Annotated in this window: 107 protein-coding genes and 1 pseudogene (1 of these 108 only partly in view); 49 read left to right on the top strand and 59 right to left on the bottom strand. The window is 64.9% G+C overall.

The features are described 5' to 3' along the window. The 7 genes from BFD71_RS11625 to BFD71_RS11595 form a co-directional block, all read right to left on the bottom strand. Positions 1-219 carry the 5' end (the start) of a phosphocholine-specific phospholipase C gene (locus BFD71_RS11625; protein ID WP_069263766.1) on the bottom strand. The gene continues 1,896 nt to the left of window position 1, outside the view, so only the first 219 of its 2,115 coding nucleotides appear in the window; its start codon is at positions 217-219; its stop codon lies beyond the left edge, outside the window. A gap of 89 nt (positions 220-308) precedes the next feature. After that, the gene (locus BFD71_RS11620) at positions 309-752 is read right to left on the bottom strand and encodes a hypothetical protein (protein ID WP_069263764.1); all 444 of its coding nucleotides are present in this window, start codon (positions 750-752) and stop codon (positions 309-311) included. Between the two features lie 163 nt (positions 753-915). Then, positions 916-1,317, bottom strand: coding sequence for a PPC domain-containing DNA-binding protein (locus BFD71_RS11615; RefSeq protein WP_069263762.1), 402 nt, complete (start codon positions 1,315-1,317; stop codon positions 916-918). 124 nt (positions 1,318-1,441) lie between these two features. Then, a complete protein-coding gene (locus BFD71_RS11610) occupies positions 1,442-1,762 on the bottom strand; it encodes a DUF4148 domain-containing protein (RefSeq protein WP_069263760.1) in 321 nt (106 codons plus the stop codon). Positions 1,763-2,165: 403 nt separating this feature from the next. Continuing rightward, positions 2,166-3,284: a WD40/YVTN/BNR-like repeat-containing protein gene (locus BFD71_RS11605; protein ID WP_069263758.1), complete on the bottom strand. Its 1,119-nt coding sequence runs from the start codon at positions 3,282-3,284 to the stop codon at positions 2,166-2,168. 58 nt (positions 3,285-3,342) lie between these two features. Next, positions 3,343-3,612: a MoaD/ThiS family protein gene (locus BFD71_RS11600; RefSeq protein ID WP_069263757.1), complete on the bottom strand. Its 270-nt coding sequence runs from the start codon at positions 3,610-3,612 to the stop codon at positions 3,343-3,345. A 162-nt stretch (positions 3,613-3,774) separates the two neighbouring features. Next, positions 3,775-4,578, bottom strand: a complete 804-nt coding sequence (locus tag BFD71_RS11595) for a hypothetical protein (RefSeq protein ID WP_069263755.1) — start codon at positions 4,576-4,578, stop codon at positions 3,775-3,777. Between the two features lie 164 nt (positions 4,579-4,742). On the opposite strand from BFD71_RS11595, the gene gcvA reads away from it, so the two are divergent. Beyond that, positions 4,743-5,651, top strand: a complete 909-nt coding sequence (gcvA, locus tag BFD71_RS11590; RefSeq protein ID WP_069263753.1) for a transcriptional regulator GcvA — start codon at positions 4,743-4,745, stop codon at positions 5,649-5,651. A gap of 21 nt (positions 5,652-5,672) precedes the next feature. On the opposite strand, the gene BFD71_RS11585 is transcribed toward gcvA, so the two are convergent. The 3 genes and pseudogenes from BFD71_RS11585 to BFD71_RS11575 form a co-directional block, all read right to left on the bottom strand. Next, positions 5,673-6,479 carry a sulfite exporter TauE/SafE family protein gene (locus tag BFD71_RS11585; protein WP_069263751.1) on the bottom strand — a complete coding sequence of 269 codons (807 nt, stop codon included), beginning with the start codon at positions 6,477-6,479 and terminating at the stop codon, positions 5,673-5,675. A 49-nt stretch (positions 6,480-6,528) separates the two neighbouring features. Beyond that, positions 6,529-7,683: pseudogene (locus BFD71_RS11580) on the bottom strand (cysteine desulfurase family protein); the annotation flags it as partial. Between the two features lie 114 nt (positions 7,684-7,797). Further along, a complete protein-coding gene (locus BFD71_RS11575; protein ID WP_069263749.1) occupies positions 7,798-8,001 on the bottom strand; it encodes a hypothetical protein in 204 nt (67 codons plus the stop codon). Here BFD71_RS11575 and BFD71_RS11570 point away from each other — a divergent pair. Further along, on the top strand, positions 8,000-9,115 hold the full coding sequence (locus BFD71_RS11570) for a Kelch repeat-containing protein (RefSeq protein ID WP_141710640.1): 1,116 nt from the start codon (positions 8,000-8,002) through the stop codon (positions 9,113-9,115). The genes BFD71_RS11575 and BFD71_RS11570 overlap by 2 nt on opposite strands. A gap of 36 nt (positions 9,116-9,151) precedes the next feature. On the opposite strand, the gene BFD71_RS11565 is transcribed toward BFD71_RS11570, so the two are convergent. Continuing rightward, positions 9,152-9,415 (bottom strand): DUF6723 family protein, encoded by a 264-nt coding sequence (locus BFD71_RS11565; protein ID WP_069263747.1) that lies wholly within the window; start codon positions 9,413-9,415, stop codon positions 9,152-9,154. Positions 9,416-9,630: 215 nt separating this feature from the next. Here BFD71_RS11565 and BFD71_RS11560 point away from each other — a divergent pair, with 215 nt between their 5' ends. Further along, complete coding sequence (locus BFD71_RS11560) at positions 9,631-10,899, top strand: multidrug effflux MFS transporter (protein ID WP_069263745.1); 1,269 nt, start codon at positions 9,631-9,633, stop codon at positions 10,897-10,899. 23 nt (positions 10,900-10,922) lie between these two features. Here BFD71_RS11560 and BFD71_RS11555 read toward each other — a convergent pair whose 3' ends face one another. The 6 genes from BFD71_RS11555 to BFD71_RS11530 form a co-directional block, all read right to left on the bottom strand. After that, entirely contained in the window at positions 10,923-12,551 is a 1,629-nt protein-coding gene (locus BFD71_RS11555) for an FGGY-family carbohydrate kinase (RefSeq protein WP_069263743.1), read from the bottom strand. Positions 12,552-12,596: 45 nt separating this feature from the next. Further along, positions 12,597-13,325 carry an SDR family oxidoreductase gene (locus BFD71_RS11550; RefSeq protein ID WP_069263742.1) on the bottom strand — a complete coding sequence of 243 codons (729 nt, stop codon included), beginning with the start codon at positions 13,323-13,325 and terminating at the stop codon, positions 12,597-12,599. A gap of 34 nt (positions 13,326-13,359) precedes the next feature. Further along, complete coding sequence (locus BFD71_RS11545) at positions 13,360-14,655, bottom strand: sugar ABC transporter permease (protein WP_083245222.1); 1,296 nt, start codon at positions 14,653-14,655, stop codon at positions 13,360-13,362. An 11-nt stretch (positions 14,656-14,666) separates the two neighbouring features. Next, the gene (locus BFD71_RS11540) at positions 14,667-15,431 is read right to left on the bottom strand and encodes an ATP-binding cassette domain-containing protein (protein ID WP_069264156.1); all 765 of its coding nucleotides are present in this window, start codon (positions 15,429-15,431) and stop codon (positions 14,667-14,669) included. 189 nt (positions 15,432-15,620) lie between these two features. Beyond that, positions 15,621-16,679, bottom strand: coding sequence for an ABC transporter substrate-binding protein (locus BFD71_RS11535; RefSeq protein WP_069263740.1), 1,059 nt, complete (start codon positions 16,677-16,679; stop codon positions 15,621-15,623). 135 nt (positions 16,680-16,814) lie between these two features. Further along, complete coding sequence (locus tag BFD71_RS11530; protein ID WP_069263738.1) at positions 16,815-17,783, bottom strand: AraC family transcriptional regulator; 969 nt, start codon at positions 17,781-17,783, stop codon at positions 16,815-16,817. Positions 17,784-18,252: 469 nt separating this feature from the next. Between BFD71_RS11530 and BFD71_RS11525 the strand changes: the two genes are divergently transcribed. Beyond that, entirely contained in the window at positions 18,253-19,659 is a 1,407-nt protein-coding gene (locus BFD71_RS11525) for an MFS transporter (RefSeq protein WP_069263736.1), read from the top strand. Positions 19,660-19,737: 78 nt separating this feature from the next. Here the strand turns inward: BFD71_RS11525 and BFD71_RS11520 are convergent, their stop codons facing one another. The 3 genes from BFD71_RS11520 to BFD71_RS11510 form a co-directional block, all read right to left on the bottom strand. Next, the gene (locus BFD71_RS11520; RefSeq protein ID WP_069263734.1) at positions 19,738-20,166 is read right to left on the bottom strand and encodes a YybH family protein; all 429 of its coding nucleotides are present in this window, start codon (positions 20,164-20,166) and stop codon (positions 19,738-19,740) included. Positions 20,167-20,264: 98 nt separating this feature from the next. Further along, positions 20,265-20,786: a hypothetical protein gene (locus BFD71_RS11515; RefSeq protein WP_069263732.1), complete on the bottom strand. Its 522-nt coding sequence runs from the start codon at positions 20,784-20,786 to the stop codon at positions 20,265-20,267. A 49-nt stretch (positions 20,787-20,835) separates the two neighbouring features. Further along, entirely contained in the window at positions 20,836-21,672 is an 837-nt protein-coding gene (locus tag BFD71_RS11510; protein ID WP_069263730.1) for an MFS transporter, read from the bottom strand. Between the two features lie 138 nt (positions 21,673-21,810). On the opposite strand from BFD71_RS11510, the gene BFD71_RS11505 reads away from it, so the two are divergent. Continuing rightward, positions 21,811-22,746, top strand: coding sequence for a LysR family transcriptional regulator (locus BFD71_RS11505; RefSeq protein ID WP_069263728.1), 936 nt, complete (start codon positions 21,811-21,813; stop codon positions 22,744-22,746). Between the two features lie 22 nt (positions 22,747-22,768). On the opposite strand, the gene BFD71_RS11500 is transcribed toward BFD71_RS11505, so the two are convergent. Then, positions 22,769-23,764 (bottom strand): Gfo/Idh/MocA family protein, encoded by a 996-nt coding sequence (locus tag BFD71_RS11500; RefSeq protein WP_069263723.1) that lies wholly within the window; start codon positions 23,762-23,764, stop codon positions 22,769-22,771. A 275-nt stretch (positions 23,765-24,039) separates the two neighbouring features. Here BFD71_RS11500 and BFD71_RS11495 point away from each other — a divergent pair, with 275 nt between their 5' ends. Further along, on the top strand, positions 24,040-25,689 hold the full coding sequence (locus BFD71_RS11495; protein ID WP_069263722.1) for an alkaline phosphatase family protein: 1,650 nt from the start codon (positions 24,040-24,042) through the stop codon (positions 25,687-25,689). 58 nt (positions 25,690-25,747) lie between these two features. Here BFD71_RS11495 and BFD71_RS11490 read toward each other — a convergent pair whose 3' ends face one another. From BFD71_RS11490 to ku, 11 genes are all read right to left on the bottom strand, one after another. Next, on the bottom strand, positions 25,748-26,503 hold the full coding sequence (locus tag BFD71_RS11490; protein WP_083245196.1) for a helix-turn-helix domain-containing protein: 756 nt from the start codon (positions 26,501-26,503) through the stop codon (positions 25,748-25,750). A gap of 262 nt (positions 26,504-26,765) precedes the next feature. Next, the gene (locus BFD71_RS11485; RefSeq protein ID WP_069263721.1) at positions 26,766-28,160 is read right to left on the bottom strand and encodes an aspartate aminotransferase family protein; all 1,395 of its coding nucleotides are present in this window, start codon (positions 28,158-28,160) and stop codon (positions 26,766-26,768) included. Between the two features lie 20 nt (positions 28,161-28,180). Beyond that, on the bottom strand, positions 28,181-29,659 hold the full coding sequence (locus BFD71_RS11480; RefSeq protein ID WP_069263719.1) for an NAD-dependent succinate-semialdehyde dehydrogenase: 1,479 nt from the start codon (positions 29,657-29,659) through the stop codon (positions 28,181-28,183). Positions 29,660-29,788: 129 nt separating this feature from the next. Beyond that, the gene (locus tag BFD71_RS11475; protein WP_069263717.1) at positions 29,789-30,271 is read right to left on the bottom strand and encodes an Lrp/AsnC family transcriptional regulator; all 483 of its coding nucleotides are present in this window, start codon (positions 30,269-30,271) and stop codon (positions 29,789-29,791) included. Between the two features lie 7 nt (positions 30,272-30,278). Then, positions 30,279-31,307 carry a N(2)-acetyl-L-2,4-diaminobutanoate deacetylase DoeB gene (gene doeB / locus BFD71_RS11470; protein WP_069263716.1) on the bottom strand — a complete coding sequence of 343 codons (1,029 nt, stop codon included), beginning with the start codon at positions 31,305-31,307 and terminating at the stop codon, positions 30,279-30,281. Between the two features lie 5 nt (positions 31,308-31,312). Continuing rightward, on the bottom strand, positions 31,313-32,521 hold the full coding sequence (gene doeA, locus BFD71_RS11465; protein ID WP_069263715.1) for an ectoine hydrolase DoeA: 1,209 nt from the start codon (positions 32,519-32,521) through the stop codon (positions 31,313-31,315). A gap of 9 nt (positions 32,522-32,530) precedes the next feature. Next, the gene (locus BFD71_RS11460) at positions 32,531-33,556 is read right to left on the bottom strand and encodes a cyclodeaminase (RefSeq protein ID WP_069263713.1); all 1,026 of its coding nucleotides are present in this window, start codon (positions 33,554-33,556) and stop codon (positions 32,531-32,533) included. A gap of 1 nt (position 33,557) precedes the next feature. After that, complete coding sequence (eutB, locus tag BFD71_RS11455) at positions 33,558-34,538, bottom strand: hydroxyectoine utilization dehydratase EutB (protein WP_069263711.1); 981 nt, start codon at positions 34,536-34,538, stop codon at positions 33,558-33,560. Between the two features lie 108 nt (positions 34,539-34,646). Then, the gene (gene ehuR / locus BFD71_RS11450; protein ID WP_069263710.1) at positions 34,647-36,059 is read right to left on the bottom strand and encodes a MocR-like ectoine utilization transcription factor EhuR; all 1,413 of its coding nucleotides are present in this window, start codon (positions 36,057-36,059) and stop codon (positions 34,647-34,649) included. Between the two features lie 177 nt (positions 36,060-36,236). Further along, the gene (gene ligD / locus BFD71_RS11445) at positions 36,237-38,840 is read right to left on the bottom strand and encodes a DNA ligase D (protein WP_069263708.1); all 2,604 of its coding nucleotides are present in this window, start codon (positions 38,838-38,840) and stop codon (positions 36,237-36,239) included. A 41-nt stretch (positions 38,841-38,881) separates the two neighbouring features. Continuing rightward, entirely contained in the window at positions 38,882-39,742 is an 861-nt protein-coding gene (gene ku, locus BFD71_RS11440) for a non-homologous end joining protein Ku (RefSeq protein WP_069263706.1), read from the bottom strand. A 245-nt stretch (positions 39,743-39,987) separates the two neighbouring features. Between ku and BFD71_RS11435 the strand changes: the two genes are divergently transcribed. After that, complete coding sequence (locus tag BFD71_RS11435) at positions 39,988-42,924, top strand: PAS domain-containing hybrid sensor histidine kinase/response regulator (RefSeq protein WP_069263704.1); 2,937 nt, start codon at positions 39,988-39,990, stop codon at positions 42,922-42,924. 17 nt (positions 42,925-42,941) lie between these two features. On the opposite strand, the gene BFD71_RS11430 is transcribed toward BFD71_RS11435, so the two are convergent. The 3 genes from BFD71_RS11430 to BFD71_RS11420 all read right to left on the bottom strand — a co-directional run bounded on the left by BFD71_RS11430 (position 42,942) and on the right by BFD71_RS11420 (position 46,730). Continuing rightward, positions 42,942-44,090, bottom strand: coding sequence for a branched-chain amino acid ABC transporter substrate-binding protein (locus BFD71_RS11430; RefSeq protein ID WP_069264154.1), 1,149 nt, complete (start codon positions 44,088-44,090; stop codon positions 42,942-42,944). Positions 44,091-44,166: 76 nt separating this feature from the next. Further along, positions 44,167-45,399, bottom strand: a complete 1,233-nt coding sequence (locus BFD71_RS11425) for an NAD(P)/FAD-dependent oxidoreductase (protein WP_069263702.1) — start codon at positions 45,397-45,399, stop codon at positions 44,167-44,169. After that, entirely contained in the window at positions 45,399-46,730 is a 1,332-nt protein-coding gene (locus tag BFD71_RS11420) for an amino acid permease (RefSeq protein ID WP_083245195.1), read from the bottom strand. Before BFD71_RS11420 ends, BFD71_RS11425 begins: the two co-directional genes overlap by 1 nt. Before the next feature lie 366 nt (positions 46,731-47,096). On the opposite strand from BFD71_RS11420, the gene BFD71_RS11415 reads away from it, so the two are divergent. Then, complete coding sequence (locus BFD71_RS11415; protein ID WP_069263698.1) at positions 47,097-48,524, top strand: aminotransferase-like domain-containing protein; 1,428 nt, start codon at positions 47,097-47,099, stop codon at positions 48,522-48,524. Between the two features lie 347 nt (positions 48,525-48,871). Further along, positions 48,872-49,408 (top strand): hypothetical protein, encoded by a 537-nt coding sequence (locus tag BFD71_RS11410; protein WP_069264152.1) that lies wholly within the window; start codon positions 48,872-48,874, stop codon positions 49,406-49,408. A 168-nt stretch (positions 49,409-49,576) separates the two neighbouring features. Here BFD71_RS11410 and BFD71_RS11405 read toward each other — a convergent pair whose 3' ends face one another. Beyond that, complete coding sequence (locus BFD71_RS11405; RefSeq protein WP_069263696.1) at positions 49,577-51,181, bottom strand: EAL domain-containing protein; 1,605 nt, start codon at positions 51,179-51,181, stop codon at positions 49,577-49,579. Between the two features lie 206 nt (positions 51,182-51,387). Between BFD71_RS11405 and BFD71_RS11400 the strand changes: the two genes are divergently transcribed. The 5 genes from BFD71_RS11400 to BFD71_RS11380 all read left to right on the top strand — a co-directional run bounded on the left by BFD71_RS11400 (position 51,388) and on the right by BFD71_RS11380 (position 56,620). Next, positions 51,388-52,854 (top strand): MFS transporter, encoded by a 1,467-nt coding sequence (locus BFD71_RS11400; protein WP_069263694.1) that lies wholly within the window; start codon positions 51,388-51,390, stop codon positions 52,852-52,854. 80 nt (positions 52,855-52,934) lie between these two features. After that, a complete protein-coding gene (locus BFD71_RS11395; protein WP_256094625.1) occupies positions 52,935-53,549 on the top strand; it encodes a 3-oxoacyl-[acyl-carrier-protein] synthase III C-terminal domain-containing protein in 615 nt (204 codons plus the stop codon). Next, positions 53,546-54,472, top strand: a complete 927-nt coding sequence (locus BFD71_RS11390) for a 3-oxoacyl-[acyl-carrier-protein] synthase III C-terminal domain-containing protein (RefSeq protein WP_069263690.1) — start codon at positions 53,546-53,548, stop codon at positions 54,470-54,472. The genes BFD71_RS11395 and BFD71_RS11390 overlap by 4 nt, the downstream gene beginning before the upstream one ends. Before the next feature lie 354 nt (positions 54,473-54,826). Continuing rightward, on the top strand, positions 54,827-55,615 hold the full coding sequence (locus BFD71_RS11385) for an autoinducer binding domain-containing protein (RefSeq protein ID WP_083245220.1): 789 nt from the start codon (positions 54,827-54,829) through the stop codon (positions 55,613-55,615). 204 nt (positions 55,616-55,819) lie between these two features. Next, on the top strand, positions 55,820-56,620 hold the full coding sequence (locus BFD71_RS11380; protein ID WP_083245194.1) for an acyl-homoserine-lactone synthase: 801 nt from the start codon (positions 55,820-55,822) through the stop codon (positions 56,618-56,620). On the opposite strand, the gene BFD71_RS11375 is transcribed toward BFD71_RS11380, so the two are convergent. Continuing rightward, positions 56,593-57,159 carry a hypothetical protein gene (locus BFD71_RS11375; protein WP_069264151.1) on the bottom strand — a complete coding sequence of 189 codons (567 nt, stop codon included), beginning with the start codon at positions 57,157-57,159 and terminating at the stop codon, positions 56,593-56,595. The genes BFD71_RS11380 and BFD71_RS11375 overlap by 28 nt on opposite strands. A gap of 331 nt (positions 57,160-57,490) precedes the next feature. Between BFD71_RS11375 and BFD71_RS42120 the strand changes: the two genes are divergently transcribed. The 3 genes from BFD71_RS42120 to BFD71_RS42110 are packed head-to-tail and all read left to right on the top strand — an operon-like array spanning position 57,491 to position 58,554. Continuing rightward, entirely contained in the window at positions 57,491-58,090 is a 600-nt protein-coding gene (locus BFD71_RS42120) for a porin (RefSeq protein ID WP_256094622.1), read from the top strand. Continuing rightward, a complete protein-coding gene (locus tag BFD71_RS42115; protein ID WP_256094621.1) occupies positions 57,972-58,316 on the top strand; it encodes a porin in 345 nt (114 codons plus the stop codon). Before BFD71_RS42120 ends, BFD71_RS42115 begins: the two co-directional genes overlap by 119 nt. Positions 58,317-58,326: 10 nt before the next feature. Then, on the top strand, positions 58,327-58,554 hold the full coding sequence (locus BFD71_RS42110) for a porin (RefSeq protein WP_256094620.1): 228 nt from the start codon (positions 58,327-58,329) through the stop codon (positions 58,552-58,554). A gap of 112 nt (positions 58,555-58,666) precedes the next feature. On the opposite strand, the gene BFD71_RS11365 is transcribed toward BFD71_RS42110, so the two are convergent. Continuing rightward, positions 58,667-59,116, bottom strand: coding sequence for a hypothetical protein (locus tag BFD71_RS11365; protein WP_069263688.1), 450 nt, complete (start codon positions 59,114-59,116; stop codon positions 58,667-58,669). Between the two features lie 910 nt (positions 59,117-60,026). Between BFD71_RS11365 and BFD71_RS11360 the strand changes: the two genes are divergently transcribed. Both BFD71_RS11360 and BFD71_RS41410 read left to right on the top strand, forming a co-directional pair. Beyond that, entirely contained in the window at positions 60,027-60,860 is an 834-nt protein-coding gene (locus tag BFD71_RS11360; RefSeq protein ID WP_069263686.1) for a DUF932 domain-containing protein, read from the top strand. A 194-nt stretch (positions 60,861-61,054) separates the two neighbouring features. Next, a complete protein-coding gene (locus tag BFD71_RS41410) occupies positions 61,055-61,231 on the top strand; it encodes a hypothetical protein (RefSeq protein ID WP_176732868.1) in 177 nt (58 codons plus the stop codon). A gap of 647 nt (positions 61,232-61,878) precedes the next feature. Here the strand turns inward: BFD71_RS41410 and BFD71_RS11355 are convergent. The 3 genes from BFD71_RS11355 to BFD71_RS11345 are packed head-to-tail and all read right to left on the bottom strand — an operon-like array spanning position 61,879 to position 63,784. After that, positions 61,879-62,604 carry a hypothetical protein gene (locus BFD71_RS11355; protein ID WP_069263684.1) on the bottom strand — a complete coding sequence of 242 codons (726 nt, stop codon included), beginning with the start codon at positions 62,602-62,604 and terminating at the stop codon, positions 61,879-61,881. After that, on the bottom strand, positions 62,597-63,289 hold the full coding sequence (locus BFD71_RS11350; RefSeq protein ID WP_069263679.1) for a nucleotide-binding protein: 693 nt from the start codon (positions 63,287-63,289) through the stop codon (positions 62,597-62,599). Before BFD71_RS11350 ends, BFD71_RS11355 begins: the two co-directional genes overlap by 8 nt. A gap of 9 nt (positions 63,290-63,298) precedes the next feature. Then, positions 63,299-63,784, bottom strand: a complete 486-nt coding sequence (locus BFD71_RS11345; protein WP_256094619.1) for a hypothetical protein — start codon at positions 63,782-63,784, stop codon at positions 63,299-63,301. Positions 63,785-64,978: 1,194 nt separating this feature from the next. Here BFD71_RS11345 and BFD71_RS11340 point away from each other — a divergent pair. Both BFD71_RS11340 and BFD71_RS11335 read left to right on the top strand, forming a co-directional pair. After that, a complete protein-coding gene (locus tag BFD71_RS11340; RefSeq protein ID WP_069263675.1) occupies positions 64,979-65,560 on the top strand; it encodes a methyl-accepting chemotaxis protein in 582 nt (193 codons plus the stop codon). Positions 65,561-66,271: 711 nt separating this feature from the next. Further along, on the top strand, positions 66,272-66,691 hold the full coding sequence (locus BFD71_RS11335) for a DUF2322 family protein (protein WP_083245219.1): 420 nt from the start codon (positions 66,272-66,274) through the stop codon (positions 66,689-66,691). Positions 66,692-66,740: 49 nt separating this feature from the next. Here BFD71_RS11335 and BFD71_RS11330 read toward each other — a convergent pair whose 3' ends face one another. The 3 genes from BFD71_RS11330 to BFD71_RS11320 all read right to left on the bottom strand — a co-directional run bounded on the left by BFD71_RS11330 (position 66,741) and on the right by BFD71_RS11320 (position 70,461). After that, entirely contained in the window at positions 66,741-68,180 is a 1,440-nt protein-coding gene (locus BFD71_RS11330) for an MFS transporter (RefSeq protein WP_069263673.1), read from the bottom strand. Between the two features lie 162 nt (positions 68,181-68,342). Next, entirely contained in the window at positions 68,343-69,494 is a 1,152-nt protein-coding gene (locus BFD71_RS11325; protein WP_069263672.1) for a CaiB/BaiF CoA transferase family protein, read from the bottom strand. A 16-nt stretch (positions 69,495-69,510) separates the two neighbouring features. Continuing rightward, complete coding sequence (locus BFD71_RS11320; RefSeq protein ID WP_069263671.1) at positions 69,511-70,461, bottom strand: hydroxymethylglutaryl-CoA lyase; 951 nt, start codon at positions 70,459-70,461, stop codon at positions 69,511-69,513. Between the two features lie 127 nt (positions 70,462-70,588). On the opposite strand from BFD71_RS11320, the gene BFD71_RS11315 reads away from it, so the two are divergent. Beyond that, positions 70,589-71,518 carry a LysR family transcriptional regulator gene (locus BFD71_RS11315; protein ID WP_069263669.1) on the top strand — a complete coding sequence of 310 codons (930 nt, stop codon included), beginning with the start codon at positions 70,589-70,591 and terminating at the stop codon, positions 71,516-71,518. Positions 71,519-71,538: 20 nt separating this feature from the next. On the opposite strand, the gene BFD71_RS11310 is transcribed toward BFD71_RS11315, so the two are convergent. After that, complete coding sequence (locus tag BFD71_RS11310; RefSeq protein ID WP_069263667.1) at positions 71,539-72,486, bottom strand: LysR substrate-binding domain-containing protein; 948 nt, start codon at positions 72,484-72,486, stop codon at positions 71,539-71,541. A 180-nt stretch (positions 72,487-72,666) separates the two neighbouring features. Between BFD71_RS11310 and BFD71_RS11305 the strand changes: the two genes are divergently transcribed. From BFD71_RS11305 to BFD71_RS11260, 10 genes are all read left to right on the top strand, one after another. Next, positions 72,667-73,734 (top strand): ABC transporter substrate-binding protein, encoded by a 1,068-nt coding sequence (locus BFD71_RS11305; RefSeq protein WP_069264147.1) that lies wholly within the window; start codon positions 72,667-72,669, stop codon positions 73,732-73,734. A 49-nt stretch (positions 73,735-73,783) separates the two neighbouring features. Further along, positions 73,784-74,854: an ABC transporter ATP-binding protein gene (locus tag BFD71_RS11300; RefSeq protein WP_069263663.1), complete on the top strand. Its 1,071-nt coding sequence runs from the start codon at positions 73,784-73,786 to the stop codon at positions 74,852-74,854. Next, entirely contained in the window at positions 74,841-75,713 is an 873-nt protein-coding gene (locus BFD71_RS11295; protein ID WP_069263661.1) for an ABC transporter permease, read from the top strand. Before BFD71_RS11300 ends, BFD71_RS11295 begins: the two co-directional genes overlap by 14 nt. Positions 75,714-75,725: 12 nt before the next feature. Continuing rightward, entirely contained in the window at positions 75,726-76,523 is a 798-nt protein-coding gene (locus BFD71_RS11290; RefSeq protein ID WP_069263659.1) for an ABC transporter permease, read from the top strand. Further along, positions 76,520-77,662, top strand: a complete 1,143-nt coding sequence (locus BFD71_RS11285; RefSeq protein ID WP_069263657.1) for an NAD(P)/FAD-dependent oxidoreductase — start codon at positions 76,520-76,522, stop codon at positions 77,660-77,662. The genes BFD71_RS11290 and BFD71_RS11285 overlap by 4 nt, the downstream gene beginning before the upstream one ends. A 7-nt stretch (positions 77,663-77,669) precedes the next feature. After that, positions 77,670-78,044: a (2Fe-2S)-binding protein gene (locus tag BFD71_RS11280; protein WP_069263654.1), complete on the top strand. Its 375-nt coding sequence runs from the start codon at positions 77,670-77,672 to the stop codon at positions 78,042-78,044. Beyond that, a complete protein-coding gene (locus BFD71_RS11275; RefSeq protein ID WP_069263651.1) occupies positions 78,034-79,464 on the top strand; it encodes an NAD(P)/FAD-dependent oxidoreductase in 1,431 nt (476 codons plus the stop codon). The genes BFD71_RS11280 and BFD71_RS11275 overlap by 11 nt, the downstream gene beginning before the upstream one ends. Further along, positions 79,457-80,638, top strand: coding sequence for an NAD(P)/FAD-dependent oxidoreductase (locus BFD71_RS11270; RefSeq protein ID WP_069263649.1), 1,182 nt, complete (start codon positions 79,457-79,459; stop codon positions 80,636-80,638). Before BFD71_RS11275 ends, BFD71_RS11270 begins: the two co-directional genes overlap by 8 nt. A gap of 55 nt (positions 80,639-80,693) precedes the next feature. Continuing rightward, positions 80,694-81,047, top strand: coding sequence for a RidA family protein (locus tag BFD71_RS11265; RefSeq protein ID WP_069263647.1), 354 nt, complete (start codon positions 80,694-80,696; stop codon positions 81,045-81,047). A gap of 160 nt (positions 81,048-81,207) precedes the next feature. Continuing rightward, positions 81,208-81,873, top strand: coding sequence for a DUF2278 family protein (locus BFD71_RS11260; protein WP_069263645.1), 666 nt, complete (start codon positions 81,208-81,210; stop codon positions 81,871-81,873). A gap of 63 nt (positions 81,874-81,936) precedes the next feature. On the opposite strand, the gene BFD71_RS11255 is transcribed toward BFD71_RS11260, so the two are convergent. Next, positions 81,937-84,147 carry a TonB-dependent siderophore receptor gene (locus BFD71_RS11255; protein ID WP_176732867.1) on the bottom strand — a complete coding sequence of 737 codons (2,211 nt, stop codon included), beginning with the start codon at positions 84,145-84,147 and terminating at the stop codon, positions 81,937-81,939. Between the two features lie 346 nt (positions 84,148-84,493). On the opposite strand from BFD71_RS11255, the gene BFD71_RS11250 reads away from it, so the two are divergent. Beyond that, positions 84,494-84,805, top strand: a complete 312-nt coding sequence (locus BFD71_RS11250) for a hypothetical protein (protein WP_141710638.1) — start codon at positions 84,494-84,496, stop codon at positions 84,803-84,805. Between the two features lie 129 nt (positions 84,806-84,934). On the opposite strand, the gene BFD71_RS11245 is transcribed toward BFD71_RS11250, so the two are convergent. Next, positions 84,935-85,417, bottom strand: coding sequence for a hypothetical protein (locus BFD71_RS11245; protein WP_069263642.1), 483 nt, complete (start codon positions 85,415-85,417; stop codon positions 84,935-84,937). A gap of 128 nt (positions 85,418-85,545) precedes the next feature. On the opposite strand from BFD71_RS11245, the gene BFD71_RS42815 reads away from it, so the two are divergent. Then, positions 85,546-85,779 (top strand): hypothetical protein, encoded by a 234-nt coding sequence (locus tag BFD71_RS42815; protein WP_069263640.1) that lies wholly within the window; start codon positions 85,546-85,548, stop codon positions 85,777-85,779. 21 nt (positions 85,780-85,800) lie between these two features. On the opposite strand, the gene BFD71_RS11235 is transcribed toward BFD71_RS42815, so the two are convergent. Next, positions 85,801-86,226 (bottom strand): VOC family protein, encoded by a 426-nt coding sequence (locus BFD71_RS11235; RefSeq protein WP_069263638.1) that lies wholly within the window; start codon positions 86,224-86,226, stop codon positions 85,801-85,803. A gap of 102 nt (positions 86,227-86,328) precedes the next feature. Between BFD71_RS11235 and BFD71_RS11230 the strand changes: the two genes are divergently transcribed. The 13 genes from BFD71_RS11230 to BFD71_RS11170 all read left to right on the top strand — a co-directional run bounded on the left by BFD71_RS11230 (position 86,329) and on the right by BFD71_RS11170 (position 98,735). Then, positions 86,329-87,222: a LysR family transcriptional regulator gene (locus BFD71_RS11230; RefSeq protein WP_069263636.1), complete on the top strand. Its 894-nt coding sequence runs from the start codon at positions 86,329-86,331 to the stop codon at positions 87,220-87,222. Positions 87,223-87,259: 37 nt separating this feature from the next. After that, entirely contained in the window at positions 87,260-87,829 is a 570-nt protein-coding gene (locus BFD71_RS11225; protein ID WP_141710637.1) for an alpha/beta fold hydrolase, read from the top strand. Between the two features lie 133 nt (positions 87,830-87,962). Then, positions 87,963-89,084: an alanine racemase gene (gene alr / locus BFD71_RS11220; protein ID WP_069263632.1), complete on the top strand. Its 1,122-nt coding sequence runs from the start codon at positions 87,963-87,965 to the stop codon at positions 89,082-89,084. 140 nt (positions 89,085-89,224) lie between these two features. Next, positions 89,225-90,295 (top strand): fatty acid desaturase family protein, encoded by a 1,071-nt coding sequence (locus BFD71_RS11215; protein ID WP_069264143.1) that lies wholly within the window; start codon positions 89,225-89,227, stop codon positions 90,293-90,295. Positions 90,296-90,338: 43 nt separating this feature from the next. Further along, positions 90,339-90,647 carry a non-heme iron oxygenase ferredoxin subunit gene (locus tag BFD71_RS11210; RefSeq protein ID WP_069263630.1) on the top strand — a complete coding sequence of 103 codons (309 nt, stop codon included), beginning with the start codon at positions 90,339-90,341 and terminating at the stop codon, positions 90,645-90,647. Between the two features lie 295 nt (positions 90,648-90,942). Further along, positions 90,943-92,058 (top strand): SpoIIE family protein phosphatase, encoded by a 1,116-nt coding sequence (locus BFD71_RS11205; RefSeq protein ID WP_069264141.1) that lies wholly within the window; start codon positions 90,943-90,945, stop codon positions 92,056-92,058. A gap of 14 nt (positions 92,059-92,072) precedes the next feature. Then, positions 92,073-92,636 (top strand): SiaB family protein kinase, encoded by a 564-nt coding sequence (locus tag BFD71_RS11200; RefSeq protein ID WP_069263628.1) that lies wholly within the window; start codon positions 92,073-92,075, stop codon positions 92,634-92,636. Positions 92,637-92,654: 18 nt separating this feature from the next. Then, on the top strand, positions 92,655-93,038 hold the full coding sequence (locus BFD71_RS11195) for a DUF1987 domain-containing protein (protein WP_069263626.1): 384 nt from the start codon (positions 92,655-92,657) through the stop codon (positions 93,036-93,038). 49 nt (positions 93,039-93,087) lie between these two features. Then, positions 93,088-93,801 carry a GGDEF domain-containing protein gene (locus BFD71_RS11190; protein WP_069263624.1) on the top strand — a complete coding sequence of 238 codons (714 nt, stop codon included), beginning with the start codon at positions 93,088-93,090 and terminating at the stop codon, positions 93,799-93,801. A 143-nt stretch (positions 93,802-93,944) separates the two neighbouring features. Beyond that, positions 93,945-95,075 carry a patatin-like phospholipase family protein gene (locus BFD71_RS11185; protein ID WP_069263622.1) on the top strand — a complete coding sequence of 377 codons (1,131 nt, stop codon included), beginning with the start codon at positions 93,945-93,947 and terminating at the stop codon, positions 95,073-95,075. 227 nt (positions 95,076-95,302) lie between these two features. Continuing rightward, positions 95,303-96,094 carry a DeoR/GlpR family DNA-binding transcription regulator gene (locus BFD71_RS11180; RefSeq protein WP_069263620.1) on the top strand — a complete coding sequence of 264 codons (792 nt, stop codon included), beginning with the start codon at positions 95,303-95,305 and terminating at the stop codon, positions 96,092-96,094. Further along, complete coding sequence (locus BFD71_RS11175; RefSeq protein ID WP_069263618.1) at positions 96,091-97,305, top strand: MFS transporter; 1,215 nt, start codon at positions 96,091-96,093, stop codon at positions 97,303-97,305. Before BFD71_RS11180 ends, BFD71_RS11175 begins: the two co-directional genes overlap by 4 nt. Before the next feature lie 134 nt (positions 97,306-97,439). Continuing rightward, positions 97,440-98,735, top strand: coding sequence for an MFS transporter (locus BFD71_RS11170; RefSeq protein WP_069263616.1), 1,296 nt, complete (start codon positions 97,440-97,442; stop codon positions 98,733-98,735). A gap of 25 nt (positions 98,736-98,760) precedes the next feature. Here the strand turns inward: BFD71_RS11170 and BFD71_RS11165 are convergent, their stop codons facing one another. Together BFD71_RS11165 and BFD71_RS11160 are read right to left on the bottom strand one after the other, a co-directional pair. Further along, positions 98,761-99,858 carry a lactonase family protein gene (locus BFD71_RS11165; protein WP_069263613.1) on the bottom strand — a complete coding sequence of 366 codons (1,098 nt, stop codon included), beginning with the start codon at positions 99,856-99,858 and terminating at the stop codon, positions 98,761-98,763. Positions 99,859-99,911: 53 nt separating this feature from the next. Then, a complete protein-coding gene (locus BFD71_RS11160; RefSeq protein ID WP_069263609.1) occupies positions 99,912-101,471 on the bottom strand; it encodes a methyl-accepting chemotaxis protein in 1,560 nt (519 codons plus the stop codon). A 418-nt stretch (positions 101,472-101,889) separates the two neighbouring features. Here BFD71_RS11160 and BFD71_RS11155 point away from each other — a divergent pair, with 418 nt between their 5' ends. Then, on the top strand, positions 101,890-103,245 hold the full coding sequence (locus tag BFD71_RS11155; RefSeq protein ID WP_069263608.1) for an MFS transporter: 1,356 nt from the start codon (positions 101,890-101,892) through the stop codon (positions 103,243-103,245). A 42-nt stretch (positions 103,246-103,287) separates the two neighbouring features. Here BFD71_RS11155 and BFD71_RS11150 read toward each other — a convergent pair whose 3' ends face one another. The 3 genes from BFD71_RS11150 to BFD71_RS11135 form a co-directional block, all read right to left on the bottom strand. Continuing rightward, entirely contained in the window at positions 103,288-104,511 is a 1,224-nt protein-coding gene (locus tag BFD71_RS11150; RefSeq protein WP_069263607.1) for an MFS transporter, read from the bottom strand. Between the two features lie 14 nt (positions 104,512-104,525). Then, positions 104,526-104,978 (bottom strand): MarR family winged helix-turn-helix transcriptional regulator, encoded by a 453-nt coding sequence (locus tag BFD71_RS11145; RefSeq protein WP_069263606.1) that lies wholly within the window; start codon positions 104,976-104,978, stop codon positions 104,526-104,528. Between the two features lie 1,158 nt (positions 104,979-106,136). Beyond that, positions 106,137-106,814, bottom strand: a complete 678-nt coding sequence (locus BFD71_RS11135) for an MOSC domain-containing protein (RefSeq protein WP_218108655.1) — start codon at positions 106,812-106,814, stop codon at positions 106,137-106,139. Positions 106,815-106,916: 102 nt separating this feature from the next. Here BFD71_RS11135 and BFD71_RS11130 point away from each other — a divergent pair, with 102 nt between their 5' ends. Beyond that, on the top strand, positions 106,917-107,867 hold the full coding sequence (locus BFD71_RS11130) for a LysR family transcriptional regulator (protein WP_069263602.1): 951 nt from the start codon (positions 106,917-106,919) through the stop codon (positions 107,865-107,867). A 24-nt stretch (positions 107,868-107,891) separates the two neighbouring features. Here the strand turns inward: BFD71_RS11130 and BFD71_RS11125 are convergent, their stop codons facing one another. The 6 genes from BFD71_RS11125 to BFD71_RS11105 form a co-directional block, all read right to left on the bottom strand. Further along, complete coding sequence (locus BFD71_RS11125; protein WP_069263600.1) at positions 107,892-108,935, bottom strand: NAD(P)H-dependent flavin oxidoreductase; 1,044 nt, start codon at positions 108,933-108,935, stop codon at positions 107,892-107,894. Between the two features lie 3 nt (positions 108,936-108,938). Further along, positions 108,939-109,493 (bottom strand): cytochrome b, encoded by a 555-nt coding sequence (locus tag BFD71_RS11120; protein WP_069263597.1) that lies wholly within the window; start codon positions 109,491-109,493, stop codon positions 108,939-108,941. Between the two features lie 23 nt (positions 109,494-109,516). Continuing rightward, positions 109,517-111,187 (bottom strand): cation/acetate symporter ActP, encoded by a 1,671-nt coding sequence (gene actP, locus BFD71_RS11115; RefSeq protein ID WP_069263595.1) that lies wholly within the window; start codon positions 111,185-111,187, stop codon positions 109,517-109,519. Further along, a complete protein-coding gene (locus BFD71_RS11110) occupies positions 111,184-111,495 on the bottom strand; it encodes a DUF485 domain-containing protein (RefSeq protein ID WP_069263593.1) in 312 nt (103 codons plus the stop codon). The genes actP and BFD71_RS11110 overlap by 4 nt, the downstream gene beginning before the upstream one ends. Before the next feature lie 184 nt (positions 111,496-111,679). Next, complete coding sequence (locus tag BFD71_RS41400) at positions 111,680-111,844, bottom strand: hypothetical protein (protein ID WP_176732865.1); 165 nt, start codon at positions 111,842-111,844, stop codon at positions 111,680-111,682. Between the two features lie 188 nt (positions 111,845-112,032). After that, positions 112,033-112,236, bottom strand: coding sequence for a DUF2970 domain-containing protein (locus BFD71_RS11105; protein WP_069263591.1), 204 nt, complete (start codon positions 112,234-112,236; stop codon positions 112,033-112,035). Positions 112,237-112,659 lie beyond the last annotated feature (423 nt).

Below are 112,659 nucleotides of genomic sequence, written 5' to 3'. Positions count from 1 at the left end.
GCCGCGCACGCCGCGCAGCGTGCCGAAGTAATGATCGAACGAGCGGTTCTCCTGCATGAGGATCACGATGTGTTCGACATCGCGGATGCTCCCCGTGCGATTGTTCGCGGGAATCGCGAGCGCATTGCGGATGCCCTGCGGCAGCATCGTCAGGGCGGTGGCCGAACCGGCGCTCATCGCGGCGGTGCGGAGAAAGTCACGGCGGCTTCTCGAGGTCATCTTGTGGTTTCCATCTTCAGGTTGAGAAAGGCACGCACGGCACGCCGCCTTGACGGGCGGCAGGCGGCCAGGCCGCGCGGCCGGGTACGTCAGTCAGCGGTGTGGATAACGGGTGTGACAAGCGGTTCGATCTGCGCGGCTTGTGTGTCTTGCGCGCTCCCGCCGGCGGGTGGCTTCGCCGGCGAGCGCACGGCGTTCGCGGGCAAGGCGACGCCGGCGTTCACCATGCTGTTCGCACTATCTGGGAGATTCGATGCGCCCGCATCCGACGCCAGCGTGAATGCGTTGGCGAGCGCCGGGCGCTGTGGATTGGTACCTGGCTGCGCTTGCGCGAGTTCGCGTGCCGCGTTCGTGGTGAGCGCGACGCGCGCGTCGCTATCACTTGCGCTGCACGCGCCCAGCGTACACAGCGCGGCTGCGCATGCAAACAGCATGGCGGGCGCACGCATCGTTTTGAATGCAGCGGGCAGGCACAAACGTCTGCGCGACGCGCGTTGCCATGGCAAGCGCGCCGGCGCGGATTCGACCGTCATCGAAGTCTCCGTCCAGATAGAGGCACAACAACGGCTCGAGGAGCGGCCCGAGCGGGGCCTCGCGCGCAGCACGGACAGCGGCGAGGCAACGCCGAAGCATAGCGATGCCGCTTTTAAATTTTGTGACGGTGCGTGGGGTCGCGCGAATGGCGGCGCAGGCGGATCAGCCTGGCGCGTTGCGGATCTGCAGTTCCGCGTATCCGGTCGCGGAATCGAGCTCGCGTGAGAAACGATGGCCAGGCAGCAGCACCAGCAGCAGCTCCGCCGTGGTGCGCACGGTGCAGCCGCGCGCGACGTGGCCGCCCATCACGCGGCCTTGCGCGTCGGACACGGACATGTGCAAATGGGCGCCATCGGGCGACACCGAGCCCGCGAGCGTGAGGATTTCGAGGTCGCCGCGCAATGCGGTCGGCGTTTCGGCGCCGGCGAAGCGCAACTGCGCGACGCTCAGGCTGCCGATGCCCTGAATGACGAACGCCGCATGCGAGGCTTGCTGGCCCAGCAAGCTTTCGACGGCGGCGCGCAGATCGTCGCCGGGAGACAGCCGTACGGGATGGATTTGCATGCTGGCCTCGGGGGTCGTCGTATCCGGCACAGGTTAGGCCGGGACGAAGCACGAGGCAAGTCGCGACATGAACAACGGCCCGCTCGAAGCGGGCCGCTCTTGCACTCGCACCTTCACGCACCGATCATTGGTGCGCGTAGATCGAACCCAGGCCGGGAATGTCGTGCGACGCCGAAGCCGTAACCGCGCCCGCTGCCGACGACCCATTCGCCACGCCGCCGAACGCCGACGCCACCGCGCCGTTCTGCGCACTCACCTTCGCTTCGGCGGCCTCGATGTGCTGCGGATAGTCGTTGTAGTCGGCCGCCGGGTTGTAGCCGGCCTGTTGGAGCTGCACCAGTTCGGCGCGGACCTGGGCACGCGTGAGCGGCTCGGCCGACTGGGCGAAAGAGACGACGGGAACGGCGACAACAGCGGCAACGATCAGCGACTTGATGAGTTTCATGGTATCCACCTGTAAGCAATGAGTTGGTTCGGACCACGATGGCGTGGCTCGCGCGTCCAGTCTTTTTCGATGTCTCTTGTGCGACGTCGCTGACTGGCATGGGTGTATTTGAACTCCCGCACGTATCCCGCTTGTTTCCACAACCCCCTGCTTTTGCAAGCCTCTTTGTCCATTGCCACGGCGGATACACAACGATACAAAACCCCTCGCTACTCCCGCATTTCGCTCGATACCCGGCGCGCGAGACAGATTGCGGTCGAAGATCTGCATCTTGACCGAGCTGAGCGCGATCCGCACGCCGCCTCCCGCTGCGCGAGATGCGCGTACGTGCTGCGCGCCGGCTCCGCGAGCGTGCGCATGCCGCGACCATGGCCGCGCAGCAGGGCGGGCTGGAAGGCCGCGATCACCCGAAGCGCACGCAATACACCGGCGGCAAGTGCGCCGAAACGAGCCGCCAGTTTTCGCCGCCATCGTCCGAGGTCCAGAGCGCGCCCGTGGTCGAGCCCATGGCGAGGCGCGTGCCGGTACCGTCGATGTCGAGACCGTGGCGGTACACGAGGTCGTATGCCGGTGCGGCCGGCAAGCCGTTCGAGAAGCGCTCGAATGTACGCCCGCCGTCGCGCGTGCGCGTGACGACGAACCGGCCGTCCACAGGAACGCGGTACTGGTCTTTTTGGGCCGGCACGAACCACGCGGTGTCCGGCTCGCGCGGATGCACCACGACCGCGAAACCGAAGCTCGACGGCTGCGCTTCGATGCGGCGCCAGTGGGCCGCGCCATCGGTCGAGCGGAAGATCGCGCAGTGATGCTGGGTCCACAGCACATCCGGATTCGCCGCGCATTGCACCACGCGGTGCGGGTCTTGCGCATTGGGTTCGCCGCGCCGCTCGGGCGGCATGTAGTCGGCCTCCATACCCTCGGCGGTGAGGCGCCAGCTCGCGCCGCCGTCGCCGGTCTGCCACACGCCGCCGCACGACACGCCCACTGTCACGTGCCGGCTGTCGCGCGGATCGACCATCACCGAGTGAATGCCCGGCGCGTCGTAGCCGCCGCCCGCCCATTCGCGGCGCTCCGGGCGGTCCCACAGCGGGCGGTTGAGTTCCCAGCTGTCGCCGCCGTCGCCGGAGCGAAACAGGCCGCCAGGTATCGTGCCCGCCCACAGCACGCCCGGCTCGTCCGCGCCGCCCGGTTCGAGCGACCAGATCTGCTGGAGCGACCACGGCGCAGGCAGGCGGCCCAATGCATCCGGTTCGCTGGCCTGAATCTCCTCGGCAGGCTGTGGCGGATAGACGGGCACCGCGCATTCTTCCCAGTGCGCCATGCCCGCGCGCCGGCGATGCAGCTTCACGCCGAAGTGGCCCAGGTTGAGTGCGGCATAGAGCGAGCCGTCGCGCGTATCGGGCATCACCATGCTCACCGGCTCGCCGACGAATTCAGGTTCGCCGATTGTCCAGCCGCCCTCTCCATCGCCTTGCAGAACGAACAGCCCCTTGCGGGTTGCGACCAGCAGTCGATCGCTCATCTCGCGTACCCTCCTGTCGATCCAGAGTCAGCGCTCCGGTCCCACGCAAAGTGGTGACTCATCCGCCGGACAGCGCCTGCACGACGTACACCCGGCTCTCATCGCCGAGCGCGTCGCTCAAATGTTCCCGATCGCGCAGGCGAACGCCGTCCACGAATACCGCCAGATGCTTACGCAATGCGCCCTGATCATCGAGGATATAGCCGCGCAAACGCGGCTGCTCGGCAAACACGGCATCGAACGCTTCGCGAAGCGTGCGCGCGTCGATCTCGCGCTCGGGCGTCGCGACGTGCCGCTGAATCGAAGCTGCGAAGAAGAGGTGCGCCATGGCGGGCCGGCGATGCGGAAACGGCCGCGTCCGCCGGATCTGTAGTTTAGGCCATTCGCCGTGGGCGTCGAGGCGTCGGCGCGCCCCGAAGCCGAAGTCCTGCGATGCACCGCAGCAAGCGCGGCGCCGTCAGCCCAGACCCGCCAGACGCAAAGCCAGCGGTTAAGGCGTGCTGCCTTCGGCCTTGGCCTTGCCGTGCAGGCAAGGTGTCGGCAGACGCATGCGGTACAGGGAAATCGCCTGAATCGTGAGCACGCAGATTATCGCTGTTCCGTAAGCAGCCAGTAAATTCCAGTGCGTGAGCGTGAGGCTCAGCACGAAGAAGAACGACGCAAATCCCAGCAGTCCCGTGCTCATGCCGCGCATCAGTTGCTGCGCCGCTTCGTGGCCGATCAGGCGGTGCGCGAACACGGCGAGGATGATCGCCATGAACGGGAACGATGCGAGCACGCCGCTCGCCTCGGGTCCGACGTAAGGCGCGATCAGCGTCACGCTCACCACAAGGCCGGCGATGAGCGCCATGCGCGACGGCAAATCCCACCACGGCGGCGAGAGGCGCACCGTTCTTGCCGGCTGGTTGGGAATCAGGTTGAGGGCAAGAGCAATGGCCAGAATGGCGAAGAGATAAAGACCATGCGTAGGCAGCGCGCCCCATTGCAGCACGAGGGCCACCAGGGCGAACGTGGCGCCTGCGCCTGCCAGCGCCACCTTCCACCCACGCGCCGCGAGCCGGCAATAGACGACGCAAAACGCCGCCTGCGCAGCCGTTGCGACAAGCGAACCCGCAGTCGCTTGCGCGGCGAACGCCGGTCCGTGCTCCAGCGCGAGAAAAACCGAAACCGGCCCCGAAGTAAGCGGCAGTCCCACGAGCAGCCCGCCGACCGCTTCGCCCCAGCGGCGAGCGGCAAGACTGGCGGCCAACAGCAACAACGGCGTAAAGACGAGCTTGAAAAGCAGAAGATCCATGATGAGCGACGCAATGCGGAGAATGCCAACTGTCAGGAATGCGCGGCGGGCGTCGCACTGGTTACGTTACGTCCCGCGGCTTTATGCCCATATTGAAGCCGGTCGATGTGGCTGACAAACCATTTGTCGTCATATAATGCGTGAGCAAAACTCACACGTCACGTATGTTCGACCGCCTTCCCCCGCTGCAAACCCTGCGCGCCTTCGAAGCCACCGGGCGGCTCCTCAGCATGACGCTGGCGGCGCAGGAACTGCACGTCACGCATGGCGCCGTGAGCCGGCACATCAAGACGCTCGAAAGCCATTTGGGCGTGGCGCTGTTCCAGCGCCTCACGCGTCGCATCGTCCTGACCGAAGCGGGCGCCGAGTTCCTGCTGGCCGTGAACCGCGCGCTCGCTGAATTGACCAAGGAGTCCGAGCGCCTGCGCACGCACGACAGCGTCACGCGCCTGAAGATCAACGCCAGCGTGTCCTTTGCGAACCGCTGGCTCGCGCCGCGCCTGCATCGCCTCAAGGCTCGCCATCCGGAACTCGACGTCCACCTCGACGTGACCGACAAATACGTCGATCTCAACGACTCGGATGTCGATGTGGCGATTCGCTACGGCAGCGGACGCTATCCGCGCGTGCTGGCCGAGCGCATTCTCGACGAAACCGTGACGCCGGTTTGCAGTGCTGACTATCGGGCGAAGATGGGCGGCATGGCATCGGTCGAGAGTCTCGCGCGCTGCACCTTGCTGCATGAGGGCGGCATGCTTGCGAACTGGGAGCAATGGCTGGCGCTGGCGGGATTGAGCGGCGTGCGCAGCGATCGCGGCACGGCATACAGCCATGGGAGCCTCGCGATCGAGGCGGCGATTCGAGGGGAAGGCGTCGCGCTCGGGCGCAGCGTGATCGTGGCGGACGACATCGCGGCCGGCCGGCTCGTCGCGCCGTTCCCGGAACTGCGTCTCGAGTCCGAGCGCGGCCATGATCTCGTCTATCGGATTGGCAGCCGCGACGACCCCAAGGTGCGTGCCGTGCGCGACTGGCTCGCCGACGAAATCCGAGTCTTTCTCGCCCCGGCCGGTTGAGCGCGAACCAAGCGCAAGGTCTCAGTAACCGAGCACCACCTTGGCGAGCATGCCGCACGCCACGCACACCAGAATGGCGGCAAAGCCCATCTGCGTATGCCGCGAGGAAACGCGGTGCGAAACGTGACGCCCCAGCATCATGCCGACGACGGTCGCGACGCTGAACCACAGCGTGAGGTCGAGCCGCAGCGGCACGCCGTGCAGCACCGTCGCCACCACGCCGCCGGAGCCCACGAGCGCAATGACCATCAACGACGTCGCGACGATACCGTGCATGGAAATATTCGTGAGTTTGCGCAGCATGGGCACGATGATGAAGCCGCCACCCACGCCGAGCAGCCCCGTCATCAGTCCCGTCAACGCGCCGGTCGAGGCCAGCGCGAGCGCCGTCGCTTTCGACCACACGAGGCGGCCGGTGTCGGGATTGACGCGGCCCACGCAAAGCGGCGACGCTTCGGGCAGCGCGCGCTTTTTCCCGATGGTCTGACGTAGCAGCCGCACCGCCACGAACAGCATCACGCCGGCAAAGAGTGCGAGGAGCAGGCGTTGCGGCATGGCTTGAGCGAGGCGCACGCCGAGCCACGTGGTCGGCACGCCCGCGAGCGCCATGCAGAACGCCGCGCGATAGCGCACGAGACGCTTGCGGAAGGCTTCGAGCGCGCCGATCCCCGCGCTGCTCGCCACGGCGATCAAGGCGACCGGTGTGGCCTGCTGCATGGGCCAGCCCATTCCCACCACGATGGCCGGCACGGCGAGAATGCCGCCGCCCGCGCCCGTGAGTCCCAGCATCGCGCCGATCATGGCGCCCAGTACGAGTGAAACGATCATCGGGTTTCGATGTTCATCGTGACCTTGACCGACGAAATCAGGCGGGCACAGCCGCCGGCAGACACGGCGCCACCGCGCGACGAATGCAGTCCACCGCGAAATCGACGTCTTCCGGCTTCGTAAAGCGCCCGAGGCTCAGGCGCACCGTGCGGTTTGCCGCCGCTTCGCCAACCCCGATGGCAGTGAGCACGTGCGAGGGCGTGCCAGCAGCCGAGTTGCAGGCCGAGGTCGAGGAGATCGCGAGGTCGCCGGTCAGCAGGAACGGGAAGAAGCCCGGCAGATCGATCGTGAGGCTCAGCGTGTGGGGAATGCGCTGCGCGCGCGCGGCGTTGAGCGTGACGCCCGGCAACGCGAGCACCTCGGCCAGCAGGCGCTCGCCCAGCCGCGCAATGCGCTCGCTGTCCGCTTGCAGCGCCTCGCGCGCAATCACGCACGCCACGCCCATGCCGACGATCTGATGCGTGGCCAGCGTGCCCGAACGCAGCCCACGCTCGTGACCGCCGCCGTGCATTTGCGGCGCGATGCGCTCGAACGCCTCGCGGCTCACATAGATCGCACCGATGCCCTTCGGCCCGTACACCTTGTGCGCCGACATCGAAAGGAGGTCGATGCCCATCGCTTTCACTTCGATGGGCGTCTTGCCGAGCGCCTGCGCCGCGTCGACGTGCAGCAGCGCGCCGGCGGCATGCACCACGCTCGCAATCGACGCGACATCGGTGAGCGTGCCCAGTTCGTTGTTGACCAGCATGAGCGAGACGAGACCGGTGTCGGGCGTGAGCGCGGCGGCCACGGCCGCTGCCGTGATTTCGCCCTGCGCGTCCGGTGCGAGCCGCGTGACGGTCATGCCGCGCGCTTCGAGGCTCGTCATCGTATCGAGAATGGCCTTGTGCTCGAGCTGGCTCGTGATGAGATGGCGCTTGTGCGTCGCGCGGTCCGCATAGCCCTTGAGCGCGAGATTGTTCGACTCGGTCGCGCCGGAAGTCCAGACGATCTCCTCGGCATCGGCGCCGATGAGCGCCGCCACGTCCTTGCGCGCCTGCTCGACGAGCCGGCGCGCCCGCTGGCCCGCGCCATGCGAGCTGGAGGCCGGGTTGCCGAAATCGCCTTCCATGCCCAGACAGCCGAACATCGCCTCGATCACCCGCGGGTCCGCCGGGGTGGTCGCGGCATAGTCAAAGTAACGCAAATCGCCCTTCTCGCTCATCTTCGTTTCTCGCACAACGGAATGTCGAAAATGCTACGCCCCGGGCACTAAAAAATGGTTCCAAAATTAAGTGGATTCTCCAAAGGGCGGAGTATTCGATTCTCTTCCATCGACCTAACGTGAAATGAAATTCTCAAGACGGTCGACCAGGCAGCCTGGTGGCGCGAAACCGATCGCGCCCTGGATCGGCGCGTAGTAACACAAAGTGGGCGACAGCGTTCCCGTGTACCGTATCCACTGCGCGCTCTGCGAGCGAGAAAAACGCCCCGGGAAAAGCGCGCCCAATGCCGTCCCCTCCACCTCCGCGAGGTTCGCCATGCCGCTTTCCCGTCGCCGCTTCCTCGAACTGAGCCTCGCCGCGAGCAGCACCGCCTGGCGCACGCAGCGTGAAGCGATGGCTGCGGACATGCAGCCCATGCCCGAAGAAGACCCGCAAGCGATGCAAAAGGCCCAGCGTGGCGGCCTCTACGCGAGCCTGCACGACCCCAACGCCACGCAGCTGCCGCCCGAAGCGTTCACGCAGCGCTTCTTCTATTCGAGCGCGCCGCGCGCCACGCCGCAAGGCGCGTGGACCACGGCCGCGCCCTTGCCGCTGCCGCGCAGCGAAATGGCGTGGGCGACGAGCGAGGGCGAGCGCATGCATGTGATCGGCGGCTACGGCGCGGGCCAGGTCGCGCGGCCCTATCACCATGTATTCGATGCGGCGCGCGGCGCCTGGCGCAACGCCGCGCCCGTTCCGCGCGGCGCGAATCATATCGGCGTGGCGGCGCTCGACGGCGTGGTCTATGCGATGGGTGGGTTCGTCGAGCAGAACCGCATTGCCGTGCCCGACTGCTACGCCTATGTCGTGACCGACGACCGCTGGCACGCGATTCACCCGCTTTCGCGCGGCTCGCGCGGCGCGATTTCCGTCGTGGCGCACGAGGGCATGCTGCACGCGATCGGCGGCCGCGACACGCGCTCGGTGGACTGGCACGAGGCTTACGACCCGCAGAGCGACAGCTGGAAAACGCTCGCGCCCATTCCCGGTCCGCGCGACCACACGGCGGCCGTCTCGCTCGCGGGCTGGATACTCGTGGCCGGCGGCCGCATGGATACGTTCGACTTCAACACCGGCATGCACGTGGCCTACGACGCGAAGCGCGACGCCTGGGAAGAACGCGCGCCCATGCCCACGCCGCGCTCCGGTCACGGCGGCGCGGCGTGGCGGGGACGCTTCTTCTGCATGGGCGGGGAAGGCACGCGGCGCGTCTTCGGGCAGAACGAGGGCTACGATCCGGCTACCGACTCATGGCAGGCCTATGCGCCCATGCTCACGCCGCGTCATGGCATGGGCGCGGCAGTCGCGGGCGATGCAATTCATGTGGCGGGCGGCGGCCCGATGAATGGCGGCGTGATTCAGACTTCGGTGCACGAAGTGTTTTCCCTTTGAGCTGGGCAGCCTCCCCCTTCGGCGCGCAGGGTCTGCTCACCCTTCGGGCGTGGCAATGTCCGCGCGAATCAGCTCATCCGCGAGCGTGAGTGCCTGTTGCCTTGCCTGCGGACCGGTCGCGCACGGCCCCGGACGCGGACAGCCGTCGAACGGATAGATGAGCCGCCCATCGGTCTTGCGGCGAATCCGCAGCAATCCGTAGTAGCGGCCCGCGCCGTCGATCTGCTCGCCGCAGAAGACTTCATAGTCTTCCGCGGTGGTCGGACGGCGCACGGCCTCTTTCGGCCTTTTCTCTGGCATTTCGGCACTCCGGGACTATCCTGGGCGAGATAAGCGGAAGCTCAGCAAGCGCCGCGCCTGAGAGGGGCGTCGCACGGAAGTCGGCGATAACGGGCACAATACGCGCCTGCGCCGCCGCGCCGGACGCCGTGTTCGTGATCCGAACGTGCTTTCCGAACAGCTGCCCCAACGCCCCCCAGCGCCGCCGCACCGGAACCCGCCCTTTTCACGCTGTCATGACTCACGATCTGCCCGAACGTCCCGCCACCGCCGCACGCCAGGCGAACTCGCCGCGCTTCCTGCTGTTCCTGATCTGCCTGTTCGCCTCCGCCGGACAGCTCGCCATCGACATCTACGTGCCCGCACTGCCGGCCATGGCGCGCTACTTCGCGACGTCGCCACAGGCGATCCAGTCGAGTGTGTCCGTTTATCTCGCCGCCTACGCCTTCGGCCAACTCATCTTCGGGCCGATTTCCGACGCGCTCGGGCGCAAGCGCGTGCTGGCTTTCGGGCTCGTGATCTATACGCTCGGCTGTCTGCTCTCGCTCGCCGCGCCGAATCTGGAAACTTTCGTGCTGGCGCGCTGCCTGCAGGGCTTCGGCATCGCCGCGACCAACCTGCTCGCGAAGGCCATCATCACGGATTCGTTCGTGGGCACCGCGCTCATGCACGCGTTCACCTACATGTCGATTACGTGGGGGCTCGCGCCGATCATCGCGCCGGTGATCGGCGCGCATCTGCAGGAGCTGTTCGGCTGGAAGGCCTGCCTCGTGTTCCTGCTCGTCTATTCGTTGGTGATGTGGGCGTTGCTGTGGCGCTTTCGCGAGACCTTGCGGCAACCGGTGCGGCTGGAGCCGCGCACGCTCATCGCGAACGCGGGCAAGGTGCTCGCGAGCCCCGTGTTCCAGAGCTGCTTTCTCGCCCAGGGCTTGTGCTACAGCATCCTGCTCGTCTTCAACGTCGTCGGGCCGTTCATGGTGCAGAACACGCTGCACAGGCCGCCCACCTTCTTCGGCTATCTCGCGCTCGGCATCGGCCTGATGTATTTCCTGGGCGGTCTCTCGAACCGGCTGCACGGCCCGCGCCTGCCTACCCCGGAGCAACGTCTGCGTGTGGGGGCGCGCGTGATGGCGGGCGCGGCCATCGCGATGCTCGTGCTCGCGCTCACGGTGGGCCTGCGCGTGTGGACGCTCGCCGTTCCTGTACTCGTGATGGGTCTGTGCGCGGGTGCGATGTATCCCACGCTGATGGCCAAGGGCAATTCGCTGTTCCCGCATATCGCGGGTTTGACGAGCGCGATTCTCGGCTGCGCGCTGCTGCTCGTTTCCTCGGCGATGATGGGGCTGGCCGGTTTCGTCTCCGTGCACGTGCTCACGCCGCTAGCGGTGTTCTTCGTACTGCTCGCGCTCACCGTCGTCGTGATGGTGACGAAGCTGCTGCGCCACCTCGCGCAAAGTCAGGCTGCTGCCGCCGCGCTCGCGCAGCGCAGCGGCGAGGCGGCGTGAGCCGCTAGCTCCCGGTCAAGCCGTTATCGGATCGCGCGCGCCACGTCCTGCAACTGCGTGAAGGCGCGGTAACGCGCTTCGTGCAGCGCCGCGATCTGGCCCGTGGCCGGCGCATAGACCTTGCTGATCCGGGACATCGCGGCCATCGCGTCGCGCGCGTTATCGTATAGGCCGCCAGCCACGGCGCCCAGCATGGCCGCGCCCAGCAGGACCGGCTCCTCGGCGTGGGTGGCCAGCACGGGCTTGCCCGTTGCGTCCGCCAGCAGCTGGCGCACGAGGTCGAGCCTGCCCGCACCGCCGCTGATCACGACCTGCTCGATCGGCGCGCCCGCCTGGGCCTGCACCTCGACGATCTGCCGCAGCCCATAGCCGATGCTGCCGATGCCCGCGACATAGAGCGCGACGAGGCTCTCCATGTCCGTCTCCATGTCGAGTCCCGCGATGACGGCCCGCGCGTGCGGATCGGCAAATGGCGCGCGGTTGCCGAGGAATTCGGGCACGACATGCAGGCCCTGATCGTGCGCGAGGCGCACCGCGCCCGATTCGCTCTGCGCAGCCTGAACCGCCAGCCCGGCAAGCATCGTCGGCAGCGACTGCCCTTCGCTCGCCGCGCGGCTCGCGGCTTCTGCAGCGAGCGGATGCATCGCGAGCAGCCGCTCGATCGCCGCGCCCGCCACCGACTGCCCGCCTTCGTTGAGCCACGCCCCGGGCACCATCGCCGCGTAGTACGGCCCCCACACGCCCGGTACGAACACGGGGTCGCGCGTGGTCGTCATCGTGCACGACGAGGTGCCGAACACGTACGCGAGGCACGCCTCGGGCTGCCCCTGCGCGCCGACCGTGCCGATGCCGCCCGCATGCGCGTCGATCACGCCCGTCGCGACGGCAGTGCCCGCGCGCAGGCCGAGCTGCGCGGCGGCCTCGGGCGTGAGCCCGCTGCCGAGCGGCGTCCCGGGCTCGACGATCGTGCGGCCGATGCGCGCAAAGCCTTCATCGGCAAGCACGCCCAGACCCACGTTGCGGAAGTAGCTCTCGTCCCAGCGCTGCTCGTGCGCGAGATAGGTCCACTTGCAGGTCACGGTGCAGGTGGAGCGCGAAAGATCGCCCGTGGCGCGCCATGTGAGGAAGTCGGTCAGGTCGAAGAACTGCCAGGCCGCGGCGAACACCTCGGGCCGGTTTTCCAGCAGCCACAGCAGCTTGGGCGTTTCCATCTCCGGAGAGATCTTGCCGCCCACGAAGCGCAGCACATCGTGGCCCGTGGCGTTGATGCGCTCGGCCTGCTCCACGGCGCGATGGTCCATCCACACGATGATGTCGCGCTCGGCCACTTCGGAGGGGCCAACGGGCAACGGCGTGCCGCCCTCGCCCAGCACGACGAGCGAACAGGTGGCGTCGAAGCCGATGCCGGCGATCTGCTCCGGCGAGATCGCGGCCTGCGCGAGCGCCTCCTTCACGGCCTGGCACACGGCGTTCCAGATCTGCGTGCTCGATTGCTCGACGATGGCGCCGCTCTCATGAAACACGCTGATGTCGTGTTTCGCCGACGCAAGCATGCGACCGGCGGAATCGAAAATGCCGGCGCGGGCGCTGCCCGTGCCCACATCGACACCGACGGTATGGCGTTCGCCGCCGGCCTGGTTAATTGAGGTCATGGCTCGTTGATTGTGGTTAGGGCCTGTTCACGCTGATAACAGGCCCTAAAGATCGACACTGTTCGGCAGGATCACGAGGTCGCGAATGGTGACGTTGCGCGGCCGCGTGAGCATGAATACCACGGAATCGGCCACTTCCTTCGGCTGCATGAGACTGCCCTGGACCAGCGCTTCATCCATCTTCGCCTGGGGCCAGTCGTCGAGCAAGGCCGTGACCACAGGGCCCGGCAGCACCGCGCCCACGCGCACGCCGTGCTTCGCGACCTGGCGGCGCACGGTGTGCACAAACGCCTGCACCGCGAACTTCGAGGCCGTGTAAATGGGCTCCCACACCACCGGCACGACGCCCGCCACCGAACTCGTGAAAACGATGTCGCCCGACTTCTGCGCGATCATGTGCGGCAGCACCGCATGCACCGAGCGAAACGCGGCGTTGATGTTCAGGTTGAGCATGCGATCCCACTCGTCGGGGTTGCCGTTCGCCACTTCGCCGCCGATATACGCGCCCGCGTTGGCGTGAAAGATGTCGAGCCCGCCCGCGAGATCGAGGATCCTGGGCAGCATCGTCGCATAGTCCGCCGCGTTGAGCAGGTCCATGGCGAGGGGCAGCGCGTTGGGCCCCAGCTCCGCGCAACATTTCGCGAGCCGGTCCTCTGCGCGGTCGATCAGCACGACTTTCGCGCCTTCGTCCACGAACGCACGCGCGCACGCGAAGCCGATGCCGGACGCCGCGCCGGTAATGGCGGCGACCTTACCCTTGATCGATTCAGACATGGGTGACTTTCTCCTTGAATCAGGTGCCGACGCCTCAGGCGCGGCCATGCGAAACACGCGACTGGCGGGCGAGCGAATCGACGATCACGGCAATGGCCAGCACGGCGCCGGTGATCATGAAGCGCAGCGACGACGACAGGTTCAGCAGCGTCAGGCCGCTCGCAATCGACTGGATCACGATGATGCCGAGCACGGCCGACCATGCGCTGCCGCGCCCGCCGAAAAGGCTCGTGCCGCCGATCACGGCCGCCGCGATCGCGTTGAGGTTGACGTCTCCGGTGCCGGCCTGCTGGCTCGCCGAAGCGAGTCGCGCCGCGGTCAGCACGCCGCCGATTGCGGCCAGGCTCGCGCACAGCACGAAGGCGCTCGTATAGATCGCGCCGACCTTGATACCCGCGCGCCGCGCGGCTTCGTGATTGCCGCCCACGGCGTGCATCGAGCGGCCCCAGCGCGTGCGCGTGAGCGCGTACTGCATGACGACGGCGAGACCCAGAAAGAGGCCGAACATCAGCGGCACGCCACGCCCGCGGTTGAGATAGGCCACGACGATTTCGAGGAACACGGTCAGCGCCGCCGCGCGCCCGAGCAGGCCTGCGACCGAAGGTGCCGAAAGCCTGGCCGCATGGCGGCGCGTGCGCGTACGCAGGCCGAGCAGCAGGAGCACGATACCGGGGAGCAGCGCGATCACGTGCGAGACGAGCGGCGGAATCACCATCAGTTGTCCGAAGTTCACCATCGCCGAGCCGTAGGGCAAATTGATAGAGCCCGTCGAGCCGAGCACGTAGAGCTGCATGCCGAGGATGGCGAGCAGGCCCGCGAGCGTCGAGACGAAACTTGGCATGCCTATCCAGTTGAGCAGCAGCGCATACAGTGCGCCGATCACCGCGCCCACCGCAATGGCCGCGATGATGGCGAGCAGCACGGGCCAGCCGTCGTTGACCCACAGCGTGCCGACGAGCGCCGAAGCGAAGCCGCTCATCGAGCCCACCGAGAGATCGATCTGCCCGAGCAGCAGCACGCAGACAATGCCAAGCGAAATGACGCCGACCGTCGAGCAGTCGAACAGCATGTTCACGAGGTTGTCGGCGGAGAGAAACACGGGGTTCAGGCTCGTGAACACCGTCCAGATGATGACGAGCCCCGCGATGACCGGGAGCGAACCCAGGTCGCCCGAGCGCACGCGGTCGACGAATGCCGACACGCTCTCGCCGATTCCGCTCGCATGCTTCACGCGCACGTCGCTGCGGTCGAGCAGCGTGGATGGCTTCGCATCGGGCTTTGAGGCATCCGGGTTTTCAGGCTGCGCAGCGCCATGGATAGTCTTGCTCACGATCGTTCCTTTCACTGGACATCCTGTTGCGCCTGGCGGCGGCCCGCGCGGCGCGACACCGCGTTTTCCGTCGCGCCGGTGATCGCCGCCACGAGTTCGGCGTTGGAGGAGTCGGGATAGAAAATCCCGTTGTTACGGCCAAGGCGCAGCACGACGATGCGGTCGGCGACGGCGCGCACGTCTTCCATGTTGTGGCTGATCATGATGACGGCGTGCCCGCGGTCGCGCACGCGCTCGATCAGGTTCAGCACCTCGGCGGTCTGGGCCACGCCGAGCGCGGCGGTCGGTTCGTCGAGCATGATGAGCTTCGGGTCGAGCAGCAGCGAGCGCGCGATCGCCACGGTCTGGCGCTGGCCGCCCGAGAGCGAGGCGACCACGTCGCGCACGCTGGGAATACGCGCCGAAAGCTCGTTGAGGAGCGTCCAGGCCTTCACTTCCATCGTGACCTCGTCGAGCCGGTAAGGGCTCAATTCGCGGCCGAGGAAGATGTTCGCCACGACGTCGAGGTTCTCGCACAGCGCGAGGTCCTGGAACACCGTCGCGATCCCCAGGTCGAGCGCCGTGCCCGGATCGGACAGGTTCACCGGCTGGCCGCGAAACGTGATCGTCCCGGCGCTCGGCTGGTGCACGCCCGCAAGAATCTTCACGAGCGTCGATTTGCCCGCGCCGTTGTCGCCGACGAGGGCGACTACCTCGCCCGCATGCACGTCGAGCTCGATATCCGTGAGGGCCGAAACCGCGCCGAAGTGCTTCGAGATGCCGCGCAGGCTCAGCACCAGCTCGCCGGGCGCGCCGTCGCTTGTCGTGGCTCGGTCCGTGGCTCGGTCCGTGGCTCGGTCCGTGGCTCGGTCCGTGGCTCGGTCCGTGGCGCTGTCCGTTGCGCGGTTGGTGGATTCGTCAGTCATGAAATGGGTACCTCTTCGTTGCTCTCAGGGCCCGGCGCGCGCCGGGCCCAGCCATGCGTATCAGCCGCCAATGCCGAGCTTCTTGCAGCCATCGGCGTAACGGCCCGTGCACAGATCCGACGCTTTCGCGAAGCCCTTGTCCACCACTTCCGCCTTGATGTTGTTCTGCGTGATGACGGCCGGCTTGAAGAGCTGCGTGGGCGTCTTGAAGAGCGTCGTTTCGCCCTTCACGGGCTTGCCGTCGAGGAAGCCCACGGCCACCTTCGCCGCTGCGCCCGCCACGATCTCGCTCGGCTTGAGGATCGTGTTGTACTGGTCGCCCGCGATGATCAGTTGCAGGCCCGCGGTGGTCGCATCGTTACCCGTGACCGCCGGAACCGGATTGAGTCCCGCCGCCTTGAAGGCCGCGATGGTACCGCCCGCCGTGCCGTCGTTGGCGGCCACGACGCCCACGATCTGCGGTCCAAAACGCGTGATCTGCCCGCTCACCCATTGCTGCGCCTTGGGCGGCGCCCACTCCGGCGTGTCGTACTCGGAGAGCGTCTTGTAGCCGCTGCCCTGCAGCCCTTCGTGAATGCCCTTCTTGATGAGCCCCGCGGCGGCGTCGGTCGGCGAGCCGTTCACTTCGAGCACGCCGCCCTTGCTCCCGGCCACGCCCGACTCCTTCAGATGCTGCACGAGCGATTGGGCGATGGACTTGCCGATTTCCTCGTTGTCGAACGAGACGTAGTAGTCGGCAGGCGTGGACGGCACGGGCCGGTCATACGCGATGACCTTGATGCCCTGGCTTTGCGCCATGTGCACGAGCGAAGCCGCGGCCGTGGAGTCCACCGGGTCGAGCACGATGACCTTCGCGCCCTGGGCGATCACCGAATTGAATTGTTGCTGCTGCTGCGAGGCATCGGCATTCGCGTTCTGGTACAGCACCTTGCAGTCGGGGCAGAGCTTGCCCATTTCGGCCTTGAAACCGGGGAAGTCGTGCTGCTCGTAGCGCGTGGAGGCCTGATCGGGCATCAGGAATGCGACCGTGCCGCTCGGCGCGGCGTAGGCCGACGTGATGCCCGCGAGGGCGAGACTGAGTGCGGCGGAGCGGATCAGTTGGGTGTGAAGTCGGGTCATTGGGTGTCTCCGTTTTTTGGTTGAATGCCTGGTAGGGTGGCCGGTGCTGTCGTGCTGCCTTGTGAACGTGTGAGTTCGTCCTGCGCAATGCCTGAAATGCGCACTGCGCTTGAACCTCTTTTGCTGGGCGATCCGCTAGCCGATCGCGGGCGCGCCGTACACGGCTTCGCTCTTGCTGGCCGCGCTCGCGGCGTTGAGCCGCTGATAGGATCGCCAGCGCGACGGCGACATTTCCTTGATCAACAGGAACTGGCGGTTGAAATTCGAGAGGTTGTTGAAGCCCACCTGATAACAGATGTCCGTGATGTTCAGTTCGCCCGACATCAGCAGCTGGCACGCCAGATTGATGCGCAGCTGGTTCACGTAACGCACGAACGACACGCCCGTATGGCGGCGGAAATAGCGCGAGAATGCGCTCACGCTCTGCCCGGCCAGTTCCGCCAGCTCCGTTTCGCGCAACTCCTGCGAGAGATTCTTGCCGATGAAGGCGAGCACGTGATTGATGCGCGTACCCGCATAGCGGGCCGGGTCGGCGCGATACGCCTCGCTTGCGAGCGCCGCGGGCTCCTCGCTTTGCACGAGCAGATCGAGCAGGTCGATGAAGAGCGTGACACGTCGCATGCCCTGTGCGCCCAGCATCTCGCGCAGGATCGGCTCGGCGGCCGCGCCCGTTGCCGGCGTGAACAGCAGCCCCCAGCGCGACGCATCGAGCAGCGCCTCCACGCGCCTGAATTCGGGAAACGCATCGATCGCGCGGGCAATGAAAGCCGCGTCGAACTGGAGGACGAGACAACGTTCGTCCACCGCCTCGCCGTGCGGCACGCTGCTCACCCAGTTGTGCGGCAGGTTCGGGCCGATCATCACGAGATTGCCGGGCGTGAAGCTGCCGATGAAATCGCCCACGAAATACTTGCCCGTGGTCGAGGTGATGAGGTGGATCTCGTACTCGGGATGGAAGTGCCAGCGCACCGTCCGATAGGGGTAGCCGTGCGACCAGACCTTGAACGACTCGTCGCGCGGCACGGCGACCAGTTCGAGGTCAGGCTGGGAATGCGTGGCGCCGGGCGCGTTCGTGCGCGCCGCGGGTGCCCCAATGGTTTGCATCTCGACTCCTCCTGCACAGTTTTTTCTTGTTCTGCGACGGCTACTTGCGCATACGCTCGACCTGTCTTCGGACCACGCGCCGCCATGCCTGAAAATTACCCGCCGCAGCACGCCTCCACCACTGAAAATCAGACCGCAGACTGATACTTTCTTGCATTCGGGTTAGTCCTGGGCCGATTCTAGTATGCCGGAAGTCAATTTTTGTGCATCGCAACAGTTGCCACTAGCGAACCGCGAGACAGCCCAACCACCAGAAAAACGGCAAATGTTGCTGCCGCTCGCTCGAGGACGAATCCCGAAGAGCGGTCAAAAGTCGCCACCGCACCCGCTCGACAGGGACGCGCGATGCGCAGGCAGGGAAAGTCCCGATGCGAAATCGTCCTATGACATCGGAAACAGAAATTGACGGGACTAACTTGATTGCTCAAGCGCGCCATTCGGGCCGCGGTTCCTGACAAGAGGACGTCTTATGCGATTCGCCGAAACTTGGCATTCCCCCACGCCGGGCCGGTCCCTATGGGACGATACGTCGACTCCCGACCACGACCAGCACGCCGCCCCCACCGGCAGCGCGCACACGCTGCCACGCCGCGCCATTACCGCCGCCGCGCTCGGCAACGCAACCGAGTGGTTCGACTACGGCATCTACGCCTATGGGCTCGCGTATATCTCCGCGGCGCTGTTTCCGGGCAGCACGGCAAGCGCCACGCTGTTCGCGCTCGGCACCTTCGCCATTTCATTTCTGATTCGCCCGCTCGGCGGCCTGTTCTGGGGGCCGCTCGGCGACCGCTTCGGGCGCAAGAAAGTGCTCGCGCTGACCGTGCTGCTGATGTCGGGCGCCACGCTGCTCGTGGGCCTGCTGCCGACCTATGCGAAAGCCGGCTGGATCGCTCCGGCCGCGCTCATCGTTTTGCGCATGATCCAGGGCTTCTCCACCGGCGGTGAATATGGCGGTGCAGCCACCTTCATGGCCGAATATGCGCCCGACGCGCGGCGCGGCTTCTGCGGGAGTTTCCTCGAGTTCGCCACGTTGGCCGGCTTTTCGCTGGGCGCCTTGCTGATGCTCGCGGCATCGCTCGCGCTCGGCAACGAGGCGATGCATGCGTGGGGCTGGCGCCTGCCGTTCCTCGTCGCGGCGCCGCTGGGCTTGATCGGCTTCTATCTGCGTTCGCGCATCGAAGACACGCCGGTATTCCGCGAGATGGAAGAGAAGTTCGAGCAACAGGAGCGGGAGCGCCCGGCCATTTCGCTGCGCACCCTGCTGCGCGAGCATCGCGTGCCGCTCGTGCTGCTGGGCGGGCTCGTGGTCGCGCTCAATGTCGTGAACTACGTGCTGCTCGCGTATATGCCGACGTACATGCACAAGGAATTGGGCGTGAGCGAGAACATGTCGCTGCTCATTCCGCTCATCGGCATGCTGGCGATGATGGCCCTGCTGCCGTTTGCTGGCCGGCTCTCCGATCACGTGGGGCGCAAGACGCTCTGGTGGTTTTCGCTCGTCGGGCTGTTCGTCGCCGCCGTGCCGATGTTCATGCTGATGCGCCACGGCGTGGGCGGCGCGCTGATCGGCTTCGCCGTGCTCGGCCTGCTCTATGCGCCCCAGCTCGCGACCATCTCGGCGATGTTCCCCGCCATGTTCCCGACGCAAGTGCGTTATGCGGGGATGGCGATTGCCTACAACGTCTCGACCTCGCTGTTCGGCGGCACCGCGCCGATCGTGAGCGACTGGCTCGTGGACAAGACCGGCAGCCCGCTCGTTCCGGCGTACTACATGATGGCCGCATGCGCGGTGGGCGCCGTCGCACTCTTCTTCGTGATCGAAACGAAGGGCTGTTCGTTGCGCGGGCAACAGGTGCCTGGCAAGGCCCAGCAGTAACGGCATGGCGGGCCGCTCGCGCCCGTCATGCTCCGATCGAAATGCCCGACCGCGTGTCGGGCATTTTCTTTTCGGCGACTAACGTTTGAAAATGACCTTCGTCGTCGCGGGATCGATCGGTGAAGACGAATGCTGGTGGAAGATCTTCCAGCCCTCGTCCGTTTGCCTGAGCGTCGCGGTGATGCGATTGTCCATCGAGCGCAATTCCTCGCCGTCCGCCGCGACTGCTTTGTAGCTCACGAAGGCGTACACCACGGCGAGGTCCTGGGAGACGACGGTCTGCGCCTCGCTGAAATCCACGAACACGCGCTCGGCGCCCAGCGAGCCAAACCAGCCCTCCACCATGTTGCGCCATGACGCGATGCCCTCGTACGTCCACGCGCCCCACATGTCGAAGGCCAGGATGTCGGGGTCGTAGAGCGCGATGAACGCATCGACGTCTTTGGCCAATACCGCGGCCTTGTACTGGTGCAGCACCTGCAGGATCGGATCGGCGGCTTTGTCCACTGTGTTGTCTCCTGAACCAGGTTGCGTTGACGAATGAACGGCTGCTTATTAAAGCAACGCCGCCTGGCCTCTGTCCAGTGAATTTGCCGCCCCGCCTTTCAGGTGCGCGAAGCGTTGGCGAGCACGCGTGCGCCCTTGCGCTGCGGACGCAGCAGCAAATAAAAGGCGGCGCCGTGCGTAATTGCCAGCAGCGGCACGACAATTACGGGAATCACGTACGTTGCGCCCAATTCTCCCGCGTGCACGGGCACGCCGGCCTGGATGGCGTGGTAGTAGGCAAGAACCAGGTCCACCGCGCCGACGAGATTGAACGCCACGACGAAGAACCAGAACACCGGCCGCTTTCTTGCCGCGAGTAGCGCCAGCATGGCCAGCGCACCCGTTGCGAGGTCCCCATAAGCCGTGGGCACGGCGAAACTCGCGGGCAGATCGGGACTCACGACGCCCGGCAGCATGAAGACCAGCCCGAAGAAGCGGAAGCTGTGCAGCGTGGCGATGGCGCGTTGTGCGGCGAATGGGTCCATCGATTTGAGCCGGGGCCAGACGTACCCGGTAAAACAAAGAAGCCACGCGACATACCCGAGCGCGAGATGCAAGCGAAAGATCGATTCCGGTGACATGTTGCCTCCTGCAAGGTGCGTTGCGATGTGCGGATGATATGAAGGGAGCTCACGCGGCGCGGCGCCGGAACAATTGACGCAGCGAAAGCGCATGCAACAGGATCGAACTGGGCACGACGAACGCGGGCGTCAGTACATACGGGTACGTGCCCGCGTTGAGGCTCGGCATATCCGGCGCGATCAGCTGGAATCGGCCGGGCGCCGTGATCATCCCCAGGGTCACGGCAACGGCGAAATCGATCAGCCCGAAAATGTTCCAGGCGATGGCGGCCTTGTGCCCCTGCGCCGTGCCGCTTGCCACCGCGATGGCCGCCGGCACGGCGAACAGGCCCGTCAGCAGGTCGCCGGTGCCTGCCGGCAACGCGTCCACGCCGGCCATCGCGCCGTGCAGCCACGCAGCGATCGCCCAACTGCCGAACACGCGATAAAACTGCAGCGCAATGAGCCATGCGGCCGGCATCGCGTCGAGTACTTGCCCGATTCGCTTCGACATCAGCAATAGCGGCGCGCCGACCATCACAGGCAGGAATATCGCCAACGGCAGCATGGGCAACGGCGGCGGGACGGCGCTCAGTCGAAAGACGCCATGGATCGCCGCACTCCAGACGACCGCGAACCAAAGCGCATGCGCCATGAGAATCACGAGCCAGGTCGCGCGGCGCTGGCTCAGCGTCAGGCCGGTGCGCTCGAGGCCGAGCCACAATCCGAGCGCCATGAACATCTGGGCGACGAGCTGGTGCGCCGTGGTTTGAAAACCGCTGCCAGGGATCGCCGGCAGCCAGTACATCACGGCAATCCACAGCAACGTGAGCGGCGCAATCCAGCGCAGGCTGCGCCAGGCCGGGCGCGGCGGGATGATGCCAACGGGAACGGCGGGTGTGCTCATCAGCGGTTCTCCAGATGAATGCCAGACTTCGCGCTGGATCCTGCCTGCGCGCGAGGCGATTTGCGCGCGTCATCGGCTGGCACGTTAGGTGTACCATCGTTTCCCGCGAGCGACTATTCATCACAATGTTGATGCGCTATGAAGCAGAACTTCACAGTCAGGCAAGGTGCGCTCGATGGCGTGGAGGCGTTTCTGAGCGTCGCCAGGCACCGCAGCTTTCGCAAGGCGGCGGCGGACCTCGGGGTGACGCCTTCGGCTATCAGCCAGGCGGTGCGTGTGCTCGAAGAGCGCATCGGCGCGGCGCTGTTCGTGCGCACCACGCGCAGCGTCGGCCTGACCGAAGCCGGCGAACGGTTTCTTTCGCGCGCAAAACCCGCCTTCGAGGAACTGGTCGCCGCGAGCGAAGTCGCGCGCGACCTCGGGCAGCGCCCTACGGGTTTGTTGCGGCTCTCCGTGCCGCGCGCGGTCGTCCCACTGCTGCTCGAGCCGCTGCTCGCTTCGTTTTGCCAGGCTTATCCCGAAGTGGAGGTGGAAATCGCCGCGAGCAAGGAAGTGGTCGATCTCGCGGCGGAAGGCTTCGACGCCGGCATCCGGCTCGGACAGCTCGTCGCCGCCGACATGGTGGCGGTGCCACTGACGCCGCCGTTTCGTCTCGTTGTCGTAGGTAGTCCTGCCTACTTCTCCGGCAATAAACGGCCCCGCCACACGGACGATCTGCGCGAGCACGCCTGCTTGCGCTGGCGGCGCTCCAACGGCGCGCTGGCCTCATGGTCATTCGATGACCACGGGCACGCCATGGAAATCGCCGTCTCCGGACCGCTGATCGCCAGCGACTTCCCGACCATGATGGGCGCGGCGCTCGAAGGCATCGGCCTCGCGCAGCTACCCGAGCCGATGGTTTCCGATGCCGTGAAAGCGGGCAAACTCGTGCGCGTGCTCGACGCCTACGCGCCGATGCTGCCGGGCGTGTTTCTCTGCTATCCCAGCCGCCGGCAGATCATGCCCAAGCTGCGCGCATTCATCGACCATGTGAAAAGCCGCAAGGCGGGCGCGGGTCAAGCCAAAACCCGTTGAACCCGCCCGCGGCGCTTCGACGTCAAGCAATGCTTTCCCAGGCGCCCGAGCGGGCCGAGCGGAACACGGCGTCGATCACGCGCATGTTCGCGCAGGCATCTTCCAGCGCAATCGCCTGGGGCGCGCCGTTCAATATCGCCTCGGCAAAAACCTCCGCTGCCACGCCGTATTGATCGCATACCGGCAGTTCCAGCCAGCGATCGGCTTCTCCCTGCTTGCTCAACAAGAGCCGCGTCGGCCGGTCGTTCGGCGCATTGAATGGAATCTCGACCTCGACGCGCCCGGTCGCGCCGTGAAACTGCATGCGCTGGTAGGGATGAATCTGGGTGGAGTAAAAGAAGCTCGCTTGCACGCCGTCGAAATCCATGAGCACGGAGCCTAGACGGTCCACTTCGAACGACGGGTCGCGCTCCACGAGCGCGACCACGCGCTTCGGCTCCCGCCCGAGAATGAGGCGCGAGGTCGTGATCGGATAACAGCCGATGTCCAGCAAGCCGCCGCCGCCCATATCGCTATGGTTGCGAATGTCCTGCGCATTGGTGTTGTAGTAGGTAAAGCCGCCTGTCACCGCCCGCAATTCGCCTATGGCGCCCTCTTCGATCAACGCCTGCACCTTCAGCCACTGCGGATGCGTACGAACCATGAAGGCTTCCTGGATATACCGCCCGCTCTTGTCGCGCGCGGCGATCAATCGTTGCGCCTGTTGCGCATCGAGCCCGATCGGCTTTTCGCACAGCACATGCTTGCCCGCCTCGACGGCCTTGATCGTCCACTCCACATGAAGATGATTGGGCAACGGGATATAGACCGCATCGATTTCCGGGTCTGCCAGCAGCGCCTCGTAACTGTCGTACGCCTGCGCGAGTCCGTATTTCGCCGCGGCAGCCTGGGCCTTCTGTGCTGAACGCGAAGCAATCGCTTTAACGCGGCACTTCGGCGCGTGGTGCATGGGCACGACGACCTTGTCGTTGATCTTCGACGTACCCAGGATACCCCAGACGATTTCATCCTTTGCCATGACGTTCCCTTTGGATTCGATTATGCGATACCCGGAATGGACTGAATGGAACTCACTCTTAACGAGCGCTCCACCGCGAACCGTAAACGCTCGAATGCAGGAGTCTACACCCGCGAAAACCCTCACTTCACACGTCCGCAAACGCGTCTTGCAACAACTGATAACAACTGACGGCAAGATGAAAGCACGCCGTCACGAGAGATTCGCCTTCCAGCCCCACATTGCTCGGGCTGTGCGCAGGTCCCCACAAATGCAATACAAAAACGAGGTGAAAGATGGAGAATACGAGCCGGTGGTCGCGGTTAGGCGCAGTCGTTGGCGCGAGTGCAATGGCACTTGCGGGTGTGCACACAACGGCTTATGCAGGCGACATGAAGGACGTGAAGCACGTCCTGCTCATCAGTTTCGACGGTCTGCATGAACAGGATGTGGCTCGTTGCATCGGCAGCAATGCCTGCCCCAACCTCGCGCTGCTCGCGAAGTCGGGCGTGACCTACACGAACGCCCATACGCCGCATCTGTCCGATTCGTTCCCCGGCCTCACGGCGCTGGTCACGGGCGGCTCGCCGAAGAGCGCGGGCCTCTTCTATGACGTGTCATATGACCGTACGCTCTACGCACCGCTCGATTCGCAGTGCAAGGGCCCGCAAGGCTGGAACGTCGTGTTCGATGAAACGACCGGCATCGACGGAGAGAACGGCGGCGCGCTGATCCACCTCGACGGCGGCGGCGCGTTCAATCCGCAAGCCATTCCCTACGCGAAGGTCAACGGCGTTTGCACGCCCGTGTACCCGCACAATTACATCAAGACGAACACCGTCTTCGAAGTCATCAAGCAGAACATCCACGGCGCGCGCACCGCGTGGGCGGACAAGCATGCGTGGGGCTATGACTGGGTCAACGGTCCGTCGGGCAAGGGCGTGGACGATCTGGCGCGCACCGAGATCAACTCGATCGATCCGAAGACCGGCACGTATTATCTGGACACCTACACGCATACCGAAGTCTTCGACAACATCCACGTGCAGGCGCTGATCAACGAGATCGACGGCCTCGACTCGACGGGCAAGACGAGCGCGCCGGTGCCCACGATGTTCGGCACGAACTTCCAGACGCTTAGCGTCGCGCAGAAGTCGCCGGTGGCGAAACAAGGCGGCTATCTCGACGCCGACTTCACGCCGGGCCCGCAGGTCGCCGCGGCCATCACGTATCTGGACAACTCGCTCGGCCGCGTGGTGCAGGAACTGAAGCAGCGCAATCTGTACTCGTCGACGCTCATCATCGTGACGGCCAAGCACGGCCAGTCGCCGACCGATCACTCGAAGCTGGTGAAGAACGGCGACACGCTCACGAAGCTGCTCGAAGCCAACAACTATCTGGACTCGACCGGCAACTTCGGCCAGAACAACACGAAGACGGGCAACCTGAACGACGGCTCGGGCCTCTCGGGCACGGGCATGGTGCAGACCGACGACGTTGGCCTGATCTGGCTGCGCGATCAGAGCCAGAAGGACGCCGTGGTGAAGACGCTGCAGGCGAACCTGAGCTGTAACGCGCCGGGCATTTGCGCGGATGGCCCGCAGGCGTACATCCTCACGGGCGACCGCCTTGCGGACTGGTTCGGCAATCCGTCGAACGGCCGCACGCCGGACATCATCGTGCAGCCGAACCCGGGCGTGATCTATACGTCGAGCACGGCGAAGGATGAAGAGCACGGCGGCAACGCGCCCGACGACAGCCACCTCGGTCTCGTCGTGTCGTTCCCCGGCATTCACCACGCCGGCCGTACGGACGACCACTACGTCTTCACGACCCAGGTCGCACCGACGATCCTGAGCGCGCTCGACCTCGATCCGCATCTGCTGCACGCGGTTCAGCTCGAAGGCACGCATCGCCTGCCGGGGCTGGGTCTCGACGAGAAGTAAGGCGTGGCTGGCTGCGGCAGTCATCGGAGGTTCGATGGCTGCCGCGTCGGCGGCCCGCTCAAACCGTCTGCAAGCCCTCGATATCGCAGATGCGGATCAGCTTGCCCTGCGCGTCGATGAGGCCACGCTTCTGGAAGCGCGACAAGATCCGGCTCACGGTTTCGAGCGTGATGCCGAGGTAGCTGCCCATGTCCTCGCGTGACATGCGCAGACGGAACTCCGCCTGCGAATAACCGCGCTGCCAGTTGCGCGACGACACGTCGAGCAGGAAGGCGGCCACGCGTTCTTCGGCGGTGAGCGAGCCCAGCACCATCATCTGCGAGGCTTCCTGGTTGAACTGGTCCCCCATGAGCCGGTGCAGCCGGTCCTGCATCGTGCCGCTTTCGCGGCACAAGCCCTTGAGCGCCGCGTAGGGAAGCGTGCAAATCGAGCTGTCTTCGAGCGCAACGGCGCTGAACGCGTGCACGTCGGTGGCGATGCCGTCGAGCCCCAGCGCGTCGCCCGCGAGACGCAGCCCCGTGATCTGCTCGCGGCCGTCGCGGTTAACGATCAGCGTCTTGAGCGAGCCGGAGCGCACGGCGTACAGGCTGTCGAAGCGGTCGCCCGAGCGATAAAGGGCCTCGCCGCGGCGCACCTTGCGCGCCCCGCAGATCAGCGCCTCGAGCTTCGGCAGGTCTTCTGCCGGCAGACCTTGCGGCATGCAAAGATGGCGCATCGCGCACCCCGAACAGCGTGCGCTGGGTGGCGTTCCGGTGAGAGGAGCGCGGCTGCTTTGGCGCACGACGATAGCCGATCCTGCGACGGGTGAGAGCATCGAACGACTCCTTCTTTAACATTTTTTAAGATTTCGACGCATTGTCACACCATGCGCGTGCGTCAATGTGGTGGCAAAATGCCGCGCACTAGAACCGCGGGCCGTTGAGCCTTGTCAGGCAACGGTTTCACGGCCTATTGCGCAAGCGCAAGCGACCGAAAAGCAACACCTGCGCAAGCCCAGCGGGAACAAAAAAGCCGCCGTACTGGCGTACGGCGGCTCGTGGAATTACACCTTTGACGGTTGACGCGTGCCTTGCGGCTCACCCCGCCGCGACAAGATTGCGCTCGGCCACCTCGTCCACGGCCTGTCTGACGACGCCGACGATCTCGTCGGCTTCGGTGCGCGTCATGACGAGCGGCGGCGCGAAGCCCAGGATGTCGCCATGCGGCATGGCGCGCGCGATCACGCCACGCTGCAGCGCCGCCGCCGAAACCTTCGGCCCGATCTTCAGCGCCGGGTCGAACGGCTTGCGCGCTTCCTTGTCGGCCATGAATTCCAGCGCCGCCAGCATGCCCACGCTGCGCACCTCGCCCACGAGCGGATGCGCGCCGAACGCCTCGCGCAGCTTCGCGCCGAAGTACGAGCCGACCTGCGCCGCGTTCTCCACGAGCTTTTCACGCTCGAGGATCGCCAGATTGGCAAGCGCCGCGGCGGCACACACCGGGTGTCCCGAATAGGTCCAGCCGTGGCCCATCGGCCCGTGTTCCTGTGAGCCGCGCGCGATCACGTCCCAGACCTTCTCGCCCACGATCACGCCGGAAAGCGGCGCATATGCGCTCGTGAGGCCCTTCGCGACCGTGATGAGATCCGGTTCGATGCCGAAGTGCTGCGCGCCCATCTTCGAGCCCAGACGCCCGAAACCGCACACCACCTCGTCGGAGATCAGCAGGATGTCGTGCTTGCGCAGCACCGCCTGAATGGCCGGCCAGTAGCCTTTGGGCGGCTCGATGATGCCGCCCGTGCCCATCACCGGCTCGGCGATGAACGCGGCAACCGTGTCCGCGCCTTCGCGCGCGATCAGCTTTTCGAGCTCTTCCACGCAGTACGCGACGAACTGCGCCTCGTTCATGCCCGCGGGCGCCTTGCGATACCAGTGTGGGCAGACCGTATGCTTCACGCGATCGATCGGCAGATCGAAATGCTGATGGAAGCTCGGCAAGCCGGTGAGGCTGCCCGTGACGATGCCCGAGCCGTGATAGCCGCGGTCGCGCGAGATGATCTTCTTCTTGTTCGGGCGGCCCAGCACATTGTTGTAGTACCAGACGATCTTGACCTGCGTTTCGTTCGCATCCGAACCGGACATGCCGTAGTACACCTTCTTCATGCCGGCAGGCGCCCAGTCGATGATGCGCGACGACAGCTCGATGATCGCATCCGAAGAATGGCCCACATAGGTGTGGTAGTACGCGAGCTGCTTCGCCTGCTCGTACATGGCGTCCGCAACTTCGGTGCGGCCGTAGCCGATGTTCACGCAGTAAAGACCCGCGAAGGCGTCGATATACTGCTTGCCCTGATGGTCCTCGATGCGGATGCCCTTGCCGCCGCGCACGATCTTGCCCGGCAGCGCGCCGCTCTCGTGATCGTAGGCGTGCGTGGACGGGTGCATGAAGTGCGCGCGGTCCTGCTCGAAGAGTGCGTCGATACGTTGAGTCATGTTGTCCTCCTGATTCCGGTTCAGGCCATGGCCGCGAGCGGCAGGCCGAGATTGCCAAGACAAAAATATTTGGTTTCCACGAAGGGCTCGAAGCCCTCCGCGCCACCTTCGCGGCCCAGGCCCGAGGCCTTCATGCCGCCGAATGGAATGGGTGCGCCCGTGAACTTCACGCCGTTCACCGAGACCATCGCGAAGTCGAGCCGCCGCACCAACTGGAAGATCGTGTCCATGCGCGTCGCGCACACGTAGGCCGCGAGGCCGTATTCCGTGTCGTTCGCCTTGGCGATCGCTTCGTCGAGCGTGTCGAACGCGCAGACTGCCGAAATGGGCGCGAAGTTTTCCTCGTCGTAGACGCGCATGCCGGGCGCGGCATCCGCGATCACGGTGGGCTCGTAGTACCAGCCGCCCAGCGCATGCGGCTGGCCGCCCGCCACGATGCGCGCGCCCTTCTCGCGCGCATCGGCCACGCGCTGTGCGGTGCTGTCGAACGCGGCCTGGTGCATGAGCGGGCCAATATCCACGTCTTTCTCGAATGCGGGGCCGGTCTTGAGCTCGCGCACCGCTGCCGCATAGCGCTCGACGAACGCTTCGTAAAGCGGCCGTGCCACGAAAATACGGTTCGCCGCGCAGCAGTCCTGGCCTGAAGTCTGGAATTTCGCCGCCACGGCAATCCCTACGGACTGCTCGAGATCGGCGTCTTCCGTGACGATGAACGGTGCATTGCCGCCGAGTTCGAGCGCGACCTTCTTGATGCCCGCACGCGCCGCCGCCTGCGTGACGAGCGAGCCCACGCGCGTCGATCCCGTGAAACTCACGGCACGCACGCGCGTGTCGCTTACCAGCGTTTCCATCGCCATTTGCGGCTCGCCGAGCACCACGTTGTAGACACCAGCCGGAAAGCCGGCCTCCTCCGCGAGTTGCGCCAAAGCGAGCGCCGAATACGGTGTTTCGTGCGCGGGCTTGACGACGACCGTGCAGCCGGCGGCGAGCGCGGCGGCGGCCTTGCGGGTGATCATCGCCACCGGAAAATTCCATGGCGTGATGAGCGCCGCGACGCCCACCGGTTCCATCACCGTGCCCAGATGCGCGCCGTCGATATGGGTGGGAATCGTACGGCCTGCCAGGCGTTTCGCCTCGTGCGCATACCACTCGACGAAGCTCGCCGCATAGCGGATTTCGCCGCGCGATTCGGCCAGCGGCTTGCCCTGCTCCAGCGAGAGCAGCGCCGCCAGATCCTCCTGGTGCCGCACGATCCGCTCGTGCCAGCGCAGGAGCGCCGCGCTGCGCTGCGTTTGCGAAACCCAGCGCCACGATTCGAAGGCGCGCTGGGCGGCGTCGACTGCACCGGTGATCTGCGCGCGCACGAGCATAGGCACGTGGCCGATCACCGACTGGTCCGCAGGGTTCTGCACGGCCACGGTGGCCGCGCTGTCGCTATGTACCCAGCGGCCGTCCACGTAGCACAGCGATTTGAACAGAATGGGGTGTCGTGGCAGCATCTCGTCTACTCCTTGTCAGGTCTGTCGACATGCAATCCATTCTGGGGCCGGCGGCGTCGCGATTTTTTTGGTTTTCGGCCCCGCACACTTGCGGTTTCTTTTGAACCACCCCGCGCGGGCGCGAAAAATTCATGCGCTTTCCAGGGCCCACGCTGGCGCGTGACTCGGTGCACACTTCACCACCTTTGTCACGATGTAGGTGAAGTAGCGCTCGATCCCGAGATCCTCCATCAGCAGCGCGTCGATAAAGCGCTGGTAATGGTCGATGTCGCGCGCCATCACGTGCAGCACGTAGTCCACGCCGCCGCCTGTGGCATAGCACTGCATGACTTCTTCGGCCGCGCTCACGCGTTCTTCGAAGCGTCGCATCTCGGGCGCGGTATGGCGCGATAGCGTCACTTCCACGACGATACGGCTGCCACGCATCGCGCCGACCCAGTCCACCTCGGCGTGGTAGCCGCGTATCACGCCGCTTTCCTCGAGCTTGCGCACGCGCTCCCAGGCCGGCGAAATGGAAAGGTTGACCTCTTCGGCGAGCTTCGATTTCGTGATGCGGCCATCGCGCTCGAGGATGCGCAGGATGGCCAGATCGTAACGGTCGAGCTTGATCACGGCGTGCTCATGCCGCGACGGGCAGGTTGCGTTCGACCACGTCGGCAACCACGGCCACGGTGTCGCCCGCCTGCACGAGGCCGGGGAAATGGCGTGCAGCTAACAGCCCCCCGCATTGCGCGCGATATTCCACGGCGCGCCCTCCGGTTCGGTCGATGTCGTGCACGCGCGCGAGCACGTCGCCCGCCTCGACGGTATCGCCGAGATCGCGGCACATCTCGAGCATGCCGCGATGCTCGCTCGTGGTGTAGCAGGTGCCGTCGGGCATGTCGAGCAAGGTGGTCGTGCGCGGCCCCCCACTGCGCTCGCTGGCCTTGCGCTCGATGACGCCGGCGTGCGCAAGAAAGCCGCGCACGCCGCGATCCGCAATCGCCACGCTCTGCGCGGTGGAAGTGCCACCACCACCCAGCTCGGTCGAAACGAACACCTTGCCCGCTTCCTCCACCGCGCTGTCGAACAGGCCCACGCTATCGAGTTCCAGCATGCGCATGGAGTACGGCGCGCCGAACGCACGCATCGCACGCTCGCAACGCGCCTGCTGATCACCATCGGGCAGCACATGAATCGCCGCGAACGGTACGAAGTCGAGCGTGCGCCCGCCCGCGTGAATATCGAGCACGTAATCGGCGCGCGCCAGCAACTCACGCTGGAAGTAGTCGGCGATCTTTTCGGTCACGCTGCCATCGGGGCGACCTGGAAAGCTGCGGTTCAGATTGCCCGCATCGATCGGCGAGGTGCGCGTGCCCGCACGAAACGCGGGATAGTTCATGTACGGCACGATGATCACGCGGCCATTCACGTCCGCGGCCTGCAACGAGCCCGCCAGCTTGGCGAGCGCGATCGGGCCTTCGTATTCGTCGCCGTGATTGCCGCCCGTGAGCAGCACCGTCGGCCCCTCGCCGTGCTTGACCACGGTAAGCGGGATCATGATCGCGCCCCACGCGGAATCGTCGCGCGAATAAGGCAGCCTCAAAAAGCCGTGTTGCACGCCATTGGCGTCGTAATCGACGGTCGGCGTAATCGGTGACGCACGCATCGGCCCTACTCCTTCACGAACAGTTTGCGCGGCGTGGTGCAGAACGTTTCGACGCCGGTTTCAGTGATCAGAATGCTTTCGGTGATCTCGAGGCCCCAATCGTCGAGCCACAGCCCTGGCATGAAGTGAAACGTCATGCCGGGTTCGAGCACCGTGCGGTCGCCCGGACGCAGGCTCATGGTGCGCTCGCCCCAGTCGGGCGGAAAACTCGCGCCGATGGGGTAGCCACAGCGGCTGTTCTTCTCGATGCCCGACTTGCGCAGCACCGCAAAGAACGCATTGGCGATGTCCTCGCACACGTTGCCGGGCTTCGCGGCGGCAAGGCCGGCCTCGATGCCTTCCACCACGGCTTTCTCCGCATCGAGAAAGTGCTTTGGCGGCTTGCCGAGATAGACCGTACGCGACTGCGGGCAGTGATAGCGGTGGTAGCAGCCCGCGATCTCGAAGAACGTGCCCGCGTTCGCCGCGAATACCGAATCGTCCCACGTGAGGTGCGGGGCGGCGGCATCGGCGCCGGTGGGCAGGAGCGGCACGATGGCGGGATAGTCGCCGCCGTGGCCCTCCACGCCGGTAATGCCCGCCTCATAGATCTGCGCAACGAGGTCGCACTTCCTCATGCCCGGCTCGACCACATCGAGAATGCGCGCATGCATCTTCTCGACGATGCGCGCCGCGACGCGCATGTACTCGATCTCGCGCGGCGACTTCACCGCGCGTTGCCAGTTCACGAGCGCGGTGGCGTCCACCCAGCGCGCCCTGGGCAAATGGCGCTGGAGCGACGCGTAGGCCGCCGCACTGAAGTAGTAGTTGTCCATCTCCACGCCGATGCGCAGCGTGTCCCAGCCGTGCGCGGCGATGACTTCCGTGCTCAGATAGTCCATGGGGTGACGCACGGGAGACTGAACGTAATGATCAGGATAACCGATGATATTGCCGTGCGACATGAACGCCGTGCGCTTCGCGCCGTTCGCGTCCTGGCCGCGACCGAACCAGACGGGTTCGCCGTCCATGGTCAGCAGCACGCATTGATGGACATAGAACGACCAGCCATCGTAGCCGGTTAGCCAGTTCATGTTGGTCGGGTCCGTGACGATCAGCAGATCGATGCCTTCGTCCTGCATCGCGCGGCGCGTCTTCGCAATGCGCGCGTCGTATTCGCTGCGTGCGAACACGACGCGCGGCGCCACCTCACTCTTTTCAGTTGCTGCGGACATCTTTCCCTCTCAAGGCGTGACTGCGTTGTGAAACACCGCGCCCGCACCGGCCACGCGGGCGCGCTGCAAGGCGAGAACGGCAATGGCGGTGTCCTGCGCCCCGGTGCCGGTGAGGTCGCAGATCGTGATGTCGTTGGCACTTACGCGGCCCTCGTGGCGGCCCGCGATCACTTCGCCAAGCTCCGCGAAGCCGCGATCGGGCGCGACCTTGTGCGCTTCGATCGCGTGCCTGAGTTCGCCGAGCACGCGCGTTTGCTGCAAGCGGTCGCAGACATAGCGCGCCGATTCGAACACCGAGGGTGCGAGTTCGTTCTTGTACTCGGCGTCGGAGCCCATGGCCGTGAGGTGCAAGCCGGCGTGCAAGTCCGCCGCGTGAACGAGCGGTGTGCGGCTGGGGGTGGTCGTCACGGCCACGTCGGCCTGCGCGAGCGCGTCGTGCACCGAAGCGACGACGCGGGCGCGCACGCCGTGGCGGCGTTCGGTGTCGGCGGCGAAGTCGGAAGCCCGCGCCGCATCGCGGGCCCAAACGCTCACGCTGTCGATTTTGCGCACCAGCATGAGCGCATCGAGTTGCAGGCGCGCCTGCTCACCCGCGCCGATGATCGCCGCATGGCGCGCATCGGGACGCGCAAGCCAGCGCGCGGCCACGGCGCCCGCCGCGGCGGTGCGCACGGCAGTCAGATAACCGTTGTCGAGCAGCACGGCCTCGGTAAGACCCGTGCGCGCAGAGAGCACGAGCATCAGCCCGTTCAGGCTCGGGAGGCCCAACGAGGGATTGTCGAAAAAGCCGGGGCTGATCTTGATGGCGAACTGTTCGAAGCGTGGCAGATACGCCGTTTTCACATCGACCTCGCCATGCCGCTCGGGCAGCGCGAGATTGAGAATGGGCGGCATGACAACGGCTTCGGTCGCGAGCGCAACGAATGCGGATTCGACTTGATCGACGGCCGCAAGATCGAGCGGGACGAGTTCGCGCAGTTGCTGTGCGCCCAGCAACGTAACCGGCGGCAACTCAGGTGACAACTCGGAATGCATTTCAAACCTCCGTCACGAGACGGCGGTGCACCGTCATGTCGATGTTCGCGCCGCTCACGACGATCACGAGCGGGCCTTTGCTGCGCTCGATGTGCCCGTCGAGCAGCGCCGCCATGCCCACCGCGCCCGCGCCTTCCACCACGAGGCGTTCTTCGCGGTACGCATGGGCCACGCCGTGCGCGATCGAAGGCTCGCCGAGCAGGATGACTTCATCGGCCAACGCGCGAGTCAGCGCGAAGGTGTGGCGATTGTCGAGACCAATGCCGCCGCCCAGCGAATCGGCCAATGTTTCGCTTTCCTCAACGTCGACGGGATGGCCCGCCGCGAGGCTCGCATGCATGGCCGCGCCGCGCGCCATCGAAACGCCGATGGCGCGCACGTCCGGCCGGATCTGCTTCGCCGCAAACGCTGCGCCGCTGAACAGTCCGCCGCCCGAAAGCGGCACCACGAGGGTCGCGGTGTCGGGCAGCGCTTCGAGAATTTCGAGGCCGATGGTGGCCTGCCCGGCGATCACGTGCAAGTCGTCGAACGGCGGCACGAACGCATAGCCTTCTTCGCGCATGAGGCGTTGCGCTTCGATCTGCGCTTCGTCCTGGCTCTTGCCCGCGATCACCACGCGCGCGCCCAGCGCAGCCACAGCTTCGACCTTGTTGGGCGGCACGAGCGACGACATGCAGACGGCCGACTCCATGCCGAGCGCGTGTGCCGCATACGCGAGTGCACGGCCATGATTGCCGGTGGACGCAGTGACGACGCGCTTCACGCCCGACTCGGCGAGATGCGCCACCGCGTTGGTCGCGCCGCGCAACTTGAAGCTGCCCGTGGGCTGCACGGTTTCGAGCTTGAAGTAGACCGGCACGCCCACGCGCGCCGACAAAGTGGGAGACGCCACGAGCGGGGTGTGCGCTACGCGGCCGGCGAGCCGCTGGCGCGCGCGGTAGACATCGGCAAGCGAGAGTGACGAAAACGAAAGCGACGACATGAAATGCACGTTCCTTCCTGTGAATCTGTGCAATCCAGTCTAATGAGCCAAAACGGGCTTTCTAATGTCCTGGTACAATCCGCGCGCCCGGATGGGCAGACGCAACGTCTAGTTGAAATCGTGCACGTGCGGATACTGCTCGAACACGCCCGCCATGGTCTGCAGCGCGTTGCGGCACGCGGTGTCCGACGCTTCCGCGCCAAGGCTGATGCGCACCGCATTGGGACGCGCTGTGCCGCCCACGAGAAATGGGTCCGGCGAAGTCACGGCAATCTGGCGATTGCGCAATTCGCGCACGAGGCGGTCAGCCTGCCAGTAGTCGGGCACGCGCAGCCAGGCGGACAGCGCGTTGGGATGCGCGCCGAGCACATAGTCGCCCAACGCCTCGCGCACCATCGCCTGGCGCGCGGCGAGCCGCTCCCGCTGCAGTTCCACGAGGCGCCGCGCGGTGCCGTCCATGATCCAGCGCGTGGCAATCTCCGCAATCGGCGAGGTCGCCATCCAGCTGCTCACGCGCAACACGCTTTCCACGCGCAGCGCAAGGCGGCGCGGCATGGCGAGATAGCCCGTGCGCAGACCGGTGAGCACCGACTTGGTCATGCTCGTGCAATAGAACGCCAGCTCGGGAATCAGGCTCGCGACAGGCGTGTTGGCTTTCGCGGGCAGCGCGCCATACACATCGTCCTCGATCACGTACACGCCATAGCGCTCCGCAATGCGCGCAATCGCGCGGCGCCGCGAATCGGGCAAGACGGCCATGGTGGGATTGTTGAAGGTCGGCGTGCACACGAGCGCGCTCACGCGCTCGCTGTCGCACATTTCCTCGAAATGCTCGGGACGGATGCCGTACTCGTCGATTTCGAGCCCCTTGAGCGTGAAGCCCAGCACGTTTGCCGAGCCGATTACGCCGTGGTCCGTGAGGCTTTCGCAGAGCACCGTGTCTCCGGGGCCCACCGTGGACGCGAGCGCGAGGAAAATGCCGTGCGCCGCGCCATTGGTGATGAGGAGCGATTCGGGTTTCACCGGCATGTTGAGCGAGGCGAGCCACGCCGCGCCTGCCTGGCGATGATGCTCGAAGCCCGCGATGGGGCGAAACGAGCGAATCCACGGTTGATCGTCCAGCGTGGCGAGCGTGGCGCACACATCACGCCACGCGGCGTCGTGCTGCGGCGTGTGAACGATGCGCGCAATGGAAAAGTCGACGATCTCGCGCTCGGCCGTGTCGAGAATATAGTTCGACATCGACTCGGTCACGCGCGCGGCGACGAAGCTGCCGCGCCCCACCTCGCAGCGAATCAGGCCCTGTCTTTCGAGTTCCTTGTAGGCATTGGTGACCGTCTGCACGCTCACGCCCAGTTCCGAGGCCACCTCGCGCTGCGGTGCGAGGCGCACGCCGGAAACGAGCGCGCCGCGCTCGATGTCCTGTGCAATCGCCTTGACCAGCCGTTTGTATTTGGACTCTGCGCCGTGCGCGGCCCCGACCGCGTCACGCCACTCGCCCGAAATCGTCGCCCACGCCATCTCGATCCGCTCCTCGGTAAGCGTTCATGGTCGCTCAGAAACGGGGCGGAAAATTATTGTCTCAGGACAATTGCGTGTAAAAAAAGGACAATCAGCGCGCCGCGCTCGCGCTGCGCCAGCGAACCCACTTCGGAGGCGACGAGCTTGCGAGCCTGGTTGGCATCTGACGATAAGCTTTCACTTCACGCCGAGTTGTTTCCACATAGCGGCCGTAATCCGTTGGCGCGCCTTTTCGTAGCCGCTCCACGGATCGGCGCGCAGCGCTTCGAGCCGCCCGCGCACATTCGCGACATTCCACTGGTCGCCGCTTGTGAGCGTGTGCAGTTCGTCCCAATCGACCGGCACCGATACGCCAAGACCGGGCCGCGCCCGCGGCGCATAAGCCGCAGCTGTGCTCGCGCCGCGGTTGTTGCGCAAATAATCCACGAAAATCCGGCCCTTGCGGTTCTGCGCCCCCATCTTCGCGCTGAAGCGCTCGGGCAGCGTCGCCGCCATGTGGCTCGCCACCGCGCGCGCGAAGTCCTTCGCCTCGTCCCAGCCGGCAGGGCGCGTGAGCGGCACCACCAGGTGCAGGCCCCGTCCGCCGCTCGTCTTGCACCATGCCCGTAGGCCCAGCGCCTCGAGCAGCTCGCGCGTGAGCTGCGCGGCCTCGAGCATGCGCTCCCAACCGAGCGAGGGATCGGGGTCCAGGTCGAAGACGATGCGGTCGGGCTTTTCGATGCTTGCCGCGAGCGCATTCCAGGTGTGCAGTTCGATCGTATCCATCTGCGCGGCGCCGACCAGCGCTTCGGTGGAATCGAGCGTGAGCAGAGGTGCATGGCCTGGATCGAGACCGGCGTGCTGCGTGGCATGGGGAATCTGCAACGCTTTGGCGTGTTTCTGGAAAAACAGCTCGCCTCCCACGCCCTTGGGCGCACGAGCAAGCGCAACGGGGCGCCCTTGCACGTGCGGCAGCAGCCATGCGGAAATCGCTTTGAAGTACTCAACGAGATCGATCTTGCGCAGTCCGCTTTGCGCGTCGATCACCCGCTCGGGATGGGTGATTCGCACGCCGGCGACTTCGGCTTCGTCGTGCGCGGCCCGGCGCGTGCGGCTCACAGTCTTTGGTGCGTCCGTCGAGGCTTGCTTCGCGACCTTCTTTTCGCGTTGGTTCGCCACCGCCTGCACGGGCGTCGGCTGCCCTTCGCGCACGATGTCCTTTGCGGGCTTGTCCTCGCGCAGTCCGACGAACGACGCCTGGCGCACCACGCCCGCGCTCGTCCATGTCTTGAAGCGCACCTCCGCCACGAGTTCGGGCCGCACCCAGTGCACGCCCGCGCGACGCTCGGCCGCCGGCACCGCCGCGAACGGCGAGTTCTGGCGCTCGCGCGCACGCAGTTCGCCCGCCATCGCTTCGAGCCGCGCCGCGTCGAAACCCGTTCCCACTTTGCCGGCATATTGCAACGCGCCATCGTCGCCATACACGCCGAGCAGCAGTGCGCCGAACCCCTCGCGGCTGCCCTTCGGTTCCGTATAGCCGCCGATCACGAATTCCTGGCGCCGCGAGCAGCGCAGCTTGAGCCACGCTGCGCTGCGCGTGGACGTGTAGCGACTATCGCGCCGCTTGGCGACGAGTCCTTCGAGATTCGCCTCGCAGGCGGCTTCGAGCAGGGCCTGCGGTTCGCCCTCGAAGGCCGCCGAAAAACGCAGCGCATCGTCAGGCTTTTGTGCGAGCAGCGCCGAGAGCTTATTGCGGCGCGCCTCGAGCGCCACGCCGCGCAAGTCCGCGCCGTCTAGCCAAGGCAGATCGAAGAGCCAGAACGTGATGTCGCCCGCACGGCCCGCGTCGAACGCGTTCTGCAACGCCTGGAAGTTGGGCACGCCCGCCGCGTCGAGCACAACGGCCTCGCCGTCCAGCCACGCCGATTCGACCTTCAGCGCGCGCAGCGCTTGCACCTGACGCGGAAACTTCGCTGTCCAGTCGTTGCCGGTGCGGGTAAAGATACGCACATCGCCCTTGCCGCGCGCGTGGCGGTCGATGCGCGCCAGCACGCGGTAGCCGTCGAACTTCATTTCGTAGAGCCAGTTGTCGCCGTGCGGGGGAGCGTCGACCGGCGTAGCAAGTTCCGGGGCAAGTGTCTCTGGCATCGATGCGCGCACTGCGCCTTCCAGTGCCGTGGCTGCCTCCTGCTTCGCGCCCCGGTTGCCCGCGCGGGCGCCCTTTTTTGATGTTTTCGACGTTTTCGACGTAGCAGGTTCGTCCTCGACTACATGGAATTCGTCTTCAGGCACGGCCTCGTCGTCGCGCTGCTTGATCAGCAACCAGCTCTCCTGTTTGCCGTCGTGCATGGGACTCCGCACGAGCGCCCAGCCGCCGTGCAGCCGCTCGCCCTCCAGCGTGAATTTGAGCTTGCCTTGCGCATACCCTTCGCGCGCGCCGCGCAAACCGCCCTCGGGGCGCCACACACCGTGGTCCCAGATCGCCACCGTGCCTGCGCCATAGCTGCCTTCGGGAATGCGCCCTTCGAACGAGCCATATTCGAGCGGATGATCCTCCACATGCACGGCGAGCCGTTTCACCGTCGGGTCGAGGCTCGGGCCCTTGGGAATAGCCCACGACTTGAGCGTGCCGTCCAGCTCGAGGCGAAAGTCGTAGTGCAGCCGCCGCGCATCGTGACGCTGTATCACGAACGATCCTTCACCCTCTCGCGGTTTCGCGCTGCGTCGCGCAGTGCGACCACGCGGCTCCGGGGTTTCATCGAAGCGGCGCTTCTGTTCGTAGACTTCGAGTTTGTGCTTCATCGTTCACCCTTGTTGCGCTCTCTGAGCCGCATTTGCGTTCATCATGCCGCGCGCCGTCCGCGCTTCGGCGCCGTTTTCCGCGGCGGCGCACTAGCGCCGCGCTCGCTGCGCTTGCCGAGACTGCGCTTGAGCAGCTCGGAAAGGTCGACGATATCCGCGCCGCGCCGCTCGGGCGCGGGTGCCGCAACGGGCGTGAGTTCGTGCGCCTTGCCTTCGCGCGCCTTGCGCCCGGCCAGTTCGAGAATCGCGTCGAGGTAGGTGTCGCGATACGTTTCGGGGTCCCAGTCCGTGCTCATGTCGTCGATGAGCTTGCGCGCCATTTGCAGTTCCTGTGTGCTCACGCCCGCGGCTTTTGCACTGCTGGGCAGCCGCTTCACCGCATCGAACTCGCGCACCTCGGTGGCCCACCGCAGCGTTTGCAGCGCAAGCGCGGGGCCCACCGCCACGAGCGCCGCGAGATGCTGCCGGCTGTGCAGCACGACGCTCGCAATGCCGAGCTTGCCGCTCGCCGCGAGCGCGTCGCGCAAGAGCGCGTAGGTCTTGCCCGCGCGCTTATCGGGGGCGAGCCAGTACGGCGTGTCGAGGTAGAGAAAGGAGACCTGCGACGCCTCGACGAACGCGAGCAGCTCGACCGTCTGCGTCGATTCGGGACTCGCGGCCTTGATCTCCTCGTCGGACATCACCACGTAGGCGCCTTTTTCATACTCGTAGCCGCGCACGATGTCGGCGTGCTGGACCGCCTTGCCCGTGCGCTTGTTGATCTGCTGATAGCCGACTGGGTCCAGCGTGCGCCGATCGAGCAGGTTGAAGCCGGTACGCTCGCTCTGCGTAGCCGGGAACACTTCGACCGGCACATACACGAGCCCGAAGGTGATGGCGCCTTTCCATATCGCGCGTGGCATGCTCGCATCCTCCTCGCCTTCCGTATCGTGCGGCCATCACGCAAATACAATGCCCGCCGCCCTTGCGGCCCGTTCAGAAGTGCGCTGTGTTCAAAGGGACGCAACAAAACGTGCTGGCATCTCCCGGTTTTTGTCTACGGGAATACGCGATGCTTACCCGCAAACACAATGGGCTCCACCTGCGTTAGCAACTTTGCACCGAAGATGCGAACGCAGGGGCGGCGGACGACTAAAGCGGAGGCAGCATGCAAGACAACGGCGCACCTGCGCTCACGGTCGAGGAAACGCTGATCACCGAAGCCCTGGTGAACCGCCCGAACCGACTGCCCGACTACCAGGGCGAGAGCCGTGCGCTTGCTGCGCTCGCGCATGAAATGGCGAACAATCCCTCAGGTGTGCTGCCTATGCTCGCGCGGCTCGCCCTCACGCTTTGCCGCGCCGAGTCGGCCGGCGTGAGCGTGCCCGAGCGCGACGGCCCCACGGCCCGCTTCCGCTGGGGCGCGGTGGCCGGCGAACTGGCTGCCGACGTGGACCGCACGCTTCCCGGCGACGATTGTCCCTGCGGCGTGACCGAGGGGCGCAATACCATGCTTCTCTTCGACCGGCCGGCACGCAGCTTTGCTTCGTACCGCGCGATCGATCCACCCATCAGCGAGGCGTTGCACGTGCCATGGCGCGTCAACGGCACGGTGGTCGGCACGGTCTGGGCCGTGACGCACGGCGAAGAAAGACATTTCGACGCCGAGGACGCGCGCCAGCTACAAGGTCTCGCCTCCTGCGCGAGCGCCGCCCACCAGTTGACGAGCGCGCTGAGCGACGCCCAGGACGCGGGCCGCAATCTCGCGCAGCAGGTGGCCGAACGCACGCGCACGCTGCAGAACATCAATACGAAGCTCCACGACGAAGCCGAGCACCGCAAGCAGGTCGAAGAGGCGCTGCGCGAGAGCGAGGCGCGCCTGCAGGCCGCCATCTCCATCGAAACCGTGGGCGTGCTGTTCTTCGACCTCGACGGCACCATGGCCGACGCCAACGGCGCTTTCGAACAGATGAGCGGCTATAGCCGCGAGGATTTGCGCGCCGCGGCGCACTGGGACCGGCTCGTGCCGCTCGAATTTCTCGGCGTCACGACGCGTGCGGTCACCGACCTCGCCACCACCGGACGCACACAGCCTTATGAACGGCAGTTGATCCGCAAGGACGGCACGCGCTGGTGGGGCCTTTTCGCGCCCACGCGGATCTCGGGCACGGGCATGGCTTCCAGGTGCGCCGAATTCGCACTGGACATTACGGAACGCAAGCGCGTGGAAACTGAATGCGCTGACAGCGAGGAGCGCTTTCGCGCGTTGGTGGAAGGATTTGCGCAGGCCGTATGGGAAGCCGATGCCCAAGGTCAGGCCGAGTCGGTCTCGCCGGGCTGGTCGGAATATACCGGGCAGCCCGGCGAAGAATGGCTCGGCGAAGGCTGGGCGAACGCCGTCCATCCCGATGACCGCGCCTACGCGCTGCGCCAATGGAAAGACGCGATTGCGGCACAACGCGTGGTGAACGCGGAATATCGCCTGCACGTCGCCGCGGGTGGCTGGCGCTGGACCAACGTGCGCGCCGCGCCGATCTGGAATCCGGACGGCACGGTGCGCAAGTGGGTGGGCATGAATATCGACGTGGACGACCGCCGCAGCGCACAGGAAGCGCTGCGCGAGAGCGAGGCGCGCTTTCGCGCGCTAGCCGAAGCGTCGCCCGCACTGATCTGGCAAATCGACACGCAAGGCAATACGGTCTATCTGAACCAGCGCTATCTCACGGCGATCGGCCTCACGCCCGGACAGCTGCTCGAAACCGGCTGGCAAACCATCGTGCATCCGCGCGACCTGCCCGGCTTTCTGTCGCGCCTACAGGCTGCGCAACTCGACCATTGCGCGTTCCAGAGCCGGCTGCGCGTGAAAATCAAGGATGCAGGCTGGCACTGGTTCGAAACCTGTTGTGCGCCGTGGTTTTCCGCGAACGGCGAGTTTCGCGGCCACGTGTGTGTATCGATCGACGTGACCGAAGCCGTGAATGCCGAAGACGCGCTCAAGGAAGCGGACCGGCGCAAGGACGAATTCCTCGCCACGCTCGCGCACGAGCTGCGCAATCCGCTCGCGCCGATCGCCAATGCGCTGCACCTCATCCGGCACAGCGAGTTTCCAGCGGACTCCGCGCCGATCCTCGACATGCTCGATCGTCAGGTGCATCACATGGTGCGGCTGATCGACGACCTGATGGAAGTGTCGCGCATCACGCGCGGCAAGATCGGCCTCGTGAAGGCGCCCGTGGCGCTCGCGGAAATCATCGAGAATGCCGTCGAGACGAGCCGCCCCGCCATCGATCAGGCCCATCATGAACTGAGCATCACGCTTCCCGACACGCCGCTCGTTCTCGACGCCGATCGCGTGCGGCTCACGCAGGTCTTCGCGAACATGCTCAACAACGCGGCGCGCTACACCGACACGGGCGGCCAGATCCGGCTCGACGCCACCCGCGAAGGCGAGTGGGTCGTCGTCGCACTGAGCGATACCGGAATCGGCATGTCGGCGGGGCAGATCGATCAGGTGTTCGAACTGTTCACTCAGGTCAGCCGCCCAGCCGACCGCAACCAGGGGGGCCTCGGCATTGGCCTCACCATGGTGCGACATCTCGTGCGCATGCACGGCGGCACCGTCGAGGCGGCAAGCGCCGGCCCCGGCAAAGGCAGCACCTTCACGGTGCGCCTGCCCCTCTCGCAGCAGACAACCACGGAAGCGCGCGAGACCCCGGCGAGCGTGGCGCGCGCTGCGAAGCCGCTCGCGGGCAAGCGCATTCTCGTGGTCGACGACAACCGCGACGCCGCCGATTCGCTCGCCATGGTGCTCTCGGGCGAAGGCGCGCAGGTGCGCGTGGTCTACGACGGCGCCGCCGCGCTCGGTGCGCTGGCGCAGTCGGTGCCACATGCGGTCGTACTCGACATCGGCATGCCCGGCATGGACGGCTATGAAATCGCGCGACAGATTCGTCAAAGCCCGCGGTACGTCGGCCTGCAGATCATCGCGCTAACGGGTTGGGGCCAGCACGCCGACCGACTGCGCTCGCGCATGAGCGGAATCGATTCGCATCTCACGAAGCCGGTCGATTTCCACACGCTATTCGAGCTGCTGGTCGCGCGCTGAAAGGCCCCTCACGCGCTTTACACGCCATTGCCCCCGAGCGTCTTGAGGCTCTTCCACTGGCCCTGCTGCACCTCGAAGAGCGTATAAGGCGGCTTGATGAGGTCGCCGTGCGGATCGAACGCGATATTGCCCGTCACGCCCACCACCGTCACCTTCGGGAAACTCGCGACGATCTTTGCGCGGTCGAGCGAATCGGCGTCGCGAATCGCCTTGATCATCGCGAGCGCGGCATCATAGGCGAACGGCGCATACAGTTCGACATCCTGATTGAAGCGTGCCTTGTAGCGCTTCGCAAACGCCTGCGCCGAAGGCAGCTTGTCGAGCGCCGGCCCTGGTTCGAGATCCTGCGTGCCTTCGCCCGCCGGGCCCGCGATCTGCAGGAAGGCATTGCTCTTCAATGCGCCCGCGCCGAACAGGCGCGCCGGCATGCCGAGCGTGCGCATCTGCTTGGCGAGCATCGCGCCCTGTTCGTCGAGGCCGCCAAAGAAAATCACGTCGACGTTCTTCTGCTTGAGCGAGGTAAGAATGGCGCGAAAATCGACGGCTTTGTCATTGGTGAACTCGCGGTCGACGATATTGCCGTTGGCCTCCTTCGCGCCTTTCTCGAACGCGTCGGCGAGCCCCTGGCCAAAGGCCGTGCGGTCGTCGATGATGCCGATGCGCTTCGCCTTCAACTGCTCCACCGCGAACTTGCCGGCGATCACGCCGCCTATGCCGTCGTTGCCCATGGTGCGAAACACGTTCGCGTAGCCCTGCTGGGTCAGCGCCGGATTCGTCGAGCCCGGCGTGATCATCGCGACATTCGCATTGTGATACACCGTCGAAGCGGGAATGCTGCAGCCCGAGTTGTAGTGGCCGATCACGCCGACCACGCCGTCGTCCACGAGCTTTTGCGCCACCTGCACGGCCACGTGCGGATCGGCCTGGTCGTCCTGCACGTCGAGCACGTACTTCACCGGCTTGCCCGCAATCATGGGGTGTTTGGCGTTCTCCTCGTCGATCGCGAGCTGCGCGCCATACTGCAAGTCCTTGCCGACGCGCGCCACCGGGCCGGTGAGCGGACCCGCGAAGCCGATCTTCACAACCTCGGGGTCGGCCGCCTGCGCGGGGCCGTGCAAGCCCATCAGCCCGAGGGCCATCGTTAGTACGAGAGTGCGGCGGTTCATGATGCTCATCCTCGCTGGGAGACTGTTGCGGTGGGTGTTATGTGGCGGTTGGCTGGAAAGTGGCTTGAATCACGGGTTAAAAGCGTCGCGGACTATAAGGCGCAAGATCGAAAGGAGGCGCACGCCTTGCAACGAGATCGGCGACCACGCCGCCCGTCACGCCGCCGAGCGTCACGCCCAGATGCTGGTGCCCGAACGCGTAGATCACGCGCGGCGAGCGGCTCGACGCGCCCACCACGGGCAACGCGTCGGGCAGGCTCGGCCTGAAACCCAGCCAGTCGCTGTCCGGTTCCGGCAGCCCGGGCAGCGCCTCCTGCGCGGAGCGCGTCAAGAGGCGCAGCAGGTCCGCGTTCTTGCCCGCGCCGCTGGCCGCCAGCTCGACGGTGCCCGCCGCGCGGATGCCGCCGTCCATCGGCGTCATGTAGAAGCCGCGTTCGGCCCAGCCGCACGGACGCGAAATTCGATTAGCGGTGCCAGGAAAGCGCACGTGATAGCCACGTTCCACACCTAGCGGCACTGCGTCGCCGCATTGGCGCGCGAGGCGCCCCGAAAACGCACCCGCGCAGACAATGGCCTGTTCCGCGTCATGTGCCTCGCCCGCCGTATCAATCAGCTTCACCGCACGAGACGTTGGCTTCAGCGTATCGACCGCCACGCGCCGGTGCACCAGGCCGCGCTGCGTCAGCATCGCGTGCAAGGCCTGCAGAAAGCCGCGCGGATCGCTCAGAAACCAGCTGCCCTTGAAGAGCGTGCCTTGAGGGAAGAGCGGCGCGAGGCCGGGCTCCAGTTGGGCGATCTCGTTGCGCGCGAGCGTTTCGAACGCCACGCCGAGCGAGCGCCGTAGCTCGAGCGCCGGCTGCGCGGCCTTGAACGACGCTGCGCTCGAATACAGGTAAAGGCATTCGCGTTCACGCACGAAGGCCGCGAGCGTGTCGACGGCCAGCATTTCGCGGTAGCCTTCGAAGGCGCGCGAAAGCAATTGCGCGAGCGCATTCACGCTGCCCTCATAGCGGCGGGGCGTCGCGCTCAGCAGGAAACGCGTGAGCCAGGGCGCGAGCGCCGGCACGTCGCCCCAGCGGATGCGCAGCGGGCTCGTCGACGAGAATAGAAAGCGCGGGATATTGCGGAACACGTCCGGGTTGTTCACGGGAATGCACGCATAGTTCGCGAACGTGCCCGCGTTGCCGTATGAAGCGCCCTCGCCCGGCCCCTGCGCGTCGTACAGCGTCACGCTGTGCCCGTCGCGCATGAGCCAGTACGCGCACGACAACCCCACGAAGCCCGCGCCGATGACAGCCACTTGCGCCATTACTTCTTCCAGTTGGTTGCAGGCTCACGGAATTCCTGCACGTGAGTCCTCTTGCGTGTGAGCAGGTAAGCCGCCGACACCACCGCCAGGCTCGCCAGGCTCGCCATGAGCTGGCCCGCGAGCGCATGGTCGAAGCCCATCGCGCAGAGCACGCCGGCAATCGCGGCCACCACGGCCCACGAAAGCCAGGGAAAGAGCCACATTTTGAATGTGAGCCGTTCGGGCGCCGTCGCCTCGAGGCGCCGGCGAATCACGATCTGCGAAACGGCGATGGAGAGATACACGAACAGCATGATCGCGCCCGATGCACTGACGAGATAGAGGAACACGCCCTGGGGCGAAACGATGGCCGCGACGATGGCCACGTAGCCGACGATGCTGCTCGCCAGCACGGCGAGGCGCGGCACGCGGCTCTTCGAGAGCGAGAGCAGCGCGCGCGGGGCGTCGCGGCGCTCGGCGAGCCGGAACACGATGCGCGAGGAGACATAGAGCCCGGAGTTCAGCGCCGAGAGCACGGCCACCAGAACGATTGCATTCATGATGTCCGCGGCGCCCGGGATATGCATGGTTTCGAGCGCGGCCACGAACGGCGAGTAGCCCACCTTGATGCTCGCCCACGGCACGATGCACGCGATCACGAAGAGCGAGCCGACATAGAACGTGATGACGCGCAGGATGACCGAGCGTGTCATCGACGCCACGTTGCGGCCCGGATCGTCGGATTCGGCCGCGGCAATGGTCGCGATCTCCGCACCGCCCACGGCGAAAATCACCGTGGGCACGCCCGCGAAGATCGACATCGCGCCGAACGGCATGAATCCGTGGTCGCCGCTCAGGTTGTTCACGGTCTGGTGCCACGAGCTGAACCCGAACAGATAGCTCGCGCCCACCACGATGAACACGATGATCGCCGCCACCTTGATCGACGCGAACCAGTACTCGAATTCTCCATACGATTTCACCGAGAGCAGGTTCACGGCCGTCATGAGCGACAGGAGCACGAGCCCGATTACCCAGACCGGTGCGGGAATCCAGCGCTGCAGGATGCCCGCGCCCGCCACCGCCTCCACGGCGACCACGATGACCCAGAAGTACCAGTAGAGCCAGCCGTTCGTGAAACCGGCCCAGTCGCCGAGACCGATGCGCGTGAACTCCGTGAACGAGCCGACACCCGGATGCGCGAGCGCCATCTCGCCGAGCATACGCATGACGAACAGCACGACGATGCCGGCCAGCAGATAGCTCAGGCAGGCAGCCGGCCCCATCGCGCTGATGGTCGCGCTGCTCCCGACGAAGAGCCCCGCGCCGATGATTCCGCCGAGCGAAATCATCGTGACGTGCCGCTTGCGCAGCGAGTGGCCAAGGGGTGTGGATGTTACGTCGGAAGCGGGTGTGGGTTGCCGGGTTGCCACGAGCCTGTCCTCCTGTAATACAGTGCGTGTTGCGCCGAACTGCCGACCGAACAAAACCTTGAATTCATACTCACACAATAATTTTTTGTGTGCAATTAAAAATGCTTTGTGTGGAGACTAGGAAATTCCCTGGTGGGTGACCTTTCGGCCCGGGACAAAGGCAGCTAAACTCCGGCCAGATATCGTACTATTGGCGTAACGATGCGGCGGCGGCGCTAGCAGTCCATTTCACAGCAGCAAGGCAACGTGGCAGACGATCGAATTTTGTATGGAGTTACTACTTGCATGAAAGCCGACGATTACCAGACAAAATCGGATGACGATCTCCAGACAAAAGGTCGACAAGCCACGTATCTGGAGGTCTCCCGCAATCTCGAGGAGCAGGTGCGCAGCGGTCAGTACCCACCCGGCAGCCGCCTGCCGCCGCAGCGCGATCTGGCCGTGGAACTGGGCATCAACGTCTCCACGGTCTCGCGCGCGTATAAGGAATTGCAGGCGCGCGGGCTGATCGTGGCGAGCAAGCGGCGCGGCTCGATCGTCACCGGCGGGGCCATGCCTGCCGTCGGCGCGGCGGCGCAGCGCGGCAGTCAGGCGAGCGGCGCTGAAGCGGGTGGCGTGGTGGACCTCACCGTCAACCGGCCGGCGACCGGAGAATTTCTCGCGCAGCTCGCCCGCACGATGGCGTCGATCTCGCGCGACCCGCGCTTTGCCGAAACCCAGGAATACCAGCCGCCCCAGGGCGCCGAATGGGCGCGCGCCGCGGGCGCGCAGTGGATCGCCGCACCGGGCTTCACGCCCTCACCCGAGAATCTCGTCGTGACGAGCGGCGCGCAGCACGGCCTCTATGCGGTCCTGAGCAGCCTGATGGGACACGAAGGCGTGATCCTTTCCGACAAGCTGACGTACTACGGCCTCAAGGCGCTCGCGCCCGTATTCCAGTTCGAGCTGGTCGGTATCCCGAGCGACGCCGAAGGCCTCCTGCCCGACCAGCTCGGCGATGCCTGCCGCCGCATGCCGGTGAAGGCCATCTTCACCGTGCCGAACCTGCAGAACCCCAGCGTGGTCACGATGAGCCTCGAGCGGCGCCTCGCGCTCGTGGAGATCGCGCGGCGCCATCACGTCGCCATCATCGAGGACGACGTGTACGGGCCGTTGCTGCGCAAGCGCCTGCCGACCATCGCGAGCCTGTGTCCCGAGCTGACCTTCCACGTGGCCTCCACCTCGAAGGTGCTCGCGCCGGGGCTGCGCATCGGCTATCTGCTCACGCCGCCGCACGGTGCACCGCTCGCAGCCGAAGCCGTGCGCACGACGGCCTGGATGCCTGCGCCGCTCACCACGCTCATCACCACGCGTTGGATCGAGGACGGCACCGCTCACCTCATCCTCGAAGCGCAGCGTGCGGAGCTGCAGGCGCGCCAGGAACTCGCTCTCCAGATCCTGCCGCGCGAGTTGCTCAACAGCGACCCGGCGTGCATGTTCGTCTGGCTGCGTGTACCGGCGCCGTGGCGTTCCGACGACTTCGCCGCGAATGCGCTCGCGCGCGGCGTGAATACCATGCCCGCTTCGGCCTTCGCGGTGGACCGCTCGACGCTCGAGCACGGCGTGCGTGTCAACCTCGCGTGTGCAACCTCGCGGGAGCAACTCGCGCGCGCACTGAAGGTTCTCGCTCGCACACTGCAGGACCGGCCGCGCGCGCTCTTCGGCACGATCTAGGCCGCACCCGGATTTTCCCCAATGGGTTGGCGTCGATGTGGCGTCGATGGGCTCGCCTGCTGCGTGAGCCCATCGAGCATGCGCACGTCCATGCGCAATTTCTTCCGCTGCGAGTGCGCCTCGCGCAGCTCGAATCGGTCATAACGTCCGCGATGTTAGGCAACGACGGTGCACGTCAACCGCGCTCTGGTGGACTTCGCATCCATCTGCATCGCGTACGCACACATTCGGCTGGCAGGAAGCAAATCAGGTACTAGAATGCATTGGTGCAAGTGATGCAAAGGCAGTCAGTTCGGCAGGAACGTTCGACAGTTTGATGTTTCGAGTTCGTCATTGGAGGCATGCTCATGACGTGCCTGAACGAAAAGATTGTCGGTGCAGCCTTTTTTATGCTGAGCGGTTACGCATTCGCTCAGAGCACCGGTTTGAACATTCCCGAAACCATGACGGTCGCCAATATCCCGTCAATGCCGATGGAAGTGGTTCCAGCGCTGCCACCGGAACCCCAGGCGTACCTCCACCGGTACGAAATGGAATATCACGCGAATCAGTCAAAGCCGTTTTACGCGGAAGTCGAAAGCTTTTATAGCGCGCCGGTGGCACAGGACAAATACCATTACGACTTCGTGAAATCCGCGCCCGGAAGCCGTTACGGTGAGCAGCAGGCTGCACGGTCGAGTGCCGATTATCTGCAGATGGGCCCTTCCACAGCGCCGCAAATCTCGATTCTTCAGGTGCCGGACAGCACGCTGAACATCGGCGCGCAGCCTCAGCGCAGGCTCTCGCTGACCGTCGACGAGTGGGTGTTTTCCGCCACCGCACGCGTCGCCATTCTTCATTCGCATAGCACAGGCGCAACGGTTACCGTTCGGCGCGGCTTCTAGGTCCGCGTATCTGATTTAACTGTCGAATCGAGAAAGACAATAATCGAAACAGGAAATGGCGCAACCGGAAGCACGTGCGCTTTTGCAGACAACCCTCGGTAAGGATTGCAGACTTCGCAACTTCGGCTTACGGAATTCGTTATTCAAGACCGTTCATACGTATTCGCGCTAGCGCACCGGCGACGACACCGCATAACGCACGAGCCTCGCGTCGCGCTGCATTTCGGCAATACTCGCAGCGGAGCCCGGCCGCCGGTAGAAATACCCCTGCCCATAGCGAATGCCCAGACGTTGCAACATCTCGTGTTGCGCCTCGGTCTCGACACCCTCTGCAATGATTTCCATTCCGAAGTGACTGGCCAGCGCCACGATCCCCTTGACAAGCTGATCGCCGCGCCGCTCGAGTTGTCGTACGAACTGCCCGTCGATCTTCACGTAGTCGAACGGAAAGCGCCCGAGCGTGTCGAGGTTGCTGTGATGCGTGCCGAAGTCGTCGATAGCGAATTTCACGCCGCGCGCCTTCAGCGTCTCGAACACCGCCTCGGTGCGAGCGCGCTGTTCGAGCAGGAAACGCTCGGTCACTTCGAGAATCAGGATGATGTCCGGCGGCAGGTGCTCGACTGCGCCGAGCACGTCCGCCACGAAATCCTTGCGTTCGAAGTCCAGCGGCGCAACGTTGACGGCGAGGTGAAACGGACGCTCGCTCGTCGCGCGCACCATCTCTGTGGTTGCGCGTTCGAGCACGAAGCGCGTGACCGGTCCGAGCAGGCGGCTACCCTCTACGTCGGCCATGAACACGGCGGGACTCACTGCGCCGAATTTCGGATGGGTCCAGCGAATGAGCGCCTCTGCGCCGCTCACGCGGCCGGTCGCCAGTTCGACCACGGGCTGGTAGACCACATGAAACTGGCCGTGCCGCAGGCCGCGGCGCACCGCCGAGAGCAGCAGCCGGCGCGGCGCGAATGCGATGAGCCAGGCCGCGCCGATCAGCAGATCGACGAGCAGCGCCGCCGCGCCAAAGCGCAGACCGTATTTCCAGCGTGCGTCGCGATGCGCGCTTGCCGCGAACGCCACGTCGACGGCGAAGCCCCAGCGCGAAGACGTGGCACCCGCACCCGCGTGGCGCGCCGCGTCGACGGCGGCGAGCAGCGCGCCACGGTCGTCTATCGCCGCAGCGCCCGGCACGGAGAGCGTGACGCGGCCCGCGCCGTAGCGCACGGCGTGCGCGAGCGCATCGGTCAGATACGCCGACTCGATCACGTAAAGCAGGCCAACGTTCTCGCCGGTGGGTACATAGAGCGGCATGACCGGCACGTGGGCCTGCCAGGGCGAGCCGCCGATCAGCGTGACCGCAGTGCTCGCAGGTACATGCGCGAAGAACGGAGCGAGCGGCAGGTCGTAGGGGCCGAGCGCAGACGAACAGTAGAGCCGCCCGTTCGCCACGAGATTGATGCCGCGCACGTAGTTGACGTGCGTTCTCAGCTCGGCGAACTGCCGCGCCACACGCTCGCAGGGCTGCCCCGGAAGTGCGGCGAACGCGGCACTTTGTGCGGTGAGCACGCTATCGAGAATGTGCTCGATCGCGGACACCATATCCTGCGCGATCAGACCTTCATGCTTGCGGATCGACTTGTCGCCTTCCCTCACGCCGGCGGCCGCCGCGAGCAACAGCAGACTTGCGGCGCACACGAACGTGACGATGGCGGCGAGCGTGGGCGTGAGGCCCGACCAAAGGGACTTGCGAATCGAAGACCACGTAGCTGGTTTTGTCATGGGCACACCTGTGCATGGATGGCGTGCCCCGTTCCGGACATGATCCGGGCATAGGCTCCCTGCACGTCACCCGCTTTTTGTATGAACAGACGATACGTTACGTCAACCGCTTCCTTACATGTTGATTTTTCTGTTTTCACGCGCACCCCGCATTCCGGGAACGGCGCATGCTACTACGCATCGCGTGCTGAACCCGGCCTTGCCCGATGAATCCTCCCAATACGACCGAGACGACTGATAAGCCCGCCATCATCGCAACCACGCTGCCCGCGCGCCTCGATCGCTTGCCGTGGGGCCGCTTTCACGTGCTCATCGTCGTGGCGCTGGGCGTCACCTGGCTGCTCGACGGTCTCGAAGTCACGCTGGCCGGTGCGGTAGCGAGTGCGCTGAAAACAAGCCCGGTGCTGCATCTCGACAATGCGCAGGTGGGCCTGGCCGGTAGCGCGTATATTGCCGGCGCGGTGTGCGGTGCGCTCGGCTTCGGCTGGCTCACGGACCGGTTGGGCCGCCGCAAGCTCTTTTTCATCACGCTCGCCGTGTATCTGCTGGCCACCGCCGCAACAGCGTTTTCATGGAGCTTCGCGAGCTTCGTCGCGTTTCGCGCGATCACGGGCGCGGGCATCGGCGGCGAGTACGCCGCCATCAATTCGACGATCCAGGAGTTCACGCCCGCGCGCGTGCGCGGATGGACCGACCTCAGCATCAACGGCACGTTCTGGGTGGGCGCGGCCATCGGCGCGGCGGGCTCGCTCGTGCTGCTCGATCCGCACCTGCTGCCCGCGGACTGGGGCTGGCGCGTGTGCTTTTTCATTGGCGCGGTACTCGCGCTCATCATTTTGCCCATGCGCCGCTGGATTCCCGAAAGCCCGCGGTGGCTGCTCACGCACGGCGAGCACGACGAGGCGAAGCACATCGTGGAAGGCATCGAGACGCGTTTTCGTGATGCGGGCCATACGCTGGAAGACCCGCCTGACGACCCGCTGCGTCTGCATGCGCGCGGCCATACCCCGCTGGGCGCGGTGTTTCATGCCATATTCGTGCGGCACCGCCGTCGCGCGCTGGTGGGTCTATCGCTCATGACCGCGCAGGCCTTCTTCTACAACGCGATTTTCTTCACCTACGCGCTCGTACTCACCGAGTTCTATCACGTGCCCGGTGGCGACGTGGGCCTCTATCTGCTGCCGTTCGCGCTCGGCAACTTCCTCGGGCCGATCGTGCTGGGGCGGCTCTTCGACGTGATTGGCCGGCGCACGATGATCGCCGCGACCTATGCGCTCTCGGGCGTGCTGCTCACGGCGAGCGGCTGGATGTTCGAGCACGGCATGCTCACGGCGACGATGCAAACCGGCGCGTGGATGGTGATTTTCTTTTTCGCCTCGGCGGCGGCGAGTTCCGCCTATCTGACCGTGAGCGAATCGTTTCCGCTGGAGATCCGGGCGCTTGCCATCGCCGTGTTCTATGCGTTCGGCACGGCGCTGGGCGGCATCATCGGCCCGGCGTTCTTCGGACGACTGATCGATACACACCAGCGCAGCGAAGTGTTCACGGGCTATGCGGTGGGATCGGCGCTCATGATCGCGGCTGCACTCGTAGCCGCGATCTGGGGCGTGGACGCGGAGCGCAAGTCGCTCGAACATGTGGCCGCGCCGCTTTCGGCCGTGGGGAAGGAGTAGGTTCGACCACGATTGCCGGACGGCTGCGCGCGGAAATCGGCACCCCGTGCCTTGCCTTTTCCGTGTCCCAGCAGCACGGCGTGACACCCTTCACTGCATTGCGGCTTGCGGCTGACCTGATCGTCGCTGAACCGGAGGTGCACACGATACTGATCGTCGCGGCGGAAAAGTGGTGTCCACCGTTTTCCAGAATATGCGGAGCTGACATCGTGCACGGCGATGCCGCTGCTGCACTCCTCGTGGAGAGAACCCGCCACGAAACCGCGGGCTTGCAGCTACTCGACGCTGCAACCCGGCACGTTCCCGCTCACATCAGGCGCCCTGCGGCAGGCGCCGCCGATGCGCGGACGTCCACCCTGCTGTCGATGATCGATTGCCTCCTCGCGCAACACGGCCTTCACCGCGATGAAATCGACACGGTTGTGGGGCACCCGGCAATCTCATCGCTCACGACCGCAGTCTGCGAGCGGCTCGGCCGGCCGGGGACCGAAGCACCCCATCAGGATTGCGTTCATCTCGGCGCAGCCGAATCTTTCGTACGCCTTGCACAGGCATTGAGGCATGCGAACCACTGCTGCACGCACCGCATATTGCTGTGGGGCTACGGGATGGGGGGGTTTGTCGGCACAGCGTTGCTGAAGGCGCACAGCGCACCGACTCTCCATCAGCAGGACGACATCCGGTGCGTGCCATGATCCCCGATCTCGGCATACCGCACGTCGCCTTTCATCTTCCCGATCGCGTCGACGAAGTCCGCAGCTGGGCAAAGCGGACCCGGCAGAAAACCGCGACCGCGCGGAACCTGGAGCACGCGGGGATGCGCCACTTCCGCAACGCGGATGGGCAAACCGCAATCGGGCTCGCCGCCAGTGCAATCCAGCGGCTCCTGCTCGCCTCCGGCGCCGCACCCGAGACAGTGGACGGCCTCGTCTACGTGCACACGCTTCAGGGCAGCATTGCGCCGCCGCCGCAGTCCCTGCCTGGCCTGCTCTGTGACCGGTTCGGTTTCGCCAACGCCGACGCCTTCTCGTTCGCGCAGCAGCATTGTGCATCCGCCCTTGGCGCACTGCGTATCATCCGCGCGATGTTCATCGCCCGCCCGCATATGGAGCGGGTGCTGCTTGTCGGCGCCGATGCGATGCCAATCGAGTCGGAAAGGTTAATGCAGGACGAGGGGATTCTCGGTGATGGTGCCTTTGCTGCATTCATCGAGCGCGGCGGTGTGGCGAACCGACTGCTTGCGATCGCGACACATGCCAGTGGCCTGGGATGGCCAGGCGTGCTGGCAAACAACGATCCCCGTCTGGCCGCGCAGTCCTTCCTTACGGCACGCAAGCTGATCCGTCATGTGCTCCAGCAAGCGCACCGGTCACTGGACGATATCCAGCTTGTCCTGCCCCACCATCTGGATCTGCCTGCGTGGTATCGCCTGCTCGATTCGCTTCGGATCCCGCGGAACCGCTTGTTCGCGCAGAATTTCAGCCGGATCGGTCACGTCACCGTCAGCGATGCGTTCATCAATCTCGCGCAGTGCGATGGGCTGGTTCCCGGCAGGCCGCTCCTGCTCTTTGCACGGGGCGTGGGCGGGTTTTCCGCAGCGGCACTCCTGTGCCCCTGAGGTCACCGTGAGTCTGACTGCGAGGGCAACAGCAGGCCTTGCACGTAGCCGCCGCCGCAACGCAACGGGGAAGGTCCCCTGGAACGAAGCGCCGATCACGATCGACGTCATTGCCCGTGGAATTTTTAACTGGCTGACTATAATATGTACGAAACGGTTAACGGTAACATCTGCGGATGCTGCCCGGTTAGCCGCGCCGGATGCCGCATCCCGGCTATCGTATGCGGACCTCTGACTGGACCCTCCCTCCCGGAAACGCACGTCGGATGAACCGCGCTGTCGTTGTGCGGCGGTTTCGTTCTCATGTCGCGCCTGGTGTTCCGGACTCCGTGGGGCGGCGCCGAGGTAGCAAACATGAAACGTCTCTCCCGACGCCGCTCGAACGGGCTCGCACGTCATCCCGTCGCAACGCCTGACCGCGCTCAGGCTGCCACGCCTGCACCGTTGATGTGTCTGGCATATGCCGCCGACATACCCACCCTCGTCGACTCCTTCGGCAACGCGGTCGATACGCTCGGATTCCCCTATTACGTCATCAGCCGCGTTGCCCGAAGCCGTTCAGCCTGTCACCAGCGAACCGCACTCGAGATGGTGCACGCCCACTACCCCGACGAATGGGTCCGTCACTACCAGCGCCGCGACTACGCGTCCACCGATCCCGTGCACCGGGCCGCCTTTACCCACTCGGCCCCCTACCGGTGGCATGACATCATCGGTCTGAGCAAGGCCGAGCGCCGTGTGCTCGACGAAGCACGGGAGGCCGGACTGGCCGGCGGACTCAGCATTCCCGTTCACCAGCCCGGCGGCAGCATTCTGTTGTTCAACCTCTCGGGGCCCCTGCACTGCGTGAACGACGTGGCTAACTCGCGGCTGGCGTACCTTGCCAGCACACAGTTTCACTTCGAACTGCATCGACTCACGCTCAGGCCATCAATCAAGGCATCGCACTTCCTGACACCGCGTCAGCGTGAATGCCTGACCTGGGTTGCACGCGGAAAAACCTCGGCTGAAATCGCCACCATTCTTGGCATCTCTCACTACACCGTGAACTACCACCTCGAAGAAGCGATGAAAGCCCTCAACTGCTACGGCAGGACGGCCGCCGCCGTCAATGCCACCGTGCAGGGGCTCGTAGAGCCCTGAGCTGTCCCTTCACCCGGCACAACCACACAGACGACCCCTCGCCGCGCATATGCGACGAGGGCCACCGGCACTTGCCTGCCCGCGCGCCGGCCACTGCACCCTCCCAAAGTTCCGGGTTTCAGAACCGCCGACCCGCTGATAGCTTCGCGTTCAACGCTCAACGGCCAAAGCCCAACGCCCAATGCCCAATGCCAGGAGGAAACCGTGCCATATATCGTTGCGGGCAGACTCGACGACCTGCCACCCCATATTCGTCGCCGCCTCGGAACCTTCCGCCACCGAGTCTTCGTGCAGCGCCTGCACTGGGAAATACCTGGCGTGGCCCACGACGCCACGAGCGAGTGGGATAATTTCGATGGAAACCCTACGCTGCATCTGGTCGCATTCTCGCCAGACGGCGAAGTCTGTGGATGCGCCCGACTGATGCCCACCACAGGACCTTACCTGCTCCGTGACGTCTTCCCGGAACTGGCACGCCCGGGCGATATCCTGCCATCTTCATCCTCGATATGGGAGATGTCGCGCTTTGCGGGATCCGGGCTGCCGGACCACCGCACCGGCTCGACCTCAGGCATGTCGTTGTTTCCCTTCGTCATCTCGCTCGCCCTCTCATGTGGCGCGACACGCGTGATCGGCGTCGTCTCGCACGCCGTTGCGCGCCTGTACCGCCGCTTCGGCCTCGAGCTGCACAATATCGGCAGAGAAGCGCCCCGGGGCCATGCCGACGTCGTTGCGTGTGCAATCGATCTGGATTCTGCTACGTTTCAGAAACTCCAGTGCGATCCCGACACGCTGCAGAACTCAATCATCCGCTTCGGACAGTTCCCACTCCCCGCGGCTGACGCCCCGGGTTTTCCAGATGCGTCTGAAACAGCGCGTGTGCGCCCTGCAGAGGTCACGACCGAAGCGCCCACCTTGGTTTGCGACAATGGCGCAGGGCGCACGCAAGGTTTAATCCAGATGACTGCCTCTTCACATCAGCGCATCATCGCCGGCCGACTGTGATGCCGGTTGTCGGCCTCCTTCATCCAGTCCGGCCGGATCGCAGACGCATAGGCCTGGGCACTGCGTGAGGCCTCGCCATTCGGTTGCGAGCTCAGGCCCAGCCGCTCATCGATCGCGTGCGCGACGGTCGCTGACTTCGGGGGATGATCGTGATCGCAGTCTGCCCAGAACACGCACATCGCATCGAACAGCACTGACAGTATTGACGTCACATAGGGCAGTCGCACTGCGATGCCATGGTCCGACCGCCCGCTACCTGACTCGCCGGACGGCATCCGGAACGCTTCGGCCGGCATCATGATCCGCAGGCAATCCAGTTCGCGCTGCAGGCGGTCCTCAACCCGGTAGTGCACGGTCGCCGAATGCGCAAGCGCCTTGCGCAACTCACCGAGCTGCCGGTCCCTGATCTCCATACATCGGGTCAGCCGACGGACTTCGGTTTCGGCACGCTGCAATCGCGGGTCTGGATCTGCCAGGGGAGATGGCGCCAGGGGAGCGCTGTTGCCGCCGCCCGCCGTCGATGGATCGAGTTCTTTCATCATGTTCCCTGCCCCAATGTACGTGCGGGTGTCGATCCAGCCCCGTGTTTTCCCGCGATACCGCGACGCGTCAGGCATCGGGTGACTCTCCCACAGTTCGCTCATGACGGCTCCCCGCGGCGACCTGTTTCGGAATCGGATCATGTCTCCTTTTTCGTTTTTCCCAGACAATCCATCAACTGCCAAATGACGTAGGGTCCCTCCTGGCGCCCCAGGATCGTTTCATGTGTGAGACTTCGCACCGGATATGCTGGTGATTCGGAGATCCCGGGATGCATCAAGGCACATAGCACCAGGGGTATAGAGTTGGGTAAGCGGAACTCAATCGAGGTTGTCGTTCATTTTCGGCGGCAGGTTCGGACGTCGCGCAAGCGCACGACGCCGTGAACGAACTGGTTTCCAAGGACTTCGGCATCACGTCGGGTGGCGTGCTCAGGCGCAAACGTCGGTCACGCTTTACGGCGTCATCGATAACGGCATCGAATATCAGAACGGTGGTTCAGGCGGCGTGGTGCGAACGTCATCAGGTGGCATGTTCGCGACCGTCTATGGACTCATCGGTCACGAGGACATAGGCGGTGGCGTCCACGTTAACTTCCAGCTGGAACAGGGCTTTTCCGCAGTGAACGGCGCCGCGCAAGTCGCGGGCTACGCGTTCAATCGCCTCGCGTGGGTTGGCATGTCGGGCAGCTTCGGCGAATTTCGGATCGGGCGGCAGAAGAAGCCGCAGTATCTGTTTATCGACGGCGAAACTCGATCCGCCTGCGGGCAAATCGATCGCTTCGTCGTGCAGCGATCTCTCCGACGTCAGCGTGCGCTCGAACAATGCAATCGCCTATTTCACGCCGACCTATCGCGGCCTTCCCGTGCAATTCATGGTCGGCATGCGCGATGCGACCACCAAACCTTCCAACGGTCTTCAGTTCTATAACGCGGTGTTCAAGTACATCAACGGCCCGTGGCACCTCGCCGCAGGTTACGAGCAGCAGGACAATGCGACAGGCACCTCGACGCAGAAGGTGTTCACGGTCGCGACGTCGCTGCGGCTGAGCGCTGCACGCTTCTATCTCGTCTACCATACGGAAACGCGGTCCGACCATAGCCAGAACGTGGCGATGTACACGGCGTCGGCATCGTCTGTTCAACCCGGCGAATGAAATCGCGGTGATGTACGGCAATTTGCATGACCGTAGCGGTAACGGCAACAACGCGCAGCAGATCGGCCTCGCCTATTCGTATTTCCTGTCGAAACGCTCGGGCATTTATGTGGCGGCCGGTCTGCTCGATAACCGAAATCGGACCGACTTCTCGCTGAACGGTGCGCAATACTCCGGTGTACCGGTCACGCCGGGTGCGACCGCTCGCGGCATCATCGGCATGACGCACAAGTTTTGAGTGCGGACTATTGATTTGCACGGCATCCTTATCACTTTTTCACCTAAAGTTTCCCCATCCGTGATGTGCCAGAACGTCAGTCTCATGCGTCGAGTCCTTCCTCTTCGTAGGTTCAGGTGAGTATCTCTGGGAGCGGGGCAGCCATCTGCACGTCATCACGATCGGCATCATCCTCGGACTGCAGCACGATGACCTGCCCGGCCCGTACGCTACCCGCGAGAGGTGCACGATGAACGGTATCAAGCGAGACACTACTGCGTTTGACCAGGAGCTCGATATTGCGCTGCTGGCGCACCGGGATAAAGTGTCGCTCCGGCGGCCTCACGCCTGCCAGGATGATCGCAGTGGCACCGATCGCTACGGTGTAAATGCCGCCACTCTCTGCCAGTCCGCTGCCGGCCACTGACCAAAGTCCCGCAGCTGTCGTGATACCACGCACGCACTTCGCCACGAAGGAGGATGGATCCCGCACCGGGAAAGCCGCTCCCCGACACGATGGAACAGGTACGACCTTCTTCTTGCCCAGCGCATCGGCAAAGCCAATTACCGACACCAGCATCATGAGCGCGGCATGCGACACAGACGAGCATGGGCGTACGTACTTCAGCCGCCCAGCCCAGTCTCTCACGCTCGAAGCCGGTCACACTGCCGGGCAGCGCCGCGATCAGCAGCCGTGACACAATTTCGAAGTTTCCAGTCATTTCCTGTCCCGATCGTTATCTCCTCAGCCAACAGGACGCGCACGGGAACTTGGGACATTTTTGTAACAGCGGTCCCGTTCACGGACGAACCGGTCGTCGCCCAGCGGCTCGCCTTTTCACTGGCCGCTACGGCGCCACGATCGAGCACCATAACAGCGTAACGCGCGGGTGCAACGCCATCACATGAAATGAGCTGCGGCTTGCGCTTGAGCGGTGACAGTTCCATCCGCAACACGTCTGACGGTGTGGCACGCCACGCATAACGTTCTGGCCGATGAAAAACGATGTGACAGGTCCCCTGCGCTGACGCTGCGCACCGGGCTTTCGCGCTTCGCGTCGAGCCGCGTGACGCGTCTCGCCCCCCGCGGGCGTCAACCCCCCACGCACAAACCTGAACCCCTTAACACCCCGGTCAGGTGGAGGCCGCTCACGGCCTCCACGATCGCGCTCGCCGCGCGGCGGCTCATCCCGGTCACACCCGACGCTTCTCATCCGCCAGTCACCTGGGTTCCCGCCCAACACGCGACCGTAGCCGGTGGCAGGCAGACATCAAGGGGCAAGGGACCGTGTTGCCCGCACCCCTCCCTCGCCTTTTTCCTTGACGTCTGCCTGCCACCGGCTCCTTCAGTCGCACGGGCGCGAACTCAGGAGACTGGCGGCAGCACAGCCAGCACCGGGTTCCACCGGGACAAGCCCACCCCCTACGGGACGGGCGGAATCTTGGAGCCCGGTCAGCACAACCCCCTCAACTCGTTCGCTGTGGAGAGTATCATGCAACTCGCTTCCTCCTTCCGTTACGGCTCGCCGATTCTCCGTTCCGATTCGCCCCTCCAGGACGACCAGATCCGCCGCGTCGCCCCTTCGATCTTCGCAGACAGCAAGCACGAAAGCCGCTCCGAACGCTACACCTGCATTCCGACCATTGACGTGCTGCGCGGCCTGCGCAAAGAAGGCTTCCACCCCTTCATGGTGTGCCAGACCCGCGTGCGCGACGAGGGCAAGCGCATGCACACGAAGCACATGCTCCGCCTTCGCCACGCCGACCAGATCGTCGGCGACGAAGCTAACGAAATCGTGCTGCTCAATTCACACGATGGCACAAGCAGCTATCAGATGCTCGCGGGCGTGCTGCGCTTTGTCTGCCAGAACGGCATGGTAGCCGGCGACAACGTGCGCGATATCCGCATCCCCCACAAGGGCAACATTGTGCGCAATGTCATCGACGGCGCGTTCGACGTGCTCGACGGCTTCGAGCTGATCCGCGAGCAGAAGGACGGCATGCGCGCCGTTGAACTGAACCGCGAAGAACAGCACGCGTTTGCACGCTCCGCACTCGCGCTGCGCTATGACCCGACCGACGCCGAAGCACCCGCTTCGGTGACGGAAAGCCAGTTGCTCGCTCCGCGCCGCTTCGAGGATCGTCATGACGACCTCTGGACGATCTTTAACCGCGTTCAGGAAAACTTGACCAGAGGCGGTCTGCACGGGCGCTCGCGCAGTGGCCGCTCTATGTCCACCCGGCCCATCACCGGCATCGACCAGAACGTGAAACTCAACCGCTCGCTGTGGATGCTCGCCGACGCCATGCGCCAGATGAAGGCGTAGCCACCTACGGGCGGCGTCCTGCGCCGCCCCCCTTGCATTCGTCCAGGATTCCTTTCCGGATGGCAGCCGAAGAGAGCTGCAGCGTCGATTACATCGCCGCACTCCTTTCCACCTCCCCGCTCACAGTCAAACGGCCCATGAAGCTCGCCAGCTGCGTTTCAGGCTGATCCAGGAGCGCCAGGGCGGCAAGCTGGTTGAGCGTGAAGGAACACATCCGGTTCGACCCGAGCCGCAGCCGCCTCGTACGCTTGATCGGCCTCGCAGCCTATGAAGCGGTGGGTGGGTACGTGCGACGCGACCTGCCAAGCGACGATAAAAACACCGGTTCCATTGCCGACGCCGAACTGTTGCCGCGTCTCGTCGCGCAGTAGCTCAACGCTGCCGCAGAGGAAGTGCGCGCCGAAGGGCGGAGCTGGATCAGAAACACGTGCGAGGCGCGATTTTCCGGAACTGGACCGCTACTGCAGCTTGCGCCCGATACAGCCCCCGTACACCGACGACGTGCGGCAGCAGACGGACGCCCTCACTGCGAGCAGGACTCACTGGCGGATAAGCTGGTGGCGCTCCCGGAGGACCACAGTAACGCCTGGGAAGAAAGCGACCGGTTCAACGACAAAATCGGGCACGTCAATGCGGCCCTCATCGCGCTCGACAGCGCCGCAGCGGCATGGACTCGCAGCAGATGGCCGAGGCGGGCGCATTCGTGATCCTCGGGCCCAAGGCCATCTCGTCATTGCCCGCAGGCTCGATCGTGCGCCGCACGACCAGCGCCGGACTCGACGCGAATGGTGGCAACGTCACCGGTTTTTCCGAAGGCGAAGCCGCGCAGTCACTGTCGTCGGCGACCCCGAAGATCACACCGGTCCACAGAGGTGTCGCAAGCCAGCAGCTCGCCGGCGTTGCCGCGAGCACACGCGGCGTGGACACCGTTGAGACCTGGCATGCCGACGGGCTGGAGCACCACGACACAGCAGTTTGGCCCGCCTGGGCCGCGTGGGCCGCAGACGTGCTTCGCGATTTACCGCGCCGCGGTCGAGGACGATACCATCGAGGTATGGTTCGTGCGCCCGAACGACGACGATCGCCCTGCCGCCCCCCAATGGGCACAAGCCCACCAACCGACCACGCCGCCGGCGCCCGCCGCCAGCAGTATCACAAGCAGTCCGCACGCCAACAGCCCGTAGCACGCTCGCATCAGCCGCCGCATGATGGACTGCTCGAACGATGTGAGCGCCGCATCGAGCCGTTGCCGCTGTTCACGCGCTGTCACCAGCATCGCCCCTACGAGCCGGTTTCCGGCAACACGCGCGATGCGGCTCGCCGCCCGTTGTGTGAGCGCCGCCAGTGCTTCGTCGTTTAGCGCCGCAAGCGCCGCCCGGTAGCGCATCTCGTGCTCGGTGGTCATTTTCTCCGCCAGCCTGATCGTCTCCTTGCAACGCGTGAGCGCGTCGCGATGCTGCATCATCAGAGCCTGTGTCGCCGCGTGCGCCTCTGCCCGCACCGTATCGACGCCGCCCGCGCCTGCCGCCCGGATGCGCTCAGGCATCGCTTCATAAAGTCGCATGTAGTATTCGAGTACCGCCAGCACCGACCAGAGGGCATCGTTGTCACGCAGATTCAGCGCCGTCGACACACGGCGCATGCGCAGCAGGCTCCCGTCGTCGGGTGGCTCGCCGCTTACTTCGAGAAAAAGCCGTGCGAGCGGATCTGGCGAGCCGGCACGCTGCGAGCGCCGCTCACGCATCGCCCGTCACCTGCGTGAACATCGCGTCGTAGCATGCTCGCCAGCGCAGCAGTTCCGCGCGCTGGCCGATGGGCAGCGTCTCGACCGCCTTGCGTACCGACAGACGCTGGCTGCGCAGGTCATCGGCGACCCGGTCGGCAAGTTCCGGAAAATCAAGTGACCGGCCTTTTGCCTCAACGCTTTTGCGCAGCTTCGAATCCTGATAGAGCACGAAGCGCTCGGGCGTGCCGTAGTAGCCGTTGCGCACGACATGCACCGTTGCATCCGGGAACGTCTCACTGAACTGTCGCAACAATTCGAGACTGTCGCGCTGCCGGTTGATGACCCAGAATACGACGAGCCGCCGTCCGAGTTCACCGAGCGTACTGCTGAGTGTCGCGCCGTACCGCGCGACGCCATCCTGGTTGCGTGCCGCCGTGCTGACCACCACGACGGCGTCCCGGTGCCCGTCACAGTAGTTCACGAAGTCGATCCACCCACCAGCTTTGTCCAGATCGAATGAAGCACAATCGATTTCCTCGTGAACCGCTCGCATCACGTCCGGGTTCGACGTATCGCTTTCCACCAGCACGGTATTCAACCCCCGGCGTTCCAGATGATCCACGAGCGCAAGCGCGACCACGCTCTTGCCGACACCGCCCTTACCACCTCCGACGAGATAGATGGGGTTGACTGTCGTGTCCATTGCCACTCCCTACAGATCGTCGGTGTCGGGCCGGATTGCAAATCCGAGCGCGCCCTGCACCGGCATGGGTTGTCTCGGTACGGCCTTTCCCCCTTGCTTGCGGGCCTGATTCGTGCGAGGCTCAGGATCCGGTGCGCGCGCCGTCGGTCCGCCTGTCTGTCCAGGCGCGCGCGCACCGTTGGCAGATACGCTTCCTTTCGCGGCCACGCGCAACGCGTAACGGATGGTGCTTGCAGTGATGTCGATGCCGTGCGGCTTTGCCTGCTCCGCAATCTGCTCCAGGGTGTAGCCCTTCGCCTGCGCCGCGCGCACACGTGCACGCATGTCCTTCATGGCATCGCTCATCGAGACCAGGCGTTCGGTCTCGGGCCTTTCAGGAAGCGCATCAAGTGCGCTGGCAAACGCTTCCCATTGCGACTTCGTATAAACCTTCGCGACAGGCATTAACATCCTCCTGCACACACCTTCACACACGCCGTTACGAATGATCTTCACACCATCCTGCGCACTGTAAGCGCACGCGTCAACCCCATCTTTTTGCGCGCGAGCCCATATCGGAACGCATGGGAAGCAATGGGAACCGCTGAGAACAATGCACTTTTTCGCACTGTCACACACTTGCAACACCCTCGCGCGACGCACCCGGTTTGCTCCGGCCAGGTCAGGCTCTCTCCGCGCCCCATCGCCACGGATCACGCGCAGACATCGATCGCGCATACACAACATAAGTGCATCGACACGGGAAGATCAGGAGACGCGAAAACGCAGCAGATCGAACACTGATGATGTCGGTCAATTCCATCGCGTGTTGCTCGCCAGCCAGCTTGCTACACACACCATCGAGGAAGTCCTGTGAACGTTCACTCGCGCGACATACGCACAACAGTACGCACGCTTCACGCAGGGCGTTGACCACTGAGCCGAAATCTTCGCGCACGGGTTGCGCGGCCCCTACGCATGGGCATACGCATTTCAATGACGGCCGAGAGTAGACCTCTGCACAGCGGCTTAGTCAGTCGCTTGTGCAGAATAGTGCAGGGCCTGAACAGGCGTACACGCGGTTGCAGAACGCTCCGCGCAAAACGTTGACGCCGAACGACAAATAGCGCACGGAAAATTCGGTATCGCAGGATAGGCTGTTGCCGGTTTGGGGCGCCTTGTACACCCGCAGGTACTCGGAGCGGGATGGCACTAGCTTTGCGCTTCGCAGCAAGTGCTCAAACGTAGACCGGGATCCCATCGCGAATCTCAGAAAGTGCAGCCGGGTGGTTCTACTTGAATAAAGGCGAGGTAATCGTCGAAATGAGTTGCGCGACTGCGAGGTGCGTTGCCTCCGGGATAGCCGAACTCCCGTATAGTCAACGGCGCCCACCGCATCGGATGCCTGTCATCCCGACGCATCCCGGACGCCTTCCGCCGGTGTGCGACCGGCTCAGGGTCGATGTGGCTCGCTGCGCCTTCAGTGCAGCGGACTTGCACCGCCCCCCGATCGCGCGACAGACTCAGAATTTATGACCGGCGGTGCAATTCATATGGGGGCGTTAGCTAGCGGCTCGCTTACATTGGCGCCCGACCTACAAAAAGCTTGATGTCTAGGGACAGTTCATGTCCGTTGCCGACGATATATACTCGCGCATGACCGGATCCGACGTTGACCATTCATTCGAGGCACATTTTGAATGACGCGCCATGGCGGCCCACATTGAAATGGGTAGAAAGATGGCGTCCACGGCGCGCGACGCGACTCTGGCAGGAAGCCACCTGGTTGCGGAAGTTGTTGAGACCATGAACGGCGTTAGCGATAGCGCGATCAAGATTGCCAAAATCACCAGCTTGATTGAAGGCATTGCATCTCAAACCAATATCCTCGCCTTGAACGCCGCAGTTGAGGCTGCACGTGCGGGCGAAAACGGCCGCGGATTCTCCGTGGTGGCCTCGGAAGTCCGCTCGCTGGCACGGCGCTCGAGCACGGCGGCAAAAGAGATCAAGGATCTGATTGGCACTTCTGTCGAGCGTGTGCGAACGGGTAACGAATTGGTTGTCAGTAACGGTAGTGCGATGGACCAAATCAGCGTGTCCATCCAGCGCGTGTGTGACATTGTCGATGAAATCGCCAATGCTTCGGAGGAGCAGAGTCGCGGCATCGAGCAAGTGAATCAGGCGATCCCAAAATGGACGGCGTTACCCGGCAGAGTGCCGCGTTGGTCGAGCAAGCCGCGGCAGCCGCCATCTCTCTGGAAGACCAGGCGAGCAAGCTGCGCAAGATTGTGAAAGGCTTTACGACAGACCCACGCGACCTGGGCATGATGCCCGATGGCTCCGAATGCGCGCTTCGATATCCGCTGTTGGTCACGGCTGAAAATGCGGGTCGCGCGCGCGCCCTTCGGTGTCCAAAGGCGTGCGCCTCGTAGTACTTTCGAGCTACGTGACCGAAGGGTATGGACGCGCATGTCGCCCCCGCCTGAGAAGCCACGCTCATGCGCCCTCTCGCGAGCGGGTATGCAGGTTGCCTCGCTGCACCTGCCACAGCTGGGGGCGCTGCCCGCCATCAATTGCATCGGCTTCTCGCCGATCGAGGCCTACGCGACGCACCGCAGCCGGCTCCAAGCACATGCTCAGCGCCACTCCGCGCACGTGCTCCCCTGCATCCGCCTGGGTGGATCGGCGAGCGCCGCCGCGATGTCACAGGCGCGCGCCGCGCTCGCGAACTTTACTGCCTTCCTCACGGCGACCGTGCCCATCGTGCCACCCGTCATCGCGGCGCTCGAAGCCGATTCGGCGCACTCCGTGGCAACGAACGCGCTCGGGCTGCGCAATCCCTCGGTGGTGAGTTTCCTCGACGGCTGCGCGGTGTCGCTGCCGTGCGCGCCGCGCAGCAAGGCACCGTGGCTTGAGCGCGGCGGGGCTCGCCGAAAGCGACGCGCACGTGCTGGGCGTGGCCACCGCGATCGAAAGCGTGCTACAGAGCGCGAACGCCGCCTGATGCGCGGCGGTGCCCGCCCCGATCAGCTAAGATACGGCTCCACAAAAGCCATTTTTCCAACCAACGGAGTGTTTTCAGTGATTCAGGCAATTCAACCGGGCGCCGTCTTCAAGGACAATCTCGCACTGCTGCCGGGCATCGACGGCATCGAGCGCATCGATCTCGTGGACGCTCAGGGCAACATCGCCGCGAGCATCGAAAACAAGCCCGGCAAGCAGGGCTCACTCGCGGTCTACCACTATCTGCGCGAAGCTTTCGGCACGCTCGACTCCAACGCCGCCGAGCATGGCCTCGCCGTGTTCGCCGAGCACACCGCCGACGCGCGCAACCGTCCGGGCGCACACCCGAACGTCGATCGTCTGCTCGAAATCGCGGCGGGCGGCCCGACGCTGCGCATCGACGTGATCGCCGCAGCCTGAGCGTTGCCTTCGCAGGCGTGCCAGCCGGTGCGCCTCCTTCCCTGGCAACTCAAGCCGAAAGTTCTTCCAGCCGAACGCCATTCGTGCGCGGCCCGAATCCGCCGATCGAAATCATCACCGCGAGCATGCACACGGTGATGCCGGCGAACACACCGCTCACGCCAAAATCGCGCAGCAACGCGGCGATGATGAAGCCCGACATCATCGCGCCCACGCGGCTCGCGGAATAAACGATGCCGTTAGCGCTGCACCGCACCGCAGTGGGGAAAAGCTCAGCCTGATAAGCGTGATAGCACACAGATATGGTCTGCCCCGCCAGACTGATCAGGACACCGAGCGAAATGAGCGCGAGCGGCCCGCGCGCCTGCGAGAACAGCAAGCCGAACACGATCACCGCAAAGGCCGAACCGACGATGAGCCACTTGCGCTCGATGCGATCGGCCACAAGCATCGCGAGCAGCGGCCCGCACGGCAGCGCAATGGCGATCACGACCGCATAGAGCAGGCTCTTGGTGACGGTCACGCCCTGCCCGATCAGGAGCGTGGGCACCCAGTTCGCGAAGCCGTAATAGCCCACGGCCTGGCACAGGTTGAACGCGATCAGCATGATGAGGCGCGCCCGATACGGCGGCTTCCAGAGTTCCGCGAGCGAAGCGCGCCGGTGCGCGGGCAGCACGAGCGTCGGCGAAGGCTCGGGCAAGGGCTTGCCGCTTTCGCGCAAGGCGCGTTGCTCCATATGCGCGATCACCCGTTCGGCCGCTTCGGTTTGCCCGTGCGTGACGAGCCATCGCGGACTCTCCGGCACCGCGCGGCGCACGAACCACACGATCGCCGCACCGAGCGAACCGGCGAGCACGACCCAGCGCCAGCCGTCGAGACCGAGCGGCGCCTGCGGCACGAGCCACCACGACAGCAGCGCCGAAATGGGCGCCGCAGCAAACATGATCGCCTGATTCAGCGCCATGGCGCGGCCGCGCATCTGCTGCGGGACCAGCTCCGTGACATAGCTGTCGATGGTGACGATCTCGATGCCCACGCCGATGCCGGTGATGAAGCGCCACAGGATCAGCCCCTGCGAGGTATGCTGAAACGCCATCGCCACCGAGCCCACCGAATACCAGAGCAGTGAGAAGGTGAAGACGCTTCGTCGTCCGAATCGGTCGGGCAACCAGCCGAAGCAGAAGGTGCCGACGAAAAGACCCGCGAAGGTCGCGGCGACGAAGGCCCCGATGCCGTCGAAGCCGAAGAATGCATGCGTGGTGGTTTGCAGCATGCCGCTTTTTGCCATGCCCGGGGCGATATAGCCCGTGAAGATGAGATCGTAGACCTCGAAGAAGCCGCCCAGCGAGATCAGCATGACCAGCATCCAGAGCTGGCGCGTGGCGGGCAGGCGGTCGAGCCGCGCGGAAAGCGCTGCCGCTGCGCGATTGCCTGTGGGTGGGGCCGTGACGGCGTCGAGCGGGGCGTCCGCGCCGAGGGTTCGTTGCATGCTTGTCTCCGTGACGACGCCTCGCCGGGCGTCATTCTTGTGAACGCCGGTCCGCGAGGGCGCGGCGCGTGCGAGCTTCTGCCGGCTCGTGGCACGCGCAACCGTATGGCAGACCGGCGGGGGAACTGCGAACCTACTGCTTCCACTTCGTCTGCCGCTCGCTCAGGGCGCTGCGTGTGACTTCAGGCCCGCCAGCACCTCTTCGGTATGCTCGCCCACCTTTGCTAGCGGCTGACGCACGCCGGGACGGCGACCGCCCATCATGAGCGGCAGCAGTACGACTTCGGTCATGCCGCCGTCGTCGGTCTGCATCGGCACGAGTCCGCCGCTCGCCTTGAGGTGCGGGTCGTCGAGCAACTGGTCGGGGCGCACGATCGGCGCGTACGGAATGCCGGCCGCTTCGAGACGCGGCATGAGTTCGGCCGCCTGCTGCGTGGCGAGCACAGCGCCGAGACGCTCGAGCAGTTCGGGCCGCACCGCCACGCGCAGCGCGTTGTTCGCGAAGTGCGGCTCGTCGGCGAGCTGCGGGCAGCCGATCACGTCGCACAGCGTCACGAACTGCTTGTCGCTCACCGCGCCGATGAAGAGCTGTTCGCCTTCGGCAAGCGTGAACACGTCGTACACGCTCCACGCCGACACGCGCGAAGGCATGGGCGGCGGCGCTTCGTGCGTCATCGCGTACTGCTGCATGTGCTGCGCGCTCAGGAACACGCAGTTCTCGAACAATGCGCTCTGCACCTCCTGGCCGCGCCCGGTCGCGTCGCGCTCGCGCAACGCGGCCAGCACGCCGATCGCACCGAACATGCCACCCATGATGTCGTTCACCGATGTCCCCGCGCGCAGCGGCCGCCCCGCAGGCCCGGTCATGTACGAGAGGCCACCCATCATCTGCACGACTTCGTCGAGCGCGAGACGCTTTTCATAGGGGCCCGGCAAAAAGCCCTTGTGCGAGACGTAAATGAGGCGCGGGTACCGCTGCGAGAGCGTGACGTAATCGAGGCCGAGCTTTTCCATCAGGCCGGGCCGGAAGTTTTCGAGCATCACGTCGCACTCGCCGATCAGCTCGACGGCTGCCGCACGGCCCGACTCGGTGTTGATGTCGAGCACCACGCTCTTCTTGTTGCGGTTGAACGAGCGGAAAAAGCCGACGCCGAGGCCCGGCAAGTTGCGCGTCTTGTCGCCGCCGGGCGGTTCGATCTTGATGACTTCAGCGCCCAGGTCCGCGAGGATCATCCCGCAGGTTGGGCCCATGACCATGTGCGTGAATTCGACGACGCGCACGCCTTCGAGCGGCAAACGGTTTTGCGTATTCATAAGGATCTCAAACTAGTCAGACGTGCTGTGCAATTGCGCCAAAGGTCTTCGGCAGGCCGGCGCGCCAGAGCGTGCCGTGCAGCGTTTCGCCCGCCAGCCACTGGGCCACGCGCGTGCGCAGCGCCAGCAGCCGTTCGATGTCGATGCCGGTATCGATGCCCATGTCGGCGAGCATGAACGCGAGGTCTTCGCTCGATGCATTGCCGCTCGCGCCCGGCGCATGCGGACAGCCGCCGATGCCGCCGAGCGTGGCGTCGAAGCGCGTGACGCCCGCCTCCAGCGCCGCATAGACGTTGGCGAGCGCGAGGCCGCGCGTGTCGTGAAAATGCGCGCAGCACAGCCGCTCACCCGCGATCTCGCGCGCGGCCTCGAAGAGTTCGCGCACGGCGGCGGGATTGGCGTAGCCCACGGTGTCGGCGAGGCTCACGCGGTCCGCGCCCGCATCGAGCAGCGCCTGCATGCAGCGCAGCACCTCGGCGGGTTCGACGCGCCCTTGCAGCGTGCAGCCGAACGCCGTGCCGATGCCGCCTTCGATCAGCGTCTTCGCGCCGCTCGCGTCGCGCGCGGCGCGGATGCGCGCCACTTCGGCCACGACTTCATCGGGCGTCTTGCGCAGGTTCGCGAGGCTATGCGCCACACTCGCGGAAAGGGGCACGAGCAGCAGGTCCGCTTGCGCGTCCAGCGCTCGCTCGGCGCCCTTCAGGTTCGGCACCAGCACCGAGACGAAGAGGTCCGGCAGCGTCTTTGCGTAAGCGACGAGTTCCGCCGTGTCCGCGAGTTGCGGCAGGAGGCGCGCAGGCACGAACGAACCCACTTCGATCTCGCGCTGGCCGGCTTCGTGCGCGGCGCGGATCCATTCGATCTTGTGTTCGGTCGGCAGCACCGTCTGGATGCTCTGCAGGCCGTCGCGCAGGCCGACCTCGCGTATCACGGCACGCGTCCGGGCCCATTGAGGTAATGGGGGCATGAGGGTGTCTCCGTTGTTGTCTCCAGCGACGTGCTAACTTTAGGCATTCCGCAAAATACATAAAGCGGTATTTTGGAAGCTTTAGGATTCCAATCTGGAAACATACAGAACGCAGTCAGGAGACACCGTGCACGACATCGACCTCAAGACCCTTCGCCTTCTCGTGAGCGTGTGCGAGTACGGCAACATGGGGCGCGCGGCGCGCGAGGAACACATCGAGCCCTCGGCCATCAGCAAGCGCATCGCCCAACTCGAAAGCGAATTCGGCGTGCCGCTGCTCACACGCTCGCGCCGTGGCGTGCAGCCCACCGCGGCAGGCGTCGCTCTGCTCGAACACGCGCGCAGCGTGATCTTCACGCTCGAGCGCGCGGCCAGCGACGTCGCCGCGCTCGGCAGCGGCCTCTCGGGCAGCGTGGGCGTGTGCGCTTCGGCCTCCGCGATCGCCGAGGCCCTGCTCGACGATCTCGCGTCGTTCATGCGCTTGCCTGCCTACAAGAACATTCGCGTGAACGTGGAAGAGCGTACCTCGCACGAACTCGTGGAACGTGTGCGCGACGGCGCGGCCTCGCTAGGCGTGTGCTGGGACAACGTTGATCTCGGGGGGCTGCAATCGCGCCCCTGGCGCGAAGACCGGCTGGTGCTCGCCGTGCATCCCGAGCACCCGCTCGCGAAACGCCGTACGATTGCCTTCGAGGAAACGCTCGATTACGAGCACGTGGGCCTGCCGACCTCCACGGCCGTGCATACGATGCTGCGGCAGTCGGCGGCGCGCGGCGGGCGCACGGTCGCCTATCGCGCGGTGGTCTCGACGCTCGACGCTGCGTTTCGCGTGGTGGCCGCCAATCTCGGCATCAGCGTCGTGCCCCAGGAGGTGAGCAACACCTACCGGCGCATCATGGACGTGCACACCATTCCCCTCACCGACGCCTGGGCGCGGCGGCGTTTCATCGTCTGCTTTCGTGCGTTCGACACGCTTCAGCCCGCGGCGCAGCGCATGGTCGAACATCTCGTGGAACGCGCGGCGCAGAAGAAGCGCGGCGCGAAGAGCAACGCCTGAGCGCGCGCCTCAAGCCGCCGTCAAGCCGCCGCTTTCTTCGCGCGTTTGCGCGCGGGCTCGCGATCGGCGGTTTTCATCTGCGCAATCAAACCGTCGTGGTGCTCGCGAAGCACCTCGACGAATTCGGCCACGAGACGCTCGCGCGGCCGATTCGGCGGAAACAGCAGGTATGTGGGGAACAGCACCGCCGGCGAGAACGGCCGGATCGCGATGTCCGGCCCCGCGAAATCGCGCGCGACGATGGGATGCGCGAGCGTCACGCCCATGCCGCAGCGGACCATCTCGCAGCAGATCGCCGTGTACTGGGCCTCGATGGCGAGCACGCGCTCTACACCCGCACGCTGGAACACTTCGTCCATTTGCGTACGCGTGCCGTCGCCGTGGCACAGCGAGATGAACGATTCACCTTCCAGGTCGGCAGGCCGGATCGTGGCCTTTTTCGCGAGCGCATGCGTGGCAGGCATCACGCAGACGGCCGCAACCTTCGAAAGCAGTTCGACCTCGCAGTTCGACGCTTCGCTGATATACACCGCCACACCCAGATCGCAGAACTGCGAGCCGGTCCAGTGGTTCACCGTGCCCGACGTATTCACGTGCAGCGAGACCGTCACGCCCGGAAAGAGGCGGCGAAACTTGTCGATGGCGTGTGGCACGAGCGTGAGCCCCGCGGAAGGCATGGCGGCAATGCGCAAACGCCCGCTGCCGAGATTGCGGATTTGCGCGGCGGCGTTACTGAGTCCCTGCAGGCCCACGTACGCGCGCTCGACTTCGCGAAAAAACGCATTGCCCTCGCTCGTGGGAATCAGGCGGATGCCCACGCGCTGAAACAGCGTAAGCCCGGTCTCGCGCTCCAGTTGCCCGATCAGGCGGCTCACGTTGGGCTGGGAGGTGTAGAGCGCCTTCGCGGCGGCCGTCATCGAGCCTGACACCATCACCGCGCGAAACGCCTCGACGTGCTTCAGATTCAAGGTGATCTCTCCTGGGCTTAACCCTGATTCGTGCGCCAGGGCCTAACCCTGGTCCATATCATTCCCGTATAGGTTGGCATTTTATTCGTATTGGACGATATGGCCAGCCCGGCACAGACTGCGATGCATCGGCGCACTGTCCGGTTCGCCGCTCCCCACATTCGAATGGAGATCGTCGTCATGAGAGCCGCGATGCGCCGTCGTTCAACCTTCCCTCCCAAAGCCGCATTCGTCGCACTTGCCGTCGCCGGCACGCTCGCCGCGGCCTCGCTCGCCCAGGCCGAAACCACGCTGTATGTCGCCAACGTCGGCGGCTCCAACGAGCAGCTCTATCGTCAGAAGATCATCCCGGCGTTCGAAAAGGCGCATGACGTCAAGATCGTGTACGTAGCGGGCAATTCGAGCGACACGCTCGCCAAGCTCCAGGCGCAAAAGGGCCACGAGCAGATCAACGTCGCCGTGATGGACGACGGCCCGATGTATCAGGCGATGCAACTCGGCCTGTGCGGCAAGCTCGACGACGCCCCGGTCATGAAGGACCTCTATCCGCTCGCGCACATCGGCCCGACCGCCGTGGGCGTGGGCATGGTGGCGACCGGCATCGGCTATAACGAACGGGCGTTCAAAAAGCTCGGCCTGCCCGCGCCCGATTCGTGGAAGTCGCTCGAAGACGCGCGCGTGAAGGGCAAGCTCGGCGTGCCGCCCATCACCAACACTTACGGCCTGCATACGCTCGTGATGCTCGCGCGCCTGAACGGCGGCGGCGAGAAGGACATCGACCCCGGCTTCAAGGCCATGACGAAGCAGGTCGCGCCCAACGTGCTTTCGTGGGCACCCACGCCCGGCGAAATGGACGGCCTCATGCAGTCCGGCGACGTGATCATCGCGCCTTACGGCAGCGGCCGCGCGGTGGCACTGCAAAACACCGGCTTCCCGCTCAAGTTCATCTACCCGAAGGAAGGCGGCGTGGCGCTGCAGGTGGCCGCGTGCTCCATTGCCCAGAACGCCCAGCCGCAGCTCTCGCAGCAGTTCATCCAGTTCCTGTTGACCCCCGAGGTGCAGGCGCAGCAGGCGGCGGACATCGGCCTCGGCCCCGTCAACAAGAACGTCAAGCTCACGCCTGAAGTGGCCGCGCGCGTGCCTTACGGTCCTGACCAGATCGCGAAGCTCACGGCGATGGACTGGACCACCATCAACGAGCATCGCACCGAGTGGACCGAGCGCTGGAACCGTTCGGTCGAGCGCTGATGCGCGCGCTCTCCGCCCCGCACCCAACGCACAGCGAGGACCGACGCTCATGAGCTTCCTCACCCTGCAAGGCATCTCGAAGCGCTACGGCGACTTCACGGCGATCGAGCAGCTCGACCTCTCGGTCGAGCGCGGCGAGTTTCTCTCGCTGCTCGGTCCCTCGGGTTGCGGCAAGACGACCACACTGCAGATGATCGCGGGTTTCGTCACGCCGAGCACCGGCCGCATCATGCTGGACGGCCGCGACATCACAAACGAACGGCCGGAGAAGCGCGGCATCGGCGTGGTGTTCCAAAGCTATGCGCTCTTTCCGCACATGACCGTGGCCGGCAACGTGGGCTTCGGTCTCGAGATGCAGAAGATGAAGCGTGCGCAACGCGCGGAGCGCATTGCCGAGGCGCTCGAACTCGTGCGTCTGCGCGGGCTCGACGCGCGCTACCCGAAGGAGCTGTCGGGCGGCCAGCGCCAGCGCGTGGCGATCGCCCGCGCCCTTGCGATGCAGCCCGAACTCTTGCTGCTCGACGAGCCGATGTCGAACCTCGACGCCAAGCTGCGCGAAGAGATGCATATCGAGCTGCGCGCTATCCAGAAACGCCTTGGCATCACGACCCTGCTCGTCACGCACGACCAGGTGGAAGCGATGACGATGAGCGACCGTATCGCCGTCATGCACCGCGGCACCATCGCGCAGTTGAGCACGCCGTTCGACGCTTACGAGCGCCCGGCCACACCCTTCGCTTCCACCTTCCTTGGCCGCACCAACACGCTCGCTGGCGAAGTGCTGCGCCGCAATCCGCGCTGCGCCGAGGTCGAGGTCGGCGGAACGATGCTGCACGTGCCCCATGAAGGCCGCGAGGTGGCGGGCGCCGTGAACGTGTACATCCGCCCCGAAAAAGTGCATCTGGCCAACGGCGACGCGCGCCTCAGAGGGCGTGTGACGACGCGCGTGTTCGTCGGCAATCAATGGCTGCTCGCGGTGGAAACCTCACTCGGCAAGCTCCACGTCGCACAGCCCAACCACGGCACACCGCCGCCCGAGGAAGGCCACGAAGTGGGACTCGCCTGGACCGACGACGATCTGCGCGTGCTCACGCGGGAGGGCACCCATGGCAACGCTTGACGACTCGCGCGCGGGCGCCGCGCCGTGGCTGCTCTCCGCCCCTGCGCTGCTGCTTTTTCTCGCGCTGCTGCTGGTGCCGCTTCTGCTCACCTTCGTGCTCTCGTTTCATGTTTTCAGCGACATCGCGGGTGTGCAACGCGCCTGGACCGTCACCAATTACCTGGAGGTCCTGAGCGATCCCTACTACGGCGAAATCTTCCTGCGCACTGCCGGACTCGCATTCGCCGTCACGCTGCTTTCCGTCGTGCTGGGCGTGCCCGAAACGCTGGTGCTCGCGCGCATGCGCAGACCCTGGCAGTCGGTTTGCCTGCTGATCGTGCTCGGGCCGCTGCTGATCTCGGTGGTGGTGCGAACGCTCGGCTGGCAAATCCTGCTGGGCAATAACGGCGTGCTCAACAACGCGCTGCAGGCACTCCACATCACTGACGAGCCCATTCGCCTCGTCTTCACCATGACGGGCACCATCATCGCGCTCACACACGTGCTGGTGCCGTTCATGGTGATGTCGGTCTGGGCGACGCTGCAAAAGCTCGATCCGCAGGTGGAATGGGCCGGGCGCTCGCTCGGCGCCTCGCCACTGCGCGTGTTCCGCCGCGTGATCCTGCCGCAGATCATGCCGGGCGTGCTCTCGGGTTCGATCATCGTGTTCGCGCTTTCGGCCTCCGCATTCGCCACGCCCGCGCTGATCGGCGGACGCCGCCTGAAGGTCGTCGCCACGGCCGCCTACGACGAGTTCCTCGGCACCCTGAACTGGCCGCTGGGCGCGAGCATTGCCGTGCTGCTGCTGATTGCCAACGTGGCGATTGTGATGGGCTGCAGCCGACTCGCCGAACGCCGTTTCAAGCACATCTTCGACTGACGGGGCCCCGCCATGAAACGCAACGGATTCCTCGGGCTCGCGTTCAACGCGCTCTTTCTCGCCTTCATGCTCGCGCCGATCGTCGTGGTGCTGCTCGTGGCCTTCACGGACAAGGGCTATATCTCGATGCCGTTCGACGGCGCCTCGCTGCGCTGGTTTCGCGCGATCTGGCTGAATGGCGACATCGTCTCGGCTTTCTGGCTCTCGGTGCGCCTCGCGTTCGCCGCGGCCACCATCGGCGTGGCGCTCGCGGTGCCCGCCGCGCTCGCCATCGCGCGCTACCGTTTTCCGGGCCGCGGCGCGCTGGTGAGTTTTTTCCTCTCGCCGATGATGATTCCTGCCGTGGTGCTCGGCATCGCATTCCTGCGCTTTCTCTCGCTGCTCAACCTGAATGGGTCGTTCTGGGCGCTCGTCGCCGCCCACGTGGTGATCGTGCTGCCGTATGCGCTGCGTCTCGCGCTTTCTTCGGCGGTCGGCCTCGATCGCGACGCCGAGCGCGCGGCGCTTTCCTGCGGTGCGAGCCGCTTCACGGCATTCCGCCGCGTAGTACTGCCGATGATCCGCACGGGCGTGGCGGGCGGCTGGGTGCTGTCGTTCATCCAGAGCTTCGACGAGCTCACCATGACCATTTTCGTCGCGACGCCAGGCACCACCACGCTGCCCGTCGCCATGTACAACCAGATCGCGCAGACGATCGATCCGCTCGTCACCTCTGTGTCGGCGGTGCTGATCGTCGGCACGATCCTGCTGATGCTGCTGCTCGATCGCATGGTCGGGCTGGACCGCATCCTGATCGGAGAATCCCGATGACACAAAACTCCACCGCGAGCCCCGACGTGCTCGTGATCGGCGGCGGCCTCGTCGGCTCCGCCGTGGCCTACGGGCTCGCCCGCGAAGGCGCGCGCGTGACCGTGCTCGACGAGGACGACGGCGGCTTTCGCGCCTCGCGCGGCAACTTCGGCCTCGTCTGGATTCAGGGCAAGGGTTACGGCCTTTCGCCCTACGCGCGCTGGTCGCGCAGCTCGGCGCAGCGGTGGCCGCTGCTCGCGCAAAGCCTCGCCGACGAGGCGCGCGTGGACGTCGCGCTACGCCAGCCTGGCGGCTTTCACATCTGCTTCTCGGACGAAGAACTCGCCGAGCGCCACAAACGGCTGTCCACCCTGCAGGCCGAGATCGGCGATTATCCGTTCGAACTGCTAAATCATTCCGAACTGCGCGAGCGGCTGCCTGGCATCGGGCCCGCGGTCGTTGGCGCGAGCTATACGCCGATGGACGGCCACGTCAACCCGCTCAAGCTGCTGCGCGCGCTGCACGTCGCCATGCAGCGGCGCGGCGTACGGCTCGTCTCGGGCGAGCGCGCCGAGCGTATTGCCGCCGGGCCGGGCGGGTTCAGCGTGCAAGGGCGGCGCGGCGTGTATCACGCTGCACGCGTCGTGCTCGCGGCCGGCCTCGGCAACCGTGCGCTCGCGCCGCACGTGGGCCTCAATGCCCCCGTTGCGCCCAATCGCGGCCAGGTACTCGTGAGCGAGCGCGTCGAGCCGTTTCTGCGCTATCCGACCATCAATGTGCGGCAGACCGACGAAGGCACGGTGCAGTTCGGCGACTCGATGGAAGAAGCCGGCTTCAACGACTTCACCACCACGCCGATCCTGCGCCAGATCGCGGCGCGCGGCGTGCGCGCGTTTCCCATGCTCGCCCATGTGCGGCTCGTACGCATGTGGGCCGCGCTGCGCGTGTACAGCCCCGATGGCTTTCCGATCTACGACCAGTCCGAGGCGCATCCGGGTGCCTTCGTCGTCACCTGCCATAGCGGCGTGACGCTCGCCGCGGCCCACGCGCTGCGCATCGCGCCGTGGATCACGGGCGGCCCGATGCCCGCCGAACTGCCCGCTTTCTCCGCGCGCCGCTTCGCGACCGACGCGGCTGCCGAACCGATCCTCGCTCACTAATCCCGCCATGACAGCCCAATCTCCCCAGGCGCCCGCGCCGCTGTTCAAGACACTCTCCGACGCCGAAACGCGCGTCGATATCTGGTTCAACGGCCAGCCGCTGTCCGTGCCCGCCGACCGCTCCGTCGCCGCCGCGCTGCTTGCCGCGGGCGTATCGCGCTTTCGCGCGACGCCCGTTTCGGGTGCGCCGCGCGCGCCGTTCTGCATGATGGGCGCGTGTTTCGAATGCCTCGTGGAGATCGACGGCGTGCCGAGCCGCCAGAGCTGCATGGTGCCCGTGCGCGCGGGCATGCAGATCCGCTCGCAGGAAGGCGCGCGGGACTTGCCGCCCGAACCCGGCGCAAATGCCGACACGCTCGAGGAGAACGCTCATGCCCGGTGATTATCAAGGCGATGCCAGAGCCGATTTCAATGCGCAAGCCGTCGATGTCGTCGTGATCGGCGCCGGTCCCGCCGGGATGAGCGCGGCCACCCGTTCGGCGCACGCCGGACTCTCAGTGGTCCTGATCGATGAGCAGGACGCCGTGGGCGGCCAGATCTATCGCGCGATAGGCCGCGCCGACGCGCGCCGCAAGGAGATACTGGGCCCCGACTACGCGGCGGGCGACGCCATCGTCCAGGCGTTCGCGCGCTCCGGCGCGCAGCATGTCGCCCATGCCTCCGTCTGGCAGGTCACGCGCGAACATGCCGTTCACTACCTCAAGGACGGCAAAGTAGGCAGTTTCCAGGCCAAGCGCGTGATTCTCGCGAGCGGCGCGCTGGAGCGGCCGTTTCCCATTCCGGGCTGGACCCTGCCCGGCGTGCTCACGGCGGGCGCCGCGCAGATCCTGCTCAAGAGCGCGGGCGAGGTGCCCGCCTCGCCGCCCGTGCTCGCGGGCTGCGGGCCGCTGCTCTACCTGCTCGGCTGGCAATACGTCCGGGCAGGCGTGCCGATTCGCGCGCTCGTCGACACCACGCGCCACGAAGACCGCTGGCGCGCGAAACGCCACCTGCTTGCCGCGCTGCGCTCTTGGCCGTTCCTGAGCAAAGGCCTGCATCTGATCCGCACGCTGCGCGAGGCCAAGGTTCCCATTTTCGAAGCCGCCGACGACCTCGCCGTGGAAGGCCACCAGGGCAGCGACGGCGTGCAGCGCGCCGCTGCACTCACGTTCACGTCGCAAGGCCGCGCGCACCGCGTCGAGGCCGATGTGATCCTGCTGCATCAGGGCGTGGTACCCAACACGCAGTTCACGCAGGCGCTGCGCGCTACGCATCGCTGGGACAACGGGCAGCTTTGCTTCACACCGCAAACGGATGCATGGGGCGAACTCGACGTGCCCGGCATCTTCGTGGCCGGCGACGGCGCGGGCATCGGCGGGGCCCAGGCCGCGGCGCAGCAGGGCGTGCTCGCGGCGCTCGCCGCCGCCGCACAGCAAGGCTCGATCGATTCAGCCACGCGCGATCGCGAGGCGGCCTCCCATCGCGCGGAACTCGAGCGCGTGATGCGCATCCGCCCGTTCCTCGACAGCCTCTACCGCCCGCGTGACGCAAACCGCATCCCCGCCGACAGCACCATCGTCTGCCGCTGCGAAGAAGTGACGGCGGGCGAGTTGCGCGGCTTCGTCGGCCTCGGCTGCCTCGGCCCGAACCAGGCGAAGTCGTTCGGCCGCTGCGGCATGGGCCCCTGCCAGGGCCGCATGTGCGGCCTTACCGTGACCGAAGTGATCGCCGAGGCGCGCAAGGTGCCGCCAGCCGAGGTGGGCTACTACCGCATCCGCCCGCCGATCAAGCCGCTCACGCTCGGAGAACTCGCCGGTGAATGACGCCCGAACTCCTCCCACGAGCGCCGTGCAGGAAGCGGATGTGCTCGTGATCGGCGGCGGCCTGCACGGTTCGAGCAGCGCCTTTCACATGGCGCGGCGCGGCGCGAGCGTGATCGTTCTCGAAGCCGACTACGTGGGCCGACATTCGTCGGGCGTGAACGCGGGCGGTGTGCGCACGCTCGGCCGCCCGCTCCCCGAGATTCCGCTTGCGCTCATGTCGCGCGAAATCTGGCACGCGCTACCCGACAGCGTCGGCGACGACGGCGGCTTCGTTCCTTCCGGACAACTGAAGATTGCCGAGACCGAGGCCGAACTGGAAGAGTGCCGCGAGCGCGTCGCGCTGCTCGAATCGCACGGTTTCACGCACGAAAAGCTGATCGACCGCGAAACGGTGCTCGAACTCGAACCGGCACTGGCGAAGCACGTGACGGGCGGCATCTGGGTCGAGCACGACGGCTATGCGCTGCCCTTTCGCACCACCACGGCGTTTCGCCTCGCCGCGCAAAAGCACGGCGCGCGCTTCTACGAAGGCACGGCGGTCACGCACATCGAGCCGCGCTGCGAGCGCTGGATCGCACGAACCCCGCGCGGCGCCTTTGCCGCGCGCAAGCTGCTCGTCACGGCGGGCGCGTGGTCGGGCGAACTGGCGCGCCAGGCCGGCGAGCCTGTGCCCGTTTATCCCGAGGGTCTGATGTTGATGGTTACGCACCGCGTAGCGCCCTTCTGCCGCGCGACGCTCGGCGCAACCGGACGGCCGCTTTCGTTCAAGCAGTTCGACAACGGCACCGTGGTGATCGGCGGCAAGCTGATCGGCATCGCAGATCTGCCGGGGCGGCACGGCGAAGTCGATTTCATGCGGCTCGTGAAAAGCGCACAGACCGTCGTCGATCTGTTTCCGCATCTGCGCCATCTGGGCGTGAACCGCGCATGGGCCGGTGTGGAAGCGTTCACGGCCGACTCGCTGCCGATCATCTCGGCGAGCCGGCGTGCCGCGAATCTGTACTACTCGTTCGGCTATTGCGGCAGCGGCTTTCAACTCGGGCCCGCGTGCGGGAAGCTCGTTTCCGAACTCGTGCTCGACGGCGCGCCTTCGCTCTCGCTCGATGCGTTCGCGATCGACCGCTTCGAGCGCCCCGCGGTGCAGGCGCCGCTAGCCGGCGTCGCCGCGCACTGACGCCTTCGATTCCCTCACCCTGTCTCGCCATTACGGCGAAGGAGCTTGCAGACACATGAACGATATTGTTCGTATCGAAACCAATCAGCGCATGAGCCGAGTCGTGAAAGCCGCCGGGCTCGTGTTCGTGGGCGGCCAGACGTCGGCCGATCCGTCGCCCGACGTGAAAGTCCAGACCGCTGCCGTGCTCGCGAAAATCGATGGCTTTCTCGCCAAGGCCGGCATCGACAAGACGCGGCTCGTCTCCGCGCAGGTCTGGCTTGCGGATATCGCGCGCGACTTCGCCGGCATGAACGAGGTGTGGGACGCGTGGGTGCCCGAAGGTTGCGCGCCCACACGCGCGACAGTGCAGGCGCAACTGGCTTCGCCGCAACTGCTCGTGGAGATCGCGGTCGTGGCGCTGGCCTAAGCGCCGTGTGAAGCTGCCGGCGCCGCCGTGAAAGCGCGTCGACAGCCTCAGTCGAGCAACCGTAAAGCGACGGGGGCACGACATCGCGCGCACGCTGTAAGCGCAAGTTCACGTTCGCGCGGCACAATGGCGAACCCACCCGAACTTAGAGGAGCGCGCGATGGCCCTTCCTTACGGCTACGTCAAGGCGAAAATTGTTTCCGCGCCGCAGTTGAAGGCCACGCGGCGGCCACACGAAGTCCAGTATCACCTGCACTTCGGTGTGACGGTCAACGGCACGCGCTGGGACATCGCTGTGAACGTCGGCACCACGGACGCGGATGACCTGCTCAAGTACAAGCTCGTGTTCGACTTCAACCACAACGTGCTGACCACGCTCGAGGGCGCGGCCGAAGGCTCGACCGATCTCACGGGCACCGAAGCGCTGCCGGCCATCGACTTCGAGCGCAGCGACTTTCTCGCCAATACGGGCGCATGGCGCAACAGCGATGTCATGGACGGCTCCGACCAGGTGGAGCCCGTCGCCTCGCTGCAGCGCCTTCTGTTGCGCGCGCAACAATCGTCGCTCGACGTCTACGTGTTCGGCCGCTTCTACAGCGAAGGCGACGGCATCCACGACGTCCACATGAACCAGGGCTCGAAGGGCGAGTTCATCCACAAGGCCGGCAACGACGCGAACGACCACAACGACATCTGGCAGGACGGCGCGCTGCTCGTGGACCTGGGCGACCCCGAATGGGCGTTGTATGTGGCGGCGTTCGATCAGCAATACGTGCCCACCGACAATCTCGGCAACCCCACGCCAGATTCGCAGCCGATTTCGTAAAACGGCAAGCGGGCGCATGCCGGAATCCCGCCATGCGCCCGCTCGTTGAAGCGAATCGACCGTTTAGAAGTCGATCTTCGCGTTGAGGCTGACCGTGCGCGGATCGCCCGGTGCGATGTAATCGGAATACTGGAACATCCAGTAACGGCGATTCGTGATGTTGTCGATGGCCGCGCGCAGCGTCACGTCGTGGCCGCCAATGCGGGTGAAGTAGTTCGCGCCCACGTTCACGAGCATGTAGCCGCCCGTTTCGAGATTGTTGGCTGGGCGCACCTGCGTGCTGCCCGTGAACTTCGCATCCGCGCCAAGCTGCAGGCCTTGCACGTAAGGCACGTCGTAAGTCACGCGGCCCGCGGCGACGAAGGTCGGCGCGCCAGCCACACGATTGCCGTTGTACGACTGTCCCTTCGCGTACCACGTGTCGAGCAGCGTGACGCTGCCTGCGACCTGCCAGCTTCGGCCGAGCCGCACGCTCCCGGCCGCCTCGACACCTTCGTAAATCGAATTGCCGTCCTGCACGTAGACGTTGTCGGCGTTCGCGTAGGCCGCGCCGCGCTCGATGCGGAACAGGGCCGCCGTTGCGCTCCAGCGCTCGTGTTCGCTCTTGATGCCAATTTCATACTGACGCGAGCGCAGCGGACGCAGCATCGCGCCGCCGTTCGCGTAGATGCTGTCCACGATCGCGCCCTGCTCCAGCGCCTCGACGTAGCTCGCGTACAGCGTCGTGTTCGGCTCGAGCTTGTACATGAGCGCGAAGGTCGGCGTGAGCACGCCGTTCTGGCTGTACTGGGACGTCTTTTCGCCCGTGGTTGCGTAGTTGTTCTGACTATAGTTCGTGTAACGCAGGCCAGCGAGCACCGACCAGCGGCTCGTGATCTGCATCGTGTCGCTCACGAACGCCGAAGCCTGCGTGATGTCGCTCGTACGGTAGGTTTCGAGCCCGCCGCCCGAATAGAAGCGCCACGGGTTGGGCTGATACAGATTGCCGCTACCGAGCACCGTATAGATCGAGTTCAACGCGTAGTTGTTGGTCTGGTGCTGGTATGCGCCGCCAATCACGAGTTGATGCGTGAACGGCCCGGTCTTCACCTTGCCTTCGAACATGCCCTGCCAGTAAACGTCCTGATGGGCTTCGTCGCCGTTCCAGCGCGCGTCGGTGTAGTCGCCTGCCTGGTTGAGCAGCGTGAGCGTACTCTCGTTGCGGTCGCGCGCCGACTTGCTGTAGCTGCCCGAGGTGGTGAACGACCAGTCGGGCGTGATCTGGTAGCGCACGCCCGCCGTGTAGAGCTGCAGGTTGGTGTTGATGTGCTGGTCGGTGCCGCCGAGCAGGTTGCTGCCGCCGCTGATCACCGCGGGCAGGCTCGACGCCGTGTAGCTGCCCGTGTAGATCGCGGGCGTCTGGCCGCTGGAACGGATCGTCTGGTAGAGCGCGTTGAACCATACCTGCAGGTCGCGCGTGAGCTGGCCGTCGAGTGCGAGCGAAACCGAGTTGCGGTTGATATCGCCGGCGTTATAGGTCTTGCCCGCTTCCTTCGTGTAATTCAGGCGCGCGCCGAACATGTCGTCCGGGCCGAATCGGCGGCTCAGGTCGACGTGCGTGCTCAGCACGCCGTCCATGCGATAGCCCACGTCGAGGCTCGTGACCGGGTCCTTTTCCGGCCGCTTCGTCACGTAGTTGACGAGGCCGCCCGGCTGCGCGAACCCGTACATGAAGCCGCCCAGGCCCTTGAGCAGTTCCACGCGCTCCAGTTGCTCGTAGGGCATGGTGATGCCGTACGAGATGAACGGATTGCCGTCGATGCGAAAGCCGTTTTGCCAGTCCACCGGCAAACCGCGAATGGTGATGTAGGTGGCCCACGCGTTATAGGCGTTGCTGTTGTTGGTGACCGAGGCGTCGCCGGCAAACACATCGCCGAGCTTGTAGACCTGGCGCTCGGCCAGATTCTCGCCCGTCACGACCGTGGTCGAGAACGGCGTGTCGAGCTGCGAGCGCGTGCCGAGCGCGCCGCTGTTCACCGGCGTGTTCAGGTTCAGCGGCGAATCGGCGACCTGGCTTGCGCTCACCTTCACGGCGGGCAGCGCCTGCTCCGTGCCGGCCGTACCGGTTATGGCGGCTCGAGGCAGTACCTTCTGGGTTGTGCTTGCCGCGGCGCTGTCCTGCGTCGATGTTTGGGCGACAGCGGCCTGAGCCGTCGCGAAAGTAAGCCAGGCCGCAATATGCAACGGTCGCGGCAGCGTGCGTCGCGCTTGCCGCGCGTGTTCTCGGTTGTTCATGTCGTTTTGGAAGGGTCGTCTCGCCAGTGCTGGCCGGATACTTCAATGAGAAGCATTCTCATTTTCACTGGCGGGCGATATTAACAAACCCTTACGACTTTTCCTAGAACCCGCGACTCATTCGTCGGATTTGAGGGATTCCCTCGAAATAGTGCTCAAAACGGACGCCAGGCGGCCCGACCATGTCCATTTCGCGCAAGAATCACCGAAAATCGTCTGGATTGGACCGAAGTACGAACGTAGCGCGCTCGCGCCCGGCTTGCTGCTGTGCGTAATGCCCGCGCCTGGAAATACGCTAAGTCGCGTCATAAAATACCCAGTCAGTGCATTCACGTGGTGACCGCGTATGAGACACGCTACGTTCCCCGTGCTGATCGTTCTGGCTTCGGTCCCGGCCGCATGGGCCATGGGCTTCGCCGCAGCGAACGAAATCACGGATCTGCCCTCTCCCCAGAGCGTGGCGCCTGCCACGCTACATTGGCCTCCCGCCTCGCCCTCGTCCATCCCGCCGGGCATTTCGCGCGCCGCGTTGCATACGGGGCCCCAGAAAGACGACAAGTCGTATTTCGAAGCGCTCCCGGGCGGCGATAAAAAGCTCGACGATAACGGCGACGGCGCCCGCTTGCGCGGCGATCGTTTCCACTGGCAGCAGCCCTAGCGCCTGTTCACGCGATGTATGCTTGCGCCTGTTCAGCCCAGCACGCTTGCAATCTTACGATATTCAGCTTTCCTGATTATATTTGCCGGCCGCCAGAATGAACTGGCGGCTCTCTGCTGATGCGCGTGCTTACGCTTTCACAGCCGGCGCGTGTGGCGGTGCGACCGCTGGCGGTTGTCCCGATGCAGGCGCTGGCGCATGCCCCGGATAGACGACGATCACAGGCCCCGGCATTGCCCATGCGGGCACCGCGAACAGCACAGGCATCGGTGTGGGCATCGCGAATTCACCGCTGAATGCCGCCTGCTGGAACTGCTGCATCTGGGCCTGCATGGCCCACATCTGCATGGTCATCGCGCGCATCTGCTGCAGCGCCCACGCGGGCGGCGGTCCGCCGCTGCTGCTCTGAACCTGAATGCTACTGGCGCCGTTCGGGCTATGCCAGCTCCACGTGCTGATCTTGACCGGGCCAGCAGAGGTCTGGACCACATGGGTCTCGCCTTGAGCCGGAACGAGGTGGCCGTCGACGTTGACGAAAAGCGGCTGGGCCGCCAATGCGAGGGCCGGTGCGCACACCAGTGCGGCCGCCGCCATAGCAGTGCGAAAACGCATCTCATCCTCCATTGTTCGAGCCTCCACGCGCGGTTTGCGCCGGGAGGCGTCTTTTACTATGTCGAGCGAGAATTAAAATTCGCTTAAAACGCGCCGGTGCCTTTGCATAAATCCACGATTAAGAATCCGTGCGCCAGACCGTCGACGAAAGATTCGGCATGTTGGGCGTGGTGATGCCGAGCGGCACGCTCACCGAACGCATGGGGCTCATGACGCTCGCCACGCTGAGCAAGCTCGATCTCAAACCCGGCGCGCCCGTGATGAAGCTCACGATCGATTCGGGCCAGATGTATTCAGGCGAGGTGGCGGGCAATGTCGTGGCAACACCGTCGTTCAAGTTCATGCCTGCGCCGGCACCTTGATCGCCTCGCGGCCATTCACGCTTATTTGGCGAACAGCTGGCCGATGTCCTTGAAGGCCTTGAATTCGAGCGCGTTGCCGCACGGGTCGAGGAAGAACATCGTGGCTTGCTCGCCCACCTGCCCCTTGAAGCGCACGTAAGGTTCGATCACGAACTTCACGCCGAAGGTCTTGAGGCGCTCGGCCAGCGCCTCCCAGTCGCTCCAGCTCAGCACGACGCCGAAATGCGGCACCGGTACGTCGTGGCCGTCCACGGGGTTCGTGTGCGCATGGTCCTGCGAAGCCGTTTTCGGGTGCTCGTGAATCACGAGCTGGTGGCCGAAGAAGTCGAAATCGACCCACTGCGCGCTGGAGCGCCCCTCTGCCAGCCCGAATACGCGGCCGTAGAAGTCGCGCGCGGCGGCGAGGTCATAAACGGGAATGGCGAGGTGAAAGGGGGAAAGCGACATGCGTATCTCCACTGTCTTCGAACGTGATCTCGCCATGGTAGACAGGCCGAAGTAAAAACAAAATCAATATATAATTTTCTGATTCACAAATATCGTTTATGAATGATACGCGAACTCAGAACCCTCGTTGCCGTGGCGAGAGAAGGCACGTTCGCCGCGGCGGGACAGAAGATCGGCCTGACCCAGGCCGCCGTCAGCGCACAAATGCAGCGCCTCGAGGCGGAGCTGGGCTTCGCGCTGTTCGACCGAGAGGGGCGCAACGCGCGTCTGAACGCGATGGGCCAGCAGATCCTCGCCCAGGCGCACGAAGTCATCAGGCTCTATGAAAACCTGAGTTCGAGCGCGGCGGGTCCCGCGGCGACAGAGCGCGTCACGCTCGGCGCAATCGCTTCCGTGCAGCGCGCGCTGGTGCCGGAGGCGCTTGGCGAATTCCACCGCCGCTGTGCCGGCTGCCGCACGCGTGTGATCCCCGGCGTTTCGATGGAGCTTCACAATCTCGTGGATGCGGGCGAAATCGACATGGCGGCCATCATCCGGCCACCCTTCGCACTGCAAAGCGATTTGCGCTGGACCACGCTCGCGCGCGAGCCGTTCCGGCTCATCGTGCCGCGCCATGTGAAAGGCCACGACTGGGCCGAACTGCTGGCGACGCAACCCTTCATCCGCTACGATCGGGCATCGTTTGGCGGACGCCAAGTAGACCGCTTCCTGCGCCGCATGCACTACACCGTGCAGGACCTGAGCGAACTCGACGAACTGGAAGCCATCGTCGGCCTCGTTGCGAACGGCGTGGGCGTCGCGCTGGTGCCGCAAACGTCGGCGTGGCGGCGCTGGCCTGCCAAAGTGCGCGCAATCGATCTCGGGCAGCACACGTTCCACCGCGACGTCGGCCTCGTGCATCGCGCGCCGGGCACGCTGAGCGACCCAGCGCGCCTGCTGATCCAGCTGCTCGAATCGCGCGCCCGCGAGCAACAGCCAGCGGACGAGCCGCAATGAACCCATCATGCCTTGCAGGCCCACCGGAGAAACACACGTGAGCGCCCCCGAGCAATTGATTTTTCTGCCCGGCGCCTCGGGCAACAAGGCCTTTTGGCAACCGCTGTCCGATCGCCTCGCCACGCCGGCAGCGCGCCGCTTCGTAGGTTATCCAGGTTTCGGCGGCGAACCGGTGGACCCGGCAATCGCCAGCATCGACGCCATCGTGCAGCGCGTGCTGGCCATGCTCGATCGGCCCACGGCGTTGATCGCCCAGTCGATGGGCGGCGTCATCGCCGTGCGCGCGGCGCTCGAGAAGCCGCAATTCGTCACGCATCTGGCGCTCTCGGTCACGTCCGGCGGCATCGACAGCGACACGAGCGCCTTCCCGGAGTGGTTCGTCTCGTTCCATACTGACCTTTCGAACCAGATCGCCAGCATCACCCAGCCGGCCCTGCTGCTTTGGGGCGACAACGATCCCTTGAGTCCCGTCGCGGTCGGCGAGCGGCTCAACGCCCTGCTCGCCAATTCCGCGCTGCACGTGGTGCGCGGCGGCGAGCATGATCTCGCGAGCGTCCACGCACAAGCGTTGGCGCCGCTCGTGGATACCCATTTGATGGCGGACTGACCGGATGCATGGCGGGACGGGCGGCAGTCGTTTCAACCAAATTCGTCGAAAAATACATTAAATATAACTGGACGAAAATCAATACGATTGCACAAACTACTAGACCGTCGCCGTCCAACCCACAGGAACGCCTATGCCGCGCCCCATCGTCGCCCGCATTCAACCCGACGCCATCCGTCACAACCTGCAGCTGGCGAAACAAAGTGCCGCCGGCTCGCGCGCCTTCGCCGTGATCAAGGCCAATGCATACGGACACGGCATCGAGCGCATCTATCCGGCGCTCGCGGGCGCCGACGGCATCGCCCTGCTCGACCTCGATGAAGCCGTGCGCGTGCGCGAACTGGGCTGGACCAAACCCCTGCTGCTGCTCGAAGGCGTGTTCGAACCCGCCGACATCGAGCTGGCCGCAACGTACCGGCTCACTGTGGCCGTGCATTGCGACGAGCAACTCGATCTCCTCGCGGCAGCGAAGCCGCAGCATCCCATCGATATCCAGCTGAAGATGAACTCGGGGATGAACCGCCTGGGTTTCCGTCCCCATGCGTATCGCGCCGCGTGGGAGCGCGCACGCGCGATTCCGTCGATCGGCGCGATCGGCCTCATGACGCACTTCGCGAACGCCGACGACGGCCACATCGACTGGCAGCTCGACACCTTCGACGCGGTGGTGCAGGACCTTCCCGGCGAGCAGTCGGTGTCGAATTCGGCAGGCGTGCTCTGGCACCCGCGCGCGCATCGCGACTGGGTGCGCCCCGGCACGATCCTTTATGGCGCGTCGCCCACGGGCGTGGCGCGGCACGTGGAAGGCTTCGGCCTGCGCGCGGCCATGACGCTCACGAGCCGCATCATCGGCGTGCAAACGCTCGCGCCGCAGGAAACCATCGGCTATGGCCGCACCTTCGAGGTCGACCGGCCCATGCGCGTCGGCGTGGTGGCGTGCGGCTATGCGGACGGGTATCCGCGCCACGCGCCCACCGGCACGCCGATTGCCGTGGATGGCGTACGCACGCGCGTGGTCGGGCGCGTCTCGATGGACATGCTGACGGTCGATCTCACGCCGTGCCCGCAAGCGGGCATCGGTTCGAGCGTCGAACTGTGGGGCGACCACGTGCGCGTCGACGAGGTGGCCGAAGCGTCGGGCACCATCGGCTATGAGCTGATGTGTGCACTCGCGCTGCGCGTGGCGGTGGTCGTGGCCGACGGCGCAGATACGTCCCGCGCAGCGCGAACGAGCGGCGAGCGCGTAGCAGCCTGACGCCGCCGAAAAAGCTCGCTGACGAAATTTCGTCAAACTTCCGGTTGAGCCCCGGCCTTGCGTCACCTATTTTTGTGTTGACACGCGCAGCGCACCGCACGCCGCACGCCGCGCGCTGCCAACACTTCAAGGAGACACTCGTGGCCGACCAGGAGACTCACGCCTACGCGCCGCATCATGCGGACTACCGGCTCATCGGCGGTGCAGGCGAACGCGCGCGCGCAGCGGGCCTCGTCAACGCGGACTGGTACCGGTGCGCCGTGCCGCGCCCCGTGATGAAGCAGTTGATGCAGCGCAGCGACGCGCGCGCCATACGCGACACCGTGATCTGGTATGCGGCCATCGTCGCGAGCGGCGTGCTCGCCGGGTTCCTCTGGCACGCGCATTCGTGGTGGGCCGTACCCGCGTTTCTCCTCTACGGCACGCTCTATTGCAGTCCCGCCGATTCGCGCTGGCACGAAGCGGGTCACGGCACCGCATTCAAAACGCGCTGGATGAACGACGCGCTCTATCAGATCGCTTCGTTCCAGGTATTCCGCTGCGCGACGATCTGGCGTTGGAGCCACGCGCGCCATCACACCGACACGCTGGTGGTTGGCCGCGATCCCGAGATCGCCGCGCCGCGCCCCACCGACTGGCTCTCGCTCGCCCTCAACATCTTCGCGCTCAAGCACGCCTCGCGCGAGTTGCCGCGCATGATCTCCGCTGCGTGCGGACGCCTCGGCGAGGAAGAACAAAGCTTCGTGCCCGCCTCTGAATGGCCCAAGGCCATTCGCGAAGCGCGCCTGAGCCTGCTCGTGTACGCAATCGCGATTGGCGCCTGCATCGGCTTTCGCACCATCCTGCCGCTGCTTTATATCGGCCTGCCGAGCCTCTACGGCGCGTGGCTTTATCTCTACTTCGGCCTCACGCAGCACGCCGGCATGCCCGAGAACGTGCTCGACCACCGGCGCAACTGCCGCACGGTAATGATGAATCCCGTATTCCGCTTTCTCTACTGGAACATGAATTATCACGTCGAGCATCACATGTTTCCGATGGTTCCTTTTCACGCGCTGCCGCGCCTGCACGAAGTCGTGAAAACGGACATGCCGCCGCCTTATCGCAGCAGCCTTGCCGCCTACGCGGAAATCATTCCCGCGCTCGTGCGGCAAACACGCGACCCCTACTATCACGTGGCGCGCCCGGTACCGGGCCACGCCGAAGCCTGAGCCGTTGCGCACACAACGTTCAATATCAATCTGGAGACACTTCATGGCCCAATGGATCGACGCAGCCGCACTCGACGATATCGAAGACGAAGACGTCATGCGCTTCGACCACGGCGGACGCACCTTTGCGATCTACCGCGTGGAAGATCAGGTCTACGCGAGCGACGGGCTCTGCACACATGAACATGTGCACCTGAGCGACGGGCTCGTCATGGGCCATGTGATCGAATGTCCGAAGCATAATGGCCGCTTCGACGTGCGTGACGGCAAACCGCTTTGTGCACCGGTATGTGAGAAGCTCGCCACGTACCCGGCCAGGGTCGAAGACGGACGAATTTATATTGAAGTGTGATGCACCGAAACCTTGCAAAGGGAAGCGAAAAAAAACGCGCAAACGTTAGCGTGGCACTCGCCGATCATTATGGTGTATTAAACAAGCCAACTTAGGCGCTTACTCTCGTCCATGTAACGAGAATGTCATAAATAGCCATTAGCGTGCTGATTCTCCATATTAATCGGAATGGATAGTCATGCACCCCGCGCTCGCGCAGTTTCGTCGTCCGGGTCTTCCCGTAGGCCCGCGCAGCGCCGGAGAACTGGCTCTGGAAGTGCCCGCCATCGACGCTTCGGATTCGAATTCTCTCGTCATGGAGATTTTCTATTCGAGGCGCGACATGGCCAGTCTCGCGGTGACCGAAAACGATCGCCCCATCGGGCTCATCAACCGCGATATTTTCATGTCGCAAATGAGCAAGCCGTTTCATCGCGAGCTATACGACAAAAAGAGCTGCATCGCGTTCATGGACAAGGAACCATTGATCGTCGACGCGGCCATGAGCATCGAGGCGCTCACGTTCAAAACCGTTGAAGTCGGCGAAAAGGCGCTGGTCGACGGTTTCATCGTGACGCGCGAAGGCCGCTTCGCTGGCGTGGGCAACGGCTTGCGCCTGCTGTCCATCGTCGCGGAGATGCAGGCGGAAAAGAATCGGCAGATCATGCAGAGCATTGAGTATGCGAGCGTGATCCAGCAAGCCATGCTGCGCGCCTCGCGCGAGACGCTTGCGACCATGTTGCCCGATGCCGCGCTCGTCTGGGAACCGCGCGACGTGGTGGGCGGCGACTTCTACCATTTCGCTGCGTTCGCCGACGGCTGGTTCGGCGCGGTGGCCGATTGCACGGGGCACGGCGTGCCCGGCGCGTTCATGACCTTGCTGGCCTCGGCGTCGCTCTCGCAGGCGCTCGAACAGATCGGCCCACGCAGCCCTTCCGCGTTGCTGGCAGCCGTCAATCGCAATGTGAAGGGCCTGCTCGGGCAAATCAACGGCGCGGGCGACGCCCCGCAGTCCAACGACGGTCTGGACGCCGCGTTCTTCTGGTTCGACGCCGCCAGCCAGGTGCTCCACTTTGCGGGTGCGCGCGTCGCGCTGCATGTATTGCGTGCGGACGCTCAACAGTTCGAAAGCATAGCCGGCGACCGCATGGGCGTGGGCTATGTCGACAGCCTCGCCGATTACACGTGGACCCAGCACGCCGTCGCCCTACCGCACGGCAGCCTGCTGTTCGTTTCCACGGATGGTCTGACCGATCAGATTGGCGGCCCGCGCAAGATCGCGTTCGGCAAACGCCGGACGCTCGACCGGATTCTCGCTGAGCGCGAGAGCGCTTCTTCTTTCATCTGCGCACGCCTGCTCGAAACCTTTGCCGAATGGCAAGGCTCGCAAGCGCGCCGCGACGACGTCACGCTTTTCTTCGCACGAGTTTGAGGTAGTTCACCAATATGTCTGGAATTCTGGATCAAAACTGCTGCTTCTTCGAAATCGCACAGAAGCGCAGTTTGCTCTTCTATCACAAAGGCTATTTCTCGCACAGCATCGTCGCGGCGATGAGCGAGGTCGTCAAGCTGCAACTGGAAGTGGCGGGACTGAGCTCGTCCACGCGCAGAAAGATCTTCTCCTCGTTCATCGAGCTTTCGCACAATATCGTGCACTACTCGTGCGAGGCGCTATCGGAAGATCAAGGCCAGGGCGGCGCAATACGCGAAGGCGCGATGTGCATTTCCGCCGAAGGCGAGCGCCACCTCATGGTATGCGTGAATCCCATCGCCACGGCGGCCGTGGACGACTTGCGCAAGAAGCTGGAGCCGCTGCGCAACATGTCGATCGAAGAAATCAAGCAGGCCTACAAGATGTCGCTGCGCGCCGACACGCCTGCCGATAGCAAAGGCGCGGGACTGGGTTTTCTGACGATGGCGCGCGACGCCAGTGCGCCGCTCGAATTCGCGTTTCATCCACGCGAAGACGATACGGGCACCACACTGTTTTGCCTCAAGACCATCATCTGACCAGGGCACGCGTACAAAATGGAAAACCTTTTTATCGCCGCCACGGCAACGTCGCCGGAAATCGACTTCCGCTTCGACGAAAACGTGCTGTCACTGCGAGGCGAATCGTATCCCGAGAATGCCGCCGCGTTTTATGCGCCGATCATCGAGCGGCTCAATCTCTGGCTCAAGGATTGCGAAAACGCCGCGATCACGGTCGAGGTCACGCTCACCTACTTCAACAGCTCGAGCACGAAAATGCTGTTCAGCGTGTTCGACGCCCTGGATCGCGCCGCGGCGGGCAACCAGGTGCAGGTGAACTGGTATCGCGACGAAGAAGACGAAACGATCCTCGAATTCGGCGAGGAACTGCAAACCGACTTCACCGCAATCAAGTTCAATGATTGCCCGGTTGCAACGTGAGGATGCTTTGAGGACGACGCGCGTGGAAACGACTGGCTTGCGGGACGCAATGAAGGATCACTACCTCGATCTGTTCCGCAGCGAAAGCGAGGCGCTGGAGCGGGCCCGGATGATTGCCGAGGCTCCGGAGGCGTACGCGCACAGTCATCGCGAGGCGCTCATCGAGCTGATCCATCACTACGAGCGCCTGATGCGCGAAACGCGCCGCCTGATCGGGCGCAGCGATCGCGCCGAGCGCGAAATGCAGGCGCTCACGCAGCAACTGCAATATCGCGCGACGCACGACGCGCTGACCGGCGTGCTCAATCGCAGCGCCGTGATCGAACGCACGGTGAAGGCGCTGCGCGCGAATCGGGCGGTGATGATCCTGCTCGACATCGACGACTTCAAGAAGGTCAACGACGACTTCGGGCACCCGGCCGGCGACAGCGTGATCTCGGGCATCGTGAACTGCCTGCGCCGCATTCTCGGCGAGACCGGCATCATCGGACGCGTGGGCGGCGAAGAGTTCACGGTCGTCTTGCCGGGCTTCGACATCGCCGATGCCTTGCAACTCGCCGAGCGTATGCGCGAAGCCATTGCGAATCACGCGTTCCCGGCGCCGGTGTGTCGCGCCATTACCGCCAGTTTCGGTGTAAGCGACAATCCGGCCGGCACCGATTTCGACACGGCATACGGACTCGCCGATTCCGCGTTGTACACCGCCAAGCGCGGCGGCCGCAACTGCGTGACGTTCGAAGGGCAAATCACCTCGGCGGGTTGAGGGACGGCGGCCGGCTGGGCCGTTGCCACGCAACGCTCGTCTTTCCCGAACGCCACTACAATGGTGCGGAGAAAACGGCGACGCGTATGAAGAATGCAGGTCACGAAAACGCGCGTCGGTCGAGCAAAACAGCGAGGCGATCGATGACAGCGAAGCAGCCGGCAAGCCTGGCATTGCCAGGGCAAGTCGTACTCGTGTTGCAGGGTGGCGGCGCATTGGGCGCCTATCAACTCGGCGTGTATGAGGCGATGCACGAAGCCGGCATCCATGTCGACTGGGTGATCGGCACTTCCATTGGCGCCATCAACGCTGCATTGATCGTCGGAAACGCTCCCGAGCACCGCTTCGAGCGTCTGGACGAATTCTGGCATCGCGTCACGGACCGCACCCGCCTCGACGTAGCAGCAACGTGGCCTGGCTTCGCGCCCGGCTGGGACAAGACGTTTGCAAAGCTGATGATCATCGGCGGCGGAATTGCCGGGTTCTTTCAGCCCAACCCGGTATCGTGGTTCGGTCCGCTCGCACATCTCGGCGTCGATCGCGCGTCTTATTACAGGATCGCCCCGCTGCGCGACACGCTCGTTTCCCTGGTCGACTTCGAATTGCTGAACGCCGGGCACCCGCGCCTTACCGTGGGCGCGGTAAACGCCCGCACGGGCGCGATGCGCTATTTCGATTCGCGCGACCAGCGCCTGAGTGTCGAACACGTCATGAGCTCGGGCGCACTGCCGCCCGCGTTCCCGGCGGTGCGCATCGACGGCGAGCCGTACTGGGACGGCGGCATCTACTCCAACACGCCGGTCGAGGTCGTGCTGGACGACAAGCCGCGCCACAGCTCGGTGATCTTCTCGGTGCAGGTGTGGAATCCAGCGGGCCCCGAACCGCAAAGCATCTGGCAGATCGCAGAACGGCAAAAGGACATTCAATACGCGAGCCGCACCGAAAGCCATATCGCACGCCAGCAGCAGATCCACCGCTTGCGCCACGTGATCCGCGAACTGGCGAAGCGCGTGCCTGCTAACGAGCGCGACGCACTCGATGTGAAGGAACTGGCGGCATGGGGCTGCGAGACCACCATGCGGCTCATCAAGCTCGCGGCGCCACGACTCGACGGCGACGACCAGTTGAAGGACATCGACTTCACGCCGTCCGGCATTGCCGCGCGCCGGCGCGCGGGCTACGAAGCCGCCATGCGCGCGATCGACGCAAGGCCCTGGGATGCGCCGATGGACCCGATAGAAGGACTCAGCGTCTACAGCGCGGACGAAGAATAAAAGAAAGCGATAGAGCACGAAGCCCATAGCGCCCCACTCTGGCGTGGTTTTCCGCGTTGCGCCGAGCCCGAGATATATATCCTGCCGCCCCCCCTTGATCGGGTGCGTGAAGCGATGCGCGCCGCACACTCCGCTGTCGGTTGCATCCATTTCCCGTTTACGATACTTTATGCTCGTTTTTGCTCGATTTGACGAGCAAGCCAACGAGCAAGCGGGAACCGAAACCCATGCAACGAACACGGCTGGAGGCCAGTGAAGGCCTGCTCCCCGACGAGCGCGAGCGCCTGATCCTCGAAACACTGCGCGCCGAGGGCCGCGTGCTGGCCACCGAACTCGCCGCGCAGTTCGACACCTCGGAGCACACGATCCGGCGCCATTTGCGCGACCTCGCCGAAGCGGGGCATTGCAAGCGCGTGTATGGCGGAGCGCTGCTCATCTCGCCCGCCAACAAACCCGCCTCCGTGCGCATGCGCGAGCAACTGCCCGCCAAGGCGCGCCTTGCGCGCGCCGCCGCCGCACTCGTCAAGCCGAACCAGGTGATCCTGCTCGACGCGGGCTCCACGAACGTCGAGATAGCTGCGGCCCTGCCCGAGAACGCCGGCCTCACGGTCGTCACCACTTCGCCCCAGGCTTGCGTGCGCCTGCTCGAGCGCCCGGGCATCGAAGTCATTCTGATCGGCGGGCGTGTGAGCGCACAGGCCGCGGGCGCGCTGGGTGCGACGGCGCTCGTGCAGATTCAGCAGATCAGGGCCGATCTCTGCTTTCTCGGCGCGTGCGCGCTTGATCCGTCCGAAGGCATCGCGGCCTTCGATGCAGAGGATGCCGAAATGAAGCGCGCGATGGTCGCGGCAAGCGGCCAGATCGCGGCAGCAGTCACCACGGAAAAGCTCATGACATCCGCGCCCTTCGTCATCGCGCCGTGCGCCTCGCTCGACTATCTGGTCGTCGATGCTGATGTGCCGAAGCTCCATCTGAAACAGCTGAAAGCCGCATGCGGCGACGTGACGGTGGCGCGATGAGGCCCCTGCGCGAACGCTACGCCACCACGGCGGTCTTTCTGGCGAACGGCTTCGGCATTGGCGCGTGGGCCGTCGAGGTGCCGCGCGTGAAGGACAAGCTGCTCCTTGGCGACTCCCTGCTTGGCGTCGCTCTGTTTGCCTTCGCGCTCGGCGCCATCGTCGCCATGCCGCTTGCGGGGCGTCTCGCGCCGAAGTTCGGCAGTGGCCGCGCGACCGCCCTGCTCGGTGTGCTGTTCGTCGCCGCGTTTCCCTTGCCTGCGCTCGCGCCCAACGCGGCGCTGCTGTGCGCCGCGTTGCTGCTGCTCGGCGCGCTCAATGGCGCGCTCGACGTTTCCATGAACGGCCATGCCAGCGCAATCGAAAAAGTGTGGCACGCGCCCATCATGTCGTCGTTTCACGCGGCCTGGAGCGCGGGCGGTCTGGCGGGCGCGGCCGTTGGCACGGTGCTGCAGAAAGCAGGATTCGGTGTGCTGAGCGGGCTTGCGCTGCCCGCCATTCCCATCGCCGTGCTGATCGTCGGCGCGGCGCTGTTCTCGCTGCGCGACGTAGGCACGCGCCCGCAGGCTGCGTCGAGCGGCGGTTTCGCGTTGCCGCAGGCGGGCGTCGTCAAGCTCGCCGCGCTCGCGTTCCTGTGCATGATGACCGAGGGCGCCATTGCCGACTGGAGCGCCGTGTACCTGCGCACCGCCTTGCCCGCTCATGCGGATAGCGCGGGCATCGGCTATACGTCGTTCGCGTTCGCGATGGCGGCCTGCCGCGTGGTGGGCGACGCGTTCGTACGGCGGCTGGGCGCGGTGCGCGTGGTCGCGCTGGGCGGCCTGCTTTCGGCTGCGGGCCTTGCCGCCGTGCTCGCTGCGCCGGCGCTCGCCACAGCAGTGGCAGGGTTCATCTGCGTCGGCATTGGGCTCGCCAACGTGGTGCCGGTGATCTTCAGCGCGGCCGGGCGTACGACCGATCCGCCCGTGACCGGCGTGTCGATGGCGGCGACTGCGGGTTATGCGGGCTTTCTCGTGGGACCGCCGCTCATCGGCTTCGGTGCGGGGCTGGTGGGGCTGCAGCTCGCGCTCGGGGTGCTGGTGCTCGCGACGCTCGCGGTGTGCTTTGCGGGTAGTCGTGCGGTTCGCGATGTCGATGCGTCGCGCGGCGAATCGGCAACGCATGCGCCGGTGCGCAAAGATTCGCGCGACGCCGATCGTATCGAGGCGGACTGAGCTGCGTTCGCCCGGCGCATCGAATATCACCACAAGATCCGGATATCTCCACCCAGGCGCCCTGCGTAGACTCGATCCCGAAGCTCAAACCACCGCATCCGGCCCACGCCGGATCGATCTTCGGGACATCGATAATGGGCATCACAACCGGTAGCGCGACGCCACAGCGTGTCGTCGTCAATCTCTCGCACGCGAGTCTCGCGGCGCAATTGAGCGAGCAGATGGCCATTGCGGTCATCCCGATCGTCGCCGTGGTGGCATTGGGCGCTACGGCGCAGCAAAGCGCGTCGCTCCAGGCCATCAATACCCTGCCGTTCCTGCTACTCTCGCTGCCCGCCGGTCTCATCGCCGATCGCAGCAGGCGCAGGCCGCTCATGATCGCAACCGAACTGCTGCGCGCCGCCGCCCTCTTCGTCCTGTTCGCGTTGTTCCATGCGCGCATGCTTTCGCTCTATACGCTCGGCACGCTGGGCTTCGCCATCGCGACCGGCACGGTGGTATTCAGCGTAACCGCGCCCTCGCTCGTCGCAGCCATGGTCGAAACGGGCGACCTGCTCGCCGCCAACCGGCGGCTCGAAATCGCACGCAGCATCGCCTATACGGCGGGGCCTTCCGTGGGCGGCATTTTTGCGGGCTGGGCGTCGGGCGTGTTCGCGTTTCTCGCGGCGTTCGTCCTGTCACTCGCCAGCGCATGGTGTCTCGCACGGCTGCCCGCCGAGGCGCCGCGTCCGCGTTCGCGTCGCGCGCTCGCACACGAACTCTTCGACGGCGTGCAGTTCATCGCTCGCAGCACGCATCTGCGGCCCATCGTGGCGACGGCCTTCGTCTTCAACACGTCGTGGTATCTGCTGCTTGCCGTGTTCGCGTGGTACGCGATACACCGGCTCGCGTTCGCGCCATCGGCAGTAGGCGTTGCACTCGGCGTGTATGGCTTCGGGATGGTGGGCGGCGCGTTTCTCTACAAGATCATCGCAAAGCGCCTGGTGTTCGGACGGCAAATCCTGCTCGGCCCGACGAGCGCCGCGCTTGCCTCCCTGTTGATGGCGAGCACCGCCCTCACGCATTCGCGCGCCACCGTGTTCCTGGCTTTCTTTTTGTTCGGCTTCGGGCCGATTGTCTGGACCATCTCGACCACGGCGTTGCGCCAGGTCGTTACGCCTCGCGATCTGATCGCGCGCGTCTCGTCGGTCATCATGATGGCGACGTTCGGCGCGCGTCCGCTCGGCGCCCTGCTCGGCGCGTTCCTGAGCACGCGCCTTGGCATGACGAGCTGCCTCGTAGGCGCGGCGTGCGGATTCGCCCTTCAGCTCGCGATCATCGTGTTCTCGGCGCCCGCGCGGCTGCGCTCGATCGAAGGTCTCGATGAAGCGCGAGCCGAGCCGCGCAACGTGAAGGCAATGCGCTTCGCGGCTGAGAGCCGCCAGGAGTAAGGCGACCGAAGTCGCACCTCATTGCTTAGTCGTTCGAACCGTCGAAATCCACCACTTCGACCCAGTTCGCACCCTTGCCCACCGGGTACTTGCCAAGCTCATGCAGCGCACCGCTCTTCACATCGATGCGGTACGCGCTCAGCGTGGGCGAGAGTTGGCCCACGGCAAGCAGATACTGGCCCGACGGATCGATATTGAAGCCGCGCGGCTGCTTCTCGGTGGCGTACGTGCCGATGCGCGTGAGCTTGCCCGTTTGCTGGTTCACGCGGTACGCACCCAGCGTGCTCGACGTGCGCTCCGAGGTGTACAGGTGGCGGCCATCGGGCGTGAGGTGGACATCGGCGCCCCACGGCTTGTCGCCGGAGAAACCGGCGGGCAGGATCGAGATCGTCTGGATCGGCTTGACTGTATTGTTCGCCGCGTTGAAGGCGAGCACGTGCAGCTTGCCGTCGAGTTCGTCGATCAGATAGACGAAGCGCTGGTCCGGCGAAAACTGGAAGTGACGGGGACCGGAATCCTTCGGCAGCGAGTAAGCGGGCTTCGCGTCTTCGGTGAGCGCGCCCGTCGAGGCGTCGAATTTCAGGCGCAGCCATGCGTCGGCGCCGAGCACCGAGGCAAATGCGTAGCGGTTGTCCGGCGAGGTGCGAATGATGTGCGCCATCGGGCCCGTCTTCACGGTTTGCAGCACGTCGCCCACCACACCGTTTTCGCCGATGTGGTTCACCGCCAGCAAATTGCCGCCGTACGAAGCGGAAAGCAGATAGCGACCCGTACCGTCGGTGGAAACATAGGCCATGCTCTCCGCGAGCGGCGCGCGGCCGAGTTCGACGAGACGGCCGTCGAGAGGATTCACGGCGAAGCTCACCACGCGATACGGCTTCGAGCGCAGCGCTGCATACAGGTGATGATGGTCGGGCGAGAACGCCATCGGCATCACCGTGCCGCCCACGGGCACGGTCTCGACCGTCGCCAATGCGCCGTTTTGCGCATCGAGGCGAAACACCGAAATGTCCTGGCTGTCGGCGTTCGACACATACACGTAGCTAGCCGCATGCACGGCCGCCGATGCCGCGAGCCCGAAAACAGCACCCACCACGCTGCGCAAGATTGCCTTCTTCTTCATGTCGTCCTTTCTGCTTTGTTAGTTCTATTGACTGGTCTCACGCGCTGCTTTCCTCACGCAAGCGCGCCGACGCGGAACACCGAAACTGCTTCCTTCATCGATTGCGCCTGATGCTCGAGCGCGCTTGCGGCGGCAGCAGCCTGCTCGACGAGCGCGGCGTTCTGCTGCGTAACCTGATCCATCTGGCTCACGGCCATGCCCACCTGCTGAATGCCCGTGCTCTGCTCGGCGGTGGCCGTCGTGATCTCGGCCATGATGGTGGCGACGTTGCGTACCGAGTTGACGATCTCGCTCATCGCCTCGCCTGCCTGCGCGACGAGCGCGTTGCCGTTGCGCACGTCTTCCATCGAAGCGTCGATCAGCTCCTTGATCTCGCGCGCTGCGCCTGCACTGCGCTGCGCGAGCGTGCGCACTTCGCCCGCGACCACGGCGAAGCCGCGTCCCTGCTCGCCCGCGCGCGCCGATTCCACGGCGGCGTTGAGCGCAAGAATATTGGTCTGGAACGCGATGCTGTCGATCATGCTCGTGATCTCGGCAATCTTCTGCGAGCTGGCGCTGATGTCCTGCATGGTCTGCACGGCGCGGCCCACCACGTCGCCGCCGCGCTGCGCGAGTTCGGCCGCGCCCGTGGCGAGCGTGCTGGCCTCGGATGCGTTCACGGAATTCTGCTTCACCGTGGAGGTCAGCTCCTCCATGCTCGCGGCCGTCTCTTCGAGCGAGGCGGACTGTTCTTCCGTGCGGCTCGACAGATCGAGATTGCCCGCCGCAATCTCGCGCGCGGCCGTGTGAATTGCGTCACAACTGTCGCGCACGCCGGCCACGGTGTGCGAGAGCCCCGCCTGCATCCGTCGCATGGCCGCGAACAGCACGCCGATTTCGTTGCGGCCTGCTTCGGGCACGCGCACGGTGAGATCATTCGAGGCAATGCGATCGAGCACGGCCGCGGCGTCGGCCAGCGGGCGCGACACGATGCGCTGCAAGGCGAAATACGTGACGACGACGAGCGCCAGCGCGATGGCCACGCCCACGCCCACGAGCGTGACGATCCATCCGTAGCGCGCGTTGCCGTCGTCGAGCGTCGCCTCGGCGAGCGCGTTGGCGAGCTTCTGGAACTTCTCCACGTTCACCGAATAGGCTGCGCCCGCGGCGGTGATGTCGGTGTCGTTCACTGCCACGTAAGCGGCCGTGTCGCCGTTGCTCAGCGCGTCGGTGGCGCGCGTGAGCGTGTTCGAGAGTTGCGCCGCCGACTCGAGCAACTGCCGCTTGAGGTCCGCGTCCATGCCGTCGAAAGCCGGCGCATTGGCGAAGGCCTGCGTCTCGCTCGTCGAAAGCTCGAAGCTGTGGGCCGCGCTCTTCAGCGCGGAGTCGCGCGTCGCCGTGTCGTTGCGTTCCTTGAGCGCGCTGTAGCCGCGCACGAGCGCCGAACGCGTGCGTGTGGTGTCCTTGTAGGCGTCGTTGACCAGAATGGTCTGACGCGCGATTTCATGCAGGCGTTGGGCGCTGGCGTTCGACTCCCTGAGCGAGAACACGCCCGCGAAGCCGCCAATCAGGATCATCACGCCAAAGATCACCAGCACTGCAAGGAGGCTGGCTCGTACCGTCGTGTTGCGCATGTTGCTTCAATCCCCGGTTTCCATGGTGTTCTTCTTTTACGGCTCAAATGCCGGAGTCTTGAGGGGCCAATCGCCATGTTGTCCAACAACTTGGCCGCATCATCCATAATCGCGCGACTATCCTGAAATTCGAGTTTACCCTGAGGCCGACTCAAGAGGCATACGGTCCGGTTGCATCGGCTTCCCGGGCGTTGTACGATTAGCTCAGACAACTAGTCACGATGTCAAACAACTTTTTGACAACTGACTGAACAAGCAGCGAATCAGGTCCACAAGCAGAACGCGCTTGACGCGAGTCAGGCGCGTTCTTGCGTAAGTAGATGCGGCGTGCACGAGGCGCGCCGTCCGGAGACAGCAGAGGCAGGCCGCGGCGTGAGCGCAGCGGCCTGCGTCTCGCGCACGAGAGAGGTCGATCCACATGTCGTTGAGCCGCACCGCCACGCAGTCCGATGTCGCCAGGCGCACCAGGGTGCGCTACCTGATCCTCTCGCTGATCTTCATCATCACCACGCTCAACTACGCAGACCGCGCCACGCTCTCGGTCACGGGTTCGGCCATGCGCACCGAGTTCGGTCTCGACGCCATCCACATGGGCTACATCTTCTCGGCGTTCAGCTGGGCCTATGTGCTCGCGCAGGTGCCCGCGGGTTGGGTGCTCGACCGCTTCGGCGCGCGCAGAGTGTACGCGGGCAGCATCTTCCTGTGGTCGCTCTTCACGCTGCTGCAAAGCTCGATTGGCCTGCTCGGCAGCGCGGGCGCCGCGATTGCGGGCCTTTTCGCGCTGCGCTTCGCGATGGGCGCGGCCGAAGCGCCCGCCTTCCCCGCCAACGCGAAAGTCGTGGCGAGCTGGTTCCCGGCGAAAGAGCGCGGCACGGCGTCGGCGATTTTCAATTCGGCGCAGTATTTCGCGGCCGTGGTGTTCACGCCGCTCATGGCGTGGCTCACGCATGCGTATGGCTGGCATCACGTTTATATCGTGATGGGCGTAGGCGGCCTCGTGCTCGCCTTCGCGTGGATCAGGTTCATGAAGAATCCGGCCGATCATCCGGGCGTGAACCGGCAGGAACTCGAATACATCGAGGCGGGCGGCGGCATCGTGAACGGGCATCAACGCGCAGCGCGCGGCGAGCGCAAGGAACGCAAGGGCGCGAACTGGGCGGTCATCCGCCAGCTGCTCGGCAATCGCATGCTGCTAGGCGTCTATCTCGCGCAGTACTGCATCAACGTGCTCACGTACTTCTTCCTCACGTGGTTCCCGATCTACCTCGTGCAGGCGCGCCACATGACCATCCTGAAGGCTGGGCTCATTGCTTCGCTGCCGGCGATCTGCGGCTTCCTGGGCGGGGTGCTGGGCGGCGTGGCTTCGGACGCCCTGATCCGCTCGGGCCGCTCGCTCACCATGGCGCGCAAGGTGCCGATCGTCGGGGGCATGGTGCTCTCGTCGTGCATCGTCGGCTGCAACTACGTGAACAGCGACTGGATCGTGGTCGCGCTCATGTCGCTCGCGTTCTTCGGCAAGGGTCTGGGCGCGCTCGGCTGGGCCGTGATCGCCGATACCGCGCCGCGCGAAGCCATCGGCCTCTCGGGCTCGATCTTCAACATGTTCGGCAATGTGGCCGGCATCGTCACGCCGATCGTGATCGGCTATCTCGTGGCGGAAACCGGCTCGTTCAACGGCGCGCTCGCCTTTGTCGGCATCAACGCGATCGTTACGGTGATCAGCTATCTCGTGATCGTGAAGGACATCAAGCGCGTGGAGTTGAAGCCCGCCTGATAGTGCGTGATTGCGCGTGCTTGTGGGCAACCGTGCGGCGCGCTATGGCTTCTCGTGGGCCCGCCGCGCGAGCGTGCGGGCCGCGACGATCGCCGCCGCGAAGCCTGAAGCCGCGCCGACCAGCAAGGCCCAGCGCGGCCCCCAGTGGTCGGCGACCCACCCCACGATCGGCGCGCCGATGGGCGTGCCGCCCAGTGCCACGGCCAGCCGAATCGCCAGCACGCGGCCGCGCATGCCGGGCTCGGTGGACAGCTGCATGAGGCTGTTGGTTTCGGTGGTGAACGTGAGCGCCGCGATGCCGATCACCACGAGCGCGCCGCCGAACCACCAGTAGCCCGGCGCAACAGAAGCCAGCACGCAACCCACCCCAAACGCCGCCGCTGCGAACAGCAGCGAGATGAAACGCGGATGGCTGCGCCCCGCTCCGAAGAAGGCGCCGCTCATGGTGCCCACCGCCATCATCGAAGACAGGAGTCCATAGCGTCCCGCGTCGGCGTGAAAGACGTTCACGGCCATCGTCGAGATGAAGATCGGAAAGTTCAGCCCGAAGGTACCGATCAAAAACAGCATGACGAGAATGGCCCGCAGGTCCGGACGCGCCCACACGTAGTGGAACCCCGCGGCAATCCCGCCCTTCGCGGGTTGCGTACGTCTTGCCGAACGCAGCTCGTCCACGCGCAGACGCGTGAGCGAGATCAGCACGGCCACGAACGACAGACCGTTGAGCAGGAAGGCCCAGCCCACGCCCACCGACGCGATGACGATTCCCGCCACGGCCGGGCCGATCATGCGCGCGGCGTTGAACGAGGTGGAATTGAGCGCGACGGCGTTGGAGAGATCGGCGTCGCCCACCAGCTCCGAGACGAAGGTTTGCCGCACCGGGGCATCGAATGCCGTCGTGCAGCCGAACAGGAACGCGAACACGTACACGTGCCAAAGCTGTACGAGCCCCGTTGCCGTGAGCACGCCCAGTGCAATGGCCAGCGTGCCGAGCAGCGCCTGCGTGACCATGAGCAGCTTGCGCTGGTCGAAGTGGTCGGCGGCGAAGCCCGACCAGGGCATGAACAGCATTTGAGGGCCGAACTGCAAGCCCATCACGATACCGACCGCCGCCGCGCTGTGATGCGTGAGCCCGGTGAGCACGAGCCAGTCTTGCGCCGTGCGCTGCATCCACGTGCCGACGTTCGAGACGAGCGCGCCAGCGGACCACACGCGATAGTTGTAAGTCCTGAGCGAACGAAAGAATCCGGATGCTGGAGCGCCCATGTGACCGCCTCGCGTTAGTCGGCCACGAGCCGCTTGAGCAGTTCGACCGCGGCGGCGAGCTGCTCCTGCTCCGCGCTGGAAAGGCGCGCTTCTATCCTGCGCGAGAGCCAGTCCTGGCGCGCCGCCCGCCCCTCCTTGAGCCACTCGCGAAAGGCGTCGGTGAGCGACCAGAGCGTTTGGCGTCCGTCATTCGGGTCCGGTGCGCCGCTGATATGGCCCGCCGCCTCGAGCGGCGCGATGAGCGTCCCCATGGACTGCGGGCGCATGCCCTCCGCGCGCGCGAGGCTCGACACCGTGGACGGCCCCTCGCGTTCGAGCCGCTGCAGCACGGCCATCTGGGAAGGCGTGAAGTCGCCGAGGATCGCCTGCTCGCGAAAACGGCGGCGCAACTGCCCGACCAGTGCGCGCAGGTCGCCGGCAAGCCCTGCGGCGAGGTCGGGAAGGGGAATTTGGGCGCGTTCGGTCATCCCCGCATTCTAGGTGATGTGAAGGTAAACTGCAAAGATAACCTTCACATCTCCAGTGACGTGGAAAGTACGCCCGAACGAATCACCGACGTGATGCGAAACAATTGAGTCTGTCGCGAAGCAATTGAGTCGGCCGGACTACTGTTGGCTATTTGCAGGACTCAAGACCGCCAAGGTAGCCGCGTCGAGTTGCCCGAAACGGACGGGCTTGTCGACGATACGTCGAGCGCCGATCGCGCCGAAAACACCCGATTCGCAAACCAAACCGTGCTACTTTTAGGATGTGGTAGCGGACAGGTTTCTACCGCGCAGATTCCGGTAGTTCTTGCTGCAATACCACAAATCCCATCAACCCAACCGGCGTCCAATTTCCGGCGTCGTGCAAGCTGAGCAAGGAGGTCTTCAGTGGCAGTTGCAGCAAATAAAAGATCGACTCTTAAGGTATGTACTAAAAGCTCAGTTGGCTCCGGGTGTCTCTTCGGAGCCAGAAATGAAAGAGCGAAAGATCAGAAAGATCCTCAAGAACTGGAAGAAAGCGGATAAGCACACCAGGAAGGCGGGAAAGAAAAGCAGGGTTAAAACGTGGTTGAATGCAAAGACAATCGCGGCAGTCGCAGTCTCCATCCTTCTTATGGTGGCAAAGCTTTGTGGGACCTTTGCGCATGAGTTTCACCCCATCGACCGGTTACGAGGCGCAGACAGGGCAACGGTCAAAGCGCTAGGGGCGGAATACCCGCGAGGCAAAATCAGGAACAAACTGAGCGTTGGACGCAGAACCGAAAACTGCCAAGGCGCCGGGAGCAGGACGCCGGCCAGACTGAAGCAGAAGTAACGAGCCGGAAATGCAGGAAACGCCTCCTGAAATAAGGCGACACACAGGATTCGCAGTCTTCTATTGACGTGGTGGGCGCCGCCGGTGCGGCGCCTGCCACATCTGTGCCGATGCCCTGGCGCGTGCGCGCTCACCAGAGGGCGTCAACGCCTACCTCAAACACATCTCGCATCGGAGCATGTCGACCAGTCTCGGATCCTCCTTGACCGGGTTCGACAGACTTTAGGCGCAGTTTGCCAATCGTACCGATTAGTCAATTTACGGACGGAACGCCCGCCGGAGCCTGCTCTAATACCGAAGAGTTTCAACAGCCTTAGTTGTCCCCATCACCGGCGCGCACGCAGCCACTTTTCCCGTTCACCCAGGCGCCGCTTCCAGTCAGGAGCCAAGCCCGGAACGGCGATCAGCTCGACCAGCGCATCGATGGACGGGCGATGCGACAACTGCACCTTCCAGAACTCGTCGATGGAGAAGCGCTCCGTTTGCCGGTCGACGAGCGTGATAGCGTCGCCTGGCGCAATCATGCCGGGGCACAGGACTCGGTAATACCACCCGGTGATTCGCCCCTCGGCGATATGCATCGACATGCGCTCGACGCCGAAGCGATGATTAATCTTCCAGCACGGGCTGCGCGGTTGCGAGACCTGCAGTATGGCGCCGCCGACCTCGTAGATATCGCCGATGTGCACGTTGCGTTCGGACAGCCCCCGAGCCGAGATGTTCTCGCCGAGACTGCCGGGCACCAGGGCCGCGACGCACTCCGCGAATGCCTCCGCGATGCGGACGTAATTCTCAGCCGCGTAGTGATGAACGGCCTTTTCCGGGCCGCCGTGGATGCGCGGATCGCCATGCTCGTCGCCGACGATCCCCTGCGCTTCCACGCGAGCCGGTCCGGCCATGGGCCGTTTGAAAATGCCGCTGCGCTGCCCTTCGTGGTCCAGATAACCCATCCCGCCGGCGAACAGGCACTCGATGTTGGTACTCGACACCATCTCCACGTGCATCCCCCCCGTTCGCGTTTACGACACTGTGCTCGCGCCATTCAATCCAGTAAAGTGATGGAAAGTGATGAAATCCATCATTAATTGTGATTCCTGGAATTCGCCATGGAGATGCGTCAGCTGAAGATTTTCTGTGCGGTGGCGGAGCACGGCAGCTTCACAGCGGCGGCCGAGAAAGTGCACACCGTGCAGTCCAACGTCACGATGCGCGTCAAGGAACTCGAAGCCGAACTCGGTCAGCCACTGTTTATCCGGCAGAAGAGCGGCGTGGTCCTCACTTCGGCCGGGCAAACGTTTCTGGGCTACGCCCAGCGCATCCTCCAGCTCACTGAAGAGAGCCGCAACGCGCTGCTCGATACCGCAACGCCGGCAGGCACGCTGAGGCTCGGCTCGATGGAGACGACCGCTGCGATACGCCTGCCCCAGGTGCTGGCCAGATACCGCGAGAAGTATCCTCAGGTCCACTTGTCACTGCTCACCGGCACGACCGCCGAACTGATCAAGGCCGTCGAAAGCCATCGCCTCGACGGCGCATTCGTCGGCGGTCTGCACCAGAATCCGGTACTTGCGCAAGACGAGGTCTTCCAGGAGGAGCTCGTCCTCGTGAGCAGTTGCGAGTTCGCCTCGCTCGGCGAACTCATTCACGTCATGCCGCAGCAGACGGTGCTGGTCTTCCGCACGGGCTGCTTCTATCGCTCCACGCTCGAACACTGGTTCTATCAGGTCGGGCTCGTGCCCAACCAGGTGCTCGAACTGGGCACGCTCGACGGCATCCTCTCATGCGTGGCCGCGGGCATGGGTGTGACGCTGTTGCCAAAGGCCGTTGCGCAAAACTATGCAGCGCGCCAGGCGATCGCCCTTCACGCGCTGCCGCGCGAGTTCGCCACCGTCAAGACGGTCTTCATCCGCCGCAACGACACGCTCGCGACACCGGCATTGAGCGCGTTTGTCGCGCTCGCGCGCGACCAGCTCGCGCTTTCCAGTGACGACACGAAAGCGAAGCGCACGAATACGCCGAATCGCAAGAGCACGCGGCGTTCGACGGCAGCGGCCTGAGCACCGCTGTCGAACGCATCAGGGTCAGCATGCGGCGCGGCACTCGGCCGACTCCACTTGCGGCAATGCACGGCTTGCGCCGTATGCCAGGCCATCGAGCATCGCCTGGGCATTCGCCGCAACCGTCGACGGCGGCAGTCCCGCCACCAGTTCCGCCACGCGCTCGGCCGCCGGCACCACGCTGTCGATCTTGCTGACGCCCTGCCCCGCATAGAGCGAAAGCTTCTGCGCCATGCGCGGTTTGTCGATCATGCGTGCACCGCCGCCAACGAAGCGCAGCAGGTTCCATTTGTCGCGATTGGGAATCACACAATGGGGCGTGCCGTACGGCCAGCCGAACGAATACCCGGTGCGATATTCGATGTCGTCCACGCTGGCCTCGACGATCTTTTGCTTGTATAGCGGGTGCGCATTCGATTCGTCGGTCGCAACGAACGCGGTGCCCACGAGCACCCCTGACGCGCCAAGCAGCATCGCAGCCCGCACATCATCGCGCGTCGTGATGCCCCCAGCCGCCAGCACCGGACGCCCCTGCGCGACCTCGCAGATCGCGGGCAACAGCGACATGACGCCAATCGTCCCCCGGTTGAGGTGGCCGCCGCTTTCGCTGCCCTGTGCGACGACGATATCCGCGCCGTTCCGGATCGCGTGCCGGGCGAGCGCAACAGACCCCACCTGAACCATGACGATCATGCCTGCATCCTTGGCACGAGGGATCATGTCCGCCGCATAGTCTTCGGCGTAGAATAACGAGAGCATGCGCGGCCGCTCCTGCAATACGACCTGGAACTGGGCTTCGAACACGGTCGGTCCGCCGAACTTCGGCACGAGATTCACGCCGAAGGGCTTTTCCGTCAGCTCCCGCGTTTCCCGTATCCACTTGCGGAGCGCGAGCGGCGGCAAACGCAGCCCGCCAAGCGTCCCCATGCCGTCGGCATTGGCCACCGCGGCAACGAGCTTCGGGCCGGAGATCGCCGCCATGCCGCCGAGAAAGACGGGATACCGGACACCGCACAGTCGCGTGACCGCGTTCCCGCCGAATACCGATACCGATCTGAATTCGCTCATCGCTCAAAGCTCCACATGTTTGCCAAGCATCCGCTTGAGGGCGTCATTGCCCAAAGCGAAATGATTCTTCAGTGCTCCGAACAGATGCAACGCGAGACCCAGGAGAAAGGCCGTCGAGCCGATATCGAAGAGAATATCCACGACCCGTTGCACCGCTACGTCGGGATCAATGAGCGTGGGGATCGCGAAACCTCCCGGCAACTCGACGGCGACACCGGCTGCCGCCCGGGAAAGCCATACGGCAACCGGCAGAAGCACCACGGCGAGCGCGAGGCCCACCGCGACGGAGCGGCTGACGATCACCTCGACGGGGTTCGGCGTGCCCACGGGCAGCGGATGATACGAAGAAAGCCGCGCCCAGAGCCGGTAGATCGACACGACGAACAGCACGGCCCCCAGCAGATTCTGCGTACGCACGAGACTCAGTCGTTGCGCGTCGTCCGCGGTGAACATGAGCGCGATGCCGCATCCGGCGATCGACAGCAGCAGCGCTGCGACGACCCAGTGCAGCGCGATCGTGATGGGCGAAAAGCCCAGACCGTTGTCACGCATTTGCATGATTGTCTCCTTGTTGGCGTTCTCTAGTGGCTCACCGCTCCGGACGCGCCGAAGCCGGTCTGCGCGCGGATGGCCTGTTCGCCGAAGTCGTCCCGCTCGCGCTGCGCGCGCTGGCTGCGGTCCGTAACGGAACCCAGCCAAGCGCACAGGAACGCGATGCTCATCGACACGATGGCGGGATAGTCGTAGGGGAAGATCGCCTTCGCATGGCCCAGCACCGTGACCCAGATGGCGGGCGACAGAATGACGAGCGTGACGGCGCTCACGAGGCCCGCGATGCCGCCGGAGAGCGCCCCGCGCGTCGTCAGCCCATTCCAGTACATCGAAAGCGCGAGAACCGGAAAATTTACCGAGGCGGCGACGCCGAAAGTCAGTGCGACGAGGAAGGCGATGTTCTGATCCTTGAACACGATGCCCAGCAGCACCGACACCACGCCTATGCACACCGATGCGATTCTGGAGACCCGCCGCTCGCTCGCGGGATCGGCCCGGTTCTTCTTGAGCACCATCAGGTAGAGGTCATGCGAGATGGCGGAAGTACCCGCCATCGTGAGCCCGGACACGACAGCGAGGATGGTCGCGAACGCAACGGCCGAGAGGAAACCGAGCAGCAGATTGCCGCCGAGCGCCTGGGCGAGATGCATGACCGGCATGTTGCTGCCGCCGATTAGCTTGCCGCCCGTCAGGCCGCCCACATAGAACGACGGGTTGCTGCCGACAATCGCGATCGCCGCCACGCCGAGCACCATGATGACCAGATAAAAGAAGCCGATGAAGCCCGTGGCAACGAACACCGACTTGCGCGCTTCTTTCGCATCCGGCACGGTAAAAAAGCGCATGAGGATGTGCGGCAGCCCCGCCGTGCCGAACACCAGGCCTATCGCGAGCGAAATCAGCGCAATGGGATCGGACACCTGCCCGCTCGGCAGCAGAATGTGCGTGCCGTTCCTGTGCGCGGCGACCGCCTGCTCGAACAGCGCGTTCAGCGAAAAGCCAAACCGGTACAGTGCGAGAACGGCCAGCAATGTGCCGCCGAACAGCATCAACGCGGCCTTGATGATCTGCACCCACGTGGTGGCCACCATGCCGCCGAAGGTCACATAGACCACCATCAGCAGGCCGACCACGATAATCGCGTCGTTATAGGGAAGGCCGAACAGCAACTGGATCAACTGCCCCGCACCGACCATCTGGACAACCAGGTAAAAGCAGACGACGGTCAACGAACCGAAGGCGGTCATCGTGCGGATCCGGTTCTGGTCGAGCCGGTACGATGCGATGTCGGCAATCGTCACGCGGCCCAGATTCCGGATGCGCTCCGCGAACAGGAACAGCAGCAGCGGCCACGCGACGAAAAAGCTGATCGCGTAGATTACGCCGTCGTAGCCGTGAAAAAAGATCATGCTGGTCACGCCCAGCAACGCCGCCGCCGACATATAGTCGCCGGCCAGCGCCATGCCGTTCTGGAATCCGGTGATGCCGCCCCCGGCGGTGTAGAAGTCGTCCATCGAACGGGTGCGCGACGCCGCCCAGTACGTGATGCCCAGCGTCGCCACGGCGAAGACGAGGAACATCGCGATCGCCGTGAGATTGAGGGGACGCTGTTCGACGCCGTGCAGAACCCCCGCGGCCGCCGCGTGCGTCGCGACACCCAGCAGGAGCGGGAAGACAAGAGCAAAACCAGCGCGCCTCATGGTTTCGCTCCCGCCAGGATCTCGGCGGTGAGCGCGTCGAATTCGCCATTGGCGCGGCGAACGTACAAGCCCGTGAGACACCAGCTGCCGACGATCAGCGCGACGCCGATCGGCCAGCCGATATTGACGATACTGTCTGCGGAAAGCCGGATGGCCAGCAGAGCGGGGGCGAATCCGACGAGCACAATGAACGCGCAATAGGGAATCAGCGTGATGGCCGTCAGCCAGGCAATGTATCTGCGCCGACGTTTGACCAGCGTGGCGAACAGGGGATTGCTACGAATCCCATGCAGGGTCGTGGGGTTCATCCGATTGTCTCCGTCCATGGAAGGTATCCGACATGCCCTCTCCCGTGATATCGCCGTTGATCCACAGGGGGCAGCCGCTTCTCGTGAACTTCACAATAGGTCGAACCAAAAATCTCCTCAAATGATGTTTCGTGATGGCTGCAATCTGTTTGAGTGAAGCGTGGCGCTTGCCATCACGATTCAATCAGACGCGCTTGCCAGATTCGGCTTGCCTGTGCGCCTCGAGCAGCGCGGCAAACCGTTCCAGCGCGGCCACGCTGCTGTGAACGGAGTGGTATTCCTGCTGGCCGATGCGTGCGTCGAGCACAACCGTCATGCCGGATTGTCGGGCGAGATTGAGGATATCCATCTCATACTCCTTGCCTGAAAACTGGGCGAATCGCGTCGCGTGAAATGCAGCGCCTCTCGATAGTCAGATTACGCGCGGCACCACAAAGATCAACGCGGCGCCGACGAAATCACCGTTATGAAACGCCGAACAATCTCGCGTCTCACGATGCTTCGCCGCCGCCCCATGTTTTCGGCAACACCGCATGCTCAGAAGCCTTGTGCGGTTCCCGTAGAATGCGCGACCAGCAGCACGACGCCCAGTATGCAAGCCCCGATCATCGCGGCCAGCGCGACCGCCACGAACGGCAGCCACTTGAAGTTCACGCTGGCCAAATCGGCTTCGTGCGACGCGCTCTTGCGCACGCCGAAAAAGCTCCACAGAACCATGCGCATCATTCGAACGAGTTCCATCATTGACTCCGGTTACGTCGATCAGGTGGATCGGATAGCCTGATCTTCAACCTTGCGCGTTGCCAAAAAAAGCAGCAGTTGCGAACGATTCGAGCGACGCAGCCGATTCACGCGCCGGTAGAACCCGAATCGGGATAGGGGCAGGCCTCGCGGCCCGACCCCTCCCACGCCACCGTGCGTACGGGTCCGTACACGGCGGCTCGGATCAGTTAGCCGACTGGACCGACGGAGGGAAGTCCAAGAGAGCGTAGATACCGGTTTGGCAGTGCGAGACTCAGCGCGGGGCTGCAACTAAGCCGCCACGCATTGTGCGGCGATCCAACGGTCTGAGCGGCTAGATCACGGCTAACCCCGCGGGCAGTCAGTTCCTTGAAACGGGTCCGGCCACGCTTCCACTGCTTCCAGAAGAAGCAGCGGATTCGG

This window comes from Paraburkholderia nodosa, from assembly GCF_001718195.1.
GTDB classification, from domain to species: Bacteria; Pseudomonadota; Gammaproteobacteria; order Burkholderiales; family Burkholderiaceae; genus Paraburkholderia; species Paraburkholderia nodosa_A.
This window is presented reverse-complemented; position numbering and strand designations above follow the sequence as displayed.

What these genes read in the sequence shown, in the direction of transcription:
- BFD71_RS11620 (WP_069263764.1), bottom strand. Translation starts at nt 752, where the DNA reads ATGACGGTCGAATCCGCGCCGGCGCGCTTGCCATGGCAACGCGCGTCG.
- BFD71_RS11615 (WP_069263762.1), bottom strand. Translation starts at nt 1,317, where the DNA reads ATGCAAATCCATCCCGTACGGCTGTCTCCCGGCGACGATCTGCGCGCC.
- BFD71_RS11610 (WP_069263760.1), bottom strand. Translation starts at nt 1,762, where the DNA reads ATGAAACTCATCAAGTCGCTGATCGTTGCCGCTGTTGTCGCCGTTCCC.
- BFD71_RS11605 (WP_069263758.1), bottom strand. Translation starts at nt 3,284, where the DNA reads ATGAGCGATCGACTGCTGGTCGCAACCCGCAAGGGGCTGTTCGTTCTG.
- BFD71_RS11600 (WP_069263757.1), bottom strand. Translation starts at nt 3,612, where the DNA reads ATGGCGCACCTCTTCTTCGCAGCTTCGATTCAGCGGCACGTCGCGACG.
- BFD71_RS11595 (WP_069263755.1), bottom strand. Translation starts at nt 4,578, where the DNA reads ATGGATCTTCTGCTTTTCAAGCTCGTCTTTACGCCGTTGTTGCTGTTG.
- gcvA (WP_069263753.1), top strand. Translation starts at nt 4,743, where the DNA reads ATGTTCGACCGCCTTCCCCCGCTGCAAACCCTGCGCGCCTTCGAAGCC.
- BFD71_RS11585 (WP_069263751.1), bottom strand. Translation starts at nt 6,479, where the DNA reads ATGATCGTTTCACTCGTACTGGGCGCCATGATCGGCGCGATGCTGGGA.
- BFD71_RS11570 (WP_141710640.1), top strand. Translation starts at nt 8,000, where the DNA reads ATGCCGCTTTCCCGTCGCCGCTTCCTCGAACTGAGCCTCGCCGCGAGC.
- BFD71_RS11575 (WP_069263749.1), bottom strand. Translation starts at nt 8,001, where the DNA reads ATGGCGAACCTCGCGGAGGTGGAGGGGACGGCATTGGGCGCGCTTTTC.
- BFD71_RS11565 (WP_069263747.1), bottom strand. Translation starts at nt 9,415, where the DNA reads ATGCCAGAGAAAAGGCCGAAAGAGGCCGTGCGCCGTCCGACCACCGCG.
- BFD71_RS11560 (WP_069263745.1), top strand. Translation starts at nt 9,631, where the DNA reads ATGACTCACGATCTGCCCGAACGTCCCGCCACCGCCGCACGCCAGGCG.
- BFD71_RS11555 (WP_069263743.1), bottom strand. Translation starts at nt 12,551, where the DNA reads ATGACCTCAATTAACCAGGCCGGCGGCGAACGCCATACCGTCGGTGTC.
- BFD71_RS11550 (WP_069263742.1), bottom strand. Translation starts at nt 13,325, where the DNA reads ATGTCTGAATCGATCAAGGGTAAGGTCGCCGCCATTACCGGCGCGGCG.
- BFD71_RS11535 (WP_069263740.1), bottom strand. Translation starts at nt 16,679, where the DNA reads ATGACCCGACTTCACACCCAACTGATCCGCTCCGCCGCACTCAGTCTC.
- BFD71_RS11530 (WP_069263738.1), bottom strand. Translation starts at nt 17,783, where the DNA reads ATGCAAACCATTGGGGCACCCGCGGCGCGCACGAACGCGCCCGGCGCC.
- BFD71_RS11525 (WP_069263736.1), top strand. Translation starts at nt 18,253, where the DNA reads ATGCGATTCGCCGAAACTTGGCATTCCCCCACGCCGGGCCGGTCCCTA.
- BFD71_RS11515 (WP_069263732.1), bottom strand. Translation starts at nt 20,786, where the DNA reads ATGTCACCGGAATCGATCTTTCGCTTGCATCTCGCGCTCGGGTATGTC.
- BFD71_RS11510 (WP_069263730.1), bottom strand. Translation starts at nt 21,672, where the DNA reads ATGAGCACACCCGCCGTTCCCGTTGGCATCATCCCGCCGCGCCCGGCC.
- BFD71_RS11505 (WP_069263728.1), top strand. Translation starts at nt 21,811, where the DNA reads ATGAAGCAGAACTTCACAGTCAGGCAAGGTGCGCTCGATGGCGTGGAG.
- BFD71_RS11500 (WP_069263723.1), bottom strand. Translation starts at nt 23,764, where the DNA reads ATGGCAAAGGATGAAATCGTCTGGGGTATCCTGGGTACGTCGAAGATC.
- BFD71_RS11495 (WP_069263722.1), top strand. Translation starts at nt 24,040, where the DNA reads ATGGAGAATACGAGCCGGTGGTCGCGGTTAGGCGCAGTCGTTGGCGCG.
- BFD71_RS11490 (WP_083245196.1), bottom strand. Translation starts at nt 26,503, where the DNA reads ATGCTCTCACCCGTCGCAGGATCGGCTATCGTCGTGCGCCAAAGCAGC.
- BFD71_RS11485 (WP_069263721.1), bottom strand. Translation starts at nt 28,160, where the DNA reads ATGACTCAACGTATCGACGCACTCTTCGAGCAGGACCGCGCGCACTTC.
- BFD71_RS11480 (WP_069263719.1), bottom strand. Translation starts at nt 29,659, where the DNA reads ATGCTGCCACGACACCCCATTCTGTTCAAATCGCTGTGCTACGTGGAC.
- doeB (WP_069263716.1), bottom strand. Translation starts at nt 31,307, where the DNA reads ATGCGTGCGTCACCGATTACGCCGACCGTCGATTACGACGCCAATGGC.
- doeA (WP_069263715.1), bottom strand. Translation starts at nt 32,521, where the DNA reads ATGTCCGCAGCAACTGAAAAGAGTGAGGTGGCGCCGCGCGTCGTGTTC.
- BFD71_RS11460 (WP_069263713.1), bottom strand. Translation starts at nt 33,556, where the DNA reads ATGCATTCCGAGTTGTCACCTGAGTTGCCGCCGGTTACGTTGCTGGGC.
- eutB (WP_069263711.1), bottom strand. Translation starts at nt 34,538, where the DNA reads ATGTCGTCGCTTTCGTTTTCGTCACTCTCGCTTGCCGATGTCTACCGC.
- ehuR (WP_069263710.1), bottom strand. Translation starts at nt 36,059, where the DNA reads ATGGCGTGGGCGACGATTTCGGGCGAGTGGCGTGACGCGGTCGGGGCC.
- ligD (WP_069263708.1), bottom strand. Translation starts at nt 38,840, where the DNA reads ATGAAGCACAAACTCGAAGTCTACGAACAGAAGCGCCGCTTCGATGAA.
- ku (WP_069263706.1), bottom strand. Translation starts at nt 39,742, where the DNA reads ATGCCACGCGCGATATGGAAAGGCGCCATCACCTTCGGGCTCGTGTAT.
- BFD71_RS11435 (WP_069263704.1), top strand. Translation starts at nt 39,988, where the DNA reads ATGCAAGACAACGGCGCACCTGCGCTCACGGTCGAGGAAACGCTGATC.
- BFD71_RS11430 (WP_069264154.1), bottom strand. Translation starts at nt 44,090, where the DNA reads ATGAACCGCCGCACTCTCGTACTAACGATGGCCCTCGGGCTGATGGGC.
- BFD71_RS11425 (WP_069263702.1), bottom strand. Translation starts at nt 45,399, where the DNA reads ATGGCGCAAGTGGCTGTCATCGGCGCGGGCTTCGTGGGGTTGTCGTGC.
- BFD71_RS11420 (WP_083245195.1), bottom strand. Translation starts at nt 46,730, where the DNA reads ATGATTTCGCTCGGCGGAATCATCGGCGCGGGGCTCTTCGTCGGGAGC.
- BFD71_RS11415 (WP_069263698.1), top strand. Translation starts at nt 47,097, where the DNA reads ATGAAAGCCGACGATTACCAGACAAAATCGGATGACGATCTCCAGACA.
- BFD71_RS11410 (WP_069264152.1), top strand. Translation starts at nt 48,872, where the DNA reads ATGACGTGCCTGAACGAAAAGATTGTCGGTGCAGCCTTTTTTATGCTG.
- BFD71_RS11405 (WP_069263696.1), bottom strand. Translation starts at nt 51,181, where the DNA reads ATGACAAAACCAGCTACGTGGTCTTCGATTCGCAAGTCCCTTTGGTCG.
- BFD71_RS11400 (WP_069263694.1), top strand. Translation starts at nt 51,388, where the DNA reads ATGAATCCTCCCAATACGACCGAGACGACTGATAAGCCCGCCATCATC.
- BFD71_RS11390 (WP_069263690.1), top strand. Translation starts at nt 53,546, where the DNA reads ATGATCCCCGATCTCGGCATACCGCACGTCGCCTTTCATCTTCCCGAT.
- BFD71_RS11385 (WP_083245220.1), top strand. Translation starts at nt 54,827, where the DNA reads ATGAAACGTCTCTCCCGACGCCGCTCGAACGGGCTCGCACGTCATCCC.
- BFD71_RS11375 (WP_069264151.1), bottom strand. Translation starts at nt 57,159, where the DNA reads ATGAAAGAACTCGATCCATCGACGGCGGGCGGCGGCAACAGCGCTCCC.
- BFD71_RS42110 (WP_256094620.1), top strand. Translation starts at nt 58,327, where the DNA reads ATGTACGGCAATTTGCATGACCGTAGCGGTAACGGCAACAACGCGCAG.
- BFD71_RS11365 (WP_069263688.1), bottom strand. Translation starts at nt 59,116, where the DNA reads ATGATGCTGGTGTCGGTAATTGGCTTTGCCGATGCGCTGGGCAAGAAG.
- BFD71_RS11360 (WP_069263686.1), top strand. Translation starts at nt 60,027, where the DNA reads ATGCAACTCGCTTCCTCCTTCCGTTACGGCTCGCCGATTCTCCGTTCC.
- BFD71_RS11355 (WP_069263684.1), bottom strand. Translation starts at nt 62,604, where the DNA reads ATGCGTGAGCGGCGCTCGCAGCGTGCCGGCTCGCCAGATCCGCTCGCA.
- BFD71_RS11350 (WP_069263679.1), bottom strand. Translation starts at nt 63,289, where the DNA reads ATGGACACGACAGTCAACCCCATCTATCTCGTCGGAGGTGGTAAGGGC.
- BFD71_RS11340 (WP_069263675.1), top strand. Translation starts at nt 64,979, where the DNA reads ATGGCGGCCCACATTGAAATGGGTAGAAAGATGGCGTCCACGGCGCGC.
- BFD71_RS11335 (WP_083245219.1), top strand. Translation starts at nt 66,272, where the DNA reads ATGCGCGGCGGTGCCCGCCCCGATCAGCTAAGATACGGCTCCACAAAA.
- BFD71_RS11330 (WP_069263673.1), bottom strand. Translation starts at nt 68,180, where the DNA reads ATGCAACGAACCCTCGGCGCGGACGCCCCGCTCGACGCCGTCACGGCC.
- BFD71_RS11325 (WP_069263672.1), bottom strand. Translation starts at nt 69,494, where the DNA reads ATGAATACGCAAAACCGTTTGCCGCTCGAAGGCGTGCGCGTCGTCGAA.
- BFD71_RS11320 (WP_069263671.1), bottom strand. Translation starts at nt 70,461, where the DNA reads ATGCCCCCATTACCTCAATGGGCCCGGACGCGTGCCGTGATACGCGAG.
- BFD71_RS11305 (WP_069264147.1), top strand. Translation starts at nt 72,667, where the DNA reads ATGAGAGCCGCGATGCGCCGTCGTTCAACCTTCCCTCCCAAAGCCGCA.
- BFD71_RS11300 (WP_069263663.1), top strand. Translation starts at nt 73,784, where the DNA reads ATGAGCTTCCTCACCCTGCAAGGCATCTCGAAGCGCTACGGCGACTTC.
- BFD71_RS11295 (WP_069263661.1), top strand. Translation starts at nt 74,841, where the DNA reads ATGGCAACGCTTGACGACTCGCGCGCGGGCGCCGCGCCGTGGCTGCTC.
- BFD71_RS11290 (WP_069263659.1), top strand. Translation starts at nt 75,726, where the DNA reads ATGAAACGCAACGGATTCCTCGGGCTCGCGTTCAACGCGCTCTTTCTC.
- BFD71_RS11285 (WP_069263657.1), top strand. Translation starts at nt 76,520, where the DNA reads ATGACACAAAACTCCACCGCGAGCCCCGACGTGCTCGTGATCGGCGGC.
- BFD71_RS11280 (WP_069263654.1), top strand. Translation starts at nt 77,670, where the DNA reads ATGACAGCCCAATCTCCCCAGGCGCCCGCGCCGCTGTTCAAGACACTC.
- BFD71_RS11275 (WP_069263651.1), top strand. Translation starts at nt 78,034, where the DNA reads ATGCCCGGTGATTATCAAGGCGATGCCAGAGCCGATTTCAATGCGCAA.
- BFD71_RS11265 (WP_069263647.1), top strand. Translation starts at nt 80,694, where the DNA reads ATGAACGATATTGTTCGTATCGAAACCAATCAGCGCATGAGCCGAGTC.
- BFD71_RS11260 (WP_069263645.1), top strand. Translation starts at nt 81,208, where the DNA reads ATGGCCCTTCCTTACGGCTACGTCAAGGCGAAAATTGTTTCCGCGCCG.
- BFD71_RS11255 (WP_176732867.1), bottom strand. Translation starts at nt 84,147, where the DNA reads ATGAACAACCGAGAACACGCGCGGCAAGCGCGACGCACGCTGCCGCGA.
- BFD71_RS11250 (WP_141710638.1), top strand. Translation starts at nt 84,494, where the DNA reads ATGAGACACGCTACGTTCCCCGTGCTGATCGTTCTGGCTTCGGTCCCG.
- BFD71_RS11245 (WP_069263642.1), bottom strand. Translation starts at nt 85,417, where the DNA reads ATGCGTTTTCGCACTGCTATGGCGGCGGCCGCACTGGTGTGCGCACCG.
- BFD71_RS11235 (WP_069263638.1), bottom strand. Translation starts at nt 86,226, where the DNA reads ATGTCGCTTTCCCCCTTTCACCTCGCCATTCCCGTTTATGACCTCGCC.
- BFD71_RS11230 (WP_069263636.1), top strand. Translation starts at nt 86,329, where the DNA reads ATGATACGCGAACTCAGAACCCTCGTTGCCGTGGCGAGAGAAGGCACG.
- alr (WP_069263632.1), top strand. Translation starts at nt 87,963, where the DNA reads ATGCCGCGCCCCATCGTCGCCCGCATTCAACCCGACGCCATCCGTCAC.
- BFD71_RS11210 (WP_069263630.1), top strand. Translation starts at nt 90,339, where the DNA reads ATGGCCCAATGGATCGACGCAGCCGCACTCGACGATATCGAAGACGAA.
- BFD71_RS11205 (WP_069264141.1), top strand. Translation starts at nt 90,943, where the DNA reads ATGGAGATTTTCTATTCGAGGCGCGACATGGCCAGTCTCGCGGTGACC.
- BFD71_RS11200 (WP_069263628.1), top strand. Translation starts at nt 92,073, where the DNA reads ATGTCTGGAATTCTGGATCAAAACTGCTGCTTCTTCGAAATCGCACAG.
- BFD71_RS11195 (WP_069263626.1), top strand. Translation starts at nt 92,655, where the DNA reads ATGGAAAACCTTTTTATCGCCGCCACGGCAACGTCGCCGGAAATCGAC.
- BFD71_RS11190 (WP_069263624.1), top strand. Translation starts at nt 93,088, where the DNA reads ATGAAGGATCACTACCTCGATCTGTTCCGCAGCGAAAGCGAGGCGCTG.
- BFD71_RS11185 (WP_069263622.1), top strand. Translation starts at nt 93,945, where the DNA reads ATGACAGCGAAGCAGCCGGCAAGCCTGGCATTGCCAGGGCAAGTCGTA.
- BFD71_RS11180 (WP_069263620.1), top strand. Translation starts at nt 95,303, where the DNA reads ATGCAACGAACACGGCTGGAGGCCAGTGAAGGCCTGCTCCCCGACGAG.
- BFD71_RS11175 (WP_069263618.1), top strand. Translation starts at nt 96,091, where the DNA reads ATGAGGCCCCTGCGCGAACGCTACGCCACCACGGCGGTCTTTCTGGCG.
- BFD71_RS11170 (WP_069263616.1), top strand. Translation starts at nt 97,440, where the DNA reads ATGGGCATCACAACCGGTAGCGCGACGCCACAGCGTGTCGTCGTCAAT.
- BFD71_RS11165 (WP_069263613.1), bottom strand. Translation starts at nt 99,858, where the DNA reads ATGAAGAAGAAGGCAATCTTGCGCAGCGTGGTGGGTGCTGTTTTCGGG.
- BFD71_RS11160 (WP_069263609.1), bottom strand. Translation starts at nt 101,471, where the DNA reads ATGCGCAACACGACGGTACGAGCCAGCCTCCTTGCAGTGCTGGTGATC.
- BFD71_RS11155 (WP_069263608.1), top strand. Translation starts at nt 101,890, where the DNA reads ATGTCGTTGAGCCGCACCGCCACGCAGTCCGATGTCGCCAGGCGCACC.
- BFD71_RS11150 (WP_069263607.1), bottom strand. Translation starts at nt 104,511, where the DNA reads ATGGGCGCTCCAGCATCCGGATTCTTTCGTTCGCTCAGGACTTACAAC.
- BFD71_RS11145 (WP_069263606.1), bottom strand. Translation starts at nt 104,978, where the DNA reads ATGACCGAACGCGCCCAAATTCCCCTTCCCGACCTCGCCGCAGGGCTT.
- BFD71_RS11135 (WP_218108655.1), bottom strand. Translation starts at nt 106,814, where the DNA reads ATGCACGTGGAGATGGTGTCGAGTACCAACATCGAGTGCCTGTTCGCC.
- BFD71_RS11130 (WP_069263602.1), top strand. Translation starts at nt 106,917, where the DNA reads ATGGAGATGCGTCAGCTGAAGATTTTCTGTGCGGTGGCGGAGCACGGC.
- BFD71_RS11125 (WP_069263600.1), bottom strand. Translation starts at nt 108,935, where the DNA reads ATGAGCGAATTCAGATCGGTATCGGTATTCGGCGGGAACGCGGTCACG.
- BFD71_RS11120 (WP_069263597.1), bottom strand. Translation starts at nt 109,493, where the DNA reads ATGCAAATGCGTGACAACGGTCTGGGCTTTTCGCCCATCACGATCGCG.
- actP (WP_069263595.1), bottom strand. Translation starts at nt 111,187, where the DNA reads ATGAGGCGCGCTGGTTTTGCTCTTGTCTTCCCGCTCCTGCTGGGTGTC.
- BFD71_RS11110 (WP_069263593.1), bottom strand. Translation starts at nt 111,495, where the DNA reads ATGAACCCCACGACCCTGCATGGGATTCGTAGCAATCCCCTGTTCGCC.
- BFD71_RS41400 (WP_176732865.1), bottom strand. Translation starts at nt 111,844, where the DNA reads ATGGATATCCTCAATCTCGCCCGACAATCCGGCATGACGGTTGTGCTC.
- BFD71_RS11105 (WP_069263591.1), bottom strand. Translation starts at nt 112,236, where the DNA reads ATGGAACTCGTTCGAATGATGCGCATGGTTCTGTGGAGCTTTTTCGGC.